Annotated in this window: 111 protein-coding genes (2 of these 111 only partly in view); 52 read left to right on the forward strand and 59 right to left on the reverse strand. The window is 63.7% G+C overall.

Annotated features, from left to right (window positions below; genetic code table 11):
• On the reverse strand, positions 1-303 hold the start of the coding sequence (odc2, locus tag KYK29_RS14365; RefSeq protein ID WP_254691595.1) for an ornithine/lysine decarboxylase. 831 nt of this gene lie to the left of the window's left edge; only the first 303 of its 1134 coding nucleotides appear in the window; the start codon lies at positions 301-303; its stop codon lies beyond the left edge, outside the window.
• A gap of 544 nt (positions 304-847) precedes the next feature.
• Between odc2 and KYK29_RS14370 the strand changes: the two genes are divergently transcribed.
• From KYK29_RS14370 to KYK29_RS14380, 3 genes are all read left to right on the forward strand, one after another.
• Positions 848-1753 (forward strand): LysR family transcriptional regulator, encoded by a 906-nt coding sequence (locus tag KYK29_RS14370; protein ID WP_254691596.1) that lies wholly within the window; start codon positions 848-850, stop codon positions 1751-1753.
• A gap of 87 nt (positions 1754-1840) precedes the next feature.
• On the forward strand, positions 1841-2482 hold the full coding sequence (locus KYK29_RS14375; RefSeq protein ID WP_437437257.1) for a DUF1007 family protein: 642 nt from the start codon (positions 1841-1843) through the stop codon (positions 2480-2482).
• Positions 2476-3453, forward strand: coding sequence for a nickel/cobalt transporter (locus KYK29_RS14380; RefSeq protein WP_254691598.1), 978 nt, complete (start codon positions 2476-2478; stop codon positions 3451-3453). The genes KYK29_RS14375 and KYK29_RS14380 overlap by 7 nt, the downstream gene beginning before the upstream one ends.
• A gap of 3 nt (positions 3454-3456) precedes the next feature.
• Here the strand turns inward: KYK29_RS14380 and KYK29_RS14385 are convergent, their stop codons facing one another.
• The 4 genes from KYK29_RS14385 to KYK29_RS14400 all read right to left on the reverse strand — a co-directional run bounded on the left by KYK29_RS14385 (position 3457) and on the right by KYK29_RS14400 (position 5942).
• Positions 3457-3696 (reverse strand): hypothetical protein, encoded by a 240-nt coding sequence (locus KYK29_RS14385; protein WP_254691599.1) that lies wholly within the window; start codon positions 3694-3696, stop codon positions 3457-3459.
• Complete coding sequence (locus KYK29_RS14390) at positions 3693-4385, reverse strand: GNAT family N-acetyltransferase (protein ID WP_254691600.1); 693 nt, start codon at positions 4383-4385, stop codon at positions 3693-3695. The genes KYK29_RS14385 and KYK29_RS14390 overlap by 4 nt, the downstream gene beginning before the upstream one ends.
• A 108-nt stretch (positions 4386-4493) precedes the next feature.
• Positions 4494-5186: a tellurite resistance TerB family protein gene (locus KYK29_RS14395; protein WP_254691601.1), complete on the reverse strand. Its 693-nt coding sequence runs from the start codon at positions 5184-5186 to the stop codon at positions 4494-4496.
• A 117-nt stretch (positions 5187-5303) separates the two neighbouring features.
• Complete coding sequence (locus tag KYK29_RS14400) at positions 5304-5942, reverse strand: 2-dehydro-3-deoxy-phosphogluconate aldolase (protein WP_254691602.1); 639 nt, start codon at positions 5940-5942, stop codon at positions 5304-5306.
• Positions 5943-6093: 151 nt separating this feature from the next.
• On the opposite strand from KYK29_RS14400, the gene KYK29_RS14405 reads away from it, so the two are divergent.
• On the forward strand, positions 6094-6579 hold the full coding sequence (locus tag KYK29_RS14405) for a CYTH domain-containing protein (RefSeq protein ID WP_254691603.1): 486 nt from the start codon (positions 6094-6096) through the stop codon (positions 6577-6579).
• A gap of 54 nt (positions 6580-6633) precedes the next feature.
• The gene (gene trhO, locus KYK29_RS14410; protein ID WP_254691718.1) at positions 6634-7575 is read left to right on the forward strand and encodes an oxygen-dependent tRNA uridine(34) hydroxylase TrhO; all 942 of its coding nucleotides are present in this window, start codon (positions 6634-6636) and stop codon (positions 7573-7575) included.
• Between the two features lie 17 nt (positions 7576-7592).
• Here trhO and KYK29_RS14415 read toward each other — a convergent pair whose 3' ends face one another.
• The 7 genes from KYK29_RS14415 to KYK29_RS14445 all read right to left on the reverse strand — a co-directional run bounded on the left by KYK29_RS14415 (position 7593) and on the right by KYK29_RS14445 (position 16421).
• Positions 7593-8585: a TRAP transporter substrate-binding protein gene (locus KYK29_RS14415; protein WP_254691719.1), complete on the reverse strand. Its 993-nt coding sequence runs from the start codon at positions 8583-8585 to the stop codon at positions 7593-7595.
• A 109-nt stretch (positions 8586-8694) separates the two neighbouring features.
• Entirely contained in the window at positions 8695-10107 is a 1413-nt protein-coding gene (locus tag KYK29_RS14420) for an alpha,alpha-trehalose-phosphate synthase (UDP-forming) (protein WP_254691604.1), read from the reverse strand.
• A 240-nt stretch (positions 10108-10347) separates the two neighbouring features.
• On the reverse strand, positions 10348-11094 hold the full coding sequence (otsB, locus tag KYK29_RS14425) for a trehalose-phosphatase (RefSeq protein ID WP_254691605.1): 747 nt from the start codon (positions 11092-11094) through the stop codon (positions 10348-10350).
• Between the two features lie 144 nt (positions 11095-11238).
• A complete protein-coding gene (locus KYK29_RS14430) occupies positions 11239-11781 on the reverse strand; it encodes a sarcosine oxidase subunit gamma (protein WP_254691606.1) in 543 nt (180 codons plus the stop codon).
• On the reverse strand, positions 11774-14767 hold the full coding sequence (locus KYK29_RS14435) for a sarcosine oxidase subunit alpha (protein ID WP_254691607.1): 2994 nt from the start codon (positions 14765-14767) through the stop codon (positions 11774-11776). The genes KYK29_RS14430 and KYK29_RS14435 overlap by 8 nt, the downstream gene beginning before the upstream one ends.
• Positions 14764-15120 carry a sarcosine oxidase subunit delta family protein gene (locus KYK29_RS14440; protein ID WP_254691608.1) on the reverse strand — a complete coding sequence of 119 codons (357 nt, stop codon included), beginning with the start codon at positions 15118-15120 and terminating at the stop codon, positions 14764-14766. Before KYK29_RS14440 ends, KYK29_RS14435 begins: the two co-directional genes overlap by 4 nt.
• Before the next feature lie 47 nt (positions 15121-15167).
• Positions 15168-16421, reverse strand: a complete 1254-nt coding sequence (locus tag KYK29_RS14445) for a sarcosine oxidase subunit beta family protein (RefSeq protein ID WP_254691609.1) — start codon at positions 16419-16421, stop codon at positions 15168-15170.
• 335 nt (positions 16422-16756) lie between these two features.
• On the opposite strand from KYK29_RS14445, the gene rpsU (KYK29_RS14450) reads away from it, so the two are divergent.
• Positions 16757-16984 carry a 30S ribosomal protein S21 gene (gene rpsU / locus KYK29_RS14450; protein WP_254691610.1) on the forward strand — a complete coding sequence of 76 codons (228 nt, stop codon included), beginning with the start codon at positions 16757-16759 and terminating at the stop codon, positions 16982-16984.
• A 140-nt stretch (positions 16985-17124) separates the two neighbouring features.
• On the forward strand, positions 17125-18012 hold the full coding sequence (locus KYK29_RS14455) for a tetratricopeptide repeat protein (protein WP_254691611.1): 888 nt from the start codon (positions 17125-17127) through the stop codon (positions 18010-18012).
• Between the two features lie 64 nt (positions 18013-18076).
• Here KYK29_RS14455 and KYK29_RS14460 read toward each other — a convergent pair whose 3' ends face one another.
• From KYK29_RS14460 to KYK29_RS14480, 5 genes are all read right to left on the reverse strand, one after another.
• Positions 18077-19708 carry an FGGY-family carbohydrate kinase gene (locus KYK29_RS14460; RefSeq protein ID WP_254691612.1) on the reverse strand — a complete coding sequence of 544 codons (1632 nt, stop codon included), beginning with the start codon at positions 19706-19708 and terminating at the stop codon, positions 18077-18079.
• Between the two features lie 65 nt (positions 19709-19773).
• Positions 19774-20502 (reverse strand): SDR family oxidoreductase, encoded by a 729-nt coding sequence (locus KYK29_RS14465; protein ID WP_254691613.1) that lies wholly within the window; start codon positions 20500-20502, stop codon positions 19774-19776.
• Between the two features lie 25 nt (positions 20503-20527).
• Positions 20528-21781: a sugar ABC transporter permease gene (locus tag KYK29_RS14470; protein WP_254691614.1), complete on the reverse strand. Its 1254-nt coding sequence runs from the start codon at positions 21779-21781 to the stop codon at positions 20528-20530.
• Positions 21778-22599 (reverse strand): ATP-binding cassette domain-containing protein, encoded by an 822-nt coding sequence (locus KYK29_RS14475; RefSeq protein WP_254691615.1) that lies wholly within the window; start codon positions 22597-22599, stop codon positions 21778-21780. Before KYK29_RS14475 ends, KYK29_RS14470 begins: the two co-directional genes overlap by 4 nt.
• Positions 22600-22666: 67 nt before the next feature.
• Positions 22667-23713 carry an ABC transporter substrate-binding protein gene (locus KYK29_RS14480; RefSeq protein WP_254691616.1) on the reverse strand — a complete coding sequence of 349 codons (1047 nt, stop codon included), beginning with the start codon at positions 23711-23713 and terminating at the stop codon, positions 22667-22669.
• Positions 23714-23993: 280 nt separating this feature from the next.
• On the opposite strand from KYK29_RS14480, the gene KYK29_RS14485 reads away from it, so the two are divergent.
• On the forward strand, positions 23994-25013 hold the full coding sequence (locus KYK29_RS14485) for a LacI family DNA-binding transcriptional regulator (RefSeq protein WP_254691617.1): 1020 nt from the start codon (positions 23994-23996) through the stop codon (positions 25011-25013).
• A gap of 156 nt (positions 25014-25169) precedes the next feature.
• On the opposite strand, the gene rpsU (KYK29_RS14490) is transcribed toward KYK29_RS14485, so the two are convergent.
• The 3 genes from rpsU (KYK29_RS14490) to KYK29_RS14500 all read right to left on the reverse strand — a co-directional run bounded on the left by rpsU (KYK29_RS14490) (position 25170) and on the right by KYK29_RS14500 (position 28086).
• The gene (gene rpsU, locus KYK29_RS14490; RefSeq protein WP_254691720.1) at positions 25170-25415 is read right to left on the reverse strand and encodes a 30S ribosomal protein S21; all 246 of its coding nucleotides are present in this window, start codon (positions 25413-25415) and stop codon (positions 25170-25172) included.
• Positions 25416-25989: 574 nt separating this feature from the next.
• On the reverse strand, positions 25990-26169 hold the full coding sequence (locus tag KYK29_RS14495) for a hypothetical protein (RefSeq protein ID WP_254691618.1): 180 nt from the start codon (positions 26167-26169) through the stop codon (positions 25990-25992).
• Positions 26170-26271: 102 nt separating this feature from the next.
• A complete protein-coding gene (locus KYK29_RS14500; RefSeq protein ID WP_254691619.1) occupies positions 26272-28086 on the reverse strand; it encodes a TRAP transporter large permease in 1815 nt (604 codons plus the stop codon).
• A 398-nt stretch (positions 28087-28484) separates the two neighbouring features.
• Between KYK29_RS14500 and glpD the strand changes: the two genes are divergently transcribed.
• The 7 genes from glpD (at position 28485) to KYK29_RS14535 (ending at position 36100) form a co-directional block, all read left to right on the forward strand.
• Positions 28485-29996 carry a glycerol-3-phosphate dehydrogenase gene (glpD, locus tag KYK29_RS14505; RefSeq protein ID WP_254691620.1) on the forward strand — a complete coding sequence of 504 codons (1512 nt, stop codon included), beginning with the start codon at positions 28485-28487 and terminating at the stop codon, positions 29994-29996.
• A gap of 38 nt (positions 29997-30034) precedes the next feature.
• Positions 30035-31108, forward strand: a complete 1074-nt coding sequence (locus tag KYK29_RS14510; protein ID WP_254691621.1) for an ABC transporter ATP-binding protein — start codon at positions 30035-30037, stop codon at positions 31106-31108.
• 9 nt (positions 31109-31117) lie between these two features.
• A complete protein-coding gene (locus KYK29_RS14515; RefSeq protein WP_254691622.1) occupies positions 31118-32188 on the forward strand; it encodes an ABC transporter ATP-binding protein in 1071 nt (356 codons plus the stop codon).
• A gap of 2 nt (positions 32189-32190) precedes the next feature.
• Positions 32191-33057: a carbohydrate ABC transporter permease gene (locus KYK29_RS14520; RefSeq protein WP_254691623.1), complete on the forward strand. Its 867-nt coding sequence runs from the start codon at positions 32191-32193 to the stop codon at positions 33055-33057.
• A gap of 10 nt (positions 33058-33067) precedes the next feature.
• A complete protein-coding gene (locus KYK29_RS14525) occupies positions 33068-33886 on the forward strand; it encodes a carbohydrate ABC transporter permease (protein WP_254691624.1) in 819 nt (272 codons plus the stop codon).
• Positions 33886-34305, forward strand: coding sequence for a DUF2160 domain-containing protein (locus tag KYK29_RS14530; RefSeq protein WP_254691625.1), 420 nt, complete (start codon positions 33886-33888; stop codon positions 34303-34305). The genes KYK29_RS14525 and KYK29_RS14530 overlap by 1 nt, the downstream gene beginning before the upstream one ends.
• A gap of 73 nt (positions 34306-34378) precedes the next feature.
• The gene (locus KYK29_RS14535; RefSeq protein WP_254691626.1) at positions 34379-36100 is read left to right on the forward strand and encodes an ABC transporter substrate-binding protein; all 1722 of its coding nucleotides are present in this window, start codon (positions 34379-34381) and stop codon (positions 36098-36100) included.
• Between the two features lie 58 nt (positions 36101-36158).
• On the opposite strand, the gene KYK29_RS14540 is transcribed toward KYK29_RS14535, so the two are convergent.
• From KYK29_RS14540 to KYK29_RS14595, 12 genes are all read right to left on the reverse strand, one after another.
• The gene (locus KYK29_RS14540; RefSeq protein ID WP_254691627.1) at positions 36159-36491 is read right to left on the reverse strand and encodes a cupredoxin domain-containing protein; all 333 of its coding nucleotides are present in this window, start codon (positions 36489-36491) and stop codon (positions 36159-36161) included.
• Complete coding sequence (locus KYK29_RS14545; protein WP_254691628.1) at positions 36488-37009, reverse strand: DUF4142 domain-containing protein; 522 nt, start codon at positions 37007-37009, stop codon at positions 36488-36490. The genes KYK29_RS14540 and KYK29_RS14545 overlap by 4 nt, the downstream gene beginning before the upstream one ends.
• Before the next feature lie 82 nt (positions 37010-37091).
• A complete protein-coding gene (locus tag KYK29_RS14550) occupies positions 37092-37784 on the reverse strand; it encodes an RNA polymerase sigma factor (protein ID WP_254691629.1) in 693 nt (230 codons plus the stop codon).
• 118 nt (positions 37785-37902) lie between these two features.
• On the reverse strand, positions 37903-38196 hold the full coding sequence (locus KYK29_RS14555; RefSeq protein WP_254691630.1) for a DUF6522 family protein: 294 nt from the start codon (positions 38194-38196) through the stop codon (positions 37903-37905).
• Complete coding sequence (locus KYK29_RS14560) at positions 38193-38660, reverse strand: group III truncated hemoglobin (RefSeq protein ID WP_254691631.1); 468 nt, start codon at positions 38658-38660, stop codon at positions 38193-38195. Before KYK29_RS14560 ends, KYK29_RS14555 begins: the two co-directional genes overlap by 4 nt.
• Positions 38657-39442, reverse strand: a complete 786-nt coding sequence (locus KYK29_RS14565) for a DUF2189 domain-containing protein (RefSeq protein ID WP_254691632.1) — start codon at positions 39440-39442, stop codon at positions 38657-38659. The genes KYK29_RS14560 and KYK29_RS14565 overlap by 4 nt, the downstream gene beginning before the upstream one ends.
• A 16-nt stretch (positions 39443-39458) precedes the next feature.
• A complete protein-coding gene (locus tag KYK29_RS14570) occupies positions 39459-39668 on the reverse strand; it encodes a hypothetical protein (protein ID WP_254691633.1) in 210 nt (69 codons plus the stop codon).
• Positions 39665-40543 carry a cytochrome-c oxidase, cbb3-type subunit III gene (gene ccoP, locus KYK29_RS14575; protein WP_254691634.1) on the reverse strand — a complete coding sequence of 293 codons (879 nt, stop codon included), beginning with the start codon at positions 40541-40543 and terminating at the stop codon, positions 39665-39667. Before ccoP ends, KYK29_RS14570 begins: the two co-directional genes overlap by 4 nt.
• A 3-nt stretch (positions 40544-40546) precedes the next feature.
• Positions 40547-40717 carry a cbb3-type cytochrome c oxidase subunit 3 gene (locus tag KYK29_RS14580; protein ID WP_254691635.1) on the reverse strand — a complete coding sequence of 57 codons (171 nt, stop codon included), beginning with the start codon at positions 40715-40717 and terminating at the stop codon, positions 40547-40549.
• A 9-nt stretch (positions 40718-40726) separates the two neighbouring features.
• Positions 40727-41455, reverse strand: coding sequence for a cytochrome-c oxidase, cbb3-type subunit II (ccoO, locus tag KYK29_RS14585; RefSeq protein ID WP_254691636.1), 729 nt, complete (start codon positions 41453-41455; stop codon positions 40727-40729).
• 2 nt (positions 41456-41457) lie between these two features.
• On the reverse strand, positions 41458-43122 hold the full coding sequence (gene ccoN, locus KYK29_RS14590; protein WP_254691637.1) for a cytochrome-c oxidase, cbb3-type subunit I: 1665 nt from the start codon (positions 43120-43122) through the stop codon (positions 41458-41460).
• 17 nt (positions 43123-43139) lie between these two features.
• Positions 43140-43586, reverse strand: a complete 447-nt coding sequence (locus KYK29_RS14595; RefSeq protein WP_254691638.1) for an Rrf2 family transcriptional regulator — start codon at positions 43584-43586, stop codon at positions 43140-43142.
• 148 nt (positions 43587-43734) lie between these two features.
• Here KYK29_RS14595 and KYK29_RS14600 point away from each other — a divergent pair, with 148 nt between their 5' ends.
• The 3 genes from KYK29_RS14600 (at position 43735) to KYK29_RS14610 (ending at position 48173) form a co-directional block, all read left to right on the forward strand.
• On the forward strand, positions 43735-44343 hold the full coding sequence (locus KYK29_RS14600; protein ID WP_254691639.1) for a carbonic anhydrase: 609 nt from the start codon (positions 43735-43737) through the stop codon (positions 44341-44343).
• Between the two features lie 274 nt (positions 44344-44617).
• On the forward strand, positions 44618-46432 hold the full coding sequence (locus KYK29_RS14605) for an assimilatory sulfite reductase (NADPH) flavoprotein subunit (protein WP_254691640.1): 1815 nt from the start codon (positions 44618-44620) through the stop codon (positions 46430-46432).
• A gap of 10 nt (positions 46433-46442) precedes the next feature.
• On the forward strand, positions 46443-48173 hold the full coding sequence (locus KYK29_RS14610; protein WP_254691641.1) for an NADPH-dependent assimilatory sulfite reductase hemoprotein subunit: 1731 nt from the start codon (positions 46443-46445) through the stop codon (positions 48171-48173).
• Positions 48174-48262: 89 nt separating this feature from the next.
• On the opposite strand, the gene KYK29_RS14615 is transcribed toward KYK29_RS14610, so the two are convergent.
• From KYK29_RS14615 to KYK29_RS14625, 3 genes are all read right to left on the reverse strand, one after another.
• The gene (locus KYK29_RS14615) at positions 48263-48577 is read right to left on the reverse strand and encodes a MocE family 2Fe-2S type ferredoxin (protein WP_254691642.1); all 315 of its coding nucleotides are present in this window, start codon (positions 48575-48577) and stop codon (positions 48263-48265) included.
• Positions 48578-48599: 22 nt separating this feature from the next.
• Positions 48600-49613, reverse strand: a complete 1014-nt coding sequence (locus KYK29_RS14620) for a sterol desaturase family protein (protein WP_254691643.1) — start codon at positions 49611-49613, stop codon at positions 48600-48602.
• Positions 49614-49771: 158 nt separating this feature from the next.
• Positions 49772-50776, reverse strand: coding sequence for a LacI family DNA-binding transcriptional regulator (locus tag KYK29_RS14625; protein WP_254691721.1), 1005 nt, complete (start codon positions 50774-50776; stop codon positions 49772-49774).
• Between the two features lie 252 nt (positions 50777-51028).
• Between KYK29_RS14625 and KYK29_RS14630 the strand changes: the two genes are divergently transcribed.
• The 4 genes from KYK29_RS14630 (at position 51029) to dhaL (ending at position 56306) form a co-directional block, all read left to right on the forward strand.
• Entirely contained in the window at positions 51029-51973 is a 945-nt protein-coding gene (locus tag KYK29_RS14630) for a substrate-binding domain-containing protein (RefSeq protein ID WP_254691644.1), read from the forward strand.
• A gap of 77 nt (positions 51974-52050) precedes the next feature.
• Positions 52051-53550: a sugar ABC transporter ATP-binding protein gene (locus KYK29_RS14635; protein ID WP_254691645.1), complete on the forward strand. Its 1500-nt coding sequence runs from the start codon at positions 52051-52053 to the stop codon at positions 53548-53550.
• Positions 53540-54505 carry an ABC transporter permease gene (locus tag KYK29_RS14640; RefSeq protein ID WP_254691646.1) on the forward strand — a complete coding sequence of 322 codons (966 nt, stop codon included), beginning with the start codon at positions 53540-53542 and terminating at the stop codon, positions 54503-54505. Before KYK29_RS14635 ends, KYK29_RS14640 begins: the two co-directional genes overlap by 11 nt.
• Positions 54506-54539: 34 nt before the next feature.
• Positions 54540-56306 carry a dihydroxyacetone kinase subunit DhaL gene (dhaL, locus tag KYK29_RS14645; RefSeq protein ID WP_254691647.1) on the forward strand — a complete coding sequence of 589 codons (1767 nt, stop codon included), beginning with the start codon at positions 54540-54542 and terminating at the stop codon, positions 56304-56306.
• Positions 56307-56333: 27 nt separating this feature from the next.
• On the opposite strand, the gene KYK29_RS14650 is transcribed toward dhaL, so the two are convergent.
• The 3 genes from KYK29_RS14650 to KYK29_RS14660 form a co-directional block, all read right to left on the reverse strand.
• Positions 56334-57290, reverse strand: a complete 957-nt coding sequence (locus tag KYK29_RS14650; RefSeq protein WP_254691648.1) for a sugar-binding transcriptional regulator — start codon at positions 57288-57290, stop codon at positions 56334-56336.
• Positions 57291-57411: 121 nt separating this feature from the next.
• On the reverse strand, positions 57412-58116 hold the full coding sequence (locus KYK29_RS14655; protein WP_254691649.1) for a YoaK family protein: 705 nt from the start codon (positions 58114-58116) through the stop codon (positions 57412-57414).
• A gap of 128 nt (positions 58117-58244) precedes the next feature.
• The gene (locus KYK29_RS14660; RefSeq protein ID WP_254691650.1) at positions 58245-58574 is read right to left on the reverse strand and encodes a hypothetical protein; all 330 of its coding nucleotides are present in this window, start codon (positions 58572-58574) and stop codon (positions 58245-58247) included.
• A 217-nt stretch (positions 58575-58791) separates the two neighbouring features.
• Between KYK29_RS14660 and KYK29_RS14665 the strand changes: the two genes are divergently transcribed.
• From KYK29_RS14665 to KYK29_RS14680, 4 genes are all read left to right on the forward strand, one after another.
• Complete coding sequence (locus KYK29_RS14665; protein WP_254691651.1) at positions 58792-59811, forward strand: GlxA family transcriptional regulator; 1020 nt, start codon at positions 58792-58794, stop codon at positions 59809-59811.
• Between the two features lie 69 nt (positions 59812-59880).
• Positions 59881-60204, forward strand: a complete 324-nt coding sequence (locus tag KYK29_RS14670) for a hypothetical protein (RefSeq protein ID WP_254691652.1) — start codon at positions 59881-59883, stop codon at positions 60202-60204.
• A 183-nt stretch (positions 60205-60387) separates the two neighbouring features.
• Entirely contained in the window at positions 60388-60570 is a 183-nt protein-coding gene (locus tag KYK29_RS14675; RefSeq protein ID WP_254691653.1) for a hypothetical protein, read from the forward strand.
• A gap of 138 nt (positions 60571-60708) precedes the next feature.
• Positions 60709-61092: a helix-turn-helix domain-containing protein gene (locus tag KYK29_RS14680; RefSeq protein ID WP_254691654.1), complete on the forward strand. Its 384-nt coding sequence runs from the start codon at positions 60709-60711 to the stop codon at positions 61090-61092.
• A gap of 108 nt (positions 61093-61200) precedes the next feature.
• On the opposite strand, the gene KYK29_RS14685 is transcribed toward KYK29_RS14680, so the two are convergent.
• The gene (locus tag KYK29_RS14685; protein ID WP_254691655.1) at positions 61201-61368 is read right to left on the reverse strand and encodes a hypothetical protein; all 168 of its coding nucleotides are present in this window, start codon (positions 61366-61368) and stop codon (positions 61201-61203) included.
• Positions 61369-61508: 140 nt separating this feature from the next.
• On the opposite strand from KYK29_RS14685, the gene KYK29_RS14690 reads away from it, so the two are divergent.
• From KYK29_RS14690 to KYK29_RS14735, 10 genes are all read left to right on the forward strand, one after another.
• Complete coding sequence (locus KYK29_RS14690) at positions 61509-63782, forward strand: NosR/NirI family protein (RefSeq protein ID WP_254691656.1); 2274 nt, start codon at positions 61509-61511, stop codon at positions 63780-63782.
• A gap of 24 nt (positions 63783-63806) precedes the next feature.
• Positions 63807-65720 carry a TAT-dependent nitrous-oxide reductase gene (gene nosZ / locus KYK29_RS14695; RefSeq protein WP_254691657.1) on the forward strand — a complete coding sequence of 638 codons (1914 nt, stop codon included), beginning with the start codon at positions 63807-63809 and terminating at the stop codon, positions 65718-65720.
• Between the two features lie 4 nt (positions 65721-65724).
• Entirely contained in the window at positions 65725-67155 is a 1431-nt protein-coding gene (locus KYK29_RS14700; RefSeq protein ID WP_254691658.1) for a nitrous oxide reductase family maturation protein NosD, read from the forward strand.
• A complete protein-coding gene (locus KYK29_RS14705) occupies positions 67152-68066 on the forward strand; it encodes an ABC transporter ATP-binding protein (protein WP_254691659.1) in 915 nt (304 codons plus the stop codon). Before KYK29_RS14700 ends, KYK29_RS14705 begins: the two co-directional genes overlap by 4 nt.
• Entirely contained in the window at positions 68063-68893 is an 831-nt protein-coding gene (locus KYK29_RS14710; RefSeq protein WP_254691660.1) for a DUF2705 family protein, read from the forward strand. The genes KYK29_RS14705 and KYK29_RS14710 overlap by 4 nt, the downstream gene beginning before the upstream one ends.
• Positions 68890-69429: a nitrous oxide reductase accessory protein NosL gene (locus KYK29_RS14715; RefSeq protein ID WP_254691661.1), complete on the forward strand. Its 540-nt coding sequence runs from the start codon at positions 68890-68892 to the stop codon at positions 69427-69429. Before KYK29_RS14710 ends, KYK29_RS14715 begins: the two co-directional genes overlap by 4 nt.
• A gap of 20 nt (positions 69430-69449) precedes the next feature.
• Positions 69450-70454 (forward strand): FAD:protein FMN transferase, encoded by a 1005-nt coding sequence (locus tag KYK29_RS14720; RefSeq protein WP_254691662.1) that lies wholly within the window; start codon positions 69450-69452, stop codon positions 70452-70454.
• 83 nt (positions 70455-70537) lie between these two features.
• Positions 70538-71230, forward strand: a complete 693-nt coding sequence (locus KYK29_RS14725) for a Crp/Fnr family transcriptional regulator (RefSeq protein ID WP_254691663.1) — start codon at positions 70538-70540, stop codon at positions 71228-71230.
• Between the two features lie 99 nt (positions 71231-71329).
• The gene (locus KYK29_RS14730) at positions 71330-71773 is read left to right on the forward strand and encodes a pseudoazurin (RefSeq protein WP_254691664.1); all 444 of its coding nucleotides are present in this window, start codon (positions 71330-71332) and stop codon (positions 71771-71773) included.
• 30 nt (positions 71774-71803) lie between these two features.
• Positions 71804-73033, forward strand: coding sequence for an NnrS family protein (locus KYK29_RS14735; RefSeq protein WP_254691665.1), 1230 nt, complete (start codon positions 71804-71806; stop codon positions 73031-73033).
• An 11-nt stretch (positions 73034-73044) separates the two neighbouring features.
• On the opposite strand, the gene KYK29_RS14740 is transcribed toward KYK29_RS14735, so the two are convergent.
• Positions 73045-73581, reverse strand: a complete 537-nt coding sequence (locus KYK29_RS14740) for an NUDIX hydrolase (protein WP_254691666.1) — start codon at positions 73579-73581, stop codon at positions 73045-73047.
• A 704-nt stretch (positions 73582-74285) separates the two neighbouring features.
• On the opposite strand from KYK29_RS14740, the gene KYK29_RS14745 reads away from it, so the two are divergent.
• From KYK29_RS14745 to KYK29_RS14760, 4 genes are all read left to right on the forward strand, one after another.
• Complete coding sequence (locus tag KYK29_RS14745) at positions 74286-74834, forward strand: PTS sugar transporter subunit IIA (RefSeq protein WP_254691667.1); 549 nt, start codon at positions 74286-74288, stop codon at positions 74832-74834.
• A 182-nt stretch (positions 74835-75016) separates the two neighbouring features.
• Positions 75017-75727: a FadR/GntR family transcriptional regulator gene (locus KYK29_RS14750; protein WP_254691668.1), complete on the forward strand. Its 711-nt coding sequence runs from the start codon at positions 75017-75019 to the stop codon at positions 75725-75727.
• Positions 75724-76740, forward strand: coding sequence for a zinc-binding alcohol dehydrogenase family protein (locus tag KYK29_RS14755; RefSeq protein ID WP_254691669.1), 1017 nt, complete (start codon positions 75724-75726; stop codon positions 76738-76740). The genes KYK29_RS14750 and KYK29_RS14755 overlap by 4 nt, the downstream gene beginning before the upstream one ends.
• Before the next feature lie 2 nt (positions 76741-76742).
• Positions 76743-77549 (forward strand): SDR family NAD(P)-dependent oxidoreductase, encoded by an 807-nt coding sequence (locus KYK29_RS14760; protein ID WP_254691670.1) that lies wholly within the window; start codon positions 76743-76745, stop codon positions 77547-77549.
• A gap of 51 nt (positions 77550-77600) precedes the next feature.
• Here the strand turns inward: KYK29_RS14760 and KYK29_RS14765 are convergent, their stop codons facing one another.
• The 5 genes from KYK29_RS14765 to KYK29_RS14785 form a co-directional block, all read right to left on the reverse strand.
• Positions 77601-78515 carry an SMP-30/gluconolactonase/LRE family protein gene (locus KYK29_RS14765; protein WP_254691671.1) on the reverse strand — a complete coding sequence of 305 codons (915 nt, stop codon included), beginning with the start codon at positions 78513-78515 and terminating at the stop codon, positions 77601-77603.
• Between the two features lie 17 nt (positions 78516-78532).
• Positions 78533-79483, reverse strand: coding sequence for an ABC transporter permease (locus tag KYK29_RS14770; RefSeq protein ID WP_254691672.1), 951 nt, complete (start codon positions 79481-79483; stop codon positions 78533-78535).
• Positions 79480-80427 (reverse strand): ABC transporter permease, encoded by a 948-nt coding sequence (locus tag KYK29_RS14775; protein WP_254691673.1) that lies wholly within the window; start codon positions 80425-80427, stop codon positions 79480-79482. The genes KYK29_RS14770 and KYK29_RS14775 overlap by 4 nt, the downstream gene beginning before the upstream one ends.
• Entirely contained in the window at positions 80424-81875 is a 1452-nt protein-coding gene (locus KYK29_RS14780; protein ID WP_254691722.1) for a sugar ABC transporter ATP-binding protein, read from the reverse strand. The genes KYK29_RS14775 and KYK29_RS14780 overlap by 4 nt, the downstream gene beginning before the upstream one ends.
• Before the next feature lie 172 nt (positions 81876-82047).
• Positions 82048-83064 carry an ABC transporter substrate-binding protein gene (locus KYK29_RS14785; RefSeq protein WP_254691674.1) on the reverse strand — a complete coding sequence of 339 codons (1017 nt, stop codon included), beginning with the start codon at positions 83062-83064 and terminating at the stop codon, positions 82048-82050.
• 270 nt (positions 83065-83334) lie between these two features.
• Here KYK29_RS14785 and KYK29_RS14790 point away from each other — a divergent pair, with 270 nt between their 5' ends.
• Both KYK29_RS14790 and KYK29_RS14795 read left to right on the forward strand, forming a co-directional pair.
• Positions 83335-84582, forward strand: coding sequence for a GAF domain-containing sensor histidine kinase (locus tag KYK29_RS14790; RefSeq protein ID WP_254691675.1), 1248 nt, complete (start codon positions 83335-83337; stop codon positions 84580-84582).
• The gene (locus tag KYK29_RS14795; protein ID WP_254691676.1) at positions 84579-85304 is read left to right on the forward strand and encodes a response regulator transcription factor; all 726 of its coding nucleotides are present in this window, start codon (positions 84579-84581) and stop codon (positions 85302-85304) included. The genes KYK29_RS14790 and KYK29_RS14795 overlap by 4 nt, the downstream gene beginning before the upstream one ends.
• A gap of 107 nt (positions 85305-85411) precedes the next feature.
• Here the strand turns inward: KYK29_RS14795 and KYK29_RS14800 are convergent, their stop codons facing one another.
• From KYK29_RS14800 to KYK29_RS14825, 6 genes are read right to left on the reverse strand one after another with little or no spacing between them, the layout of a single operon-like run.
• A complete protein-coding gene (locus KYK29_RS14800; protein WP_254691677.1) occupies positions 85412-86224 on the reverse strand; it encodes an NAD-dependent epimerase/dehydratase family protein in 813 nt (270 codons plus the stop codon).
• A gap of 14 nt (positions 86225-86238) precedes the next feature.
• Positions 86239-87012 (reverse strand): alpha/beta fold hydrolase, encoded by a 774-nt coding sequence (locus KYK29_RS14805; RefSeq protein ID WP_254691678.1) that lies wholly within the window; start codon positions 87010-87012, stop codon positions 86239-86241.
• Between the two features lie 10 nt (positions 87013-87022).
• The gene (locus KYK29_RS14810; RefSeq protein WP_254691679.1) at positions 87023-87841 is read right to left on the reverse strand and encodes an HpcH/HpaI aldolase family protein; all 819 of its coding nucleotides are present in this window, start codon (positions 87839-87841) and stop codon (positions 87023-87025) included.
• Positions 87838-88953 carry a mandelate racemase/muconate lactonizing enzyme family protein gene (locus KYK29_RS14815; protein ID WP_254691680.1) on the reverse strand — a complete coding sequence of 372 codons (1116 nt, stop codon included), beginning with the start codon at positions 88951-88953 and terminating at the stop codon, positions 87838-87840. Before KYK29_RS14815 ends, KYK29_RS14810 begins: the two co-directional genes overlap by 4 nt.
• A 37-nt stretch (positions 88954-88990) precedes the next feature.
• Complete coding sequence (locus KYK29_RS14820) at positions 88991-90325, reverse strand: aspartate aminotransferase family protein (protein WP_254691681.1); 1335 nt, start codon at positions 90323-90325, stop codon at positions 88991-88993.
• Positions 90326-90334: 9 nt separating this feature from the next.
• Positions 90335-91390 carry a phosphotransferase gene (locus KYK29_RS14825; RefSeq protein ID WP_254691682.1) on the reverse strand — a complete coding sequence of 352 codons (1056 nt, stop codon included), beginning with the start codon at positions 91388-91390 and terminating at the stop codon, positions 90335-90337.
• Between the two features lie 176 nt (positions 91391-91566).
• Between KYK29_RS14825 and KYK29_RS14830 the strand changes: the two genes are divergently transcribed.
• From KYK29_RS14830 to KYK29_RS14860, 7 genes are all read left to right on the forward strand, one after another.
• Positions 91567-92298 (forward strand): GntR family transcriptional regulator, encoded by a 732-nt coding sequence (locus tag KYK29_RS14830; RefSeq protein WP_254691683.1) that lies wholly within the window; start codon positions 91567-91569, stop codon positions 92296-92298.
• A gap of 341 nt (positions 92299-92639) precedes the next feature.
• The gene (locus KYK29_RS14835; protein WP_254691684.1) at positions 92640-93653 is read left to right on the forward strand and encodes an ABC transporter permease; all 1014 of its coding nucleotides are present in this window, start codon (positions 92640-92642) and stop codon (positions 93651-93653) included.
• Positions 93650-95164 (forward strand): sugar ABC transporter ATP-binding protein, encoded by a 1515-nt coding sequence (locus tag KYK29_RS14840; protein WP_254691685.1) that lies wholly within the window; start codon positions 93650-93652, stop codon positions 95162-95164. The genes KYK29_RS14835 and KYK29_RS14840 overlap by 4 nt, the downstream gene beginning before the upstream one ends.
• Positions 95164-96120, forward strand: a complete 957-nt coding sequence (locus KYK29_RS14845; protein ID WP_254691686.1) for an ABC transporter permease — start codon at positions 95164-95166, stop codon at positions 96118-96120. Before KYK29_RS14840 ends, KYK29_RS14845 begins: the two co-directional genes overlap by 1 nt.
• 43 nt (positions 96121-96163) lie before the next feature.
• Positions 96164-97144: a sugar ABC transporter substrate-binding protein gene (locus KYK29_RS14850; RefSeq protein ID WP_254691687.1), complete on the forward strand. Its 981-nt coding sequence runs from the start codon at positions 96164-96166 to the stop codon at positions 97142-97144.
• Between the two features lie 100 nt (positions 97145-97244).
• A complete protein-coding gene (locus KYK29_RS14855) occupies positions 97245-99005 on the forward strand; it encodes a hydantoinase B/oxoprolinase family protein (protein ID WP_254691688.1) in 1761 nt (586 codons plus the stop codon).
• A 1-nt stretch (position 99006) separates the two neighbouring features.
• A complete protein-coding gene (locus KYK29_RS14860) occupies positions 99007-101094 on the forward strand; it encodes a hydantoinase/oxoprolinase family protein (RefSeq protein WP_254691689.1) in 2088 nt (695 codons plus the stop codon).
• A 43-nt stretch (positions 101095-101137) separates the two neighbouring features.
• Here KYK29_RS14860 and KYK29_RS14865 read toward each other — a convergent pair whose 3' ends face one another.
• Positions 101138-101710 (reverse strand): NADPH-dependent FMN reductase, encoded by a 573-nt coding sequence (locus KYK29_RS14865; protein ID WP_254691690.1) that lies wholly within the window; start codon positions 101708-101710, stop codon positions 101138-101140.
• Between the two features lie 217 nt (positions 101711-101927).
• Here KYK29_RS14865 and KYK29_RS14870 point away from each other — a divergent pair, with 217 nt between their 5' ends.
• A complete protein-coding gene (locus KYK29_RS14870) occupies positions 101928-102707 on the forward strand; it encodes an acetoin reductase (RefSeq protein WP_254691691.1) in 780 nt (259 codons plus the stop codon).
• Positions 102708-102779: 72 nt separating this feature from the next.
• Here KYK29_RS14870 and cueR read toward each other — a convergent pair whose 3' ends face one another.
• On the reverse strand, positions 102780-103232 hold the full coding sequence (gene cueR, locus KYK29_RS14875) for a Cu(I)-responsive transcriptional regulator (protein ID WP_254691692.1): 453 nt from the start codon (positions 103230-103232) through the stop codon (positions 102780-102782).
• Between the two features lie 312 nt (positions 103233-103544).
• On the opposite strand from cueR, the gene KYK29_RS14880 reads away from it, so the two are divergent.
• Positions 103545-106052 carry a heavy metal translocating P-type ATPase gene (locus tag KYK29_RS14880; RefSeq protein ID WP_254691693.1) on the forward strand — a complete coding sequence of 836 codons (2508 nt, stop codon included), beginning with the start codon at positions 103545-103547 and terminating at the stop codon, positions 106050-106052.
• 100 nt (positions 106053-106152) lie between these two features.
• On the opposite strand, the gene KYK29_RS14885 is transcribed toward KYK29_RS14880, so the two are convergent.
• On the reverse strand, positions 106153-107013 hold the full coding sequence (locus tag KYK29_RS14885) for a helix-turn-helix transcriptional regulator (protein WP_254691694.1): 861 nt from the start codon (positions 107011-107013) through the stop codon (positions 106153-106155).
• A 203-nt stretch (positions 107014-107216) separates the two neighbouring features.
• Between KYK29_RS14885 and KYK29_RS14890 the strand changes: the two genes are divergently transcribed.
• Positions 107217-109436 (forward strand): TonB-dependent siderophore receptor, encoded by a 2220-nt coding sequence (locus tag KYK29_RS14890; protein ID WP_254691695.1) that lies wholly within the window; start codon positions 107217-107219, stop codon positions 109434-109436.
• On the opposite strand, the gene KYK29_RS14895 is transcribed toward KYK29_RS14890, so the two are convergent.
• The 5 genes in view from KYK29_RS14895 to KYK29_RS14915 are tightly spaced (at most 1 nt apart) and all read right to left on the reverse strand, a layout consistent with a single transcriptional unit that may run on beyond the window.
• Complete coding sequence (locus tag KYK29_RS14895) at positions 109413-110204, reverse strand: ABC transporter ATP-binding protein (RefSeq protein WP_254691696.1); 792 nt, start codon at positions 110202-110204, stop codon at positions 109413-109415. The two genes, KYK29_RS14890 and KYK29_RS14895, sit on opposite strands and share 24 nt — an antisense overlap.
• On the reverse strand, positions 110201-111232 hold the full coding sequence (locus tag KYK29_RS14900; RefSeq protein WP_254691697.1) for a FecCD family ABC transporter permease: 1032 nt from the start codon (positions 111230-111232) through the stop codon (positions 110201-110203). The genes KYK29_RS14895 and KYK29_RS14900 overlap by 4 nt, the downstream gene beginning before the upstream one ends.
• 1 nt (position 111233) lies before the next feature.
• Entirely contained in the window at positions 111234-112214 is a 981-nt protein-coding gene (locus KYK29_RS14905; RefSeq protein ID WP_254691698.1) for a FecCD family ABC transporter permease, read from the reverse strand.
• Positions 112211-113014 (reverse strand): siderophore-interacting protein, encoded by an 804-nt coding sequence (locus KYK29_RS14910; RefSeq protein ID WP_254691699.1) that lies wholly within the window; start codon positions 113012-113014, stop codon positions 112211-112213. The genes KYK29_RS14905 and KYK29_RS14910 overlap by 4 nt, the downstream gene beginning before the upstream one ends.
• Positions 113011-113036, reverse strand: the 3' end of a protein-coding gene (locus KYK29_RS14915) for an ABC transporter substrate-binding protein (RefSeq protein ID WP_254691700.1). The gene runs 910 nt beyond the window's last position; the window shows 26 of its 936 coding nt (coding positions 911-936); the start codon falls outside the window, past its right edge; it ends in the stop codon at positions 113011-113013. The genes KYK29_RS14910 and KYK29_RS14915 overlap by 4 nt, the downstream gene beginning before the upstream one ends.

Here is a 113036-nt window from a genome sequence, read left to right on the forward strand (position 1 = left end):
CCTGGCGATATCGCGCTCCTTCTTGATCGTGTTGCCGTAGGAAATGCGGCGAGGCGTGGCGCCGGCGGCAAGCGCCATCTCGATTTCGGCGACGGAAGCGCAATCGAAGCTGGAATCCATGCTGGCGAGAAGCCGCAGGATTTCCGGCGCGGGGTTGGCCTTGACGGCATAATAGATGGCGCTGTCGGGCAGCGCATGACGGAACGCCGTGAAATTGTCGCGCACGACATCGAGGTCGACCACAAGGCAAGGGCCTTCGGGACGTCGGGTGGCGAGGAAATCGGCAATGCGTGCGGTGGTCATGGCGGTGTTTCCCTGATCCAGACTGCTCCGGAAAACCGGAGGACAAAGGGCATATGCGATCACGCTCTGGAACCAGCCGGTGGAGACCCCGGAACCAGACGTGCGCATGCTGCGCGAACGATGGATCGAAGCCCGCCTAGGCTTCAATCCGGCTTTGTCTGCCATGGATTGGTGGGAAAACCCGACCGCACGTCCGGCAATGAAGGTGTGCCTCTTCAGTAACGCCGACGGATGGAAAGTCGACAGAGACCAGAAAGGCCCGCACCGTCGTTGCTTCAAGGTGTCCTCAACTTTTCCGGTTGGCCGGAAGAGCGACTGGAGCGGTTAGGTCCAGGTACCTTACCGATGATCCTCACCAAATCGAGGGTCGGCGGACACCCACAGGCACGTGCGACTTTGGGCAAATCGGGAGATAGGAAAATTCCCTGTCGCAATCAAGCGTTTTTTGCCGCCCGCTATTGAAAAATCATGGCCGGCCGCGACAATCGCCCGACAGGCCTCACCCCGCGCCGCATACCCGGCGCCAACAATCGAGTGGAAACCCATGGACACCCTGACCCGCATCCGCGCTTTCATCGACGTCGTGGATGCCGAAGGCTTTTCCGCCGCCTCGCGCAAGACCGGCCGTTCGAAGGCCCTGCTTTCCAAATATGTGCGCGAACTCGAGGATGACCTCGGAGCGCTGCTCATCAATCGCACGACGCGCCAGTTCTCGATGACGGAAGCCGGCCACATCTATTATCGCACCGCGTCGGATATCCTGAAGGAGATCGATAATCTCGCCGATCTCGTGCGCAAGAACAACACCGACCTGCGCGGGCGGCTGAAGGTTTCCGCGCCGCGAACCTTCGTCGATGCCGAAATCGGCCAGTCGCTGATCGATTTCGGCAAGGAACACCCGGAATTGTCACTGGAAGTCGTGGCGGACGATCGCTTCGTGGATCTCGTGGAGGAAGGGTTCGATATCGCGATCCGTATCACCCGGCTGGAGGATTCCGCCCTGATCGCCCGCAAGCTCTGCGATTTCCACCTCACGGTCTGCGCCTCGCCGGAACTGCTCGAACAGATCGGCTCGATCGACCATCCATCGGCGCTTTCCCGCCTGCCCTGCATTATCGACACCAACGGCAAGTCCTATAACAACTGGCGTTTCGTCGATGAAAAGGGGCAGAGTTTCAGCGTGCCCGTCAGCGGCCAGATCGAAGTCAACAGTCCGATAGCCAGCGTCCGCGCCGCCATAAGCGGCATCGGCATCACCCAGGCGCCGGCCTTCATCACCCGCAGCTATATCGATTCGGGCGCGCTGATCCCGCTGCTGGAAGATTTTCGGCCCACCGATCGCGGCATCTACGCGATCTATCCGCATCGGCGCTACCTGCCCGCGAAGGTCAGGACACTCGTGGACTTTCTTTCGAACTGGTTCCGGCGCAATGCCGGCGTCGAGAAATGAAACGGCTTGCCGAGAATCCCAATTCCGACCCATTTGCAGGGCATTGAAGCTTGCGATTCGTCGCTCCACCCGCCGGGATCCATGATCATGAAGCGCCTTTTGCCGGTCGTTGCCGGTCTTTCCCTCCTTGCGCCCGCCGTCGCCGCCGCGCATCCGCATATTTTCGCCGAGGCCCGGCTGGAAGTCGTGGCGGGAGAGGGCGGCACGGTCACGGAGCTGCGCAACGTCTGGCGCTTCGACGAGATGTTCTCCGCCAGCGTCGTGATGGATTTCGATACGAACTCCAATCTCCAGCTCGACGCCGATGAACTGGCGGAAATCGGCCGGACGGTTCTCGAATCGCTTGAAGAATTCAGCTATTACACGTCGATCACCGAAGACGGAAAGGCCATAAAGGTCGCCAAGCCGGACACCATCCATGTGGATTACAAGGATGGCCAGCTCCTGATGTTCTTCACGCTGAAACCCGCCGAGAACATGCCGCTAAAGGGCAAGCTGACCTTCGGCGTCTACGATCCCACCATGTATGCATCCATGGATTTCGTGTCGGACGACGATCTGGTGACCGTCGGGGATGAATTCACGGCCTGCCGCACGACGGTCGTGCGACCCGATCCGGATGAGGTTCTCGCCGAAAACCAGGCAAGCCTGACGGAAGCCTTCTTCAACGACCCGATGGGCACCGACATGTCCAAGCTTTTCGCCACACGGCTGGAGGTTACATGCTGATGCGCAGGAGCGCCCTTTTCGCCACAGGTCTTGCCCTTGCCTTCGCCGCCGGCATCAGCATGGCCTATGCCCAATCGCCGCTGGGGATCGGCACTGCCGAACCGGGCCTCAATCTCGGCGGCCCCTTCGGCGGGCTTTTTGCCTGGATCAATGCCCAGCAACAGGGCTTCTACCGGATGATGACGGGCGCGCTGAAGGAAATGCGCGACAACCCCATGGCGGCCTCGACGCTCGTCTTTCTGTCATTCGCCTATGGGGTCTTCCACGCCGCCGGCCCCGGCCACGGCAAGGCCGTCATATCCTCCTACATGTTGGCAAACGAGCTGGAGCTGAAGCGTGGCGTGACGCTGTCGTTTCTTTCCGCCTTGCTGCAAGGTCTGGTCGCGATCCTGCTGGTCGGGGCGGCCTATCTGTTCCTGCGCGGCACCACCGTCTCGATGACCGACGCGACACGGGCGCTGGAAACGGCGAGCTATGCGCTGATCGCCCTTTTCGGAGCCTGGCTTCTCTATCGCAAACTGCGTCCGAGGCCACAGGAGACCGCTTCCGCGGGGCATGATCACGACAATCATCACCACCATGCCCACGGCGAGATCTGCACGACCTGCGGCCATGCCCATGCGCCGGATCCGAGCCTCCTCAAGGGAGACCGTTTCGCGTTGCGCGAGGCATGGTCGGCCATCATCGCGGTCGGCCTCAGACCCTGCTCCGGCGCGCTGATCGTGCTCAGCTTCGCGCTTCTCAACGGTCTTTATCTGGGCGGGATCCTGGCCGTCGTCGCCATGTCCATCGGGACGGCGATCACCGTTTCCCTCCTCGCCACGCTCGCCGTCACGGCGAAAGGAGCAGCCGTTCGTTTCGCCGGCACGGGATCGGCTGCGGCCAGGGTCGGATCCATCATCGAAATCGGCGGCGCAGCGCTTGTTCTGGTGCTCGGCCTGCTGCTGCTCGGCGCATCCCTGCAACTATAGGGATCAGCCGCGATCCATCTCTTTTCCGTTCTCCCGCCGGCGCTGGTAGCGTGCCCGCAGCCAGAACAGCAGGAAGAAGCAAAGCACCAGCAAGGCCCCGAAGCCGCCGGCGATCCAGGGCGAAAGCGCTCCGAGCAGGTTCATCGCCCGCGGCAGGAAATAGAAAGCGATCCCCGTACCGAAAAGGATCAGGAAGGCTGCAAGTGCAGCCGAAGAATTCTTGCGGTCGGAACGTTGGGTCACGGCTCGCTTGCTCCGGAAGTCCCGGCGCGAATATCCTCGAGTCGCCGCTTCTGATTGCCCTGCTCATCGAAGTTGTCCGGCGCCAGCCATGCATCGAAGGCCTCGCGGACGGACGGCCACTCGCCGTCGATGATCGAAAACCACGCCGTATCCCGGTTCTCACCCTTTGAAAGCATGTGCTGGCGGAAAACGCCCTCGAAGGTAAAGCCGAGGCGGGCTGCCGTCCGCCTGCTCGCCAAGTTGTCGTTGTGGCACTTCCATTCGTAGCGGCGATAGCCGAGATCCTCGAAGACATGCCGGGCAAGCAGATAATGCGCCTCCGTGGACAGCGGCGAGCGCGCCATGCCGGGACCATGGGCGATCCCCCCGATCTCGACGACCCCGTTCGCAGGGTCCGGCCGCATGTAATGCGCCATCCCCATGACCTCGCCGCTCGCCTTGTCGACGATCACTTCCCGCACCCAGCCGGACGCGAGCATCTTCTGCGTCCAGGCGTCGAAATCCTCGATTCCCGCAAAATCGTCCTGCGTGAAATACAGCAGCAGCGGATTGATCGCCAGGCCGCCGAAAGCGTCCCAGAGCGCCCGCAGGTGGCTGTCGCGATCATAGGGCTCCAGACGGACGAAGCGGCCTTCGAGCGCGACGGGCGCCGGCGGCGGGCATCCTTCCCAGTTCTTGAGATCGCGCATGCGGGCTCCTTCCTTCGGTATCGGACCAAAGGCATAGAACAGCGGGGAACGAAGCGCAATGCGGCATGCGGGCTCGATAGGCGCTTGCAGCCGCCGGCCGGCGGCGCGCTATGCGGCTGCGGCCGAAACGGTGGCTTCGATATGATCGACGAGCCCATCCGCCAGCCCGAGACGCCCGGCAAGAAGGTCGAGATAACCGCGCTCGGCACGGCTTTTCGGCTCGATAGCCAGCCGCGACGCGGTATAGACCTCGACACGCCGTTCATCGCTGGTGGCCGCCGCGACGATCGCATCGAGATCGACCGGATCGGCAAGCTCCCGTTCGAGGAAGGCTGTCGCATCCGCACCGAGGCCGGAAACCTTCAGCTTGTCCACGATGCGGGCGCGCTCGGCGACGTCGATATGCCCGTCGGCGCGCGCGGCCGCAATCATCGCCCGCACCAGAACCAGGGCGAAATCACCATCCACCGCTTCCGGATGGAAGCCGGAATCAGTCGGCGGCGGCAACAGGTCCGGCGTGCCTGACGTCGCCGTCTCGGCCGGGCTCTGGCCATCCCGATAGTTCTTGTACGCCTGATAGCCGAGGCCGGCGATAGCGGCGAGGCCGCCGATCTTCAGCGCCGAACCGGCAAGCTTGCGACCGCCCTCGGTGCCGAACACCGCACCGGCGACGGCGATCGTCGCGAGAGGGTTGTCTTTGGCGAGTTGGGTGACCTGGCCCGCACGGTCCCGCACCGTTCCGCCCGCACCCGGTATACTGGAACCGAGGAACTGGTCGAGCAACTTCTTCGCGTCAAACATCGGGCGTCTCCGTTTCTTGGGCTGGCTGGAGAGCAAGATAGGGAGGCAAAACCACAATTACAAACGCGTGAAGGGACCGCGCGATGACGGCCCCTTCACAAAAAGATGATGCGTTTGTCAGCCGCGCAGCGCCGCAGCCTCCGCGGCGAGCCGGGTAACGGCCGCCCAGTCTCCCTTCGCCACGAGGTCTTTCGGCGCGACCCAGGAGCCGCCGACACAGACGACGTTGGGCAGGGAAAGGTAATCCCGCGCATTCGACAGCGAAATGCCGCCGGTCGGGCAGAACAATGTGCCGGCGAGCGGCGAGGACAGCGATTTCAGATAGGCCGCGCCGCCCGCCTGTTCGGCCGGGAAGAACTTCATCACCTCGTAGCCTTCCTCGCGCAGTCCCATCACCTCGCTTGCCGTTGCCGCGCCGGGCAACAGCGGAACCTCGGAATCGGCCGCCGCATCGATCAGTTCCTGCGTCGTGCCCGGGCTGACCACAAACTGCGATCCGGCCTCAATTGCCGCCTCGAACTGCGCGGCGTTGAGGACCGTTCCCGCGCCGGCGACGGCGCCTTCGACCTCGTTCGCCACGGCGCGGATCGCTTCCAGCGCAGCCGGGGTACGCAGCGTGATCTCGATGGCCTTGAGGCCGCCGGCCACCAGCGCGCGCGCGAGCGGAACCGCCGAAGCGGCGTCTTCAACGACCAGCACCGGAACGACCGGCTGCAATTTGAGGACAGAAAGGAGCCGTGCGTTTTTCTCGCTCATGATACCAGCCTTAAACCGATTGAATTTCCCCATGGAATACAGCTTCCACGATGATGTGTCGAGCCAAAAGCATCCGTCCGCATCTTGCCGGGCCGGGTTTATCGTGCAAGTCTTTCCTGTCCGAGCCTTTCCCGAAAGAGAAAACGGCCCCATGGCGAAAGAGATCGAACGGAAGTTTCTCCTATCCGGGCCGCGTTGGCGGGCCTTGTCCGATCAGGGCATCACCATCCGGCAGGCCTATGTCATCGCCCAGGACGATCGATCCTTGCGCGTGCGTCTTTATGGCGACGGCCGCGCCCATCTCACGCTCAAGGTCGGCAATGCCGCCCTTGTTCGCGACGAATACGAATTCGAGATCGACCGCGGCGAGGCGGAGGATATGGTCCGTCACGCCGTTGGAACGGTGATCGAAAAAGTTCGCTACAGGATTTCCCATGAAGGGCATCTTTGGGAAGTCGACGTCTACGATGGCGTCCATCGCGGCCTAGTGATCGCGGAAGTGGAACTGGCCTCGATCCATGACAAGCCGGTCCTGCCGGACTGGGTGGGCCGGGAAGTGACCGGAGACAACCGGTATTCCAATCAGGCACTGGCGCTCGGCTTCAGCGACGGAGCGCGCCTGTTTCGCCTCACCTGAAGCGTCCCGGACAAGCCGATTGCCTCGCGCGCCCCGAAATTGTATGTGGCGATGATGACGAACGACATCTCTTCCGACCCGGCCAACGACGGGACCTTTCTGGTCGCCGCGCTCTACCATTTCGTCGCGATGCCGCATTTCGCCGCGCTGCGCGCACCGTTGCAGGCGCTTTGCGAGGAAAACGGCGTGCGCGGCACGCTGCTTCTCGCCCGGGAAGGCATCAACGGCACGATCGCCGGCCCGCAGACGGGCGTCCGCGCCGTTCTCGCCTTCCTGCGCGCGCAACCGGAATTCGCGGATCTCGAGCACAAGGAAAGCCGGGCGAACGAAATGCCCTTCCTGCGCATGAAGGTGCGTCTCAAGAAGGAAATCGTCACGATGGGCGTCGAGGATATCGATCCCACCCGTTCTGTCGGCACCTATGTCGCGCCGGACGACTGGAACGCCCTCATTTCCGATCCCGATACGATCGTCATCGACACGCGCAACGACTACGAAACGGCCATCGGCATGTTCCGGGGCGCTCTCGATCCGAAGACGAAAACGTTTCGCGAGTTCCCCGACTGGGTCCGCCAGAACGCGGGCCTCCACAACAAGCCGAAGATCGCCATGTATTGCACCGGCGGCATTCGTTGCGAGAAGGCGACCGCCTTCATGAAGGAACAGGGGTTCGAAGAGGTCTATCACCTGAAGGGCGGCATCCTCAAATATCTTGAGGATATTCCGGCGGAAAACAGCCTGTGGGAAGGCGCCTGCTTCGTCTTCGACGAGCGTGTCTCGGTCGTGCACGGTCTTGCGGAAGGCGAGCACAGGCTTTGCCGCGCCTGCCGCCATCCCCTGAGCGCCGAGGAGGTGACGTCACCGCTTTTCGAAGCCGGCGTCTCCTGCCCCCACTGTCACGGGGAGCGCGGCGAGGAGGACCGGCAGCGTTTTCGCGACCGGCAAAAGCAGATGGATCTGGCGCGCCGGCGCGGCGAACGCCACCTCGGCAAATAGCCGCGGCAACGAGACCTTCAGAGCGCCTGGACGGTCTTGATCCGACCGGCGCCGACCGTTGGCGCGAATTCGTCCCAGACGCCCTGCGCGCCGGCCTGCCATTCCTCGTAAGCCTCCGGCTTCAGAAGTTCACCGCCGTTTTCAAGCGCCAGAGCGACCGACGCCGCCTCGTCCTCGACGATCAGCTGATTGAAATAGGTTGCCCCTTCCGCGGAAGCCTGCCGGAAAACCGCCTTTTCCTCCTCATCGAGCCCATTCCAGAAACCGGCAGCATAATAGACGACGCCGGAGGCCCAGATGTGGTTCGTCTCCGTCATGAAGGGCACGACCTCGTAGAGCCTGAAGCCGGCGTAGGCCGATTTCGTCAGGTCCATCGCGTCCGCGACGCCGGTCGACAACGCATTGTAGGTCTCGGTGATGGGGATGCCGACGGGCGTGCTGCCGAAGGCCCCCCACAGGCGGGTGTGAAGGGGGCTCTGGATAACGCGGATCTTCTTGCCCTGAAGCTGTTCGGGGCGGGAAACCGGCTCCTTGGTGAGAAGATGGCGTGCGCCGTAATTGATGAAACCGCCGGTGACGAACTGCTCGGCGGCAAGCTTCGCGGTCAGTTCCTCGCCGATGGTTCCCTCGACCGTCTTGCGGACGTGGCCGGCGTCGCGAAACAGGAAAGGCAGATCGAGGATCTGCAATTCCGGCACCCAGCCGGAAAGCGAGGACACCGTCGCCAGGCTTGCCTGGATCGATCCGAGGCGAACCCCTTCCGCGACTTCCTTTTCTCCGCCGAGCGCTCCGTTGCGAACGATATTGAAGCGGAAGCGTCCGGGTAGTCTTTCCTCGACAAGAGCGCCGATCTTCAGCCAGATCCTGGTTTCCGGCTTGTCATCGCCCAGAAGCGACGCGACGGTGAGCGTTCGCACGCGCGCATGCGCCGGACGGAGAAACGCCGGTGCCGACAGCACGGCGGCGGCCGAGCCCATTGCCTTCAGGACCGAGCGGCGATTTCCATTCATTCTCATCAAATCCCTCCTCCACAGCGGTTGCTGGCTACAGCATAAGGAGGGGGATTGCCAGAGCGGGACGGATATTGCCGCCGCGAGGCTCTTGCTTGCGTGACACTTTTCAGCCCGTGGGGCGATAGGGTCGCTCGGCGGCCACCGGCTTTGCAGAGCTGCCATTCAGGGCGGCAAGGAAGCTCTCGAGCCAGGCCCTGGCGTCCTGCCGGACGACATGTTCGAAAAGCGTGGCGTGGCGGCGGCGGCGCTCCTCCAGCGGCATGGTGAGCGCGATATGAAGCTGCCGCGCCATGTCGTCCGTATCGTAAGGGTTGACGATCAGCGCATCCTGCATCTCCTCCGCCGCGCCGGCAAATTTCGACAGCACCAGCACGCCCGGATCTTCGGGATCCTGAGCCGCGACATATTCCTTGGCCACGAGATTCATGCCGTCCCGCAGCGGCGTGATGAAGCCGACATGGCTGCCGCGGAAAAGCGGCGCGAGCTTGCGCCGGGACACCGAGCGGTGGATGTAGCGGATCGGCGTCCAGTTGAAATCGGCAAAACGGCCGTTGATCGATCCCGACAGGGTCTCCAGTTCGGTTCGGATATCCGAATAGGCGTCGACTTCCTCGCGGGTGGGTGGCGCAATTTGCAGAAAGCTGACCGCCTTTTCCATTTCCGGATGCTGTTCGAGAAGCTGTCCGAAGGCCTTGAAACGCTCGGGCAGCCCCTTGGAATAGTCCAGCCTGTCCACCCCGATCACCTGACGACGGCCCAGCACGCGCTGACGGATAAGATCGATCTCCACATCCTCGTCGGCCTCGCGCGCCATGGCCGCGAAACCCGCCGCGTCGATACCGATCGGAAAGCGGTCGATCAGCACCGTCCGCCCTTTGAACCGGAAGCGGGTCTCGTCGACCTGATCGACCGGATTATGCTCGGCCAGATAGAGCTTCAGGTTCGCGGCATCGGTATGGCTCTGGAAGCCGACCACGTCGTAGTCGAGAAGGGCCTCCACCAGTTCCTCGTGATTGGGCGAGGCCGCAAGAAGATCGGGCGGCGGAAACGGAATATGGAGGAAGAAGCCGATCCGCTGGCGGCATCCGAGTTTGCGCAGGTAGCCGGCGAGCGGGATGAGATGATAGTCGTGGACCCAGATCAGATCGTCGTCTTCCAGAAACGGCAACAGCTGGCGCGCGAACGCCTCGTTGACGTGACTGTAGCTTGCGAAGAACGCCGGCCGATAGTCGACCAGATCGAGCCGGTAGTGAAAGAGCGGCCACAGCACGCTGTTGGCGTAGCCGAAATAGTAATCGGCCACATCCTCCGGCGAAAGCGGCGCGGCGACGCGCTTCACCTTGTCGATCATTTCGACCTGAGGCTCACCGCCCGTCACGCCGTCGGGCTCGCCGTTCCAGCCGAACCAGACGCCGCCCCGTTCCTTCAGGGCGTCCGCCAGTCCGACGGCAAGGCCGCCCGTCTGCGTCGTGGCGCGCAGATCGGCGACCCGATTGGAAACGATGACAAGCCGGTTCATGCGGACATCCCTCCCCCGAACGGGCCAACCGGATAGAAAGCCCGATCAATCGGCGTCCCTTCGAACTGTTCCGCTGCCGGGGACATTGCGCAGACCGCATTCTTTTTCATGAGCGGAGTGTTTTCCTCTTTTCAGAATTTCCATCAACAAGGCCGAACGCTCCCGCGCGGCGTTTGTTCCACCACGCAGGAGTTTATCGACCGGCATGTATCATGGCGCGGCGACCCGAAGGCTCCCCCCTCACTTCGCGAGCAGTCTTTCCAGCCAGACGGCAAGGGCGGCGGGATCGGCAAGACGGTGGCGCGCCCGCGTCTCGCCGGCGCCGATCTTGAGCGACAGCCCCCCTTGCGCGTTGACGAAGTCGAAGCCGTTCTCGTCGGTGACATCATCGCCGGCGAAAAACGGCCGGCGGCCCCGAAAAGGCGGCTCGGCCATGAACGCGGCAAGCGCGGACGCCTTGTCGCGGTCGCTGAGCTTCATCTCGACCACCTTCTTGCCGCAGACGAGATGGATACGGTTGTCCTCGCGGGCAAGCGCCTTTGCGAACCGCAGGCAATCCTCTTCCATCTCCGGTCGGCCGCGATAGTGCAAGGCCACCGATCCCGGCTTGACCTCGGCCAGCAGGCCGGGCGTCTTGCCGGCGAACGCGCTCACGGCTGCGCCGAGCCGCTGTTCGGCTTCGGTGTCGATAGCCACGCGGCGGATCTCTCCGTGAATGTCGCGGTGTTCAAGCCCATGCACGCCGGCAACGGGAAAGCGCAACGGCGTCAGCAGATGATCGAGCTGGGCAATGCTGCGCCCGGAGATTATGGCGAGAGCGCCCCCGGAGGCCTGTTGCAGCTTTTCCAGAAGCAGGAGCGTCCGGGACGGAACGGCCGCCTCCTCGGGATTGGAGACGATGGGCGCCAGCGTGCCGTCGAAATCGAGGAAGAAAGCAGTATCGTTCGGAACGGGATGATCGAGAGAGGAAAAGTCGGGTGAAGGCAAGGACACGCTCCGCAGTCTGTACCTCCGAAACGCTCACCACGCCCTGAAGTTCCCTCGCGCCGATAGCCGCCCCTAAAAAGACTTCGGCGGGGCTGTATTCGTCCCCGCCGAAACCGTCATGACAATGGCGAGCAGCCGCGCCGATCAGAGATCGGCGTCGTCTGCGCCCTCCACCAGAAGGTCGAAGGCATAGGGAGCAAAGCTCCGCCAGCATTCCACGCGATAATCATCCTCCCCGGTCCGGAAGAGTACGACTTCCGCCTTGCCGAGAACGGTGCGCGCCGCGGCGCCTGCCGGCAAACGGGTCAGGTCGAGCGGGCAGCCGACGGCAATCGCCGTCGCAGCTCCTGGCCCCGAAACGAGGATCGCCACGTTGCGGTGAGAAACATCGACCGCCGAATGCATGGCCGGGACAGCAGCGGCCAGCGCCATGAGGTCTGCGCCCGTTTCATCGATCAGCAGCCATTCATCCGGACCGATCCAGAGCCCGTGGCGACCACCGGCGGATGCGGCACCCTTCGGCCGGACCGGCAAATCCAGACCGAAAGCGGCCGAAAGCGCCGGAACGGCGTCCGCTCCCGCACGAAGCGAAAGCCGCGTTGCAGGAGCCGCCATGGAAATGCGGGCGGCGGCGGATCCGCCCTGACGGCCGGCAAGCGGCGGGCGGCGAAGGGTCTGATCAGCCATTGAGGCGCTCTCCATTCTTGTCGATGAACACCATGTCGCTGACCTCCACCGCGATGGTCCGGTCGGCGGTCGGCGCATATAGCGTCTGGCCCATGCGCGCCTGTCCACCGGCGATAAGCGCCATGGCGATGGAGCGGCCGCAGTTTTCCGACCAGTAGGACGAGGTCACATGCCCGAGCATCGTCATGGGTTTCGGCTCGTTCGGATCGGCGACGATCTGAGTGCCTTCCTCCAGCACCACGCCCGGATCCTTCGTCACCAGGCCGACGAGCTGCTTGCGCCCTTCTTTCACGAGATCCGGGCGCTTCAGGCCGCGAATGCCCACGAAATCCGCCTTCTTCTTCGAGACCGCCCAGGCCAGGCCGGCATCATAGGGGGTGACCGTACCGTCGGTGTCCTGCCCGACGATGATATAGCCCTTTTCCGCACGCAGCACATGCATGGTCTCGGTGCCATAGGCGCAAGCGCCGAGCGGCTCGGCCCGCGCCCAGACGGCTTCCCAGACCGCCTGTCCGTAATCGGCCGGTACGTTGATCTCATACCCAAGCTCGCCGGTGAACGACATGCGGAACAGCCGGGCGGGCACCCCGCAGACCGTCCCCTCCCGCACGCTCATATGCGGAAACGCTTCGTTCGAAATGTCGATCCCCTCGACGAGCGGCTCGATGATCTCGCGCGCCTTCGGCCCCTGAACGGCGATGACCGCCCATTGCTCGGTGGTCGATGTCAGCCAGACCCGCAGATGCGGGAATTCCGTCTGGAGATAGTCTTCCATATGGTTCATGACACGCGGCGCGCCGCCGGTCGTCGTGGTCACATGGAAGCGGTCCTCGGCGATGCGGCCGACGACGCCGTCGTCATAGACGTAGCCGTCCTCGCGCAGCATGATGCCATAGCGGCAACGGCCGGGCTTCAGCGTATCCCAGGCGTTCGTATACATGAGATTGAGGAATTCGGCCGCATCCGGACCGACCACCTCGATCTTGCCGAGCGTCGAGGCGTCGAAGACGCCTGCGGCATTGCGCACGGTGCGGCATTCGCGGTTGACCGCATCCTGCATGGTCTCGCCGGACCGGGGATAATACCAGGCGCGCTTCCAGTTGCCGACGTCCTCGAAGAGCGCACCCTGCGCCACTTCCCACTCATGCATCGGCGTCTTGCGCGCCGGGTCGAAGAGATCGCCGCGCGAATGGCTGATCAGCGTACCGAAGGTCACCGGCGTATAGGGCGAACGGAACGTGGTGAGTCCGATCTTCGGGATTTCCCGGTTCAGCACCTCCGAGGCGATGGCAAGGCCGTGGATGTTGGACAATTTGCCCTGGTCGGTCGCCATGCCGTTGGTGGTGAAACGCTTGATATGCTCGATCGAATGCATGCCCTCGCGCACGGCAAGGCGGATGTCCTTGGCGCAGACGTCGTTCTGGAAATCGACGAATGCCTTGACCGTTGTGTCGGCCCCTGCACCTTCGCCCGCACCGGCCATGCCGCCGGTCCATTCGAAGGCGTTCTCGCCGCGAAGCTCGACCTTGTCGCCGCCGTCGTAACCGGTGGCCCGCGCCATCAGTTCGCCGGCTGCAAGGCCTTCCTCGATGCTCGCCTGCAAGGCGTCGGTGCCGTTGCACGAGCCGACGGAAAGGCAATCCTGCGCATAGGCGCCCGGCAGGAAGCGGCCGCTTTCCGCATCATAGGCCACCTTGCCGCGGGATTGCGAAAACAGGTGGACGGACGGCGTCCAGCCGGCCGACATCAACAGGGCGTCGATCGCGATGGAGCGTCCCGAACCGCCGCCGTTGCGGGCAACCTTCATGGAGGAAACGCGACGGTGGCCCTTGGTGTCGACGACCGAATGGCCCGCCAGCACCTCGATGCCGAGCTTGCGGGCTTCCGCCACAACCGCCTCGCCCGGCTTTTCCCGGTTGTCGACGATAGCCGCGATGGCGACGCCCGCCCGCTTGAGATCGAAGGCCGCCTCATAGGCCGAATCGCTTGCCGTATAGACACCGATCCTGCGGCCGACAGCCACCCCGAAATGGTTGAGATAGGTGCGCGCGGCGGAGGCGAGCATGATGCCGGGCCGGTCGTTGTTGGCGAAGACCATGTGGCGCTCGATGGAGCCGGTCGCCAGAATAACGCGCCTGGCGCGCACCTGCCACAGCCGTTCGCGCGGCAGCTTCCTCTCCGGCCGCGCAAGGTGATCGGTCACCCGTTCGACGAGGCCGACGAAATTGTGGTTATAATAGCCAAACGCCGTCGTGCGGGAAAGAACGGTGACATTCTCCATGGCGGCAAGCCGCGCCGTCGTGGCCTGGGCCCATTCGTAGCCCGGCTGACCGTCGATGGTGACGGAACCGTCGAAATGCAGCGCGCCGCCCGCTTCGGGTTGCTCGTCGCAGAGGATGACGCGCGCACCCGTTCCGGCGGCGGCAAGAGCCGCGGAAAGGCCGGCGACCCCCGCCCCCACCACCAGCACGTCGCAAAAGGCGAAACGGCCGGCGTAACGATCGGGATCGGCTTCCGTCGGCGCGACCCCGAGACCGGCCGCATGGCGGATGACGGGCTCATAGAGCTTGTCCCAGGCGGCCTTCGGCCACATGAAGGTCTTGTAATAAAAGCCGGCGGCGAAAAGGGGCGAGAGAAGATTGTTGACGCCACCCACGTCGAAAGCCAGCGACGGCCAGCGGTTCTGCGAGGAGACGATCATGCCGTCGAAAACTTCCTGCACGGTGGCGCGCACGTTCGGCTGCCGGCGGGCCTTGTCGCGGGCGACATCGATCAGGGCGTTCGGCTCTTCCGCACCGGCGGAAAGAATGCCGCGCGGACGGTGGTATTTGAACGACCGTCCGACGAGATGCACGCCGTTGGCGATGAGCGCGGAAGCGACGGTATCGCCTTCCAGAGCTTCATAGCTCCTTCCGTCGAAGGTAAAGCGCGCCGTTCTGGCGGGTGTCAGGCGACCCTGACCGGCAATGCGATTGGCGCCGCTCATTTCGCGGTTCCTTCCGTGGTTTCATCGATCTGGGCTGGCGGTTCGGCCAACTGCGCGCTGGCGGGGCTCGCGCCGGATAGCGCCGGTTTCGGTTCGCCGGTCTTGTAGCTCGCGAGGAACCGGTCGCTCACGGTGTCGCGAGCGGCGTTGAAGAAGCGGCCGCAACCATGGATATGGCGCCAGCGTTCGTAAATCACGCCCTTCGGGTTGTCGCGCAGGAAGAAGAATTCCTCGAATTCCTCGTCGCTGATATCCGCCATATTGGTGGGGCGGACGATATGCGCATCGCCGCCGTGGCGGAACTCCAGTTCGGAGCGGTCTTCCTCGCAATAGGGGCAATAGATGAGAAGCATCGGATCTCTCCTGTCCCGCCCGGCTGCCGGCGGCGGGAATGAACGGGTTAGTGCGCCACCGCCGCAGCGGCGGCCTCGTCGATCAGGCGACCGGTGCGGAAACGGTCGAGCGTCAGCCCTGCCGCCAGCCTGTGCGGTTCGCCCTTGGCGATCAGATGGGCGAGAAGATGCGCCGATCCCGGCGTCGCCTTGAAACCGCCGGTGCCCCAGCCGCAGTTGACGAAGAGATTCTTCACCGGCGTCACGCCCTGGATCGCCGAGCGATCCGGGGTATTGTCCGTGATGCCGCCCCATTGCCGCATCATCTTCACCCTGCGGAACATCGGGAAAAGCTCGCAGATGGCGTCGAGCGTATGGGTGACGATCTGCAAGCCGCCGTTTTGCGAATAGGAGTTGTACTGGTCGGTGCCCGCACCGATGACCAGCTCGCCCTTGTCCGACTGCGAGATATAGGCATGCACCGAATTGGACATGACCACGCAGGGGAAGATCGGCTTCATCGGTTCGGAGACGAGCGCCTGAAGCGGCGTGGAATGCAGCGGCATCCGTACGTCCGCCATCGCCATGATGACCGAGTTGTGGCCGGAGGCGGAGACGGCGATCTTCTTCGCGCCGATGAAGCCCTTGGTCGTCTCGACGCCGGAAACCGAGCCGTCCGGCCCGCGGCGGATGCCCTTGACCTCGCAGTTCTGGATGACATGAACGCCACGGTCGGAGGCCGCGCGGGCATAGCCCCAGGCCACCGCGTCGTGCCGCGCCGTGCCGCCGCGTCGCTGCAACGTCGCACCGTTGATCGGATAACGGGCGGTCGCCGCGATATCGAGCGGCGGGCAATAGGCCTTGGCCTGCTCGGGCGTCAGCCATTCGTTGTCGATGCCGTGCAGGCGGTTGGCGTGAATGTGCCGCTGGAAGGACTGCTTGTCGTTGATATTGTGCGAAAGCATCATCACGCCGCGCGGCGAATACATGACATTGTAGTTGAGATCCTGCGACAGCCCTTCCCAGAGCTTCAGCGAGTGCTCGTAGATGTTCATGCTCTCGTCATAGAGATAGTTCGAGCGGATGATGGTCGTGTTGCGGCCGGTATTGCCGCCGCCGAGCCAGCCCTTCTCGATCACCGCGACATTGGTGATCCCGTGTTCCTTGGCGAGATAATAGGCCGCGCCCAGGCCGTGCCCGCCGCCGCCGACGATGATGACATCGTATTCCTTGCGGGGTTCGGGAGAGGTCCATTGCGCCTCCCATCCCTTATGGCCGCGCATCGCCTCGCGTGCGACGGCGAAAATCGAATATTTGCGCATCCCTTGTCCTTAAGGTCTCGCCGGCCCGCGGCCGGCTGGTTTCCATGGGCGATAGAAAGCAAATCCTACATTGCCGCGCCATAACCAATGCGACGCATTCAGTCTCCCCTTGTAACACATGCGACATGCCCCGGCGGCAAGGTTCCGTGAAAGGAACGGCGACCGGAAAATATCCGCCGGATCGGCGCGAGAAACGCTGGACTCGACATGGTCGATCTGATATCGGACGCGCCAATCGCCAAGCCTGTCGGGTTGGGTGAACGTGACCCATTTGCCTGGCGGCCTCACAGATTCGCACGGCTTACAACACAACTGAACAAAGGAACGGGATTCTCGTGCAGGTACTTGTCCGCGACAACAACGTTGATCAGGCTCTCCGCGCTCTCAAAAAGAAGATGCAGCGCGAAGGTATTTTCCGCGAAATGAAGATGCGCGACTATTATGAGAAGCCGTCGCAGCGGCGCGCGCGCGAAAAGGCCGAGGCGGTCCGTCGCGTTCGCAAGCTGGCACGCAAGCGCGCCCAGCGCGAAGGCCTTATCGGCGGACGTCCTGGCGCCCGTTGATCGGTCGTTTTTTCGACGTTTTCGGATGCAAAACCGGGCGGGGGCGATTTGATCGCCACCCGCCTTTTTGTTATGACGCCGGGGTACGGTCGCCTTCACCGAAAAGGGCAAAGCGACCAGTTTGAGGACGACATTTGGATATGGCAGCACTTTCCGGGATTTCCACCGAACGTTCGACCCCCTCGTTCGCGCCGGGAAAGTTGTGGCGTCCCTTCGCCGCCGCGGCCCTGACCGCCTGCATGGCGGGGCTGATCGCCGGCTGCCAGACGGCTGCACCTTCGAGCGATGTGCTCAAGGTCGAGCAGGCGCAGGGATCGCAGGAAAACATCGCCTCCCTGTCGTCTGTGATTTCCGCCAATCCGCAGGATCCCGAAGGCTATAATGTCCGCGGCTCCGCCTATGGCCGCGCCGGCCAGTCACGCCGCGCGCTTGAGGACTTCAACAAGGCGATCTCGCTCAACCCGCGTTTTTATCAGGCCTATGCCAATCGCGCGCTGGTGCAGCGCAGTCTCGGCAGCCAGGCGGAGGCGCTGGCCGACTACAACATGGCGTTGCAGATCAATCCACGCTACGACGTCGCCTATATCGGCCGGGGCAACCTCTATCGCCAGGCCGGGCAACTCGATGAAGCGTTCCGCGATTTCAACCGCGCGATCGAACTGGATACCACCGATCCCCGCGCCTACCACAATCGCGGTCTGATCCAGCAGGCGCGAAGGCAGCATGCCCAGGCCATCGAGGATTTCTCCAAGGCCATCTCATTGTCCGCGAACTCGCCCGAGCCCTATAACGGACGCGGCCTTTCCTATGCCGCACTGGGCGACGACGACAATGCCTTCTCGGATTTCAACACCGCCATCTCGCTGAACAACAAGATCGCCGAATCCTGGGCCAATCAGGCGCTGATCTACGAGCGACGCGGCGACATGACGCGCGCCGCCCGCTCCTATTCGCAGGCGCAGCGGCTTGATCCCAATTACAAGCCGGCCAAGGACGGCCTTGCCCGCACGCGCGGCAAGACGGCCTGATCCTTCAACGCAACCGATCGTTCCCGAAAGCGCCCTCCCCCGCGTGCCAATGCGGGGGGATTGCCTATCGGATTTCCCGCCCCAGCGACTGGAGCCTGGTGAACGCCTCATAGCGCCGGGCGTGCAGCGCGGCGATCCCGCCAGCGGCCGGTTCGTAGCGGCGGTCAACGGCGGAAAGAGCGGCCATCGCCGCCCGTACGTCCGCGAATGCGCCGGCCGCCACGCTGCCGAGGATGGCAGCCCCGAGCAACACGGGCTCCTCGCAAGCCGTCGAAAGCACCGGCTTGCCGGTGGCGTCGGCCAGCAACTGGCGAATCAGATCCAGCTGGCCCGCCCCGCCGCTGATAGCGATCGTATCGACCGGCGCACCGGCCTTTTCCTGCGTTTCGACGATCTGCCTGAGACCGTAGCCGATACCGCAGAGCCCGGCGATATAAAGCGCAACGAGATTATCGATATCGCGCTCCATGCCGAGGCCGGCGACGATGGCGCGCGCCTGCGGATCGGCGAAGGGCGCGCGATTACCGAGGAATTCGGGAACGACGTGCAAGCCCTCGGCAAGCGCCGCCACCCCTGAAAGGGTCGTAGCCTTCTGCGTGGCGAGCCCGGCGAGCAGGAGCGTCAGCGGCACTTTCTCCGTCTTCGCCCGCGCCTCGGCCTCCGCCGCAGCCGGGTGGAAGGACAGCAATTGATCGATCGCGGCCCCCGCCGCCGACTGGCCGCCCTCGTTGAGCCACATGCCCGGAACCATCGCCGAATAATAGGGACCCCAGACACCCGGCACGAACACCGGCTCGCGCGTGGAGGTCATCGTGCACGACGAGGTGCCGAAGACATAACCGAGCGTATTCTCAGGCGGCCCGTCCACCCCGACAGTTCCGATCCCGCCCGCATGGGCGTCGATCATGCCGGCGGCGACGGGTGTACCCGCCGCTAGCCCGAGTTCGCCCGCTGCCGCCTCGGTCAGACCGGCGCCAAGTGCGGCGCCCGGCTCGACGACTGTCTGGCCGATGCGGGCAAATCCCTCGTCCGCGAGAATCCCGAGACCGACGGCATGGAAATAGGCGGGATCCCACCGCTTCTCATGGGCGAGATACGTCCATTTGCAGGTCACCGTGCAGGTCGAACGCGAAAGGTCGCCGGTGGCGCGCCAGGTGAGAAAGTCGGCAAGGTCGAAAAACTGCCAGGCGGCATCGAAGACCTGCGGCCGGTTTTCCCGCAGCCAGAGAAGCTTCGGCGTCTCCATTTCCGGCGAAATCCGGCCGCCGACATAGCGCAGGACGGCGTGTCCGCCGGCATTGATCCGCTCGGCCTGCTCCACCGCGCGGTGATCCATCCAGACGATGATATCGCGCGCGGGATCTTCCGAAGGGCCGACCGGCAGGGACGCGCCGTCCGGCCCCAGAACGACGAGCGAACAGGTTGCATCGAAGCCGAGACCGGCGACCCTTGCCGGATCGATCTCCGCGCTCGCGACCGCATCGCGGACGGCGTCGCAGACGGCGGACCAGATCTGCGTGCTCGACTGCTCGACGATGGACCCTGCCTCCCGGAACAGCGCGATGTCGCGTTTGGCCGATGCCAGCATCCGTCCGGTGGAATCGAAGACCCCGGCCCGGGCGCTGCCGGTTCCGACATCGACGCCGATGAAATAGCCTTCGCCACGCACGGGGCGTGCGGAAACGGAATTGGTCATGGTTTTACCGCCTGCACTTAAGGATGTTGTCGGCGCGCGGCGTCATGCCGCCCGCCCGGCCCGGCTCACAGGTCGACGCTGTTGGGCAGAATCACCAGATCGCGAACCGTGACATTGCGCGGCCGCGTCAGCATGAAGAGCACCGCATCGGCGACTTCCTTCGGCTGCATCAGGCTGCCGTTGGCGAGCGCCTCATCCATCTTCTCCTTCGGCCAGTCGTCGAGAAGAGCCGTGACCACTGGCCCCGGCAAGACCGCGCCGACACGCACACCGTGCTGCGCCACCTGCCGCCGGGTACTGTGCACGAAGGCCTGCACCGCGAATTTCGAAGCCGTATAGATCGGCTCCCATACGACGGGAACGACACCGGCGATCGAACTGGTGAAGAGGATATCCCCCGTCTTCTTTTCGATCATATGGGGCAGCACCGCATGGACGGTGCGGAAGGCCGCGTTGATATTGAGGTTCAGCATGCGGTCCCAGGCGTCCGGATCGCCCTCCGCCACCGCGCCGCCGATATAGGCGCCGGCGTTGGCATGGAAGATGTCGAGCCCGCCGGCGATGTCGAGGATACGCGGCAACATGCCGGAAACCTCGGCCGGCTTCAGGAGATCGACGACGAGCGGCAGGGCGTTCGGGCCGAGTTCCCGGCAAAGCTGTTCCAGCCTGTCCTGCGCCCGATCGACGAGCACGACCTTCGCGCCCTCACCGATGAGGGTCCGCGCGCATTCGAGACCGATGCCGGAGGCGGCGCCGGTTATGGCGGCAATCTTGCCTTTCATGAGGTCAGCCATATTCAAAACTCCATTCCGGTATCTGTCAGGCGCGGCCGTGGCTGACACGGGAGCGACGGGCAAGCGAATCGACGATGACCGCGATGGCGAGGACGCCGCCGGTGATCATATAGCGCAGAGACGAACTCAGGTTCAGCAGCGTGAGGCCGTTGGAGATCGCCTGGATGACGATGATGCCGAGCAGTGCCGAATAGGCGCTGCCGCGCCCGCCGAAAAGGCTGGTGCCGCCGATGACCGCCGCGGCGATCGCATTGAGATTGACGTCGCCCGCGCCGGCCTGCTGGCTGGACGAGGCGAGCCGTGACGCCGAGAGAACGCCGCCCAGCGCCGCCAGCGTCGAACACAGCACGAAGGCGCTGGTGTAGATACGGCGGACATTGATGCCGGAACGTCGCGCGGCCTCCTTGTTGCCGCCGACGGCGAACATCGAGCGGCCCCATTTGGTGCGGGTCAGCGCATAATTGAGCACCACCGCCAGTCCGACGAAAAGCGCGAACATCCACGGAACGCCCCGGCCGAGATTGAGATAGAAGACCGCGATTTCCAGCGCGATCGTCAGCACGGCGGCCTTGAGGATCAAGGCCCGCATCGGCTGGGCGGAAAGATTTGCCGCGAGGCGCTGGCGGCGGGTGCGTATACCCTTGCCGACCATGATCAGTCCCGGCAAAAGCACCAGCGTATGCGACAGCCAGTCGGGCATGATCTGGATCTGGCCGAAACGGACAAGCGAGGAGGCATAGGGCAGATTGATGGAGCCGGACGGCCCGAGAATATAAAGCTGCATGCCGAGCAGCGCCAGCAAGCCGGCCAGTGTCGCCACGAAGCTCGGCATGCCGAGCCGGTTGTAAAGGGCCGCATAGAGCAGGCCGACGCAAACGCCGGACAATAGCGCCGCAAGGATCGCGCCGGCGACCGGCCAGCCCGTGTTGACCCAAAGCACGCCGACGATGGCGGAGGCGAGCCCGCTCATCGAGCCGACGGAAAGGTCGATCTCGCCGAGCACCAGCACGCAGACGATGCCGAGTGCGATGACGCCGACGGTCGCGCAGTCGAACAGCAGGTTCACCAGGTTGTTGGGCGCGAGGAAGACGGGATTGAGGGTCGAGAAGACAACCGAAATGACGACAAGGCCAACGGCGACCGGCAGCATTCCCAGATCGCCGGAACGCACCCGGAGGAAGAAACCCTTCGCCATGGCGGCAAGACTGTCGTCGTGACGGACCCGCTCATCGCTGCGGTCGAGCGTCGGCTGCGGAGTGCCGGAAGGATTCTGGTTCATGGGGCTCCTCCATTGTTATCGTGGGCATGGCCGGCCTTGCGCTCCAGCCGACGCGACACAGAATTGTCCGTCGCGCCCGTGATGGCCGAGACAAGCTCCTGACTGGAGGAATCGGGCAGGAAAACGCCGTTGTTCCGCCCGAGCCGAAGCACGACGATACGGTCGGCGACAGCGCGTACATCTTCCATATTGTGGCTGATGATGATCACCCCGAGGCCGCGTTCGCGCACCCGTTCGATCAGGTTCAGCACCTCCGCCGTCTGCGCGACGCCGAGCGCCGCGGTCGGCTCGTCCAGCATGATCACCTTGGGATCGAGCAACAGCGAGCGGGCGATGGCGACCGTCTGGCGCTGGCCGCCGGAAAGCGAGGCCACGGGCTCGCGGACGGAGGGGATGCGCGCGGCAAGCTCGCGCAGGAGCGTCCAGGCCCGCACCTCCATGGCGACCTCGTCCAGCGCCCAGGGGGTCAATTCGTGACCGAGAAAGAGGTTGGCGACCACGTCGAGGTTTTCGCACAGCGCCAGATCCTGGAACACGGTGGCGATGCCGAGTTCCAGCGCCTTTGCCGGATTATCGAGCGACACCGGCTTGCCGCAGAACTCGATGCTGCCGGCGGAAGGCTGGTGCACGCCGGCAAGCACCTTGACCAGCGTCGATTTGCCGGCGCCGTTGTCGCCGACCAGCGCAACCACTTCGCCCGGGTTCACGTCGAGTTCGATATCCGTCAAGGCGGATACGGCGCCGAAATTCTTGGAGATGCCGCGAAGACGCAGCACCGGCTCCCGTTCCGCGGAAGCGCTTTGAAGCGTGGCTGTCATATCCACCGACCTTTTCAACTGAGCGGGATGCCCGGCCGTGCGAGAGCGGCCGGGCACGGGAATGACATCAGTTGATGATGCCCAGCTTTTTGCAGCCGTCAGCATATTCGCCGGTGCAGACTTCGTCAGGCGTGTTGATGCCCTTGTCGAAGATCTCGGCCTTGATGTTTTCCGCCGTGACCACCGCCGGGACGAAGAGCTGCGAGGGCGTGTCGTAAAGCGTATGGGTCGCCTCCGGCGTTTCGCCCTTCAGCAATTGCACGGCGACGTTCGCCGCCGCGGCCGCGACGATTTCGGAAGGCTTGGAGATCGTGTTGTACTGATCGCCCGAAATGATGAGCTGGAGCGCCGCGATGGTCGCGTCATTGCCGGTGACAGGCGGCATCTCCTTGACGCCGGCCGCCTTCAGCGCCGCGATGGCGCCGCCTGCGGTGCCGTCATTGGCGGCGACGATCCCCTTGATCTCGTCGCCGAAACGAGTGATCTGGCCGGCTGCCCATTCCTGCGCCTTCGGCGGCGCCCAGTCCGGCGTGTCGAACTCGGCCAAGGTCTTGTAGGCCGATGCGTCGAGCGCGGAATCGATGCCGTCGCGGATGAGACCGGCGGCCGCATCGGTCGGCGAGCCGTTGATCTGCAACACGCCGGAACCATCCGGCACGCCCGTTGCCTTCAGATGATCGACGAGCGATTGCGCAATGGCCCGGCCAATGCCCTCATTGTCGAAGGAAACATAATAGTCGGCCGGCTTGTCGGGGATCGGACGGTCATAGGCGATGACCTTGACGTCCTGCGACTGGGCGATCTCGACCAGAGCGGCGGCGGCCGCGGAATCGACCGGATCAAGCACGACGATCTTCGCGCCCTGGGCGATGACCGAGTTGAACTGCTGCTGTTGCAGCGCCACATCCGCATTGGCGTTCTGGTAGATGACCGTGCAGCTTGCGCAGAGTTTTTCCATCTCGGCCTTGAAGCCCGGATAGTCGTGCTGCTCATAGCGGGTCGAAGCCTGGTCAGGCATCAGGAAGGCGACGGTCGCGGCATCCTGCGCCATCGCCGCACCGCCGAGCGACACGGCCAGGCCGGTCGTGGCGAGCAAATAGGTAAGCGTCTTCATTGGTTTCCTCCACAAACGATTTAGGCCGGCGCGTTGCGCTTTCGAAAGATGACGTCCAGACCGGATTGGCGTTCGCCCTGTCTCCACAGGACCGATGAGATCGCCCGTCGCAGCTTGCGCCACCACGTCGTCCACTCCGCTTTCCGATCCGACTCCTCCCTGAGTCAGCTTCGCTATGCTGGCGACTTCATCGATTGAGCAAGACTGCTCAATCGATGAAGCAGAATTGCCACTTATCGCCATTGGTGTCAAGGTGACGCGCGAAAGCGGAGAGTAAGTAGTGAAACGTGCGACCCAGGCGAAAAGAACGACAATCTACGATCTGGCGGAACTGGCCGGCACCTCCGCCAGCGCGGTCAGCGCCGTGCTCAACGGGAACTGGAGGAAGCGGCGCATCAGCAGCCAGCTTGCCGAGCGTATCACCCGCCTTGCCGAGGAACAGGGCTATGCCCTCAACATGCAGGCAAGCGTGCTGCGCCGCGAGCGCTCCAAGATCATCGGGATGATCGTGCCCAAATACGACAACCGGTATTTTGGCTCGATCGTCGAGCAATTCGAGACGCTGGCGCGCAAGAGGGGACTGTTTCCCATCGTCACCTGCACCCGGCGCGACCCGGAACTGGAGATCGAGGCGGCGCGCGCCATGCTGTCCTATCAGGTCGATTGCCTGATCGCGACCGGCGCGACCGATCCGGACCGCATCGGCGACTTATGCGGCGCAGCCGGCGTGCGGACCGTCAATCTGGATCTGCCAGGCTCGTGCGCGCCCTCGGTGATCTCCGACAATTTCGGCGGCGCGCTGGAATTGACGCGCCGGGTGCTGGCCAATTGTGAAAAGGAATTCGGCGAACGCTTCCCGCTTCTGTTCATCGGCGGGCGCGGTACGGACCACAATACGTCGGAACGTATCCGTGGCTTTCGCGCCGCCCATGCCGAGGCGAACGTCGAAGTCGACGAGACCCTTATCCTGCCTTGCGGCTACGCGCCGGAAAAGGCGGAAAGCGCCATGCAGCAGCTTGCCGAAGGCGGCCCTGCCCTGCCGCGAGGCATGTTCGTCAACTCCACCATCTCGCTGGAAGGCGTCATGCGCTGGGTCCGCCGGTCCGGCCATTATGCCAAGGGCGTGCCGCACCTCGGCTGCTTCGACTGGGACCCCTTCGTGGCGATGCTCGGCGACCATATCGAAATGGTCCGCCAGGACGTGCCGGGCATGCTTCACGCGGTATTCGAGATTATCGATTCGGGAACCGCGGAGCCGAAAGTCGTGCACATTCCGCCCATCGTCGAAAAAATCGGCTGAGCGGCGACCGGCTTTTCCGGACAGGCTTTTCCCTGATCGCAGCAGTTATCCTGGTCGGCCTGTGACGGCGCGCCGAACGGAGCGTCACGGATTGAAGGAGAGCCGTGACCAGCCCAAAGCCGACGAATGGCGGGGGCCGGCCACGCAAGTCATCCGTCAGCCGGCCCGGCGCGCGATGACGCGCTTCTTCGGACCCGGGATCAGGCCTTCCCGCTGCGCTTTCTTCCGGGCGGCCTTCCGCGCACGGCGGATCGCCTCAGCCTTTTCGCGGGCGCGCCGCTCAGAAGGCTTCTCGTAGCTCCGGCGCATCTTCATCTCCCGGAAGGTGCCTTCGCGCTGCAACTTCTTCTTCAGAACACGAAGAGCCTGATCGACATTGTTGTCCTTGACGAATACCTGCAAATCAATTCTCCAATCTATTGAAAGCTCATGGTCTTTCAAGTTCGACGCCATGAAGGCGCCATGTTTTCGAAACCGTCTCGTGCGTTGCTCCCATCTGTCCGGCAACAACAAAAAGGCCGGGAGCGGAACCCGGCCGTCCTTCAGCACCGTTCAGCCACATCCCCAATGCCGTGCCGTTTCCAACGAAGCCGTTTCTATCGCCAACGACTCGTCTTTCGCAGAACTGTCCGTCGGCACAGGCCACTCACCGCCCAAGAATTAGGACGATGACGGAAGGCTTATGACAACCTTCTCTCAAATCGAACGGAGAGGAAGCCAAATTCTTTCGCGCCATAACGAGAATGGCGGAAATTCTGATCGACCGGGCGCGACGTGGATGAAGGTCTTGAAGCAAGGTTCGATAGGGTCAATTTATGCCGCCATCGTATCTTTATCAAGCGCCATGTTCACAAAAGACGGACATCATCGCCGGAACAGGCGTCTTACCGCCGGATTTACAACCGGATTACACGGAATATCTCAACCGTCCCGCGACCAGGAACATGCGACGGGCGCAAACAGGCCCTCGATGCGCTCAGTGGCCGCTTCGGGAGGAAGCCACCGCCAGAAACGCACAAAGCATGACCGCGGAGGCAGCTATGGCGGCGACGAGAATCACCTGCACGAACCCGAAAGCCAGGCCGGCGGCGACCAATGCCGCGACAAACAACAGGATCGGCACTGCGACCGGCGTTGAAGAAGAAATCGAACCCATCTGATCACTCCTTTTGCAGACGTGAAAGCACGACCGACATATAGGATGGCCGAGGGCGCTCCGCTTTGCGGCATATCGCCACCTTGGCGATAGCGCGGCTTCCTATCGCGATACGGCTACGGCCAGCCCGCTGAGGATCACGAGAGCCACGAGAAGAGAGACAAGATAGGGAACCACGGCGCGGAAAAGGGCCGTGGCGGAGACGCGGGTCACACCGCTGACCACGAAAATCAACATACCGACAGGCGGGGTCAGGCCGTGGATCATCAGGTTCACCACCAGGATGACGCCAAAATGGATGGGGTCGATCCCCGCCGCCACGGCGGCCGGCAGCAGGATCGGGCCGAAAAGCAGGATGGCCGCCCCGATATCGAGCACCAGTCCCGCCACGAAGAGGATGAGATTGGAGAGAAGCAGCACGGCCAGCGCGCTGCCGCCCAGCAGCATCACGAAATTCGAGACGATGCCCGACACATCATCGACGGCAAGCAGGAAGGCGAAGGGACCGGCCGCGCCGATCAGCAGGCCGATGGCCGCCGCCTCGACCGCCGACTGGCGGAATGCACCCAGCGTGCGCTCCGCGCCGATCCGGCCGTAAAGGCCGAGAACCAGCGTATAAAGCGCGGCGAGTGCGGCCGCCTCGGTCGTCGTGACGATGCCGATGCGGATGCCGACCACCACGATCACCCCCAGACCGAACGCGGGGATCGCGGAAATCGCGGCTTTCCGGCGCTCGGGAGCCTTTGCCCGCGGGTGCGTCTTCACGTCCCCGACCGTCAGATGAATGGCGACGGCAAGGCAGAGCGCCATTACCGCGCCCGCAAAGAAGCCGCCGACCAGCAGCGATCCGACGGAAAGATTGGTCGCCGCCGCAAGAATGAGGAAGGCGATCGACGGCGGGATGATATTGTCGAGAACCGAGGTGGCGGCGATGATCGCCCCGGCCTGGGGCGGCGGATAGCCGTGCCGGACCAGTTCCGGCTGAAAGGTCGCCGCGCCGAAGGCCGCGTTGGCGACCGAAGACCCGGATGCGCCGGAAAGCAGCACGCTCGTCAGCAGGGTGGTTTGCGCCAGACCGGCACGGCGATGGCCGACCATCGCCGCGGCGAAGCGGACCAGCCGGTTCGCCACGCCGGATTCCGTCAATAGTGCGCCGACAAGCAGGAAGAAGGGGATCGCCAGCAACAGGAATTTCGACATGCCGGTGACCGTCGAGGAGACGATGGCAGGTTCCGGCAGGGTGCTTCCGAAAGCGATCGCCACATAGGCGGCGGCAAGGAAGGCATGGGCCAGCGGCGCCGCCAGCAGAAGGCCGAGCGCCGCCACAAGACCCAGGAAGAAACTCGCGGGCAGGGTGTTGTCGATAAAGACTTCCGGCAGGCCGAAATAGGTTCCGGCCGCAAGGAGAAGCGACAGCAGGGCGGCAACACCCCTCCCCTCCACCAGCCTTTGCAGGAACAGATAGACGAGGATCAGGCCTCCGCCGATACCGAGAAAACTGAACCGCACCCATTCCGGCAGGCCCAGCGTCGGCGAAACGCCGCCGAGCATGGCGGCGATCTCGACGCCACCGAACAGGAGAATGAAGGCGGCGACGAAGGAGAAGGCGTCGGCGAATATTTCCGCCGCACGCTTCGGACGTGATGGCAGCAACCGGACGAAAACATCGAGCCGCATCGCCAACGCGCTCTTGAGGCTGAGAGGCGCGCCGACAGCGATCATCGCGACATGCAGCCAGATGCCCAGGTCTTCCGCGCCGATAAAGCCGGTGCTGAAGGCATAGCGCAGGACGACGCCGGCGAGCACCACCATCAGCAGCGCAGCCAGCAACCCTGCCGCCAGAAAGCCGAGCACCGCATCGAGACCACCGAGCACCGACACCGCCACGCCGCGCAGACCGGGCGATGATTGTCTCATGATATCCCGGCTTACGGTCACGTCGTCGTCTCCAAGCGCTCAAGCCCCGGATCGGACCGATCGGGAGCCGCCGCCCAGCGGCGCTACAAGCCCTTTTCGCCGAAACGGCAGGATTATGCCAGCAACGGCAGGGTGAACGCCGGGAGATTCGCTCATCCGGCGCATCCCCGCCTGTCCCGCCGCCACCCATTTTTACAGCGTCAGGCCGCAAGCGCGGCCACACGAACGCGGGTCGGATCGCTTCCATATCGCGCAGGCTTCCATCAGCCGGAGAATGAATCGGGAGCACAAGCGGCAATTTCGCGATTCATTCGTTTGACATTCGATTCATTTTCGTTTTAACTCATAATGCTTTCGCACACGCAATATCTTTGTGCAGTGCGATGCGGGAGGGGCACTTGAACGACAGCGCGGTCCACGACATCTTCGTCATCGGTGGCGGCATCAACGGTTGCGGCATCGCGCGCGATGCGGCGGGGCGCGGCTATTCGGTCGTCCTGGCGGAGATGAAGGATCTCGCGGCCGGCACATCCTCGGCATCGACGAAGCTCATCCACGGGGGCTTGCGCTACCTCGAACACTACGAATTCCGGCTGGTGCGAGAGGCGCTCATGGAGCGCGAGGTGCTCTGGACGATGGCCCCCCACGTCATCTGGCCGATGCGTTTCGTGCTGCCTTTTCACAAGGGCGGGCCGCGGCCGGCCTGGCTCATTCGCCTCGGCCTGTTCCTCTACGACCACATCGGCGGACGCAAGCTCCTGCCGCCGACACGGACCCTCGATCTCACCCGCGATCCGGCTGGCGGACCGCTGAAACCCCTCTTCGGCAAGGCATTCGAATATTCCGACGGCTGGGTGGACGACGCCCGGCTGGTGGTGCTCAACGCGCGCGATGCAAGCCGGCGCGGCGCGGATATCCGGATCGGCGCGCGCGTCACCTCCGCCCGGCGGGAAAATGGTCACTGGACCATCGAAACCCGGCAGGGGGACGCCGCACCGAAATCGACGGTGCGCGCCCGCATGCTGGTGAACGCGGCCGGCCCTTGGGTCGACAGCATTCTCGTCGACGTACTCGGCCTCAACGACACGCACAATGTCCGCCTCGTGCAGGGCAGCCATATCGTCGTGCGGCAGAAGTTCGCCGACCCACGCGCCTATTTCTTCCAGAATCCGGACGGGCGTATCATCTTCGCCATTCCCTATCAGGAGGAATTCACGCTCATCGGCACCACCGACAGCGATTACCGGGGCGACCCCGGCGAGGTGGCGATCAGCGACGAGGAGATCGATTATCTCTGCCGTTCCGCCAGCGATTATTTCGCCGCGCCGGTGACGCGCGAGGACATCGTCTGGTGTTATTCCGGGGTGCGTCCCCTCTACGACGACGGCGCGAGCAAGGCGCAGGAAGCCACGCGCGACTATGTGCTCAAAATGGAGGCCGACGGCGGCAAGGCGCCGCTGCTCAACGTCTTCGGCGGCAAGTTGACGACCTACCGCCGGTTGGCGGAACATGCCCTTGAACATATCGGCGAGGCGATCGGCCCGAAGGGCGGCAGTTGGACGGCCGGCTCCCATCTTCCGGGCGGCAACTTCCCGGTCGAGGGCTTCGACGCGCTGGTGCGCGCGCTGGCCGAGCGTTACCCGTTTCTCGCGCCCCCCCACGTCCGGCGGATGGCGCGGCTCTACGGCACCGACGCCACGGCGATCCTCGCCGATGCGAAAAACCCCGCCGATCTCGGCCGTTATTTCGGCGGCGACCTCTATGAGGTGGAAATCCGCTGGCTAATGAGGGAAGAATGGGCACGTCACGCTGAAGACGTGCTGTGGCGGCGCACGAAACAGGGCCTGCATCTTTCGAAAGAAGAGGCCCGCACGCTGGAGGATTTCATGATTACGGTGCCACGGCACTAGCGCCGATCCGATGGCTGGGAGGAACGTTGGAGACATGAATGCTTGAACTCAGGAACATCACGAAGGCGGTGGGTGGCGAAACGCACATCCATCCCACGAGCCTCGTGCTGGAGCGCGGTTCGCTGAACGTATTGCTCGGCCCGACGCTGTCGGGCAAGACCACGCTAATGCGGTTGATGGCCGGCCTGGACCGCCCGACCTCCGGCTCGGTCTGGTTCGACGGCAAGGATGTGACGGGACAGCGCGTTCAGGATCGCAGCGTCGCCATGGTCTATCAGCAATTCATCAATTATCCGGCGCTGACCGTCTACGAGAACATCGCCTCGCCCCTGCGCCTGAAAAGGACGGATGCCGCAGACATCGACCGCGAAGTACGCGAGGCGGCGGACCTGCTCAAACTCACGCCTTATCTCGACCGTACGCCGCTCAATCTCTCCGGCGGCCAGCAACAGCGCACGGCGCTCGCCCGCGCTATCGTCAAGCGCGCCAGTCTGGTGCTGCTCGACGAACCGCTCGCCAACCTCGACTACAAGCTGCGCGAGGAACTGCGGGAGGAGTTGCCGAGGCTCTTCGCCGAGGCCGGGGCGATCTTCGTTTACGCCACGACCGAACCTTCGGAGGCCTTGCTTCTCGGCGGCAATACGGCGACGCTTTCGAAAGGCCGGATCACCCAGTTCGGCCCGACGATCGACGTCTATCGCCGGCCGGTCGATCTGCTGACGGCCCGCACCTTCGCCGACCCGCCGCTCAATACGATAGCGGTCGTCAAACAGGACGGCCGCTTCATCATCGAAGGCGTGCCCGTGCTGCCGGTGCCCGCCCATCTGTCCGCTATGGCGGATGGTCCCGCCACCGTCGCCTTCCAGCCGCATCATCTGGCGCTCACCGGCAGCGGCGAAAATACGGCGGCGCTTTCCGTGCGCACCGCGATTTCGGAGATCGCCGGATCGGAAAGTTTCGTTCATGTGGAATTCGCCGGCACCCGCTGGGTCATGCTGGTTCCCGGCATCCACAACATCGAGCCCGACAGCGACATCACCGTGCATGTCGACACGCGCCACCTGATGGCGTTCGACGAAGCCGGCCGGTCGGTCGGCGGACCGGCGGGCTGAGGAGGAGACATGGCCAGAATCGACCTTGAACATATCCGTCACGCCTACGGCGAAAAGCCAGCATCGGCGGCGGATTACGCCCTGAAGGAAGTCCATCACGAATGGAGCGACGGCGGCGCCTATGCGCTGCTCGGGCCTTCCGGATGCGGCAAGACCACGCTGCTCAATATCATCTCCGGCCTGCTGCAACCCTCGGAAGGACGCATCCTTTTCGACGGCAAGGACGTGACCGACCTGCCGACGCAGGAACGCAATATCGCGCAGGTCTTCCAGTTCCCGGTGATCTACGACACGATGACCGTCTATGACAATCTCGCCTTCCCCTTGCGCAACCGCAAGGTTCCGGAAGCCGATGTCGACCGGCGCGTGCGCGAGATCATCGAGATGATCGGTCTTGGCGACTGGGCCAGGCGCAAGGCGCGTGGTCTCACGGCGGACCAGAAGCAGAAAATCTCGCTTGGCCGCGGCCTCGTACGCTCCGACGTCAACGCCATTCTCTTCGACGAGCCGCTGACCGTCATCGATCCGCATATGAAATGGCAGTTGCGCTCGCAGCTGAAGAAGCTGCACCGGCAGTTCGGCTTCACCATGGTCTATGTCACGCACGACCAGACCGAGGCGCTGACCTTCGCCGACAAGGTCGTGGTGATGTACGACGGCGAGATCGTGCAGATCGGCACGCCGGCGGAACTGTTCGAACGGCCGAGCCACACCTTCGTCGGCTATTTCATCGGCTCCCCGGGCATGAACGTGCTGCCGGTCGCGATCGACGGCAGCCGGGCGCGCATCGGCGAGACCGAGATCGTGCTCGACCATGCGCCGGCTATCGCCGCAGGCGCCAAAACCGAACTGGGCATCCGGCCGGAATTCGTGCGGCTCGGCCGGGACGGCACGCCGGTGCGCATCGCCAAGATCGAGGATATCGGTCGTCAGAAGATCGTGCGGGCCGAATTTTCAGGCCAGTCGATCGCCATCGTCATACCGGAGGACGGCGAGATTCCCGCAGAGCCCCGTGTTACCTTCGATCCGGCCGCCGTCAATATCTATGCCAATTCCTGGCGCGTCGGCGGGGAGGGCTGACAATGAACAAGACCTGGAACAACAAGGCCTGGTTCATGGTGCTGCCGATGCTGGTGCTGGTGGCCTTCTCCGCGGTGATCCCGCTGATGACCGTCGTAAACTATTCCGTTCAGGACACATTCGGCAACAATGCGTTCTTCTGGGCCGGAACGGACTGGTTCCGGCAGGTGCTGGAATCGGACCGGTTCTGGGCCGCGCTCGGGCGCAACCTGCTCTTCTCGGCCATCATTCTCACCATCGAGATCCCCCTCGGCATCCTGATCGCGCTCAATATGCCGAAGAAAGGCATCGGGGTTCCCGTCTGCCTCGTGCTGATGGCCCTGCCGCTGCTCATTCCGTGGAATGTGGTCGGGACGATCTGGCAGGTCTTCGGACGCGTCGACATCGGCCTGCTCGGCTACGGCCTCGCCGCGCTCGGCATCAACTACAACTACGTCAACAATGTCTTCGACGCCTGGGCGACGCTGATCGTCATGGATGTCTGGCACTGGACCAGTCTGGTGGTGCTTTTGTGCTATGCTGGCCTCGTGTCGATCCCGGAAGCCTATTACCAGGCCGCCAAGATCGACGGCGCCTCGCGCTGGGCCGTATTCCGTTACATCCAGCTTCCGAAGATGAAGCGCGTGCTGCTCATCGCCTTTCTGCTGCGCTTCATGGACAGCTTCATGATCTATACGGAGCCCTTCGTCATCACCGGCGGCGGGCCGGGGAATTCGACGACGTTCCTGTCCATCGACCTCGTCAAGCTGGCGATCGGCCAGTTCGACCTCGGCCCGGCCGCCGCGATGTCGCTCATCTACTTCCTCATCATCCTGCTGCTGTCATGGATCTTCTATACGGTCATGACCAGCGGCGACGAGACGGCGTAAGGAGGACATCATGGCTGCTCACACCCGCAAGCGGAACCTCTCCTTCCTCGTCCCGACGCTCTATATCCTCTTCCTGCTCCTGCCGATCTACTGGCTCGTCAATATGAGCTTCAAGACGAATACGGAGATCACCGGGACGTTCTCGCTCTGGCCGGTCAATCCCACGCTTCGCAATTACGCGGTGATCTTCACCGATCCCGCCTGGTATTCCGGCTATATCAACTCGATCATCTATGTGGTCCTGAACACGGTGATCTCGGTGGCGGTGGCGCTGCCGGCGGCCTATGCCTTCTCGCGCTACCGCTTCCTCGGCGACAAGCACCTGTTCTTCTGGTTGCTCACCAACCGGATGGCGCCGCCCGCCGTCTTCGCCCTGCCCTTCTTCCAGCTCTATTCCGCCTTCGGCCTCATCGACACCCATATCGCGGTGGCGATCGCCCACTGCCTGTTCAACGTGCCGCTGGCAGTCTGGATTCTCGAAGGCTTCATGTCCGGCGTCCCCAAGGAAATCGACGAGACCGCCTATATCGACGGTTATTCCTTCCCGCGCTTCTTCGTGAAGATCTTCATTCCGTTGATCGCGTCCGGGATCGGGGTCGCCGCCTTCTTCTGCTTCATGTTCTCATGGGTGGAGCTGCTGATCGCCCGTACGCTGACGACGACGGACGCCAAGCCGATCGCCGCCACGATGACACGCACGGTCTCCGCCTCCGGCATGGACTGGGGCGTGCTCGCCGCCGCCGGGGTTCTCACCATCATTCCCGGCGCGCTCGTGATCTACTTCGTCCGCAACTATATCGCCAAGGGCTTCGCCCTCGGGAGGGTCTGATGACGACTGTCGCCAATCGCAACAAACGCTGGCCCGTAGTGCTCGCCGCCGTGCTCGTCCTCTATGTCGCGGTCACCGGCCTGCTCGTCATGGCGCTTCCCCTCAAGGACGGCGCGCGCGACTGGTTCGCGCCGCTCGTTCCTGGCGGCTGGATGGCCTGGTCTTTCCCCTCCGCCCTGTTTTTCCTGACGATCGTCACGCTGATCACGCTGATGGCGGTCTGGGAATACGCCCGGCCGGGCGGCAGTCCGCGGGTCGGCATCCTGCGTTTCGAGACGACGCGCGGCGACCGGCTGTTCGTGTCGCTGCTCGGATCGGCATTCATTCATCTCGCATGGCTGGGCCTTGTCGGCTCCAACCTGTGGTGGGCTCTCGCCTTGTCCATGGTCTACGCCATTGGCGTATTCCGTCTGGTCTGAGGCAATCCGGAATGGAGGTCCCGGGGAGAACAGGACCTTCACAGATGCAATCGCAACTCCAGGGAGGATCATTATGCGAAAGCAACTCTTGACAACGACGGCAGCCATGCTGCTCGCGTTCACCGGTTCCGCATTTGCGGATATGGATGCGGCCAAGAAGTTTCTGGACGACGAGATCGGTGACATGTCCTCGCTCGACCGCGCGGCGCAGGAAGCGGAGATGCAGTGGTTCATCGACGCCGCCAAGCCGTTTGCCGGCATGGACATCAAGGTCGTCTCCGAGACCATCACCACGCATGAATACGAATCGAAAGTGCTAGCGCCGGCCTTCACGGCGATCACCGGCATCAAGATCACCCATGACCTGATCGGCGAGGGCGACGTCGTCGAAAAACTGCAAACGCAGATGCAATCGGGCGAGAACATCTACGACGCCTATATCAACGACTCCGACCTCATCGGCACCCATTGGCGCTACCAGCAGGCGCGCTCGCTGACCAAATGGATGGAGAACGAGGCCAAGGACGTCACCAATCCCGACCTCGATCTGGAGGATTTCATCGGCCTGAAATTCACCACCGCTCCGGACGGCGATCTCTACCAGCTGCCCGACCAGCAATTCGCCAACCTCTACTGGTTCCGCTACGACTGGTTCAACGACGAGAAGAACAAGGCGGACTTCAAGGAGAAATACGGCTACGACCTCGGCGTGCCGGTCAACTGGTCGGCCTATGAGGACATCGCCGAATTCTTCACCGGCCGCGAGATCGACGGCAAGAAGGTCTACGGCCACATGGACTACGGCAAGAAGGACCCGTCGCTCGGCTGGCGCTTCACGGACGCCTGGCTGTCGATGGCCGGCAATGGCGACAAGGGCCTGCCGAACGGCCTGCCGGTCGACGAATGGGGCATCAAGGTCGATGAGAACTCCCGACCGGTCGGCTCCTGCGTCGCCCGTGGCGGTGACACCAACGGCCCGGCCGCCGTCTACTCCATCGAGAAGTATCTCGACTGGATGAAAGCCTATGCGCCGGCCGCAGCCCAGGGCATGACCTTCTCGGAATCCGGTCCGGTTCCCTCGCAGGGTGAGGTCGCCCAGCAGATGTTCACCTATACGGCGTTTACAGCCGACTTCGTGAAGGACGGTCTGCCGGTGGTGAACGAAGACGGGACGCCGAAGTGGCGCTTCGCTCCAAGCCCCCATGGCGTCTACTGGCAGGAAGGGATGAAGCTCGGCTATCAGGACGTCGGCTCCTGGACGCTGCTGAAGTCCACCCCGGAGGATCGCGCCAAGGCTGCCTGGCTCTATGCGCAATTCGTCGTCTCCAAGACGGTCGATGTCAAGAAGAGCCATGTCGGCCTGACGCTCATTCGCGATTCCTCCATCAACCACCAGTCCTTCACCGATCGCGCACCGAAGCTCGGCGGCCTGATCGAGTTCTACCGTTCGCCCGCCCGCGTCCAGTGGTCGCCGACCGGTACGAACATCCCGGACTATCCGAAGCTCGCCCAGCTGTGGTGGCAGGCGATCGGCGACGCCTCGTCGGGCGCCAAGACCGCACAGGAAGCGATGGACTCGCTTTGCGCCGAGCAGGAGAAGGTGCTGGAGCGTCTCGAACGCGCTGGCGTCCAGGGCGACATCGGCCCGAAACTGGCCGAGGAGCATGACATCGAATACTGGCACAAGGACGCCGTTTCCAAGGGCAACCTTGCGCCGCAGTTGAAGATCGAGAACGAAAAGGAACAGCCCCAGACCGTCAATTATGACGAACTGGTCAAGAGCTGGCAGCAGTAGGCCTCGAGATTTGACAAGGCAGGGGCCGGGACAAGATCCCGGCCCCTGCCATCCTTCATCATGAAACGACCGTGATCCGGCCCTTCATATTGGGGTGAAAGCGGCAATAATATTCGACGCTATCGCCCGTTTCGACCACATGTGTTGCCGTCTTGCCGGGCGGGATAACGACCTCCCACCGCCCTTTGACGGTGGCGGTGTGAGCGAAGGGATCCTTGTTGGTCCATTCGATGGTTTCGCCGACCCGCGCTTCGATCTCCACCGGCTGGAAGGCGAGTTTCTCGATGGAGACATGGATCGTGCCATTGTGCGCGTGCGCAAGGCGGCTGGCGGCCAGAGCGGCGGCGCCGGCCAGCAGCACCTGGCGCCGGTTGAAGATCCCCGCGGTCATTTCAGGTCCGCCGCAACATGCTCCGCATGCTGCTGGTGCCCCTGGAACAGCTTCAGGCCGGTTTCGAGCAGGCCTTTCAATTCGGCATTCTGCGCGGAGGGAATCAGCAGGGTTTCCAGCGCTTCGTTGACCTGCTTGTGATAGGCCACTTCATTGTCGATATAGGCCTTGTCGAAAGCCGCTCCATCGAGCGCGACGAGTTCCTCGTGCTTCTCCTCGGCCGCGCTCTTGAGCGCCTGGCTGGTCGGATTGTCCTCTGGCGTGACATTCAGCTTCTTCACGAGCGCCAACGCCATTTGATTGACGGCGTCATGGTCCTCCTCCATCGAACGGGCGAAGGCCGCCACCTCGGAATTTTTCGTTTTCGACAGGGCGAGCTTCGCCGCCTCGACGTCGATCACGCCGGCACTATAGGCGATATGGGCGATCTGCGGATCGGTCGGCTTGTCGTCGGCCAAGGCGATGGTTGCAGACAGGGCGAGGCATGCCGCGCCAAGCGCGGTGAAAAGGCTTTTCATTTGTGATTCTCCTGGCGTCGGCCATCCCGGCGCCTGCTGTGGTTGCAAGGTATTGGATGCCGGAGCGCGGCGGAGGTTCCCGTCAGTCGGCAAGCCCCATTTTTTCCAGTACGGCCTGCGTCAGACGCTCGCAGCGTGCGCCCGCGAAGGGGAAGGCGTCGATCAGCACCGGGCCGATCCTTTCCTCGATGCGCGCCCGGATCAGCTTGCGCGCCCGGTGAAGACGCGTCTTGACGGTTGCCGTCGGCAGGTCGAACAGGGCGGCTGTCTCTTCGACGCTCAATCCCTCGATCACCCGGGCGACGAAGACAAGGCGGAAGGCTTCCGGCAAGGCGTCGGTCGCCTCCTCGACGAGATGAAGAAGTTGTCGCTGCGCCATGATGCGTTCCGGATCGTCGGTGGAAGAAACAAGCGGAAAGGAGATGACCTGCGCCGTTCCCGCATCGAAGGGCGGAGCCGTTCTCTTTTTCCGCCTGCGGGCGCGAAGACGCATGAGCGCCGTATTGAGCGCGATCCTGGAAAGCCAGGTCGACAGCGAGGCCGTACCGCGAAAGGCGTGCAGACCGGTGAAGGCGCGAAGATAGGCCTCCTGCAAGACATCCTCGGCTTCGGAATTGTTGCGGACAACAGCCCGCACGAGCCTATAGAGGCGCTGATTGTGGGTCTTGACGATCTGGCGGACCGCTTCCGCATCGCCCGAGGCCGCCCGCCGGACGAGGTCGCCCTCTCCCGACGCGTCGGTTTGCGCATGAATGATCTTCGGTGAAACTGGCATCTTCCTGCTCCTTCCGGCCTCATTGGATGCCGGCGTGGTCGGAAGGTTCCCGCAAGGAACAGGAACACCATCCGCCGTCAGTCACAAGTCGCCAGGGCGACGGACGGTGGGGACGGCGTCAGGGTTGCCCGGCAAGCGGAACGATATCGACCCCTTGCTCGCTCACCGTTCCGTCCGCCTCGATGACGGCCCGCCAGCGGCGGTTGCCGCAGCGAACGGAAAGACGCCAGCGACCGGCATCCTCGTCCTCGCCCCGTTCAACCCGGGAAGCGACAAATCCACGGCTCATCATCTCACGCAGCGTGGCGATCGGCCAGCCGAAGCGCTCGGCGAGCATATCCGCCGGCAGGACGAATTCCCCCGAAGCATCCTGCGCCAGCACGAGACGGCGATCTGCGGAAGCGACCGTCATTCCAGACTCTCCCGGGAGATCGGAACGACGCCCAGTGAATCCTGGCCATTATGAAAGGCGATGGCGAGACGAAAGGAATGGGCGATACGCATCGCCCGGCCCATGAACAGATCGGCGACCTCGGGCTGGCACAGCCGCTCGACGGTCGAGCGGAAAAGCGTCAGCCAGCGGCGGAAATGCTCTTCTCCAAGGCCGGGGATGGCAAGATGCGGCGGCAATGGCCGGCCTTCGTAGCGACCGGTGCGCAACAGCGTTGCCGACCAGAAATCGCACATCCTGGCAAGATGCACCGGCCAGTCTTCCGGCGCGATAACGCCGTTGAAGATCGGACCGAGAAGCGCATCCTTGCGGATCTCGTCATAAAAACCATGCACCACCGCGTGGATGGTCGCCTCGTCGAGAAGATCGGGAAGCAGTTTGCCATCGATGACGATGGAACGATCGGAACCGGTGCGCGTGTTCATCGGATTGCCCTGTAGCTGTGCCATGTACCATGACCGAGAAGCGGAAAGATGACGATCAGGCCGACAAGGCCCGTCATGATGCCGACCAGCACGAGAGCGAGCACGATCGCGCCCCAGGCCAGCATGACGGGCAGGTTTCGGAAAACGAGCGAAATACTCGTGCCCATCGCGGTGAAGGCGTCGATCCGCTCCGCCAGCAGCATGGGGATGGCGAACGTGCTGATGGCGAAGGAGAAGGCCGCGAAAAGACCGCCGACCACCGTGCCCACCACCAGCATGCCCCAGCCTTCCGGCGTCGAGATCAGCATGGCGACGACATGGTCGAGCCCGGGAAAGGGCCTCAGGCCGACAAAGAGCGCATAGATGATGACGGCCGCCCGCATCCATACCAGCATCAGCAGGCACAGGATCGCTCCCGTATACCAGACCTGACCGCCGGATTTGGCGTCGACGAAGATCATGCGCGTCAGACGCACCGGCTGACCTTCCTCGAGATCGCGGCTTTTCTGATAAAGCCCGATGGCCAGAAGCGGTCCGACCACCATGAAGCCGGCCAGCGCCGGAAACAGGATATAGTCGATTTCGAACCGGAAAAGCCCCCAGATCACCACGATCGACACGAAGAACACGAGAAGGCCATAGGCCAGGCTCGGGAGAGGATTGCGCCAGAGGTCACGCCAGCCCTCCTTCAGCCAGTCGAAAGCCGTGCGCGCCGGAAGGTTGCGCTGCCGTTGCGTGGCGAGCGGGACGGCTCTTCTTCCGGTCTTGTCCGTCGTTCCCATGGTTTCCTCTCTCCTCTCAGCAGGACGATCTGGCGGCGGCGAAGGCGCCATCGCCCTCCGGGATCTTCAGATGCGGCACGCAGTCGGGTTGTGATTGAAGCGCGATATGAACGAGATGGACATTCGCGCCGATGACGATCAGCACTCCCGTGATCACCAGCGCGAGCGAGACGAGCCGCCATCTGATCCGCGACGTTCCGGCACCGTTTTCGGGGACCGCGCTCATTGTCCATCCCCTCCGATCGTGCCGACATAGAGCGTCAGGATCTTGATATCGACCGGCGACAGGCGGCCTTCCCAATGCGGCATATGCCCCTGCCGGCCGGAGTAGACGGAGGAAAAGACCGTCTGCGCGTCGCTGCCGTAGATCCAGGCCGCATCGGTGAGATCCGGCGCCCCGACATCGGTGCTGCCTGTGGCGTCCTCGCCGTGGCAGGCGGCGCAGTTTTCCGCGAAAACCTGTGCTCCGTCTTCGATACGCGCCCGATCTGCTTCATTGAGCGGCAGTCCCGAAAGGGAGCGGACATAGGCGGCGGCGCTGCGCACCTGGCCTTCGTCGAGCACGCCGTCGCGCCCGAAGGCCATCATCTGCGAGACCCGTGTCTCGTCGCTCGTCGAATTGATGCCGACGCGGATCGTCTCGGCGATCGTCTCAGGGTCGCCGCCCCACAGCCAGGCATTGGCGGCAAGATCGGGGAACCCCGGCCCGCCGGTGCCGCGCGTGCCGTGACAGACAGCGCAATTGTCGATGAAGAGCGTGCGGCCGGTGTCCCGCACATGGCGCATCAGCGTTTCGTCAGAGGCGATCTCCGCAAAATCCGCCTCGGCGACGCGGCCGGTCCAGACAGCGCGCGCGGCGGCGGCATCCTCGACCTGCTGCGTGACGATTTCACGCTGGTCGATCCCGAGCAGTCCCTTGGTATAGGTGACGCCGATCGGCCATGCGGGCATCAGCAGCCAGTAGACGACCGCAAACAGGGTCGTGGCGGCGAGAAAGAACAGAACCACGCGCGGAACCGGCGTTTCCAGTTCCTCGATGCCGTTCCATTCATGCCCGGTCGTTCCCTTTCCGGTGACGGGATCCTGTCTCTCGGTTGCCATCGCCTATTCCTTCGGCCGGTCGTCTTTGTCGAGAATGCTTTTCTTGGCGCGGTCGAAGCGCTTGCGGTTTCCCGGCCACAGCGCATAGACCAGCACGCAAACGGCAAGCGCCATCAGGTAGAACAGCCCCCAGCTCTTGGCGAAGGCGACGAGGGATGTGTGGTCGATGTCCATTGCCGTCTCCTATCGCCCGGCCGTCTGCTGCTGCGCGGCGGTGGTGAGGCGCCCGAGAACTTGCAGATAGGCGACCAGCGCATCCATCTCCGTCACCACATCCGTCCTGCCATCGAAGGCCCGTACGTTCGTTGCCTCGCCGTAACGCTCCGTCACGCCCCCGGCCTCGTTGGAATCAGGATTGGCCTGCCCCCGCGCATCGGCGACGGCATTCCCGATCATCTCATCCGTATAGGGCACGCCGACCGCACGCTGGGCGGCCAGATGCTCGCCCAGATCGTCGAGCCGCAGCGCATTGCGCTGAAGCCAGCCGTAACGCGGCATGACCGATTCCGGCACGACGTCGCGCGGGTTGATGAGATGGGCGACATGCCAGGCGTCGGAATATTTGTCGCCAAGGCGGGCAAGGTCCGGCCCGGTCCGTTTGGAGCCCCACAGCATCGGGTGATCGTATTGCGATTCCACCGCCAGCGAATAGGGACCGTAGCGCTCGACCTCGTCGCGCAACGTACGGATCATCTGGGAATGGCAGGCATAGCAACCCTCCCGGATATAGATGTTGCGGCCCGCAAGCTCCAGCGGCGTATAGAGCCGCATGTCGGGCGTCGTCTCCACCGTCTCGTGAATGGTGAAGAGCGGCGCGATTTCCACCAGACCGCCGATCGAGGCCACGCCGACGATCGCCAGCACGAAGCCGATGGCGTTGCGCTCGAGCTTACGGTGAAAGAATTCCTTCATCCTCATTCTCCTGCCTGAACGGCGTCGGCTTCGCCATGAAGCGGGACGTCCGTGCCGGCGCCGGCCGCCCGGCCGATGCGCGCCATGCGGATCGTCATCCAGACGTTATAGGAGCAGACGACAGCGCCGCTCAGAAACAGCAGGCCGCCGAATGCGCGGGCGATATAATAGGGATGCATCGCCACCAGGCTGTCGATGAACGAATAGGCCAGCGTGCCGCTGTCGTTATAGGTGCGCCACATCAGGCCCTGAATGATGCCTGAATTCCACATCGCGAAGACGTAGACGATGGTGCCGGCGAGCGCGAGCCAGAAGTGGACCTCGATCAGCTTCGGCGAATACATGCGCTCCTGCTTCCACATCCAGGGCACCAGCGCATAAAGCGATCCGAAGGTGATCATCGCCACCCAGCCGAGAGCCCCGGCATGGACATGGCCGACGGTCCAGTCGGTATAGTGCGACAACGAATTGACCGCACGGATCGCCATGAACGACCCCTCGAAGGTGGAGAGGCCGTAGAAGACCGCCGCCACCATCATGAAGCGCAGGGTTGCGTCGGTGCGCACCCGGTCCCAGGCGCCGTTCAAGGTCGCCAGCGCATTGCCCGCCGAGGCCCAGGACGGCACGAGCAGGACGATCGAGAAGGTCATGCCCAGCGTCTGCACCCACTGCGGCAGGGCGGTATAATGCAGGTGGTGCGCGCCGGCCCACATATACATGAAGGTGATGCCCCAGAAGCTGATGATCGACAGCCGGTAGGAGAAGATCGGCCGTTCGGCGCGCTTGGGAAGATAATAATACATCATGCCGAGGAAGCCGGCCGTCAGGAAGAACGCCACGGCATTATGGCCGTACCACCACTGGGTCATGGCGTCCTGCACGCCGGAGAACAACGAGTAGCTCTTGGCGTGGCCGAAGGACACGGGAACCGCCAGATTGTTGACGATATGCAGCACCGCGACGACCAGAATGAAGGCCATGTAGTACCAGTTCGCAACGTAGATATGCGGCTCCTTGCGGCGCTGGAGCGTACGCAGATAGATCAGGAAATAGACCACCCAGACGATGACCAGCCAGATATCGGCGTACCATTCCGGTTCGGCATATTCCTTCGACTGGGTCAGCCCGATCAGATAGCCGCTGGCGGCGACGATGCAGAAGAGATTGTAGCCGATCAGCACGAACCATGGGCTGAACTGATCGGGAAGCCGCGCGCGACAGGTCCGCTGAAGGACGTGGAGGGATGTGGCGATCAGCGCATTGCCGCCAAAACCGAAGATGACGCCGCTTGTATGCACCGGCCGCAGCCGTCCGAAGCTTGCCCAGGCCGAATCCACGAAGGTCAGTTCGGGCCACGCCAGAAGCGCGGCGACCCAGACACCGACGAACATGCCGACCACCGCCCAGGCGAGCGAGAGCACGATCCCGACGCGGATCGGATCGTCGTAATATTCCGCAAGACGGCTGGCGGGAGGCTCGGGCGCAAACAGCGCCGACATGACGAAAAAGCCGAGGCCGAGGCTTACGGCGAGAATGATGAAGCCATGCACGGCAAGCGGATCGCCCCGTCCGCCGACCGCCATGGCAAGGCCGGCCAGCGCCAGCAGGCCCAGCACGAAGAGAGCGAGATGGCGCTCGGAAACCGTCAACCCGGAGACTACCGACATGTTGCTTCCTCTCTTCTTTACGCCGCGCGGGCATCGATGCCGAGAAGCGGACCCAGCAGATGCTTGTTGCGAACGATGTCGGCCAGCGTGTATTTGTCGAGCACGGAAAGAAACGCGGCCAGCGCCTCATGCAGCATGGTCTTCAGCTGACATGCCGGGGAAATCACGCAGGGGCGACCTGCCGCCTGCATGCATTCGGCTATCGAGAAATCCTCTTCCGTCGCCCGCACCAGCGGCCCGATGCCGATGTCCTCCGGCAGCCGGGCCAGCCGCATGCCGCCCGCGCGACCCCGCACGGTCTCGACAAGGCCGAGGTCGCGAAGGGTCTGCATGACCTTGATCAGATGATTGCGCGAAAGACCGTAGGCCTGCGCCACATCGCCGGTCGTGCAAAATCCGTCCGGTCGCGTCGCCATGTAGATCAGCATCCGCAAGGCATATTCCGTATGAAGCGTCATGCGCATCGCGCATTCTCCGAGAAAGGGCGCGGCCGGGGTTGCCTCGCCTAAATAGGTAACATAGATACCTCTTTTAGCCGACAGCCCGTACACACGAAAGCGCTAAAGAGTCGCAGTGCCCGCCGCCGGTAGCGCACCAGACAGGATCCCATTGATGATCGAGGAACTTTTCATCCGCAACCGGGCATGGTCGGCAGAAAAACAGGCCGACAATCCGGAATACTTTCGCAAGCTCTCCACGCTTCAGGAGCCGGAATATCTCTGGATCGGCTGCTCCGACAGCCGCGTGCCGGCCAATGTCATCGCCGGCCTGGAGCCGGGAGAAGTCTTCGTTCACCGCAACGTCGCCAATCTCATCCACCCGGCCGATCTCAACATGCTGTCGGTGGTGGAATATGCGGTTCATCAGCTCGGCGTCCGGCATATCATCATCTGCGGCCATTACGGCTGCGGCGGCATTCGCGCCGCCGTCAGCGGCCAGCGCTCCGGATTGATCGACCATTGGCTGCAACCGATCCGCGACGTCGCCGACACCCGTTTCGAATGTCGGGAATGTGGTTCGTGGAGCGACGCTTCGCTCGATCGGCTCTGCGAGGCCTCGGTGGCCGAACAGGTGAAACGGCTCGCCCGCACCCCCACCATCCAGGCGGCCTGGAAGGCCGGCCGGGACGTGACCATCCACGGCTGGATATACGGGCTGCGCGACGGACTTCTCTACAATCTCGACTGCACCGTCACGCCCGATTCGGCCAATTCCGCCTGACGACGGTCCTGCGCCCCGGTTCCGGAGCAAAAAAATCGGGCGGCGCCGGAAGAACATTGTCCCAAGAAATCCAACTGCCGCAAAACACATGAAATGCGTCGGCTTGCCTTCTTGGAACAGCCATCTCAACCGCCTATGAATGCATTTTTTTTGCATTCAATCCGCAAATTCATTCATTTGTCTGCCAGCCAAGGCACCGTCAATAGTCGCCCCGAAACCCACCGGAAATGCCGGATTTCCAGGCATCGGCAGGCCGCAGGAGGCGAGCGGACGGATGACACTTCATGAATTCAACGGACCGGGGCTGAACGAGGATCAATGGAAGACGGTGCGTTCCGTCGCGACCACGTTGAAGCCCCAGCAAGCCATCTGGCTCAGCGGCTATTTCGCCGGATTGGCGGATAACGGCAGGGCCGAGTCGAGCCATTCGCTTGCCGCCGGGCTTGCACCGGATCTGCCGGCCGCCGTTCCCGCATCGGCGCCCAAGCGAAACCTCACCATTCTTTTCGCCAGCGAAACCGGCAATGGCGCAGGCGTCGCCCGGTTGCTGGGCGAGCGGGCCGGAGCCGCCGGCTTCGAACCCACCCTGATCGACATGGCCGACTACAAGCCGCGGCGGCTGAAGGAGGAACAGGATCTTCTGATCGTCGCCTCCACCCATGGAGAGGGGGAGCCGCCCGTTTCGGCGGCGGGTTTCTTCGAATTCCTCGAAGGCCGCAAGGCGCCGCGGCTCGATGGCTTGCGCTATGCGGTGCTGGCGCTTGGCGATTCCACCTATGAATTCTTCTGCGGCGCGGGCAAGCGGATCGATGTCCGGCTCGCCGAACTGGGCGCGGAGCGATTGGCCGATCGCATCGATTGCGATGTGGATTACGACGAGCCCGCCGACGCCTGGGTCGCAACGGCGCTCGCCGCGCTTGCGCCGCCGGCGACGGCTGCTCCTGCACCCGCCGTTCCGGCGAACGCCGGCGTCCGCGCCGTCGCGCATGACAAACGCAATCCCTTTTCCGCCATCGTCATCGAGAATTCGGCGTTGACCGGACGCAACTCCACCAAGGAGACGCGGCATGTCGAACTGTCGCTGGAGGGGTCCGGCCTCACCTTCGAGCCCGGCGACGCGCTCGGCGTCCTGCCGAGCAACGATCCCGCACTGGTCGAAACGCTGCTCTCCACGCTCGATCTTTCAGGCGACGCGGCGCTATCGCTCAAGAGCGAGACGACGACACTCGCCGCGGCCCTTGCCTCCCGCCTCGAGATCACCGCCGCCACACCGCGCTTTCTCGACCATTGGACGGAACTGAGCGGCGCCGACGCGCTGCGGAAACTGGAGGGCGATGCACGCACCGCCTTCCTGCGGGAAAACCATATTCTCGACATTCTGCGGCGTTTTCCGGTGACGGGCCTCGATGCGGCGACCTTCGTAGCCGGCCTGCGCCCGCTCCAGCCGCGGCTTTATTCCATCGCTTCCTCCGCCACGGCCATCCCCGACGAGGTGCATCTGACGATCAGCACCGTACGCTATGCGCTGAACGGCGAGGAACGCTTCGGCGTCGCCTCCGGCCAGTTCTCCCGCCATGCCAACCCGGAAACCGTGCTGCCGGTCTATGTCCAGCCCAATCCACGCTTCCGCCTGCCTGACGACGATACGCCGATCATCATGATCGGAGCGGGAACCGGCGTCGCGCCCTATCGCGCCTTCCTCCAGGAACGCGAGGCGCGCGGGGCTGCCGGCAAATCCTGGCTGGTCTTCGGCGAACGCAATTTCGATAGCGACTTCCTCTATCAGACGGAATGGCAGGGCTTTCTCAAGGACGGCGTCCTGTCGCGCATGAATGTGGCCTTCTCGCGCGACAGCGCTTCGAAGACCTATGTCCAGCACCGGCTGATGGACGAGGCGCGCGACCTCTACGCCTGGCTTGAGGAAGGCGCTCACCTCTATGTCTGCGGCGACGGCGCAAGGCTTGCGCCCGACGTCCACCGTACCCTTCTCGCCATCATCGAGCAGCAGGGCGGTCTCGGAAAGACCGCCGCCGCGGACTATCTCGGCGGCTTGCAGGAAAGCCGCCGCTACCAGATCGACGTCTACTGAGGATGTGACGATGACCCTTCTCGAAACCGACCGCAGCCACGACATCTCCCAGCCCCTCGAACGGCTCAGCGCCGACGAGACGATGAAGGCGAACAGCAACCAGTTGCGCGGCACCATCGCCGCCGGCCTGGAGGCGGAACTGACGGCCGCCGTTCCCGGCGACGACATCAAGCTGATGAAGTTCCATGGCCTCTACCAGCAGGACGACCGCGACATCCGCGACGAGCGGCGGCGGCAGAAGCTGGAGCCCGCCTATCGCTTCATGGCCCGCGTCCGGCTACCCGGCGGCGTGCTTTCGCCGGCACAATGGCTGAAGCTCGACGCGCTCGCCCGCGCCCATGCCGGCGAGGCGTTGCGGCTCACCACGCGCCAGACCTTCCAGCTGCACCACGTCCACAAGAAGGATCTGCGGCCGGTGATGCAGGGGCTGCATGACGTTTTGCTCGACACCAAGGCCGCCTGCGGCGACGACGCCCGCGGCGTCATGGCCTCGATCAACCCCGAACTGTCGGCGCTGCATGCGGAGGTCTACACGCTCGCCAGGGCCGTCTCCGACCACGCCATCCCGAAGACCGGCGCCTATCGGGAAATCTGGTATGGCGAGGAGCGCGAGCAGCCGGGCGACGGACCGGAGGAGCCGCTTTACGGCCGCACCTATATGCCGCGCAAGTTCAAGATCGGCTTCGTCATCCCTCCGGTCAACGATATCGACGTCTATGCACAGGACCTCGGCTTCATCGCCATTGTCGAGAATGGTCGGCTGACGGGCTTCAACGTGGCGGTGGGCGGCGGCATGGGCCGTACCGACCAGGCCCCGAAAACCTATCCGCGGCTGGCGAGCGTCATCGGCTTCATCCCGAAGGACAAGGTGATCGAGACCTGCGACGCCGTCATGGCGGTGCAACGCGACTATGGCGACCGGGCCGACCGCAGCCGCGCCCGTTTCAAATATACGGTGGACGACAAGGGACTGGACTGGATCAGGGCGGCGATCGAAGATCGCCTGGGCTTTATTCTTGCCCCCGCCCGCGCCTACGCCTTCACCTCGAACGGCGACACGCTCGGCTGGCAGCGCGGCGAGGACGGCCGCGAGCATTTCACCCTGCGCATCCAGAACGGGCGGGTGAAGAACTTCGAGGCGCTGGCTTTGCTCGACGGTATCCGGACCATCGCGGAAAACCATCGCGGCCAGTTCCGGGTCACTCCGAACCAGAACCTCGTCATCGCGAATATTGCGCCGGAGGACCGGCCGCAAATCGAGGCGCTGCTGACAACCCTCGGTCTCGACCGGCTCAACGGCGGCAGCGGGCTGCGGCGCAATTCCATGGCCTGCGTGGCGCTGCCGACCTGCGGGCTGGCGATGGCCGAAAGCGAGCGCTACCTGCCGACGCTGATCGGCAAGATCGAGGACATTCTCGATGCGCACGGGCTTGCCGACGAGCCGATCACCATCCGCATGACCGGCTGTCCGAATGGCTGCGCCCGGCCCTATATCGCCGAGATCGCCCTGACGGGGCGCGCGCCCGGCAAGTACAACCTCTATCTCGGCGGCGGCTTTGCCGGTCAGCGCCTCAACAAGATGGTGCTCGAGAATGTGGCGGAGCCGGCGATCCTCGACCTGCTCGGCGGCGTGATCGCCGATTTCGCCAGCAAGCGCCTGCCGGGCGAGCATTTCGGCGATTTCGCGATCCGCGCCGGCCATGTCGCCGAGGTCACGGAAGGCCGCCACTTCAACGATTGATCCGGAAACGCTCCTTGAAAAGAGAAGATGGAAGGCGGCCCCGTTGGCAAGGCGAGGCCGCCTTTCCCTGTCTTCGATAGGAACCGCCCTTACAACAGAGCGATGAAGACCCCGCCGTCCTCGACCTTGGCCGGATAGGTGTTGAGATCCTTGCAGGCCGGAAGCCGCATCGCCTGCCCCGTCCGGTAGTCGAAGACACCGGAATGCTTCGGACACTCGATCTCGTAATCCATCACCAGTCCGTCGGCGAGGTGGATGGCCTCGTGGGTACACAGGCCGTCGGTGCAGAAAACCTCGTCTTCCGGCGAGCGATAGACCGCATAGGTCCTGCCGTCGTGATCGAAGCGGCGCGCGCCCTCCTGCTCGATATCGTCGAGACGGCAGACGGAAATCCAGTTGCTCATGATCGTTCTCTCCGGCCGGATTTCATTGCGCCGCACTGGCCGCATTGGCGCGCGCCTTGCGTTTCTCGTAGCGAGCCTGCATGCGGGCTTCGCCTTCGGCCGTGCCGTCGTGCCAGGTGCCGAACCATTTGTCGAAGGGCACCAGCCCGTCGCCGTAGTTCACCTCGAAATACTTGTGATGCAGGTAATGGGTATAGGCGTGGCTGTCGATTGCCGCCTCCTTGCCAAGCTCGATCTTATCGAAACCGATGTGACCCACGACCGCGCCGAAGCCGGCGATATGAAGCTGGTAGATCGCAAGGATCGGGTTCGACGGAATGATCACATGCAGGAGCGCTGTCGAGAAATAGAGAAGCTGCTCCACCGGATGCATGGCAAGCGACGACCATGGCGAGGGGTTCACCGAATTATGATGCACCGAATGGATCCAGCGATAAAGCGGCGCCCAGTGGATCAGCCGGTGGATCACGAAGAAATGCGCCTCGTGGAACATGGGAAGGACGAGGGCGATCGCGAACAGATACCACGGATTTTCCGCAAAGCCGATCCACGGCACGAGACCGCTTGAATAGACATAGAGAATGCCGACCTCGTAAGCGGTCCAGATCGGCAGGGCGGTGGCGAAGGTGCGGATCAGACCGTCGGCGTTCTGGCTGTTGAACAGGAACGCGGTGTTCTTCCGGTCGGCGGGGAACTGCGCATTGTATTTGAAGCGGTTTCCCTGCCGCCGCAGAATGTAAAGCCGCAACTCGAAAGCGCCATAGAACAGGAATACCGCGACACAGTTGACGAGGAAGAGCTGGAGCATCCAGCGCCAGTGAAGCGTCGCCATCACCTCGGGCGCGGGAACGAAAAGATGCCAATAGGCCACGGCGGAAGCCGCGAAGAGCACGTTCCACGGGAAGAAATAGTGCGGCAGCCATTTCAGGAAGGCCAGCGGCTTCGGCGGCAACGTGAAGACCGGCGCCGTTTCGATACGATCGTTCGGGGCCCAGTCGCCGCGTTTGTTACGCTTGCCATATCGTAGATCGTCCATCGGTCTCTCCCTCCGATCGATTGTGCAGGGTCTGGAAACGGTCGAAGGCGGCGCAATCCATCCGGCCCGGCGACGGCGTCGGGTGATCGTCCGCTTCATCTTGTCAATTGATAAGCCAACGGGGAGCTGCCGTCCGCTCTCTTTTTGATCAAATCAGATCAAAGACTTTCCGCCGTGACGGTGATGAAGCGGATCGGGCTTGCCGATATTTCCATCGTGACGAGCCCGAGACGATGCAGCATCAGGTCGACGGAGCGCCGCGCCTGCGCTTCGGGCGCCTGATCGAGGACGACGGACATGACGCCTTCACGCAGCGCCGCGGCGCTGCGCTCCGTCAACTCATGGCCGACGAAGAAGACGTCGCGGCCCCGTGGATGATGGCGCAACACGGAGGCAAGCGCCGAATTGGCGCCTCCGGCGTTATAGAGACCGACGAGATCGGGCCAGGTCCGGAGCGCAGTCGTCAGCCTATCCGCACAGGCGACCGCCTCGTCCTGTCCGAAAAGCGCTGCGGTGAAGCGCAGATCGGCGCGCGGATATTCGGCGAGATAATCGGAAAAGCCCCGCACCCGGTCGCGCTGGACCTGATAGATCTGGCTGTGGCAGAGCACGACGACCGTTCCGCCACGCGGCTGCATGCGCGACAGGAACAGCGCGGCGCTGCGCCCTGCGGCATAATTGTCGATCCCGACGTAATCGGCCGCGATACCACCCGTGCGCGTGACGATCTGCACGATCGGAATGCCGGCCGCTCCCACCGCCTGCAAGGCGGTGCGGATTGCGGGATGGTCCGGAGCCGCCACAATCAGGCCGGCCCGCCGCGTTCCCGGATCGGCGATCCGGCGGGCGATGGAGAGCGGATCGAGTTCGTCGAGAAAGACGCGTTGCAGCACCACTGTTGCGTCCAGCGATGCCCCGATGCGCTTGAAAGCCTGCGAAAGGCGGTCGAAGAACGTCGTTTCCGGCCGCACCAGCAGGACATCGATCCGCAGAATGCCGCGATGCCGCTCCGGCAGGCGCTTCGGATAATCGAGCGCGCGGGCGGCGGCCACCACTTTTTCCACTAGCGCGGGCCGCACGCCGCCACGGCCGTTCAGCACACGCTCCACCGTCGCGGTGCCGACACCGGCAAGGCGCGCAATATTCTGGAAGGTCGGTTTCAGGCGTTCCCCCGTCTTTCTGGCGGAGGGAACACTACTCCACTGCGCAGAGGGCGCAAGAGCAGCCGGCGGCCGGTTTACGCTCGGCCACGCCGCGGCGCTTCGGTCCGGTGGATACGGCGTCGGCTTACTCTTGTAAATATGACAATACAGTTGTATTCAGTCTTGCGGGCTTGACGACCGGTCCATCCGGTGAAGTCCGTATTTCATTCCAGCAGGCGGGCGTTCCGCCTGTGCTTGCCAAGGGAGGTAGCCATGAAGAAAATCGCCACATTGCTGGCTTGCGCCGCTTTCGCCCTGCCGGTTGCGGCCTGGGCCCAGGATGCCGCCGGTACGACGAAGAAGGACAGCTATCGGTTCGTGATCGTACCGAAGGTCGTCCATCCGTGGTTCGACAAGGTGAACGAGGGCGCGCAGCAGGCCGCCACCGCGCTCAAGGCCCAGACCGGCGCATCGGTCGAAGTCATCTATTCCGCCCCGCAGACGGCCGACGTCGTGCAGCAGAACCAGATCATCGACAGCGCGCTGGCCACCCAGCCCGACGGTCTGGCGATCGACCTTCTCGACCCGTCCGGAAACCAGGCGTCGCTTGAGGAAGCCCAGTCGCAGAACGTGCCGCTGGTGCTCTTCGATTCGGTTCCGCCGGAGGGCATGCAGATCACCCATATCGGCTCCGACTTCTGCGAGCAGGCCAAGATCGCCTCCCGCCGCCTCGTCGAGATCCTGAACGGTGAAGGCGAAGTCGCCATCATGATGGGCGTTCCGACGGCTCCCAACCACTCGATCCGCGCCGAATGCCACCGCCAGGTCTTCGCCGAGCATCCCGGCATCAAGGTCGTCGCCGAAGGCATCGACAACGACAGCATCGAGATCGCCCAGCAGCAGGCGGCAGCCATCATGCAGGCCAATCCGAACCTCAAGGGCTGGGTCGCTTCCGACGCCGCCGGCCCGATCGGCATCGGCCAGGCCATCGTCGAAGCCGGCAAGCAGGATCAGGTCACGCTCGTCGGCCTCGACAACCTTCCGGAAATGATCGAGATGATCCGCAACGGCGTCGCCGACAGCTCCTCGGCCTCGCAGCCGGAATTGCAGGGCTACTGGTCCGTCATGATGCTCTGGGCGCAGGCGACCGGCGCGCCGGTTCCCGGCTATGTCGATACCGGAAACGCCTTCCTGACCAAGGACAACATCGGCGACTGAACCGGCATAACCGGCTTGTCGCGGGGCGCGGGAATTTTCCGCGCCCCTTTCCCTTCACCCAGTCGAAGGTGCAGAACATGGCCTATCTTGAAACCCATGGCCTCGGCCGGGACTTCCCCGGCGTGACGGCGCTCGACGGCGTCGATCTGAAGATCGAGCTTGGCCGCACGCACATCCTCGCCGGCGAAAATGGCGCGGGCAAGTCGACCCTCGTCAAGATCCTGACCGGGACGGATCAGGCGTCGCGCGGCAGGGTATTGGTCGACGGACGCGATCCGGCCGAAGATCCCACGCTTTACAAAAACATCGCCTATGTGCCGCAGGAGCTCAATCTCTTCCCGCAGATGAGTGTCGCGGAAAATCTCTTCATGCCCTTCAGCCGCACGGGCCACGGCGGCGCGCTCGTCGATCGCAAGGCGCTCGTGGAGGAGGCGCGCACCTATCTCGATCGCTTCGGCATCGAGGCGGATCCGCGCGCCCTCGTCGCGCATATCTCCGTTTCGGACCAGCAGCTGCTGCAAATCGCCCGGGCATGCACCAATGCCGAGATGAAGGTGCTGATCCTGGACGAGCCGACGTCCTCGCTGACGCGGGTCGAGGTCGAGCGCGTCTTCAAGGTGATCCGCGCCCTGCTCGACCGCGACCACGCCATCGTCTTCATCAGCCACAAGATGGAGGAAGTCTTCGAGATCGGGGACGACTACACCGTTCTGCGCAACGGCGAGAAGGTCGACAGCGGCCGCATCGCGGACATTACGGAGGCCGACCTCATCCGCGCCATGTCGGGCCGCGATCTCTCCTTCGAAGAGCATTTTCGTCCCGAAACGACCGTCGGCGAGGCGATCATGGAAGTGCGCGGCCTGACCGGCGCCCGCTTCGAGGATATCAGCTTCGACCTTCGCAAGGGCGAGATCCTCGGCTTTGCCGGTCTCGTCGGCGCGGGGCGTTCGGAGGTGATGCAGACCATCTTCGGCTTCCAGAAGGCCAAGGCCGGCTCGGTGACCGTCGCCGGCAAACCCTGGGCTCTCAACGATACGTCCCGTTCGGTCGCCGGCGGCATGCTCTATCTGTCGGAGGAGCGCAAGCACCACGGCATCTTCCCGCTCCTGTCGCTGCGCGAGAACATCGGCATTTCGCTGCTTTCGCTCACCACCGGCCCGCTCGGCATCAGCGACCGGAAAGAACGCGGCGCCGTTCAGGAGATCATCGACGCCTACGGCATCCGCACCGCCGGCATGGGCAAACGCATCGCCGAACTTTCGGGCGGCAACCAGCAGAAGGCGATCATCGGCCGCGCCATGGCGACACGGCCGCGCGTCCTGATCTTCGACGAGCCGACCAAGGGCATAGACATCCGCACCAAGACGGAAATCTATCGCATCATGAAACGGCTGGCCGAGGAAGGCGTCGGCGTCATCCTCGTCTCGTCCGAACTCAACGAATTGAAGAAATGCGCCAGCCGCATCATCACGATGCACAACGGCCGCATCACCGGCGATTTCGCCGCGACCGACACCAATAACGAAACCCTCGTAGGCGCCATCTTTGGAACGGAGGCGAAAGCCGATGAAAACTGAGCCCCTGTCGATCCTTGTGCGCAATCCGCTTGCCGGCGTCTTCGTCGCGCTTACGGTGATCTTCGCGCTTTCCGCGCTTCTGTCGCCCTATTTTCTCACGCCCTATAACCTGTCCGTCATCGCCCGGGGCCTTGCCTTCGTCGGGCTGATCACCATCGCGCAATCGATGCTGATGGTGCTCGGCGAACTCGATCTGTCGCTCGGCGTCATCGGCGGGCTGTGCGGCGTCATTTCGGGCATCCTGATGGTCAAGCTGGGCATAGAGCCCTATTCGGCCATGCTTCTGGCGGTCCTTCTGGGAGCCTGCCTCGGGCTGTTCAACGGCCTGCTCGTTACGACGCTCCGGCTGCATTCTCTGGTCCTTACGATCGGCACGGCCGGCATTTTCGGCGGCGCCAATCTGGTGCTGACCCGCGGCGTTGCCATCACCGGCATCCCGAAGGAAGTGCAGTTCCTCGGGCGCGGAGACGTTCTCGGCGTGCCCGTACCGTTCCTGATCATGCTTGCGGCCCTGGCCGTGGCGACCTTCGTCATGGTGAAGACGCCGTTCGGCCGCTACATGTACGCCATCGGCAACAATCAGGCCGGCGCCCGCATGCTCGGCATCCGCGTGGATCGCATCCGCCTGCTGGTTTTCGTCGCGGCCGGCGCGATTGCCGGGCTCGCCGGCGTCCTGATGGTGGCCCGCCTCGGAACCGCGCAGCCCTCCATCGGCGACACCTGGGTGCTCGCGCCCATCGCCGCCTCGGTCATCGGCGGCGTGGCGACCACCGGCGGCGTCGGCAGCCCGATCGGCGCCATCTTCGGCGCCGGCATCATCGCCGTCATCGAGAACATCATCGTGCTGTTCGGCGTCTCGCCCTATTGGCAGGGCATCGTTTCCGGTGCGATCGTCGTTCTCGCTATTTCCTTCGATGCGATTTCGCGCCGCTATCTCCGCCGCGAAAACGGCTGATCGCCGCCGCCAGACTCAAGACGAGAGACAGATCATGAATGAACAAGTCAAAACCAAGAAGCTGATCAACGATCCCGAAAATATCATCGCCGAGATGATCGAAGGCATGATCGGCGCGCATCCCGACATGCTGCGCGTGGAAGGCGAAACCGGCAGGGCGGTCGTGGCGGTCGAGGGTCCTCGCGACGGCAAGGTGGGGATCGTCATCGGCGGCGGTTCCGGCCACGAACCGGCCTTCGCCGGCTATGTCGGGCGCGGGCTCGCGGATGCGGCCGCGGTCGGCAACGTCTTCGCCTCGCCCTCTCCCGCCCATATCGCCGAAGCCGCGCGGGCGGCCGACGGCGGGGTCGGCGTGCTGATGCTCTACGGCAATTATACCGGCGACGTCCTGAATTTCACGATGGCGGCGGAGGATCTGGCGCAGGACGGCATGGCGGTACGGCATGTCGCAGTCGCCGACGACGTGGCGTCCGCCCCCCTCGAGCGGCGCTTTGAGCGACGCGGCATCGCCGGCGATTTCTTCGTCTTCAAGGCGGCCGGCGCAGCGGCCGATCTCGGCGAACCGCTGGACCGCGTCGAGGCGCTGGCGCGGGCGGCCAATGACGCGACCCGCTCCATCGGTGTCGCGCTCAGCCCCTGCTCCCTGCCGCAAACCGGCAAGCCGAACTTCACCATCGGCGACGAGGACATGGAAATCGGCATGGGCCTCCACGGCGAGCCCGGCATCCGCCGGCAGAAGCTCGCTCCGGCCGATACGGTGACGGACGAACTGATGGACGCGCTCCTCAGGGAACTCGACCTTGCCGCCGGCAGCCGTGTCGCCGTTCTCGTGAACGGCCTCGGCGCGACCTCGCAGATCGAACTCTATCTGGTCTTCCGCCGCGTCAAGCAGCGCCTCGATGCGCTCGGCGTGGCGATCCACGCCTCCTGGGTCGGCGAATATGCGACCTCGCTGGAAATGGCCGGCGCCTCGGTCACGCTGATGAAGCTCGACGATACGCTCCAGGCGCTGCTCGACCATCCCTGCCGGACGCCGGCGCTCGTCGTCGGCGCCTTCGAGAAGACCGATGGCGGCGGCGCGCGCAGCCGCAAGACCGAACGCGTCTCCGATAGCCGCGATACCGTGCAGGACAAGCCGCGCATCCTCGTGACCGAAGGCGACATCACGCCCGCCGTCTTCAAGGCGATGATGGACAACGTCGGCGAACAGATCATCGCGGAGAAGAACTGGCTGTCGGAGCTCGACGGCGTGATCGGCGACGGCGACCACGGCGTAACGATGGAAATCGGCTGGAAGGCCGTGCGCAAGGCGCTCGACGACGCCCAGGACGACGAGACGATCGAAGGCCTTTGCAAACGCATGGCCAAGGCCTTCCTCGACGCGGTCGGCGCATCTTCCGGCCCGCTTTACGCCACCGCCTTCCTGCGGGCGGGAACGGCCGTCAGCCACCGGCTGAACCTCGACGGCGCAGGCATGGCGGAATGGCTCGCAGCCGCCTGCCAGGGCATTCGCGACCGGGGCCGGGCCGAGCCGGGCGACAAGACGATGATCGATGCCTGGGTGCCGGCGGTGGAGGCGGCGCAGGCCGCCGCGGCGGCCGGCGGCTCTTCCCTTTCGGTGCTCGTTGCGGCCCGCGACGGCAGCGAGGCCGGCATGAAGGCGACGGCCGCCATGGAATCGCGCCGCGGCCGCTCGGCCAAGCTTGGAGAACGCTCGGTCGGTCATATCGATCCCGGCGCCGCATCGACCTTCGTCACGCTGCGCGCCATGGAAGACGCCCTGCGCCGGGCGCTCGCCTGATCTCCGGCGGCGTCGCCGCCGCACCTTCTACCGGGGGCCCTGGAGCAGGGCCCTCGCCACGCCCTCGTTGGTCACCAGCCGATTGACATAGCCGGCCCGCAGGATCGCCCGGATGATCGGGATTTTCTGGATCCCGCCGGAAACGAGAACCGAAACGGGCTTGAGCTTCAGCTTGTCCGGCGGCAGCGCGATAATGGAATCGTTCAGGAAATGGTCGATCGGCTGTCCTCGCGCGTCGAGGAAGCAGCCCATGAACTCGCCGACCGCGCCCTGCTTCAGCACCGCATCGAGATTGTCCTTGACCACCCGGATCTGCGTCAGGGAGGTGTCGTGGGCGAGCGGCCCGCAGGACACGATGCCGACATCCGCGATCTCCGTACGCGCCAGCACATCGGTCAGTTCGTCGTTCAGCAGCAGCGCATTCCGGCTTTCCGGATTGGCGCAGTAGATCGGCGCCGTCAGATAGTGGCATTCCGCGCCGATCGCCCGGGCGAAGGCGGTGGCGACCTCGAAGGTGTTGGTGGCCGATCCGCTCGTGACCCCGCCCGTCAGTCCGACGATCCAGCCTTCCGGCTTCAGGCGGGCCCGCAGGCTGCGGACGGCGAAGCTCAGCGTTCGGCCCGAGCCGATGCCGATGCCGGTATCGCGGCCTTCGATGAACCCGCTCGCCAGCAGCCCCGCCGCCTCTCCGATCACCCGTTTCTGCTCGATATAATTGTCGAGATCCGGCACGACGACCGCCTCGGCGAGGCCGTAGCGCGCCGAGACCTTCTCTGCCAATTCGATGCAATCCGAAAGGGGCAGGCTGACCGTCACCTGCACATGGCCGGATTCACGCACCTGACCGATGATCTTGTTGACCTTCAGCCGGGTGATGTTCATCCGCCGGGCGATTTCCTGCTGGGTCTGATCGCCGATGAAGTAAAGCCACGCGACGCGCGAGCGCTCCAGCTCTTCAGCGGAAAGGTCCCAATCCTTGCTCATGCGCTCGCCGTGTTCCCTGTTTTTCTTCTGCCCGCACTCTCTTGCAGAAGATGCGGGCAAAGGTCAAAGCGCGCCGCCCGCCTTTACCGGCTTTTCCAACGGATGGCGGCAGTTCGGCACATTAGCGCGAATCGGGGAAACGGCGAAGATAACGAATGCCCAGCAGGAAGATCAGCAGCGCGGCGGCGATGAAGACGCCGCCGGCAAGCGATTTGTAAAGCACGATGGCCGCAATCCCGCCCGCCAGGAACGCCAGGATGGTCGTGACATGGAGAAGCAGACGCTGCTGCGTCGCGGTCCGCATCGTGTCATCGGGACAACGCCACAAGGTGGCGAGGCCGACGCCGATGTCCGTGGCGATGCCCGAGACATGGGTCGTGCGCACCCGGCTTTCGGAAATCCGCGTGGAGGCGGCATTCTGGATGCCCATGGCGAAGCTGAGCAAGCCGACGATCAGGACACCCTTGTGGACCGGCGGATGGGAAAGATCCACAACGCCGACCAACAGCAGGAGCGCCGCTTCCGCCAGCAGGGTCAGCGCATAGATGTTGCCCAGATGGTTGTCCCTGCCGATCCGGATGAAGAGCGTGGCAACAAAGGCGCCGAGGATGAACAGCCCGACGATGGACAAAAGCACCAGCGCCACGACCAGCTGCCCGAGAGAGATATGATCGGAAATGAGCGAGACGTTGCCCGTCATATTGGCGGAGAAATAGCCGAAGGCGAAATAACCGGCGCCGTTTACGCCCCCCGCCACGAAGGACAGGATGGCCGCAAGCAACAAATCGATGCGGATGGAACGCCCCGCGCCTTCTTGGATCAGCATTTCAATGGATTCGCTTCAGGAAAAATCCAGTCAAGCCGATGCGCGACGCGAAGGCAAGGGCGTGCCGCACAACGCCGGCACGAAATGACGCTGCCGTCGAGCGGCGAGCGTCATTTCGCCGGATACGGTCAGCGGCCCTGAATGACCCGGATGAAACGCGGACTGCGCTTGCGGAAATCGTCGTGGGTAATGCGGCCGTTGGCGATACCGTTGAAGGCGCGCTGGCAATAGATGCGCGCGACGTCGCGCCGCGGGCTGACATTCATGATCTTGGCCATCTGCGCCTTGCGTGCCGGCGTGGCGCGGCGCGCGCCCTGGTAGCATTGATTGACGCCATCGCGCTTGGCCGCCGGGCTTCCCCGGACGATTTCACGGGCCTGATTGTAGCGCGCTTCGGTCATGCAACCGGTCAGGAACACGGCCGCCGAAACGAGGGCGATGACTGGATATAGGCGCATGCGTTTCCTCCTCATGATCGTCCAGAGGGAAATAATTATCCGCTCCGGAATGATTGGCAAGTCCGGGAAATGGCCGTCTCGCCCGCTCTGGCAAGGGTGCAGGCGGACATTTATCGGGAAACGACGCGAACACATTGGAGCCGGCGCGCGAATTTGCTATGGATACTGGAAGGATCCGGCCGAAAGAGCCCGCTGGAGCCGCTGGGAGGAGAATTGAATGACGATCGGTCTGCGGACGTCGAGGGAAACCACCGGTGCGAGCGCGCCCAAGGCGCTGCGCGTCGGCTTCATCCTGTCAAAGAGTTTCACCCTTTCGGCGTTCGCGCTTTTCGTCGATACGCTTCGCCTCGCCAGCGACAGCGAGGACGGCTCGCGCCGCGTCCATTGCGACTGGGACGTGCTCAGCGGGTCGCGCAACTTCATCACGTCCAGCAGCGGCATCCAGGTCGCGCCGACAGCCCCCTTCGCCGATCCGGCCTATTTCGATTATATCGCCGTCGTTGGCGGCCTGTTGAAAGTGGAAGAGCCCATCGACAGTTATGCCCGCGCCTATCTGCGCAAGGCGGGAAGCGCCGGCGTCGGGCTGATCGGCCTGTGCACGGGCAGCTTCATCCTCGCCGAGGAGGGCCTGCTGACGGGGCATACCGCCTGTGTAAGCTGGTTGCATCACCGCGACTTCCGTGCCCGCTTTCCCTCCATCGGAGCAACGTCGGAGCAGATTTTCCGCTTCGACGGCAAGGTCGCGACATGCGCCGGCGGCAGCAGCGTCGCCGATCTTGCGGCAACGCTGGTGCGCCACCATGTCGGCGAGGCGGCGGAGCGGAATGCGCTGGAAATCCTCCAGATCCGCCACCGGCGGGATGCAACGGATCTCCAGCCGCGCAATCCGCTCGGCCTTGAGGCGCGCGACCGGCGCGTGCATCTCGCCATCATGATGATGGAGCAGCACACGGAAGACCTGCTGTCCATCGACAGTATCGCCACCATGACCGGGGTGTCGCGGCGGCAGCTCGAACGGCTGTTCGAAAGCGACATGGGAGCCTCGCCAAGCGCGATCTACATGAAGATCCGCATGGCGGCCGCCCTCAATATGGTTCTCACCACCAACAAGCCGCTGATCGAGATCGCACTGGAAACCGGTTTCGAAAGCCTTTCCCACTTCACGCGGCGTTTCCGCGCGGCTTTCGGCGACACGCCGTCGCAGATCCGGCGGGACGGCCGCCGCCAGGCGAGCTGAAGAAAGGCGGTCCGGGGAACCAACAGCCCCGTCAGCCGTTCGGCCTCCATTGTTGACAAGGAGACAGCAATGGCAAGCAACGACGTTCAATCCCAGATTTCCGCCCTTCGCGACGAACTCGCCCAGCTTCAGAAGGAACTGGCGGATCAAGGATCGCAGGCCTATGAGACCCTGCGCGATCAGGCCGGAAAGGCCGTGGACGCAGCCCGACCGGCGGCCCGCTCGGCGACCCGATACGTCAAGACGGAAGGGGCTGCGGTCGCGCGTGCGGCCCGCGAGCATCCCGCGGCGCTTTCGACCGTCGTCGTGACGGCGGGGCTGGCCGGCCTTGCCATCGGCTATCTGCTGGGATCGCTCGAAGGCACGCCGGCACGCCGCCAGCGCTGGTTCTGAACCGTTCCCGGACGGAAACCCGTCACCATGAGCCGGCCGGATGGCCGGTTCATGGTTGCAGGACGATCGCAGATCATCGAATTTTTCGCTCCGGACGTTTGCCACAATCGAAAAATTATGAAATAAAGCAGCCTTACATTTCGAATTGGAGGAAAGGCGTCCGGATTGGCCTCCGGAGCGAATATGAAAGGAATTGACGTGATATCATGCCAAGGCAACGCCAACCGGCGCCATGCTGCAAACGTCAATATATTCGGCATCGACGTGAAAGACATGCGGCCATCGTTCATGGCCCCCGATCTGTTCTTCTCATCTTCTTTGCGATGCCCGCCGCTTAACTTTCCGCTCTCCCCTGTTTCGTCATGATCTCGACCCCGACACTGCGCGGCGCCTGCCGTGCGGCCGGGATACGAACAAGGCAATCGCTCGCCATTGGCTGCCACACGACAGGCGGCCATGTCATCGGCGTTCGTTGCCATTCCATCGCAATGAAACGGAGCCCGAATGATGTTCAACCATGAAAACGCCTCCCATCCCGACGATACGCTTGGCGGCCGCATCTCGCTTGCCCGCGAGGCCGCCGGCCTTTCCGAAGGAGAAGCCGCGGAGCGGCTGGGCGTTCTCTCATCAAGCTGGAACGCGTGGGAATGCGACCGCGATGTGCCGCGCGCCAACCGGCTCGCCATGATGGCCGGTGTCCTTGGCGTCACCCCTTCCTGGCTGCTGACCGGGCACGGAAGTGGTCCCGCGCAACCGGAAACGAACGCCACACCGGCCGATTTGCAGCGCGCGTTGCATCAGGCGTCGGAAGACATGGCCGCCCTCAACCGCCGCATGCGCGAACTGGCCGCCCAACTCGGACCGCAGGGAAGTTCCGCACGTACGTAAAGTCGGGCTCACCCCCGCGCGCCACATATACCCGTTCGACGAAAGCCTTTCGTCTTCGGCAATCCCTATCGTCCGCCGGCCCGGTCGTCGACCTGGCCGGCGGACTCGTCACATGATGAACCAGTTTTCACCGGGATTGCTCCGGCGGCACGCGATTTCCGCCGCATCCCTATCGAAGCCGCCTGCGAACAGGCTGATCCCCGCCAGGGCCTGAAGCCCGTTGCCGGGCACGGCCGGCGGCGCTCCGCCCCGCATCCGGTGCTTGCGCTGGATCAAAGAGGTTCCGAACCGGAAAGGGCATGGTGCCTGCGAAAGAAGCCTCGGCGGGTTGCCGAGGTGGGTGCAGGTGATTCGTGAGAATTTTCAATGTCCTATCGAGGCTCAAACGTATTTCCGCCCTCGGCCGGATTCTCGCGATGCGTGTCCTGCCGGTCCTTTTTCTGGCGCTCTCCTGCCTGAGTTCCGCTGCCCACGCCGGCCAGCTTGAGAAATTCCTCCCCACGCTACAGGCCGAGGATGTCTTTGCCGGCGCGGACCGGATCGGTGCGCCACAGGGCGAACCGCCGATCGCGCCAGTCTACAAGGGCGACGAGCTTGTCGGCTACGTCTACGTCAATTCCGACTTCACCAGTTCCATCGGCTATTCCGGCAAGCCGATCCATATCGCCGTCGGCATCGACACCGCAGGCGTCATACGCGGCATCCGGCTTCTCGATCACAAGGAGCCGATCGTCCTGATCGGCATTCCGGAGGCAAAGGTCGTCGCAGCGCTGAATACGCTCATCGACAGCGACCTGAACGCGGTCGCCGCCGGCCATGCCAGACCGCCGCAGGTCGATATCGTCAGCGGCGCGACCGTCACCGTGCTCGTCATGGGCGACAGCGTGGTGCGCTCCGCTGTCGGCCTCATTCGCAGCGGCAGGCTCGGCGGAACGCCGATAATCGGAGCGGCCCCGCCTGCGGAAACCCGCAAGGTGGACCCCTCCCTCACGGATATCGCCGACTGGACGACCCTCGTCGGTGACGGGTCGGTCCGCAGCCTGCAGCTTTCCGTCGGTGAAGTCACCGATGCCTTCCGCGAGGCGGGACAACCGCAGGCCGCCGACCACCCGGAAACCGACGACCCGCAGGACACATTCATCGAGCTTTACGTCGCGCCCGTTTCGGTGCCCTCGATCGGCCTCAGCCTGCTCGGACCGACGGCCTACGAACAGATGCAGAAGCGGCTGAAGCCAGATCAGCAAGCCTTGCTGGTGGCGGGGGACGGGGCCTATTCGTTCAAGGGCTCCGGCTATGTACGCGGCGGCATCTTCGACCGGATCGAGCTGTTGCAGGACGGTCAGGGCGTGCGTTTCCGCGACAAGGAGCACACCCGTATCGGCGACCTGATGGCGGAGGGCGCCCCGAAACTGCGTGAAATCGCACTGTTTCGCGTGCCGGAAGGCTTTTCCTTCGACGTGACGCGCCCCTTCGACCTGCAACTTCTGGTCCAGCGCGGCTTCGGCGCTCGCGACAAAGCGAATATCAGCTACGACCTCGGCTACAGCCTTCCCGAAAGCTATACGCTCGCGGTTGCGCCGCCCCCGTCGCCCGCCGCCGAACCCGCAGCGCCCCTTCCGGATGCGCCGCGCGCAATCACCCCCGTCGGAGAAGGCTCCGTGCCGGACTTCTTCGGGGAGGACAATCCGCTTTGGGTGACGATGTGGCAGATGAACAGCGTCAACATCGCGATCACCATCGTCGCAACGCTGGTCCTGGTCGGAATCTTCTTCTTCCAGAACACGCTGGTGAAACGGCCGCGCTTCTTCAAATGGCTGCGGCGCGGTTATCTGCTGTTCATTCTCGTCTGGCTCGGCCTTTACGCCAACACGCAGTTGTCGGTGGTCAACGTCCTGACCTTCATCAATTCGCTGATCACCGGCTTCAACTGGGAATTCTTCCTGACCTCGCCCCTCACCTTCATTCTGTGGGGCTCGGTCGCGGCCGGTCTGCTGTTCTGGGGACGCGGTCCCTTCTGCGGCTGGCTTTGTCCTTTTGGCGCCTTGCAGGAACTGACGAACAATCTCGCGCAGTGGCTGAAAGTGCCGCAGGTCAAGCTGCCCTGGGGCCTGCATGAGCGTCTCTGGCCGATCAAATACATGATCTTCCTCGGCCTTTTCGGACTGTCGCTCTATTCGGTGGCGCTGGCGGAGATCTTCTCCGAAGTGGAGCCGTTCAAGACCGTCATCATCCTGAAGTTCGCGCGCGAGTGGCCCTTCGTCATCTACGGCCTGACGCTGCTTGCCGCCGGCCTGTTCATCGAACGCTTCTACTGCCGCTACCTCTGCCCGCTCGGCGCGGCCCTCGCCATCCCCGGACGCATCCGCATGTTCGAATGGCTGAAGCGCTGGCCGGAATGCGGCTCGCCCTGCCACCGCTGCGCCAAGGAATGTCCGGTGGAGGCAATCCATCCGGAAGGCCAGATCAACGTCAACGAATGCATCTACTGCATGCATTGCCAGGAGCTCTATCACGACGACCAGCGTTGCCCGCACATGATCCAGGTGCGTGTGAAACGCGAGAAGTTCGCCGCCCGCAATGCCCCCCTGACGCCGGAAGGCCAGGCGGGACGCGGCCCGGCCAGACCCGTTATCACCCATCGCGGCAAGCCCGTCGGCAACGCCTCCCCGGCGTCCGATCCGGCGACCTGAGATATCCACCACAAGGAGAAAACCATGTCAGAAGTCGACAACAAGCCCCGCTTCAGCCGCCGTCAGCTGCTGGGTACCTCCGCCCTTGCCGCCGCAGCCGGCGCAAGCGGCGTCGGCGGGAGCACATTGCTCGGCGGCGGGATCACCGCTGCACAGGCCGCCGAAGGCAACGCCGCCTTCGAGGTCAAACCCGGCGAACTGGACGAATATTACACCTTCTTCTCCAGCGGCCAGACCGGTGAGGTTCGCATCGTCGGCCTGCCCTCCATGCGCGAGCTGATGCGTATCCCGGTTTTCAACCGCGACAGCGCCACCGGCTGGGGCCAGACCAACGAAAGCCTCAAGATCCTGACGGAAGGCCTGCTTCCGGAGGACATCGAGATGCTGAAGGACCGGGGCGGCAGTTTCGTCAACGGCGACCTGCACCATCCGCATCTTTCCTTCACCGACGGCACCTATGACGGTCGCTATCTCTACGCCAACGACAAGGCCAATACGCGCGTCTGCCGCATCCGGCTCGACGTGATGAAATGCGACAAGATCATCCAGCTGCCGAACCAGCACACGGTCCATGGTCTTCGCGTGCAGAAATATCCGAAGACCGGCTATGTCTTCTGCAACGGCGAAGACCGCGTTCCGATCCCCAACGACGGTACGAACCTGACCGACACGAAAAACTATCACGCGATCTTCACCGCCGTCGATGGCGAGACCATGAAGATCGCCTGGCAGGTGATGGTGGACGGCAACCTCGACAACGTCGACTGCGACTATCAGGGCAAATACGCTTTCGCCACCTGCTACAACTCCGAGGAAGGCACGACGCTCGCCGAGATGATGGAGAACGAGCAGGACTGGATCGTCATCTTCAACCTCAAGCGCATCGAGGAAGCCGTCGCCAGCGGCGACGTCAAGGTCATGAACGGCGTTCCGGTGGTCGACGGCCGTCACGGCTCGCCCTTCACCCGCTATATCCCCGTGCCCAACAGCCCCCACGGCATCAACACCGCGCCGGACGGCATCCATGTGGTGGCCAACGGCAAGCTCTCGCCGACGGTCACCGTCTTCGACGTGCGCAAGTTCGACGAACTGTTCGATGACAAGATCAAGCCGCGCGATGCCGTGGTGGCGGAGCCGGAGCTGGGGCTTGGCCCGCTGCACACCGCCTATGACGACAAGGGCAACGCCTATACGACGCTGTTCATCGACAGCCAGATCTGCAAATGGAACATCGAGGAAGCGAAACGCGCCTTTGCCGGCGAGAAGATCGACCCGATCCGCCAGAAGCTCGATGTGCACTACCAGCCCGGTCACAACCACACCTCCATGGGCCAGACCAAGGACGCTGATGGCAAGTGGCTGATATCGCTTAATAAGTTCTCCAAGGACCGCTATTTGAACGTGGGTCCGCTGAAGCCGGAAAACGACCAGCTGATCGATATCTCCGGCGACAGGATGGTGATCGTCCACGACGGGCCGAGCTTTGCCGAACCGCATGACGCCACCATCGTCCACCGCTCCAAGATCAATCCGGTGAATTTCTGGGATCGCAACGATCCCATGTTCGCCGACGCGGTGGCGCAGGCCGAAGCCGATGGCCTCGACCTGATGGAGGCCAATGAGGTGATCCGCGACGGAGACAAGGTGCGCGTCTACATGACGTCCGCCGCGCCGGCCTTCGGCCTGGAGGAGTTCACCGTCAAGCAGGGCGACGAGGTGACGGTCTATGTCACCAATATCGACGAGATCGAGGACCTCACCCACGGCTTTTCCATCATCAACTACGGCATCAACTTCGAGGTCGGCCCGCAGGCGACGGCATCCGTCACCTTCAAGGCGACCAAGCCCGGGGTCTGGTGGTACTATTGCTCGTGGTTCTGCCATGCCATGCACATGGAGATGAAGGGCCGCATGCTCGTGGAACCGAAGGGCGCGTGACCTCATGACGCCTCTTCGCAAAACGCTTCGCCGAAAGTCTTGCGCAAGCCGCATACGGCTGGCGGTCCTTGTCGGCGCCGGCGTTTGCGGCGCGATTTCCCCGGCGATCGCCGGGGAAATCCTCGTGCGGCCGGGCGAGGATCTTCAGGCGGCGATCGCCCGCGCTCCGGAGGGCGATACGGTGCGGCTTGCCGCCGGCCGGCATCAAGGCCCCGTCGTCATCGACCGGCGCCTGACGCTCGAAGGCGAGCCCGGTGCAGCACTTGCCGGCAACGGGATCGGCAATGCCGTGACGGTAAACGCCCCCGGCAGTATCGTTCGCGGGCTGGAGGTCTCCGGCTCCGGCGATGAGCTGTTCGATCTCAACGCCGGTATCTTCGTCTCCAAGACCGCAACCGACGCGCGGGTGGAGAACAACAGGCTGACCGGCAACCTCTATGGCATCTACCTGCATGGCGCGGCCGGATCCGTGGCGCAGGGCAACGAAATCATCGGCCGGCGCGGGGTGCGCATGTCCGAGACCGGCAGCGGCGTCTCGATCTGGAACGCGCCGGGCGCACAGGTGATCGACAACATCATCCGTTACGGCCGCGACGGCATCTATACCAACGCCAGCAAGCGCAATGTCTTCCGCGGCAATCTCATGGAGAACGTCCGTTTCGCGGTGCATTACATGTATACCGACGATAGCGAGGTCATCGGCAATATTTCCCGCAACAACTCGGTCGGCTTCGCCATCATGTACACGCGCCGCCTGAAGATCATCGACAATATCTCCGATGGCGACCGCGATCACGGCCTGCTCCTGAATTACGCCAATTACTCCCTTGTTCGCGGCAACCGGGTGATCGGGCATATGCAGCCGGCGGATCGCTGGCTGGGTGCCGGGTTGCAGGTCGCCGAACCGGGCATGGCCCCGATACCCGAAACGAAAGCGGAAGCCGACAGCGACAGCGGGGCCGACCGTCTCGGACCGGAAAAATGCGTCTTCATCTACAACGCCAACCGTAACCATTTCGAAGACAACCGCTTCGAGGGCTGCGAGATCGGCATTCATTTCACCGCCGGCTCCGAGGGCAATGCACTCACCGGCAATGCCTTCATCGCCAACCGCACGCAGGTCAAATATGTCGGCACACGCGATCTCGACTGGTCGATGGACGGGCGCGGCAACTTCTGGAGCGACAATCCCGCCTTCGACCTCGACGGAGACGGCATCGCCGACAGCCCCTATCGGCCAAACGACCTGATCGACAGGGTTCTCTGGACGGCCCCGCAAGCGAAGATCCTTGTCAACAGTCCCGCCGTCCAGACGATCCGCTGGGCACAGACACAGTTTCCCGCACTCCTGCCGGGCGGGGTGGTGGACAGCCGTCCGCTGATGCGCCCGCCCGCCGCCGATGCGGCGACAGAAACCGGAAAGACCGAACCATGACCGAAACCGTACGCCTTGACGGCGTCACCAAGAGCTATGGCGGCATCGACGCCATACGCGACGCCACCTACAGTCTGAAGGCCGGCGAGACCATAGCCCTCGTCGGCCATAACGGGGCGGGCAAGACAACGATGATCAAGCTGATGCTTGGCCTCATTCATCCGAGCGCCGGCGCGGTGCAGGTGCTCGGCGACGATCCGGCGGCCGGCCAGTTCGCCGCTCGCCGCAGGCTCGGCTATCTGCCGGAACATGTCTCCTTCAACATGGCGCTGACGGGGGCGGAAACGCTTGCCTTCTATGCCCGGCTCAAAAGCGCGCCGAAGGCCGATATCGCCCGCCTGCTCGACCATGTCGGCCTTACCGATGCGGCAGGGCGGCGGGTCGGCACCTACTCCAAGGGCATGCGCCAGAGGCTGGGCCTGGCGCAGGCGCTGCTCGGCTCTCCGGCCGTGCTGTTGCTCGACGAGCCGACGACGGGCCTCGATCCGGCGCTGCGTCAGCACTTCTACGATCTGCTGGAGACGATGCGGGCCGAAGGCGCGACGATCCTGATGTCGTCCCATGCCTTGACCGAGCTGGAAAGCAAGGTGGACCGCGTCATCATCGCCAATCGCGGCCGCGTCATCGCCGACGGCTCCATCGAGGATCTGCGCCGGATTGCGCAATTGCCGGTACGGGTGCGGCTCGGCTTCGGGCCGGACGGCATGCCGCCGCAGATCGTCGGAACGACGCTCGAATGGCGGCGCATCGGCGCCAACCGCTTCGAGGCCGAGACCACATCACAAGGCAAATTGCCATTGTTGCGCGAGGCGCTGGCCGCCAACGGCAACCTTGCCGACGTCGATATCCTCGCACCGACACTCGATGAGCTTTACGCGCATTTCCTGCAAAGCAAGGAGGCGGCGGAATGAGAAACCTCTGCACCATCGCCCTCAAGGAAATCCAGGAAGGGCTGCGCAACCGCTGGGTGCTCGCCACCACGCTGCTCCTGGCCGCGCTGGCGCTTGCCCTGACGTTTCTCGGCAACGCCCCGACCGGCAGCAGCATCGGCGCGGGACGTCTCGACGTGCTGATCGTCAGCCTGTCGAGCCTGACGATCTTTCTCATTCCGTTGATCGCATTGCTGATTTCGCATGACGCCGTCGTCGGCGAGATGGAGCGCGGCACCATGCTCCTGCTTCTCAGCTATCCGGTGAGCCGCAACCAGGTGCTGCTCGGCAAGTTCTGCGGCCATGTCGTCATTCTCGCCTTCGCAACGCTGTTCGGTTATGGCGCGGCAGCGCTGGCGCTTGCCCTGACCGGCTCCGACATCGGCGCGGCAAGCTGGATGGCCTTCCTGTCGCTGATCTGGTCCTCGGTGCTGCTCGGAGCCGTCTTCATCGCCCTTGGCTATCTCGCCAGCACGCTGGTGCGGGAACGCGGCACGGCCGCCGGCATCGCCATCGGCGTCTGGCTGCTCTTCGTGCTCATCTACGACATGGCGCTGCTCGGCCTTCTGGTCGCCGATCAGGGCAGGACCATCGGCGCCGCCGGGCTGAACGCCCTCCTGCTCGCCAATCCGACCGATGCCTACCGGCTGCTGAACTTCGGCGCGGGCGGCGCGGGCACGCTCACCGGCATGAGCGGCGTCGCCGGCAACGCCACGCTGGCGCCGGGCGCGCTGTCGCTTGCGCTCATGCTGTGGGTGGCGGTGCCGCTCAGTCTGTCCATGCTGGCCTTTTCGAGGAAAGAATTATGAAATACGCCCCTCGCCTTGCGCTTGTCGCCCTCGCCGTGCTTCTCGCCGCCTGCGCACCGGAGGAGGAAGCCCGGGCCCCGCTTCCCTTCGCACTGACGGAAAGCGCCATGGGCCGCTATTGCGGCATGAACGTGCTGGAACATTCCGGTCCGAAGGGCCAGGTGATCCTCGATCCCGTCAACGAGGCGATCTGGTTCTCCTCCGCGCGCGACACACTCGCCTTCACCATGTTGCCGGAGGAACCCAAGAACATCGCCGCCATCTACGTCTCCGACATGGGCAAGGCTCCCTCGTGGGACAATCCCGGCGAGGAAAACTGGGTGGAGGCCCGGACCGCCTTCTACGTCATCGAGAGCGCCGCCCTCGGCGGCATGGGTGCAAGCGAGGCCGTGCCCTTCTCCAGCCGGGAAGCGGCGGAAACATTCCACGCCGAAAAGGGCGGGCGTATCGTCACCTTCGACGAGATACCGCAAGACTACATCCTGGGGTCCGCCGGAGACATCGACGACGCTCCTCATTCAGGCAGCATTCATTGACCGGTACTCGGGAGGCTCCCATGACGACCGCACTTTCCCGCAGACGGTTCATCGGCATCAGCGCCGCGGCGGCCGGCATGAGCCTGCTGCCGCTGGCCGCCGGACACGCCGCCATGAACGACCCGAACATCCATGTCTGGCGGGGCTTTGCCCTCGGCGCGCCGGCGCGTGTCATCCTTCACCATTCCGATACAGCCGGGGCGCAGCGGCTGTTCGGTGAAATCGCCGCCGAAACCCGGCGGCTCGAAGCGATCTTCAGCCTGTTCCAGCCGGGATCGGAGATTTCCACGCTGAACCGGACGGGCGCGCTCGCCAACCCGTCCAGCGACATGGTTGCCCTGCTTGCCCGCTGCCGCACCATCCACGCCGAAAGCGGCGGCCTTTTCGACCCCACGGTGCAGCCGCTCTGGACATGCCTGGCGCGGCATTTTTCCGCCGAGGGCGCGGATCCCCGCGGTCCGGCGGCTGAGGAGATGCGCCGCGCGCTCGGGCAGATCGGCTTTAAGGCCGTGCGCTTCAACGCCGACCGTATCGCCTTCGGGCGGCGCTCCATGGCGCTGACGCTGAACGGCGTGGCGCAGGGCTACATAACCGACCGCATCGCCGAGCTTCTCGCCCGCCGGGGCCTGACCCGGAGCCTCGTCAACATGGGGGAATACCGCGCGCTTGCCACCAAGCCGGACGGCACGCCCTGGCGGATCGGCCTGTCGGTGCTGGAGACGGACACCACGCCGGACATCACCGTCGACATCGAGAATCAGGCGCTCGCCACGTCGAGCGCGCAGGGTTTCCGTTTCGACCCGGATGGCCGCTTCAACCATCTTCTCAACCCGAAGACCGGCCTCTCCGCCACCCTCTACAGCCATCTGACGGTCGTTGCGCCAAACGCCACCGACGCCGATGCCTGGGCAACCGCCTTCAGCCTGATGACGCCGGATGAGATCAGGGCAGCCCTTCCCCGGCTGGGCGGCGTGGCGGTACATTTGAAATCCGTCAATGGCGATCTCATGCATATTGACGCATGAGATACCGATCGTCGCGACGATTGTTTACATCGCATCCCCCGACGTCCTAAAAGACCATATCGTTAGCGGACAAGGGACGGATCATGATCGACCGCGAGCTCGTCGACGCCCTGCCGATCTTTCACGGGCTCGATGCTTCGGCGCTGGACAAGCTGCTGGCCCATGCAAGCCAGCGCAGCCACGCAAAGGGCGACACCGTCTTTCAGCAGGGCGAGGAAGCCACGCATTTCTATGTGCTGCTGCGCGGTCGGCTGAAAGTGCAGCAGGTGACGGCGGACGGCCAGCAATTCATCGTCCGCGTGGTCAATCCCGGCGACCTCTTCGGCTTCGCGATGGCGCTCGGCCGCACGCAATATCCCGGCACGCCCATCGCGGCGGTCGACAGCGTCACGCTCGCCTGGCCGATGGGCATGATGAACGACATCCTGCAACACAATCCCACATTCGCTATCAATACGATGCAGATGATCGGCCAGCGGCTCGATGCGGCGCACGACCGGCTTCGCGAAATGTCGACGCAGGAGGTGGAAGGACGCGTGGCCCATGCCGTCATTCGTCTGGCGCAGGAGGCCGGCGTCAAGTCGGGCAGCGAAATCCGCATCGATTTTCCCATCTCGCGGCAGGACATCGCCGAGATGACCGGCACCACGCTTCATACCGTCTCGCGCATCATCAGCCACTGGGAAACCAAGGGGCTGGTCAAGGGCGGCCGCCAGCTTCTCGTCATCGCGGATCTGGCAGGCTTGCGCCGGCTGGCCGGCGATGAAGCAAGCTGACAAAGATCAAAAAAACTTCCCCTCTTTGAGACAGAGCAAAGAGGGGTGCGGAGCACCGACCTAACGTCGCGTCAGTCCTTGAAGCAATGGAGACTGACAATGTTTGTTCGCGCAATCGGCATCCTCGCAGCCGTGGGTTTTTCGGCTCTGGCGGCCTTTCCGGCAAATGCCGCCGATATCGAAGTCAAGATGCTGAACAAGGGAGAGGCCGGCCCGATGGTGTTCGAGCCCGCCTACATCAAGGCCAATCCCGGTGACAACATCATTTTCCTGCCCACCGACAAGGGCCACAACGTCGAATCCGTCAAGGATATGCTGCCCGAGGGCGTCGAGAAGTTCAAAAGCAAGATGAACGAGGCCTACACCCTGACCGTGACGGAAGAAGGCGCTTATTTCGTAAAGTGCACCCCGCATTATACCATGGGCATGGTGGCGCTGATCGTCGTCGGCGATAATCCGTCCAATCTCGACGCGATCGTATCGGCCAAGAAACCCAAGACCGTGCAGAAGCGCCTGGAAAACGCCATCGCCTCCGGCAAGTAACCGCATTCCCGTCGAGCAAGAAGATACGCCATGAAAATCATCCGGGATAACGGGAGCGCCGCAACTGCAAGGACACCCGTTCCGCGCGGGCTGAAGACCACCGGGCCGGTTCTCTTCAGCTACGGCTTCCGTCCGTTCTTTCTGGGGGCAGGCCTCTGGGGCATGGTGGCCATGGTCTTCTGGCTGCTCGCCCTGATGACGGATTTGCCAATAGGCGGCTCCTACGGAGCCGCCTATTGGCACGCCCACGAGATGTTCTTCGGCTTCGCCACGGCGGCACTCGCCGGTTTTCTTCTCACCGCCGTTCCGAACTGGACGGGACGGCTCCCGGTGGCCGGCGGCCCGCTGATGGTGCTGGCCGGCGTCTGGCTCATGGGGCGGCTGGCGCTTCTCCAGCCGGATCTTCTGCCGCCCAACGTGGCGGTCGCCGTCGAAAGCCTGTTCCTGCCCTTCCTGCTGTTCATCTGTGCCCGCGAAATCGTCTCCGGCCGCAAGTGGAAGGACCTGAAGGTCGTTTTCGCGATCCTTCTTTTGACCGCCGCAAACCTCATGTTCCATTATGCGGTGCTGAGCGACGGCGATACCGCGCTTGCCGGACGCATCGCCGCTTCCGCCTATCTTCTGCTGATCGGCATCATCGGCGGCCGTATCGTTCCCAGCTTCACCCGCAATTGGCTGAACAAGCGCGGCGAGACCCGGTTTCCCACACCGGCGAACCGCTACGATACGGCAACGCTCATCGTCGGGGCGGCAGCGCTCGCCGGCTGGGTGCTTCTGCCGGATCATCAACTCACCGCCGCGCTTGCGGGCGTGGCCGCAATCATGCACGCCGTTCGCCTCTGGCGCTGGCGCGGCTGGGCGACGGCGGCCGAACCGCTGCTCCTGATCCTGCACGTCGCCTATGCTTTCCTCGCCCTGGGGTTTCTCGCCATCGCCGCTGCGGCAGGCGGACGGCTCGATCCCTATTCGGCCCTGCATGTGGTCACCATCGGCGCCATCGGCCTGATGATGCTCGCGGTGATGGGGCGCGCGACGCGAGGCCACACCGGCCGCGACCTCACTGCCTCGCGCGTCACGAGCCTGTCCTACGCCTGCCTCGTCGGCGCGGCGCTGTCACGACCGCTCGCCGAGGTCTTTCCGGCCCACTATCATACCCTCCTGGGCGTTTCCGCATTGCTGTGGATCATGGCCTTCGGACTGTTCCTGCTCGAATATACCCCGATGCTGGCGCGCGTACGGCGCTCGCCGCTCGCCCGTTGACCAAGCCTGCGTCAGACCGTCGCCGACAGCCCAGAATCGGAAGCCGCGCCGGGTGTCGCTCGACCCATCGCCGAGAGCCTTTCCGGGGCGTTCCCGATCGTCCGGAACGCAACCGCCAATCCCGCTTCGGCGGCGACGTTCGCCGCATCGTCGAGATCGAACCACTTGCGTGTCCAGCGATTGCGATCCGGCCAGTTCGTCAAGGTTCCGCGAACCCGCAACCCGAAGAGCGTGACGTGATGACGGTGCGATCCGTCGCCGTTTTCCTCCGCCGCCCGATGATAGGTGTAAAGCGGTGTGGAGCGGATATCGCCGATCACCCCCGCCGTTTGAAACGCCTCCATGGCAGCGGACAGATAGGGCGCCCGATCGCCTGCCGGATCGCCCACAGGGACGGTCCAGCCGCCGCGGCCCGGCGTCGTGACGAGAAGGACGCGCATATGGCCGCGCTTGTTCCTGCGCCAGGGAATGACGCCATATTGCTGCACGACGTCGCTCGTCAGGGGACCCGGCAGTTCCCGGGGGTTTTTCAGGGGGACGATACTCATAGCGTCCTCCCCGGCTGCCGGACCTGCTCGATCTGTCGGGCCTCAATTGCAAGATCATACGGATAGGCGATGGAAAGCCGCTTGCACCAGGGGCAGCGGCGGGCCGCCCGCGGCAGGTGACGATGGCACGAGGTGCAGAATTGCAGAGGGTTCGATTGTCTCATGAATACGCTCCATTAGAGCGACGTGCGTCGCTGGAATGAACCGCAATCTTTGGGAGCCCGGGAGCGGATTATGTGCGGCGTTCAAGATTCGAAAGGACACCGCTCCGGGCCGAAGAACGTGCTTCGCCGGCGAGCCTCGATACCTTGATGAACGTTTCCATGCACATGCTGATAATCTAGGGACGGGCCCTGCGGGATACAAGGGGCCGGACAGGCCGAAACGGGATATTTTTCTTTTTTTTCAGTAATTTGACTTTATCGCCACTCTGGCCGATAAAGAGCGCATGACGAGCTTGACGCATATCGCCTGCCTGCGGATCAGGCCACGCCTGCTCATCGGGCTCTAGCCTTGGTCTGGCCCTTCCGCCGGTCGGCGGAAACCGCGCCAGGGCACGACTTCACCATCTGCACACGCTTTCAAGCATGGACCGGCGCGAGGATCGCTCGCCCGGCGTGACCGCCTATGCCCGTTGCAAACCGGCCTTCCATATCGCCGGCGGCACACGGACCGAACATTGCGGAACAACTCAGGAGGCCGAATTGGATACTTTCAATCTGTTTCTCGAGATGGATGTCTCTCTGGCGGCCATCCTGCCCCACAGGGAAGCCATCCTCGCGTTTGCCGCGGATCGGCTCGCCGAAAGGGCCGACATGGAGTATGAAGACGCCAAGGCGGCGCTCAATGCCCGCGAACGGCTCGGCGCAACCGCCCTCGGCAACGGCATCGCCATGCCCCACGCATTGACACGGGCCTGCGTTCGTCCCGCCTGCGCGCTCATCGGCCTTTCGTCACCGGTCGATTTCGACGCGCCGGACGAAAAGGGCGTCGACGTGGTGCTGGCGCTGATATGGCCGCAAAGCCGGGCGCAGGAGTTTCTCAAGCTGTCTTCCACGATAAACCGTATTCTGCCGGACCCCGCCCTTCTTCAACTCATCCGGGGCGCAAGTTCGCCCGAACGCATCCGCAGCATGCTCCACGCCCGTGCCCGGGCCGACCGGCAGCGCATGTCGGGAGGGATCGGCGACGTCAGGGCGATCCTTTGCCATGAACATGCCAGCGTCCCTTACCCTGGCCGGATCGTTCCGTAACGCCGGAACAAACACGGGATACCCCGTGCCGGCACGCTGAGCGGATCGGCGGCTTCCGCATGGGGTCCGCACCAGCCCGGACGGAGGGGCAGAACATGCGGAAACCTGTCGACGGGCAAAACACGATCGTGCTATGAATCCATACTGGTCCTATTGTTGGACCAATATGGGAAACAGGGGACATGACCCGCACCAGCGCGGTAGAGAGCGTCGTCGCAAGGTTGCGCGCCGGGATCCGGCAGGATCACCAGCCCGGAGACCTGCTGAAGAACGAGCGCCTGATCGCCGAAGAGTTCGGCGTCAGCCGCAACACCGTGCGCGAGGCGCTGATCCACCTCGAAGCCTTCGGGATCATCGAAAAGACCCAACGCGGCCCGCGCGTCTGCGCCCCGAGTGTCGGCGCGGTCTTCCATGTCATGGACCAGTATTTCGACCGCAGTCTGAAGAGTTGCCTCGATCTGCTCGATTTCCGCCGGATGATCGACATCGGCGCCCTGCCGCAGGTCGTCGAGCGTATCGGCGATGCCGATATCGACCGCCTGGAAAGCCATCTCGAACAGATGCACAATTCGCTGACGGCCCACGAGGGCGCGCTTGCCGACTACGCCTTTCACAACGAGATCATCCGCATTTCCGGCAATCATGTCCTGGAGACGCTCTACAAGGTGCTGTCGGATACGCTGGTCTTCTACATGGAGATCGGCAAGAGCAATCCGGTCAACCGCGAAAAGACGCTCGAGGATCATGGCGCCATTCTGCGGGGACTTCGCAAGCGCTCGCTCGAGGCGACGATCCGCGCCTTCCGCCATCATTACGACTACAGCGAACGCAGCGTGCGGGCAGCCTACGAGAAGGCCGCACCGAAGCGGCGCAGAATGGAAACGGAGCCATGAAAGCACTGAGGATAGAGCGGGAGAATGTCACCCGCTTCCACGAGGTGGAACCGGTTTCCCCGGGACTGGCGGACGTAAGGGTGGCGGTGCGCCATATCGGCTTGTGCGGCAGCGATTACAACACGTTCAAGGGCCTCAATCCGCTGGTGCAACTGCCGCGCATTCCCGGCCACGAGATCGGCGGCGAGATCCTGTCCGCCGGAACCGATGTGGATGCCGCCTATCGGCCCGGCCGGCGCGTCATCGTCATGCCCTACACCAGTTGCGGCACCTGTAGCTCCTGCCGCAAGGGCCGGCCGAACGCCTGTCGATACAATCGCACGCTGGGCGTCCAGCAGGATGGGGGGCTGGCGGAGGAAATCGTGCTTCCGGCAGAAAAACTCATCCTCAACGATACGCTGCCGGCGCGCCACCTGGCGCTGGTCGAGCCGCTTTCGGTCGGGTTCCACGCCGTCGGTCGCGGGCGGGTGCAGGCGGGCGAGACCGTCGCCGTGCTCGGCCTCGGCATGATCGGGATGGGCGTGCTGATCGGCGCGGTCGCACGGGGCGCGGATGTCATTGCCGTCGATCCGAGCGGCGACAAGCGCGCACTGGCGCTGGCGTTCGGCGCACGGCACGCGCTTCCCGCCGGCGGCGAGGAACTGACGCGCGAAGTTGCCAAACTGACGGGTGACGATGGCGTCGACGTCGCCTTCGAGGCTGTCGGCCTGCCGGCGACCTTCACCCAGGCTGTCGACCTTGCCGGCTTTTCCGGCCGGGTCGTCTACGTCGGCTATTCCAAGGCTCCGGTCACCTATCAGACCCAGTTCTTCAACCTCAAGGAGCTGGACATCATGGGTTCCCGCAACGCCACCCTCGAGGATTTCCACGCGGTGGTCGCCCATCTCGAAACCATCGGTGACAGGGCCGACCGGCTCATCTCGAAAGTCTTCCCCTTCCACGAGGCCGAGGCGGCACTTCCCTATTGGGACGACCATCGCGATGCCCTCAAGATCATCATAGAGCGGATCTGACCATGCAAGACCCATCGTCCCCGACGTCCCGCCCGTCCTTCCCGGCGGCATTCGAACAGGCATTCGGGCTGGCCGGCCGGCATGCCCTCGTCACCGGCGGCGGCAGCGGCCTTGGCCTTGCCATCGCCCGGGCGATGGCCGCAGCCGGCGCAAGCGTCACCATCGCCGGCCGCCGGCTGGAATTGCTGGAGGAAGCCGCCGCGACGATCGGCCCGAATGTCCGCGGGCTCCGCCTCGACCTCCGCGACACCGCGTCGATCGGCGATTTCGCCGCCAAAGTGGAAGAAGCCCATGGGCCGGTGGACATTCTCGTCAACAACGCCGGCAACACGGTGAAGAAACCCTTCGAGGAACAGACGATGGAAGACCTCGATCAGGTCTTCGATGTCCATGTGCGCGGGGCGCTGGAGCTGACGCGCCACATCATTCCCGGCCAGGCAGCGCGCGGCGGCGGCTCGGTGCTGTTCATCGCCTCCATGACCTCCTTTATCGGCCAGCCCCTCGTCATCGGCTACACCACGGCCAAATCGGCGCTGACCGGCGTCGTTCGCGGCCTCTCGGCCGAATATGCAGGACGCAATGTCCGCGTCAACGCCATCGCCCCCGGCTGGATCGACACCGATCTGTTCCGCGCCGCCACGTCCAACGACCGCGCCCGCTACGACAAGATCATCGGCCGCATCCAGATGGGCAGGGTCGGCCAGCCGGAAGACATCGGCTGGGCGTCCGTCTTTCTCGCCTCCAACGCCGCCGCCTATGTCACGGGCCAGACGCTGGTGGTCGACGGCGGCGCCCTCGTCGGCTTCTGAGCACGACCGGCTCCTCCTGATCCACCGCAAGCCTGTCGCCACGCGGCCTCTTCAGGGAGCTTGCGATCCGGTGACGGTGACATAGATGGCGTAGAGCGAGTTGGTCGCGGCGATGAAAAGCCTATTGCGCCTTGGGCCGCCGAACGTCAGGTTCGCCACCGTCTGGGGCACGAGAATCTTGCCGAGGCGCGTTCCGTCCGGCGCGAAGCAATGAACACCGTCGCCGGCGCTCGACCAGAGGTTCCCCTGCGTATCGGTGCGAATGCCGTCGGGGATCCCCTCGTCGATCAGGCAGAAGACGCGGCCGTTCTCCAGTCGCCTGCCGTCGGCCACGTCGAAGGCGCGGATATGGCGCGGCAGCGTTTCATCGTGGCTCGCCCCGGAATCCGCGACATAGAGCACACGTTCATCCGGTGAGAAGGCGAGCCCGTTCGGCTGGTTGAAATCCGTGACGACGGCCTCGATCGCTCCGCTTTCGGGGTCGAGCCGGTAGACATTGCGCGTCGCCTGTTCGGGTACGGCGCGATAGCCCTCGTAATCCGAAAGGATGCCGTAGGTCGGATCGGTGAACCAGATCGATCCGTCCGATTTCACCACCGCATCGTTGGGGGAGTTGAGCGGCTTGCCGGCGTGTCTTTCCGCCAGCACGGTAAGCGTGCCGTCGGGCTCGGTGCGCGTCACCCGCCGCAGCCCATGCTCGCAGGCGACGAGACGTCCCTGCCGGTCGCGCGTCAGGCCGTTTGCGAAATTCGAGGGTTCACGGAAGACGGAAACGCCGCCGCCCGGCGTCCAGCGCAGGATGCGCTGGTTCGGAATATCGCTCCACAGCAACTGATTGGCGTCGCCGAACCAGACCGGGCCTTCCGCCCAGCGGCAGCCGGAATAAAGCTCTTCCAGACGGGCGCTGCCGACGATCATGTGAGGAAAACGCGGGTCGTCAACGTGGTAGAGGGGAGCAATGGGCATGTCGGATGATCCAGGGGTTAGCGCGCGCCCGGCTTGCGGCCGCCGGCAAGCAGGATGACGCTGATAATGATGAGGCCGGTCATGATGAGGCGGATACCCGCCCCCAGACCGTAGGTATTGAGCATGGAGACGACGAGAAACATGAAGAGCGAGGCGCCCCATATGCCCGGCACGTTGGAATCCCCGCCCGCCACGGCCGTACCGCCGATAACGACGACGGCAATGGACATCAGCAGATATTCCGATCCCATGTTGAGCGCAGCACCGCCGGAGAAGCAGGCGAGCAGATAACCGGCCAGCGCCGCCAGAACCGCGCAGAACACATAGGTGATGAAGCGCACGCCGTCGACCGGAATGCCGGCCATCCGGGCAGCCGGCATGCTCTGGCCGATCGCCGATATCCAGCGCCCGTAAACGGTCTTCTCAAGCACCAGCCAGGACAGAAGCGACAGCGCCAGCGCCACCAGCGCGAGATTGGGCACGCCGAGCGTTGCCGATGTGGTGAAGTCGGCAAGAAAGGACGGCGGCTTGATACGCAGGCCGCGATTGGTCCAGATCGCCGCCGACTGCACGATGAAGCTCATGGACAAGGTCGCGATGATCGGCGGGATGCGCAACGCCTTGATAAGCGCATAATTGCCGATCCCGACCGCGACGCCGATCAGCACGGCGACCGCCAGACCGGGCAGGATCATGCCGTTCTCGACATTCATGAACTTCAGCGCCACCGTTCCGGCGAGCGTCATCGTGGCCGGAACCGACAGGTCGATATTGCCCGGCCCGAGCGTGATGACGAACATCTGGCCAAGACCGACGATGATCGAGAAGGCTGCGAAAGTAAGGGCCGCCTGCGTCAGGCCGAGCGTGCTTGCGCCACCGGTGACCATGATCGTCGCGAACCAGATGACGAAAGCCGCCCCCCACGACCAGATCCACGGTCTGGAAAACAGCCTGACGAGCGCGTTCATCGGCCATGCCCCCGCTTTTCGACGCGATTGAAGACCAACCGCAGCGCCAGCACCAGAATGAGGATCGCGCCCTGCGCGCCGATCTGCCAGTCGGGCGAAATCCGCAGGAAGGACAGGAAGGAACCCGCCAGCGTCAGCGTCAGCGCGCCGATGACCGCGCCCACGGGCGAGATGCGCCCGCCGATGAATTCGCCGCCGCCGAGAATGACGCCGGCGATGGAAAGCAGCGTATACCGCAAGGCGATATTGGCGTCAGCGGAGGTGGTGAGTCCGACCAGCGCGATACCGGCGAGCACGGCGAAGAGGCCCGCCAGTCCATAGGCCGCGGCACGGGCGGCGACGATGGACCACCCCGCCCGCTCGACCGAGCGCTCATTGCCGCCGACCCCCCGGATCAGCACGCCGAGCGAAAGCCGCATGACGATGACGTGGGCGACGACGGCGATGACGACGGCGGCCACGATCGCTATCGGCACAAGGGGCGGCTTCATCGTCATCAACGCCCGCACCCAGTCCGGCGCCTGACCGCCGGGAGCCGGCAACAGCAGGACGGCAAGCCCCGCCCAGACGAAGCTCATGCCGAGCGTGACGACGATGGACGGAAGATTGCGCAGGTGGATGACGACGCCGAGGGCGGCATAGACGAGCACCGAACCGGCGAGGATGACGACGCCGACAAGCGGCGCGTCGCGCAGGAACGTCGCGGTGACGCAGGCGACGAAGCTGACGAAAGTGCCCATGGAAAGGTCGAGATCGTTTACCGCCATGATGAACATCTGCGCCACCGTCGCAAGCGCGATGGGGACGGCAAGGTTGAACAGCAGGTTGATGCCGACGTAACTCATGGCCCGCGGCTGAAGCCAGAACACCGCTGCAAGCAGCACCGCCAGCGACAGGGCCGGGATCAGCAACCGGATGAAATCGGCAGGCGACCGGCGGATCATGCCGCGCCTCTCTCAAAGGAGGCGGCGAGGATATTGTCTTCGCTCACCGCATCGCCCGCAAGTTCCGCCACGATCGCGCCTTCGCGGAAAACATAGACGCGGTCGCACAGGCAGACTTCTTCCATCTCCGTCGAATACCAGACGAAGGTGCGGCCACCGGCGGCCTCCTGCCGGACGATCTCATAGACTTCCTGCTTCGTTCCGACATCGACGCCGCGCATCGGATCATCCATCAGCACGACCGGCGCACGGGTCGCCAGCGCACGGGCGAACAGCACCTTCTGCTGATTGCCGCCGGACAACGAAAGGATCCGGTTTTCCATGTCGGGCGTGCGGATTTCGATGCGCTTGCGCCAATCGGCTCCACGCACCCCCTCCCTGTCGGATCGCACCAGCCCCAGGCGGGAAAGATCGCCAAGCGAGGCGATCGAGAAATTGCGCAGGATGCTCCACAGTTCGAAAACGCCGTTCAGCCGGCGGTCGCCGGCCACGAACGTCACGGCCGGATCGCGGCGCGGCAGCCAGTCGCTGCTATTGGCGGCATGCAGCCGCATCAGCATCGCGGTCTGGCCGTGGCCGGCAAGACCGGCCAGTCCGACAACCTCGCCCCGGCGCGCCCGGAAGGGCAATCCGCCACCGGTCCATTCGAGAACCGGCGGAGCGCCGGAAAAGTCCTGGCTTCGCCCGCGCGCGCCCTCCTGCCTGACGACACTGCCCATCGTCTCGACAAGGCTGTTCTCGCTGAATGCATCGGCAGGCCGATCGGCGACGATCCGCCCGTCCTTCATCACCACGATACGGTCGGCAGTCGAAAGAATCTCGCCGAGAATATGCGAAATGAGGATGACCGCACCCCCTGCCGCCACGAAGCGGCGGACATGGGCGAGCATCTGTTCGGCAAGACTTGCATCGAGCGAGGACGTCGGCTCATCGAGGATCACCAGGCGCGGCGCGACGCCGGCGTCCGAAAAGGCCATCGCGATCTCTACCATCTGCCGCTCGGCGATCGACAGTTCCCCGACCGTCCGGTCACCGGCGATGCGATGGCCGGGGAAGACGGCATCGAGACTTTCCTCGATCACCGCGCAGGCGCGGGATCGCCAGCCGAAGCCGCCGATCCGGCGATGCATCAGGCGCGTATTTTCCGCGACCGTGAGATTGGGACAAAGCGACAGCTCCTGGAAAACACAACGCACGCCCATCGCCCGGGCGGCGTTGACGCCATAGCGCGCCAGCGGCTCCCCATCGCCGGAAAGCGTGCCTTCATGAGGCGTGAGACCGCCGTTGATGACGCTGACGATGGTGGACTTGCCGGCCCCGTTGTGGCCGACCAGCCCGACACATTCGCCCGGCATGATGGCAAGCGTGGCGCCGTCGAGGGCCTTGACCGCGCCAAAACTCACCCTGGCATCGGCGACTTCGATGACCGCCTTGCGCGAATGTACCATCATGGATTCTGTCTTCCGTCGCCAGGAAAACGGATCGCACCCCGCAGCAGCGGGCCACGATCCGTTTCAGGGCACCAGAGCAATTCCGATGAAATCCAGCCGGAATTGCTCTCATCATTGTTTTTACCGCATTATCCGACGCCGGAGCGATCTCGCTTCGGCTGGAAATGCTCTAGTTCGCCGCCTCGATCACCTGGAGCGCATCGTCCTGCGAATATTCCACATTCGCCACGCCGCCGGCCGGCGTGGTTTCCAGGTTGGCCTCCAGGTTGTCCTGATCGATGCGCAGGAAGGGAACGACGAGGTCCTTCTTCACGTCCTTGCCGTCGAGGATCTGCTGGGCCACCCAGAAGGCGAGCGTGGAAACGCCGGGCGCGATGGAGACGGACATGGTCTCATAACCGTTCGCGTCCTTCTGTTCCTTCCACCATTTCAGTTCGTCCTCGCGATTACCCATCACGATAACGGGCATGGGCCGCCCCACCGCGGCGATGGCCTGCGCCGCGCCGTAACCGTCACCGCCCTGCGTCACCACGCCGACGATCTCCGGCAGGCTCGGCAGGATGCCCGCGACGGCCTTCTGCGCCACGTCCTGCGCCCAGTCACCATGAACGGAGCCGGCGACCTTGAATTGCGGGAACTGCTCGACGCCGGCGTGAATGCCGCCGGAAATCTCGTCATCGACGAAAACGCCGGCAAGGCCCCGGATTTCCAGGAGGTTCCCCCCGTCGGCCAGCTTGCCGGACAGGAACTCGATCTGACTGCGGCCCATTTCCTTGAAATCCACGGCGATACGCCATGCGCAGGGCTCGGTGGCGATACCGTCGAAGGAGACGACCGTGATACCGGCGTCGCAGGCTTCCTTGATCGCCCCGTTGAGCGCCGTCGGGGACGCAGCGTTGATGACGATGGCGTCATAGCCTTGCAGGATCATGTTCTGGATCTGGGCGGCCTGTTCGGTGGCCTGGTTCTCGGCGGTGGTGAAAGCGTCGGCGGCGGCGACGACACCGGCCTTGACGGCTTCGCCCGTCACCTTCTCCCAGCTCTCCAGCATCGCCTGACGCCAGGAATTTCCGGCATAGTTGTTGGACAGCGCGATTTTCTTGCCCGACGTGTCTGCCAATGCGGACACCGGCATTGCGGCGCATGCGATGGCAACGGACGCCAGCAGCAGCTTGCGGATCTTCATGTGTCTCTCTCCCTCGGGATCCGTATCGGACGGATCGATCCACGCGCCGCAGACGGCGATGGAAATTGTTCTTGCACTGAGGTTCCTCCTCTCAGTAAAGGCATGATGCGGGAGAAGGGCCGTGCTGTACAGGCGCGATACGGCAAACCGTTTGCGGGTTCTGCGCCAGAAGTTGCGGGTTTACGCAAGACGCGGAGCCGGCCGGCGGCGCTTACTTGCAAGGGAGGGAGCGGCCGTGGAAGGTACGCCCGCATCCTGGAGGAACCGGCCATGCCAGATCACGCGCCCGCTGCCCTGTTCGGACATTATCTCGGCATTTCGCGGCTGCTTGCCGGCCAGCTCGATTTCCGCTCGGCCATCCGTTCCGTCGCGGCCGAGATCGCCCATATCATTCCCCACGATCATCTCGACGTCTGCGTGCTGATCGACGACGGCAACTATCACACCGCCTATGAAACCGGCATGGAGACCGCCTGGGGCGACATGGCCGGTGCGCCGGTCCATGCCAGTCCGATCCGCACGCTGCTGCGCGGGGACGTGGATTACCTGCTTTCCGACGATGCGATGCATGATCCGCGCTTCCATTTCGAAGGCGCCTTCAAGGGGCCGATCGACGAGCAGCTGCTGCGAAGCCGCGTCCATGTTCCCATGAAGGTGCAGGGCGCCATCATCGCCGCGCTCTCCTGTTCATCGCAAACGCCCGGCCTCTACACGATGGACGACGTCGACCATGCCCGCATTGTCGCCGATCTGCTGACGCCCTATTTCTTCGCGCTGCGCGCGGCTGAAATGGCGCAGCGCTCCGCTCTCATCGAGGTCGAGGCGCGTGCTCGCGAGGAAGGCCTGCGCCTCGGCGCGCTGAAACTCACGGAGGCGCTGGAACAGGAACGCCAGCGCATCGGCATGGACCTGCACGATCAGACGCTCGCCGACCTGACGCGCATCACCCGGCGTCTCGACCGGCTGTCGCGCGGCGGGGAGATCCCGCCCGAGGCGCTGGAGCCGGCCTTGCGCTCCTTGCATCACTGCATGCAGGATCTGCGGCAGATCATCGAGCAGGCCAAGCCTTCGGTACTACAGCTTTTCGGTCTCGCGCAGGCCATCGAAAACCATCTCGACCGCTCGATCCGCGACAGCGGCGCGCCGATCGAATGGGCGCTTGTCGACGAGACGGAAGGCGGTCTGGAGGCGCTTGAGCCGAACGTCGGCGTGGCGCTGTTCCGCATCGCGCAGGAAGCGATCAACAATGCCGTCCGTCATGCCAGACCGACGTCGATCACCGTGCGCCTGCGCATTTGCGACGGCCAGCTTACGCTCGGGATCTGCGACGACGGTCGTGGCGTCACCCGGCAACGCGGCCATATCGGCGGCGGTATCGACAACATCAAGACACGCGCCGACCTCATATCGGCCTGTTGCACGATCGGCCCGGGGCGCGGTGAACGCGGCACCATGGTAACCGTGAGCCGCCCGCTCGTGGCCGCCTGCGCGCATCCGGCTATGGAGGACGGGGCATGAAGGTTCTGATCGTCGAGGACGACCCGCTTCACCGCTCCTATCTGCACGAGGCGGTCTGCGCCGCCCTGCCGGAATGCGAGACGGTGATCGAAGCGGCGAGCGGCACGACCGGCGAGACCCTGGCGCGCGACCATAAATCGGCGCATATCGTCATGGATCTCCAGATGGCGAACCGCAACGGCATCGAGGCGGCGCGCACGATCTGGAAGGAGCGGCCGGAAACCCGCATCCTGTTCTGGTCCAACTATTCCGACGAGGCCTATGTGCGCGGCGTTTCCCGCATCGTGCCCGATGGCGCAGCCTATGGCTACGTGCTGAAATCCGCCTCCGACGAACGGCTGAAGCTCGCATTGCGCTCGATCTTCGTGGAAAACCAATGCGTCATCGACCGCGAGGTCCGCGGCCTGCAACAAAAGAGCCTCGGACAGAATAACGGCTTCACCGATTCCGAATATGAAATCCTCGTCGATATCGCGCTGGGGCTCACGGACCGCGCCATCGCGCGGCGGCGCAACCTCTCGCTGCGCAGCGTCCAGAACCGCCTGCAATCGCTTTACGACAAGCTCGACGTCTATCAGACCGTCGGCTTCGAGCAGGAGGACGGGCGCTTCAACCTGCGCACCCGCGCCGTCACCATCGCCTTTCTGCGCAAGCTCCTGAACTATAGCGCGCTGGAACGGGCGGAGGCAGAGTTGCAGGAATGGCTGGCCGAACGCGCGTGACCTATCTTGTTCCGCACGGGGAGCGGTGATCTCCGACCGCTATTTTCATAGCGGGCTGGAAACGGTAGCGAAGAACGACAGGACCCGCTCACCTAAACGGTACGGCTTCATTTTCGTTGCGGTCCGCCAGCCGGCGGCAGGGGATTGGCGGCAAACAGTCCGCCGACATAAGACAGGCCGTCGGCCTCGGACAGGGACGCAAGATCGCGGAACCCGGGCGCCTGCCGGCCATCGGTATGGGATTGCGGTTCGTAGTGCAGCTGGTTGGTCATCCTGCGCTGCAGAAGCGGATTCCTGGTATTGGAAACGCCGTTGACGATCTCGAATTTCAATTGCCGGGCTTCCATCCCTTCGACCACCAGCGCAGCCATATCCTCGCCGCTGATCCAGATGCGCTCCCTCCGCCCATCCACAATCTGCGTGTCCGCGTTTCCGATCCTGACGACGAGGGTGCGAATTCCGAACTTCATGGAGTACATGGCGCAAGCCGCTTCGCCGAACGCCTTGCTCAGACCATAGAAGCCATCGGGAGCAATCGGCGCGCTCTCGTCCCATGAGCGGCTGGACGGCAGCATACCGATAATATGGTGGCTGCTGGCGAAAATGAACCGGTCGATCGCCTTGTTCCGGCAGGCTTCAAGCAGGAGAAGCACCGAACGATAGTTCGGATCGAGCGAAGCCTCGAAGGAAAGATCCTTTGAAACCGCTCCCGCCAAATGCAGGATGCCGTCGACATTTTCCGTAATCGTATCGACGAACGCGGCCGATGCAATATCGCCGGGAACGAAGACCTCGCCCTCATGGGGGTCCAGATGCTTGCGCCCCGTCAGCACCAGATCGTAGCGCTTGCGCAGAAGAGGGCGAAGCAGGGTGCCCACCGCTCCCGTCGCACCGGTCATCAAAAGTCTTTTCTTTTCCATGGGAGGCTCCTTTCTCACGCCGCGCCGCCGAGGGGGCCGGCGACAAGCGCGCGGTGGAATTGCTCGGGGGCCTCCCACATCGGATAGTGCCCGCAATCATCGAGAACCGAGAATCGGACGTTCCCGAACCAGACGCCGATGCTTTCCCGCAGGCGGGTTTCCGACGCACCGGGATCGAGCCGCCCGATGACGACATGCACGGGAACCGCCACATCGTGGATCTCGTCCTCAAAACCCCGTCCCGTCCACGAGAGCATGTAAGCCTGCAAAACATCGGGCCGCGTCCCCGCGATACTGGTCTCGCACAATGCCGATAGCCACCCGTCCGCCTGAACACGGCCTGTGTTGGCGTCGATAAGCTGCTTGCGAGCGCCGGCGTCGGTTGTGGCGGTGACCAGGAGATTCCAACGATCCTGGTCGATCCGTGCGCCCGACGCCGGAACGGGCGCAACCAGAATTGCCGATAACAGCCGTTCTGGAGCGTCCACGAGGATGCGCTGCGCCGACATCCCAGCCATGGAATGACCGAGAACGTGAAAGCGGTCCCAGCCGAGCCCATCCGCGCAGGCAAGCATGTCTTCGGCAATCTGCTCGATGGTGAAGGGTCCGGCCCGGTTCTGGCGGGATCCGTAGCCGCGCGCGTCGAGCAGTGCCACTGTAAACCGCTCGTTGTCGATGAAGGACAGCATCGGATCGAAAAGATGGTGGTCGCCCATCCAGCCAGCGACGGCGATGAGCCGTATCGGACCGTGGCCGAGGACTTTTGCAGGTTCGACTTTCTCCGCCATATGGCCTCTCCTAATAGGACGTCTGCATGGGTTGCGTTGCCGCTGGAGCCTGCTGCGACAGGAGCGAGCGATAGGATGCGACACTCGCCGCTGCGGCGCCTGCCAGCAGCCTGACGTCGTTGGACACCGTGACCATGTCAAACCCCCATCCGACGGCCTTGGCGGCATAGCCGGGGGTCCCGCAATGCAATGCGGCCTTAATGCCTGCACGATGGGCAGCCGCGAGAATGGAACGGATCGCGTCGATCATTTCGGGCTCCTCCCGGTCGAAACCGGTCGGATGGCTCTTTCCGGTGAGGGCGAGCGTCAGATCGGCGGGACCGATGTAGACGGCGTCGAGACCCGGCGTTGAAACGATGGCGTCGAGATTTTCAAAACCCTCGCGGGTCTCGATCATCGCAAAGCAGAGGACCTCGGTGTCGGCGGACTTGCCGTAGTCGGAACCGATCGAGAAAACCGCGCGCGAAGGCCCGAAACTCCGGCAGCCCTGTGGCGGATAGCGCATATAGGAAACGAGCCGTTCCGCATCCTCGCGGCTATTGACCATCGGGCAGATCACGCCATAGGCGCCGGCATCGAGGACCTTCATGATCGCCGCCGGATCGAGCCATGGAACGCGCGCCAGAGGCGTGACGACGGAAGCCCCCATGGCCTGGAGCATCGTCACGGCAGCCTGATAGTCGACGATGCCGTGCTGAAGATCGATCGCAACGCTGTCGTATCCTTGTGCCGCCATGATTTCGGCGGTGAACGGATTTGCGACGGAGAGCCAGCCATTGAGGACGCTGCCGCCCTCCTCCCAGATTTTCCTGATGCCATTCGGTTTCACAATTCTCTCCTTCCAAGCAGACGGCCATATTTCCGGATGACGTCCGGGTCGGGTTCGAAACCGATGCCCGGCCTGTCCGGGACCGTGATGAGTTCGCCGTCGCGGAGCCCCTCCACATCGGCCAGCCAGGCGTCCGGCCGCACGAAATTGTATTCGAGAACGGCAATGGCCGGACGGGCGGCGGCGACTTGCAGGGAGGCGTAAAATCCCGGCCCGAAATAGGGTGAGTGCGGCATGAGCGTGGAGCCGTGGCTCTCGGCGATATCCACGATCTTCAGATATTCGGAGATGCCGCCGATCTTCGTCATGCTCGGCTGGAGATAATCGACCGCACCGGCTTTCAGCGCCTCTTCGACCTGGAAGCTCGTGCACCAGTTCTCGCCCGCGGCGATGTTCAGCCCCTTGCCCCGCAGACCGGCCAGCGCCGTAAAATCCTCCGGCGGATAGATCGGCTCCTCCAGCCAGGTCAGCTGAAGCGCATCGAGTTCCTTCCGGTTTGCCTCCACGAAATCGACGGACCAGGCGCAATTCACATCGACACAGATGTCGATCCCGTTTCCGACCGTCCGGCGCGAGGCCCGGATCGCCGGCAGCGTGATCTCGTGAAGCTTGATCCGCCGAAAACCCGCATCAAGCACCTCTATGGAGGCATCCACCACGAGTTGCTCCTCGGCATAACGCACGAGGCTGGCATAGAAGGGAATCTGCCGCCGAACATCACCTCCTGTCGCCAGCAACTGGTGCAGCGGCTTTCCAGCACGTTTTGCCGCGAGATCCCAGAGTGCGATGTCGACGCCGGAGATCGCGAAGATCGTCACGCCGTAGCGACCGAACATGTGCAGCTGACGCTGGGTCCTTGCATTCCACGCGGGAATATCGTCGATCTCGGCCCCGACCAGCGAGGGCAGGATCAGGCGATCGATCACCGACTTGGTGGCGTCGATCAGCGAATAGCCAAAACCTTCGCCCCAGCCGATATTTCCAAGTTCATCCTCCACGCGCACCAGCGCGAACTCGAGGGTCTTCCATGCCGTGGGCATGATGCCGACGCCGGTTCCGCGCAAGGCGAACGGAATCTCGACGAGGATGACTTCGGCAGCGGTAATTTTCATGAATGCCTCCCATGGTGCTGGAACGGATAGCCTTCCGTCATCGAAGCGCCGCGAGAACCTCGTCGAGTGCCTTGAGGAAGATATCGGCCTCCTCTATCCTGAAGGGCAGCGGCGGACGGATCTTGAGCACATTGCCGGTCGACCCGGAGGCGCTGATGAGGATGCGCTTTTCACGCAGGGCATTGACGACCCGCAAGGAGGTGGCTCCGTCATGTGCCCTGGTCTTGCGGTCGGTCACGAATTCCATGGCGAGGAACAGGCCGGCCCCGCGAACGTCGCCGATGGCGTCGTACCGGTCCTGGAGCTGCCGCATTCCATCGACCATGTAAGTCCCCACCGTGACGGCATTCTCCATCAGGCGTTCGTCCTTGATGACGTCGAGCACGGCCTGCGCGGCGGCGATCGAGACCGTATTGGCGCCGAACGTATTGAAATAGCGAACATCCGCGCCGAAGCGCTCAAGCACCTCCGGCTTCAGCGTTATCCCGGCGATCGGCATGCCATTGCCCATGGGCTTGCCCATCACCACGATGTCGGGAACGATGCCGTGCCGCTGGAAGCCCCACCAGTGCGTGCCCGTGCGGCCGAATCCGGGCTGCACCTCGTCGGCGATGTAGAGGCCGCCGGCAGCATGGACGACGTCGATCGTTTGTTTCAGGAAGCCGGCCGGCTCCGTAAGGATGCCGTCCGTCGAGAAGATGCCGTCGGCGACGAAAGCCGCAAGCTTGATTCCGTGACGGTTCATGTCGCGGATCGCCGCGGCGACCCGCCCGGCGAGAAGTGCCCCGAGATCGCCTTCGTCCCGATAGCTTTCCGGCGGATCGACCACGTAGACATGTTGCCCGAGCGGGACGTTCGGCCCCATGGAGGGCGAGATTTCCGCGACCGCAGACGTCAGGCCGTGATAGGCGTTCGCCGTGACGATGATACCTGTGCCGCCCGTGCCGTATCTGGAAATTCTGAGCGCGAGATCGACCGCCTCGCTGCCGGTGCAGGTATACATCACATTGCCGATTTCCGCAGGGAACGTCGCCAGCAGATCTTCGGAATATTTCAGGATGGAGTCGTGGAGATAGCGGGTATGGCTGTTGAGGGTCGCGGCCTGCTTCGAAATCGCCTCCACGACGCGCGGATGGCAGTGCCCGACCGAAGGGACATTGTTATAGACGTCGAGATAGGCGTTGCCGGCCGGATCGTAGAGCCAGACGCCCTTGGACCGCACGACATGAACCGGATGCTCATAGAAGAGCTTGTAGGACGGGCCGAGAAGCTGCCGGCGGCGCGCAATCAGATCCTGCTCCTGCGGAGACAGGCGGCCGGCGGTGTCCGGATCGAAGCCGTTGATCATATAAGCCGTTGCGGGGGACGACATGGTGTTCTCCTAAACTGACAGGGCGCTGGCGATGGCATCCGTGGCCTTCGCGGAAGGGATGGCGGCCAGGCGATGAAACTGTAGCCACGCCTGAGGCGTATTCCGCAGGATGTAGGCCCGGTTTTCGGGAAAGCGGACGGCGCGCCACTCGGTGATTGCGATACGCATTACCATCCGCGCCATGATCGTCGTGAACAGCAGGGCGACCTCACGATCGTGCAGCGGCCGCCGACTGTGGAAACCGGCGATGAACTCGTTGGCCGCCCGCAACGGATCGTCGGCATCGGTCAACTGGTAGGCGGCGGCCACCGCCACATCGAAGAGAACGGCGGTTTTCACCATGTCCCCGAAATCGATGATACCGGTGATTTCGTCGGTGTTCGCGGGATCGACGACGATATTGTCGCTGTTGAGATCGTTGTGGACGACCTGTGATCGCAGACGGCCGAGATCGGGAAGCACCTCATCGGCAAACCGGTCGAGCCAGGCGCACAATTCGGCGCGTTTCCCGCCATCCTCGAGGTCGTCCAGCATGCCCTTCAGCGAAAGGGCATGCTTCATGTCCCAGGTCGAGACATGATCCTCCGCCGGATGACGAAAATCGGCCAGCGCCTCCTGCAAGCGCCCCAGCATGATACCGGCGTTCCTTCGCTGGACCGGCGTCTGCACCGTCTTTCGCTGGAGAATACCCTGCGTGAAAGTCACCAGACGCACGGTGCGGCAATCCCCCTCACCGCGATCGAGCCGGAATTCCGGCTGACCGTCCCGTGTCGGAACGATCGCCTGGACCGGCATTCCGGGATCCCGCGCGGCGACGTGCAAGAGCGCCAGCGTGTGCATGTTCGTGACCGCGGCTTCCTCACCGGGATTGACGACCTTGAGCAGATATTGCGCGCCATCCATCGCATCGAGCCGGAAATTGCTGTCCTTTTCCCCGGAAAGCGGGTGAGCCGAGGCAGCCAGGCCATAGAGACGGCGCGCGATCTCCGACGCTTCGGCGGCGGTCAGAAGCTCGGATCGAGCCGTCAGCGCGGGGGTTATCGATGCGGTGCCGGAGGCCGCCATTCACTGCTTCCTTCATTTAATATAGTAATATATTGGTATATAAATATTCTGGAGACAAGGCCTCCCGGCCGGAATTTTTCCGAAAATTGATTCCGGGCCGTTTCCGATGTACTGGTATATTGAAAAACGTGAGGTTGGCGGGCGCCGATCCGGATCACAACCAAGAAGAGGCAACCGTGGAACAGTTTCCCATCCTGTTCAATCCCGACCAGCTCGACGGCCGGACGTCCAAGGCCGCGCAGGTCTATGAACTCCTCAGGGACGCGATCATATCCCTGAAGTTGCCCCCCGACAGTCCGATCGTCGAAAAAGATATCTGCGCGCAGCTCGGGATTTCACGCACGCCATTGCGCGAAGCCATCATCCAGCTTGCCAAGGAGAGCCTGATCAAGATCGCGCCGAGCGACGGGACCTTCGTAAACAAGATCGTCATTCGCGAGGTTCTCCAGGGACAGCTCATCCGGGACACGCTCGAGATGCGCCTGACCCGGCTCGCGGCCAGGAACTTCAGGAGGGATTTCGAGAAGGATTTCGAACTTGCGCTGTTCAAGCAGAAGGCGGCCGCCAGAAGGAAGGATGTCGACGAGTTTTTCGCGCTCGACAACGAGTTCCATCAACTCATATGCACCTCCGCCGGCTTTCCCGATGCCTGGCACACGATCCACAATGCGACAGGGCAACTCGATCGCGTGCGCCGACAGGCCTTTCCGCTCGAAGGTCACTATTCGGTCGTTTATGACGAGCATAGCGAGATCTACGGTCACCTGAAACGTCACGACGAGGACGGCGCCGCACACGTATTCCAGCTTCAGCTGGACAGCACCTTTTCCTCCATCGAGATCCTGCGCACCAAACAACCGGACCTCCTGACCGGCGACATGGACATCGACGTGGACCTCATTCGGTAGGCACCGCCTCCGGCCCGTCGATACCTGCGCGCTCCCGACGCCGCCGCGCGGGGCGCATGCGCGGACCCTTTCTTTCACCCTCTTGAGCCTTCAGGCGCTGTTCCGGGCATTCGCCTTCGAGCGAGGCCATTATTTTTTCGTTAGCAATATATTGGAGTATTGCAATATTGGTCGATATGCGTTTCACTAGGCATCAAGAACAAGGGAACGACACGGACGCCGCTTGGGCGGGCCGCGAGGTCGAAGCGCATATGGCGATCCGTGAAAACCGGAAGCGCCCCGGACTTACGCTCGATCCGTGACGGCTCTCCCATAGCAGGTGCAAAGCCAGGGTGGATGTCATGACGGCAGAACTTACGCCGCTAACCAAGCAGCCGGAGACGGGAGGCGCGACCGATCGCATCGGAAGGCCCGGTTTCCGGATCGACGTCAACACCCTCGTTCTCGCGGCGCTGTGCGCCGTGGTGCTGGGTCTCCTGTTCACGATGTATGTCGAAGCCCCCACCTTCTTCCGCGTGAACAACCTCATCAACATCCTGGTTCAGGCGTCGATTGTCGGCATTCTCGCCATTGGGCTCTCCTTCGTCCTGATCGGCGGCGGCATCGATCTTTCCATGCCGGCGACGCTGGCGCTGAGCGGCGTCATCGGCGCGATCTGCATGCGCGACATGCAATCGGCCTGGATCGGCCCGGTCGTGATGCTCACCGCCGGCACGGCGATCGGCGCCTTCAACGGTTACGCCGTCGCTTATCTGCGCATGGCCCCCTTCGTCGTGACGCTGGCGACGATGACGGTCGCCGGCGGCGCGGCAGTCTGGATCACCGGCTCGCAGAGCATCTCCGACTATCCGCTCGAGTTCGAGGATTTCTTCCTGTTCCGGTTCCTCCGTCTGCCGCTTTCGGTCTGGTTGTTCGCCGCCTGCGCGCTCATCGCCGCATTCCTCCTCAACAGGACCATGTTCGGCCGCTATATTCGCGCGGTCGGCTTCAACCCCGCCGCGGCATCGATCTCGCGCGTTCCCGTGTCGCGCGTGCTCTGCCTGACCTATGTCATTGCCGGCTTCCTCGCCTCCCTCACCGCAATCCTGCTTATCGCCCGTTTGGGCTCGGCCTCGGCGAGCCTTGCCAGCGACAGTCTCCTTCTCGACATCATCAGCGCCTGCGTGATCGGGCGCGTCAGCATCTACGGGGGCGTCGGCAATCCCCTGCAAGCCGCCCTTGGCGCCGTCGCCGTCACTTTGATCAGCAATAGCCTCAACCAGCTTGGCGTGTCCTATTTCGCAAGCCTGGTGATCAAGGGCGGGATCATCGTGCTCTTCGTCTATCTCGACAGGTTCGTCCGGAGGTCCGCATGAACGCCCTGCCCCGCCTCCAGATGTCCTCCGTCGCCAAGCGTTTCGGTCCTGTCGTCGCGCTGACGGACGGAAACCTCACCCTTCATGCCGGCGAGGTCCACGCATTGATGGGCGCGAACGGCGCTGGCAAGAGCACCCTCATGAACATCCTCGGCGGCGTGATCTCGAAGGACACCGGCAAGGTGGTCATCGATGGCGCACCCGTCGAACTGAACGGCTCGGCGCATGCCGCCGCGATGGGCATCGCCTTCGTCCATCAGGAACTGACGACGATGCCGACGCTCACCGTGGCGGAGAACATGTTCCTCGAGGATTATCCGAAACGGGGCCCGTTCATCGCCCGGCGCCGGATGATCGCCGAGGCCGCCGCCCTCCTGGCGCGCGTCGGTTGCCAGATCGATCCCCTCGCGCTGGTGGAAACGCTGAGCACCGGCGACCGCCAGCTCGTCGAGATCGCCCGCGCCATACGGAAAGCGCCGAAGATCATCATCTTCGACGAGCCCACCTCCTCTCTTTCGGGCCCCGAGCGCGAAAAGCTGTTCGGCGTCATCGAAACGCTGCGCGCCAACGGCGCGGCGATCGTCTTCATCAGCCACTTCCTCGACGAGGTCTTCCGCATCAGCGACCGGATCACCGTCATGCGCAACGGTTGCACGGTCGGCATGTGGGCAAAGACGGAGACGAGCACGGCCGAGGTGGTGGAGAACATGCTGGGCAGCGTTGCAGCCACGGATCGCGTGCGCGAACCGTTCGTCTCCGGCAGCGCACCCTTTCTGGTTGCCCGGGAGGTAACGTCCGGCCCCCTGATCGACGGGGTGAACCTGACGATGCGTCCCGGCGAAATCGTCGGCCTCTGGGGATTGCTGGGATCGGGCAGGACGGAACTGGTGCGCGCCCTGATGGGGCTCGACCCGCTGAGCGCCGGCCGCATCGAGGTCGCGGGGGACGACGGCGTGCTGCGCGAGACGGCACCGGCGGCGCTCCGCCAGCGCACCGGGCTCGTCACCGAGGACCGCCGCAAGGAGGGCGTCATCCTGCCCTTCTCGATCGCGCAGAACATCGGCTTGCCCAACCTCGCGCAGCTCAGCAACGCCTTCGGCATCATCGATGCGCGCAAGGAACGGGCGCTTGCCACACGCCTCGCATCGGAGCTTGGCGTGAAGGCCGTCTCGGTCGACCAGACGGCCGGCACGCTGTCGGGCGGCAACCAGCAGAAGGTCGTCTTCAGCAAATGGCTGCCGATGAAGCCGCGCCTGTTCATCCTGGACGAGCCGACGCGCGGGCTCGACACCGGCGCGAAGGGCGAAATCCTGAAGCTGACCGTCCGGCTGGCGGAGGAAGGGGCGAGCGTCCTTTTTATCTCCTCCGAACTGGAGGAACTGATGCGCGTGGCGGATCGCTACATGGTGATCAACCGCGGCCGCATTACGCATGAACTGCCGGGCTCCGCCTCGCATGACGCGCTGATGGCTTCGGTTTCCGACGAACGTTCGATGCAAGGGGCCGCCTGATGCGCACAAGCCGAATTCTCGCCACCCTGGGCGACGCACACCGCAATCTCGGGCTGGTCCTCGCCCTGCTTGCCGTCATGGCCGGCTTTTCGATAGCCGCACCGAGCTTTGCCACGACCGACAATCTCTTTGCGATCCTGCATGCGATGGGTCCGTCGACGCTGGCCGCAACGGGCATGGCGCTGGTCATCCTCACCGGCAAGATCGATATTTCCATCGGCTCCATCGCCTTCCTCTCCGCCTCGACCGGCGCCTTGCTGATGGAAGCCGGCCACAGCCCTCTTGCGGGCTTCGCGGCGATCCTGGGGCTCGGAGCAGTGCTCGGCGCGATCAACGGGTTTCTCGTCGCCTATCTGCGGATCAATGCGCTGATCGCCACGCTCGGCACGATGATGGCCTATCGCGGGATCGGACTGATCTTCACAGACGCGCGCGTCATCCCGCTGCCGGAAACCATGCGCAGTGTGGCCAATGCGACCATAGGCCCCGTCTTCATCGACACCGTCGCGGTCGTCGCCATCGTCGCGGCGATCCAGGTGCTGCATCGCTCCACGAGCTTCGGGCGCTCCCTCTCGGCGGTGGGCAATGGCGAGGACATCGCCGCGAGGATCGGGCTGAACACACGCCGGACCGTGTTCCTCACCTTCACGCTGGCCGGCCTTCTCGCCGCGCTCGCCGCCTGCAGCAGCTTCATCCAGGTCGGCTCCGTCAGCGGCTTTCTCGGCAAGGGGCTGGAATTCAACGCCATCGCCATCGCCGTCGTCGGCGGGATCTCGCTTGCCGGTGGCCGCGGGACGATCGTTCCGGGCGTCCTGATCGGCGCTGCCGCCTTCCAGATGATCTCCAACGGCCTCAACCAGGTGAACGCCGATCCCTACATCTACCAGCTCGTGACCGGCGCCGTGATCTTCGTCGCCATGTACATGGACGCCTTCAAACGCGCACCTGTCCGTTGATGGGCGGCAGAACGACTTCAACCGCAACAAAAAGGGGAATACCATGAAATCGCATCTGATATTTGCCACCGCCGCCATCGGCCTCATCCTGTCGGGCCATGCCCATGCGGAAGAAAAGACGATCGGACTTTCCTGGAACTCCAAGGAGAACGAGATCGTCGGCAAGTGGGAGGAATACTTGCAAAGCGAAGCCGCGCGGCAGGGCAAGGAGGCCGGGCTCGAGTTCCGGTTCGTCATCAATGTCGCCGACAACGATCCCACCCGGCAGGCCGCCAATATCGAGGACTTGATCAACCAGGGCGTCGACCTGATCATCGCGCGCGGCGAGGATTCCGCCGCCATCGGCTCATCCATCCGCGCGGCGAAGCGGTCGGAAATTCCCTTCATCACCTTCGATCACGGCTCGACCTCGGTCCAGCCGGACGCCCATGTCTCGGGTGACAGCTACAATCAGGCAAAAAGCACCGCCGAGGCCTTTGTCGCCCTCATGAAGGAAAAGGGCGTCGAGGGCCAATGCATCGAGCTGCAAGGCGCGCTGAAGGACGTCAACGCCGTCAACCGCTCGAAGGCCTGGCACGAGGTCACCGAAAATTCCGGCGTCGTGACGACGCTGCAATCCGTTCCGACCGAATGGAACCCGGAAATCTTCCGGTCTGGGACGGTGAACGCCTTCCGCGCCAATCCGAATGCCAACTGCCTGTTCCTCGGCAGCGATTTCGCTATTTCTGCTGTTCGCTCGGCATTGGAAAGCATGGACAAATGGGCGCCGGCCGGCGACCCGAAGCATGTGTATATCGCCACACAGGATCTTTTCCCGGAAGCGGTCAAGGCGATGGAAGACGGTTACATCGACGTCGGAACGACCTTCGATGCCTATGAGCATGCAAAGGAAGCGATCCGTGTCGCGATCACGCTGATCGGCGGCGGCGACCCGGAATGCGCACCCGAAGGCTGCCTTGCCGCAGGCCGCATCGCGACGCCGGCAAATATCGCAACGCTGGAAAACCTCTGGTCGCGGCAGTGATCCCCGCCCGGCGCTCGCCCCCCGGGCGCCGGGTCCCTATCCCTCTTCCTGGATGATTACCGTGCACACTCCCGTTCAACAAGCATCCGCAAAACTTCCGATGTTCACGGTCGTGGTCCTGCGGCGGCGCTTCGAATCCGTGGTTCGCGAGATGTCGAACACGCTGGCGAAAACCGGCCGGTCCGGTGTCCTCAACACGGCCCTCGATTTTTCCTGCACCGTCACCGACAGCAGCTTCCAATCGCTGAGCGCCGGACAGGGCCTGCCGGTGCACACCGGGGCCATCCACCTGATACCGCAGGCCGTCGCCGAGAAATTCGGCGACGACATGGGGCCGGGCGACTGCTTCGTCAACAATTCCAGCTACCACGGCAACACGCATTGCGCCGACTTCACGCTGTGCTCGCCGGTCTATCATCAGGGCGAACTCGTCTTCTATTCCATCGCCCGCGCCCACTTCAGCGACATGGGCTTTCCGACGCCGGACACCTACGCGCCGCTTGCGCGCGACTATTACGAGGAAGGGCTGATGCTACCGTGCATCCGCATCCAGCGGGCCGGGCGCGACGTGCCGGAAGTCATCGACATCTGCAAAGCCAACATCCGTGCGCCGGACATCTTCTACGGCGACTATCTCGCCACCCTCGGCGCCGTGCGGACAGGAGAACGCCGCGTTCTGGAGATCTGCGACGAGTTCGGCGTGGATGTCGTCAAGCAGTTCCTCTGCGAATATCAGGATTATGCCGAGGCCATGGCGAGCGAGGCCATCGGTGGCCTTCCCTCCGGCACGGTCAGCAAGGAATTCTTCCACGATTCCGTCCTGCCGGAATACCCGGACGGAATTCCCGTCCGCGCCACGCTGACGGTCGATCCCGACGCACGACGGATCGAGATCGATCTGCGCGACAACGTCGACAACCTGCCGCTCGGGATCAATATGAACGAGGCGACGGTGCTCGCCTGCTGCGCCACCGCGATCATGAACATCCTGGGTCCCGACGTGCCGCGCTGCGCCGGCGCGCTCAGGCGCGTCCATGTCCTGATGCGCGAGGGCAGCGCGATCGGCAAGCCGAAGTTTCCCGCCGCAACCTGCGCCTCCACGACGAACCTCGCGCATATTCTCATCGAGCACATACAGTCGATGTTCGCCGAACTGGGCGAAGGGCTGGGCACCGGTTACGGCACGATCGGCCACCCCGCTTCCGCCCCCGTCGTCTCGGGCTCCGACTCCCGCTTCGGTGAACGGCCCTTCGTCAACCAGATCATGCTCGGATACTGGGGAGGCCCCGCTGCCTCGGGCCACGACGGCTGGCTGACCTATGGCAGCGGAACCACACAGGGCATGCTCTGGCAATCGAGCGTCGAGGTCGTCGAGGCGCAACAGCCGCTGCTGGTCGAAAAACTGGAGATCCGCGCGGATTCCTTCGGCCCCGGCGAGTGGATCGGGGGCGGTGGAGCCTCCTGCGTCCTGCGAGCCCGCGCCGATACGCTGCGCTTCACCTGCAACAGTGGCGCACGCCGCTTTCCCCCACCGGGAACGGCTGGCGGGGAGCCCGGCGCGCCCAATCTGGCCTGGAAGCGATCGGCCGACGGCAGCCTGACCGAGTTGCCGATCTTCTTCGACGTCGTGATCGCCCCTGGCGAAAAACTCGTCTCCGAAGGATGCGGCGGCGGCGGATACGGTCCGCCGATGCGCCGCGACGCCACACGCGTCCTCAAGGACGTCCGCGCGGAACTGATCAGCGTCGAATGCGCCCGCAAGACCTATGGCGTGGCCGTCATGCGCGGCCGCGACGGATACGAGATCGACATCGACGCGACGCGCAACTTGCGCTCCCCAAGCAAACAGCAGGTAGGATGACATGAGCCAGGCCGCCTCCGCTCCCTTCCATATCGCCGCCGACGTCGGCGGAACGTTCACCGACCTCGTGCTACGCGACGCCCGTGACCGGACCTTCCTGTTCAAATCGCTGACCACGCCCGCCGATCTTTCGGAAGGCATTTTCAACGGCCTCGCACTCATGGCGGAAGCGATCGGCATGAGCCGGGAAGAGATGCTGGCTGCCGCCAACGGCTTTGCCTGCGGCACCACGGCGGCCACCAACGCCATTCTCGAAGGCAAGACGGCGCGCACCGCCCTTTTCTGCACCGAGGGTTTCCGCGATATCCTCTCGATCCGTACCGGCGGCCGGCACGGCTTCTCGATTCAGGAGGACTATCCCGAACCCTATATCCCCCGCGAGATGACATTCGGCGTGCGCGAACGGCTGAATGCCGAAGGCGCCATCGAGACCGCCTTCGACGCCGAACAGGCCCGGGCGCAGCTTGCGTCCTGTGCCGCAGGCCGGCCGGAGGCGGTCGCCGTCGCATTTCTCTGGTCCCACATCAACCCGGCCCACGAACTGCAATTCGCCGCACTTCTGGAAGACCTGCTTCCAGGCGTTCCCTACAGTCTTTCCCATCAGGTCAATCCTACCATCGGGGAATACAAGAGAACCTCTGCAACGGCGATCGACGCGTCCCTGAAGCCGGTTCTCCGCCAGCAGATCGCCGCATTGGAAGAAAGGCTGGCCCTGAACGGCTTTCGCGGGCAGCCGACCTTCGTCTGCTCCAACGGCGGGCGGACCTCCAGTCGGGAGATAACGCAAAAGCCCGTCTATCTCTGCCTGTCCGGCCCCTCCACGGCGCCTGCCGCCGCAGTCAGGCTTGCCGCCCGTGCCGGTATCGCGCATGGAAACGTCATCACCATCGACATCGGCGGCACGAGCCTTGACGCCAGCATCGCCCGCAAAGGCCGCGTCGCCATGCATCGGGAAGGGTCTATCGCAGGACATGTGTTCGGCGTGCCGTCCATCGATGTGGCGACCGTCGGCTCCGGCGGCGGCTCGATTGCCTGGGTGGACGCCGGCGGGATGCTGCGCGTCGGGCCTGAAAGCGCCGGGTCCTTCCCCGGACCGGCCTGCTATGGACGCGGCGGCGAGCGCGCCACCCTCACCGACGCAAACCTCGTGCGCGGCCTCCTGGACCCGGCAACCTTCGCGGACGGGCAGATGACGCTCTCGCTCGACAAGGCGCGGGACGCTATCGGGCGGGACGTCGCCGGCCCGCTCGGCATCTCCGTCGATGAGGGCGCCGCCCTCATTGCCGCCGTCGCCGAGCAGGACATGGTCGCGGCCATCGAGGAACTGGCCATCAAGCGCGGCTTCGATCCGCGCGAGTTCCTGCTGGTCTCCGGCGGCGGCGCGGGCGGCCTGCATGCGGCGCGCCTCGCCCGCGAACTTGGCATGCGGGAAGTGCTCTTCCCCCACGCGGCCAGCGTGCTCTGCGCCTATGGCACGGCGACCGGCGACATAAAGTTCGATTTTTCCGTCAGCCGCGCGACAAGCAGCAAGGCCTTCGACTTCGCTGCCGTCCGCACGGCGCTCGCCGCACTTCACGCCGAGGGAACCGCCTTCCTCGAACGAATGGACGTGGAACCCGCGCGGCGAACGCTGCGTTTCACCGTCGACGCCCACTACCAGGGCCAGGTGTCCCATCTCTCGGTCGATCTTGACGGCGATCTCGCCACCAAGGACGATCTCGCCAGACTGACGGCGGCGTTCCACGCCGAGCACCAGCGCAGCTATGCCGTCCAGGCGCCGGATGACACGATCGAATTCGTGGCATGGAACGTCGAGGCGATCGGCAGGACCCGGGACGCGACCCACACGACCGGCGCCCGGACGACGGCGATCAGGCCGATCGTGGCTGAACGCCATCGCAGCGTTTTCGACCACGCCACCGTGACGGCGGTCGAGATCGGGCTTATTGCCAGCGATAGCCTGACACCCGGCGACACCTTCACCGGCCCGACACTGGTGGAGGACCGGCTGACATCGATCTTTATCCCCGAGCGGTGCATCGCGACGGTCACGCAGGATCGAGACTTGCTTGTCGCGATAGACGCCTAGATGAGACCCGTTCGCGGATCAGTTTGCCGACAGCATCGTAGCCCTACGCGTCCTTCGGCAAGGTCGAACGCACCCGCGCGACGAAGGTGTGGAACTCGGCCATGATGTTGCGCAGGAAATCGGCGGTGCCGTCGTTTGTGACCTCGCCATCATCGGCAATCAGGCCCGGCGTGAACTGGATATAAGCCTCTGGCGCGTTCATCTGCGGCGAATTGCAGAAGCTGAGCACACTGCGGAGATTCTGCTGCGCGACGGCGGTGCCGATCGCGCCCGGCGAGGTGCCGATCACCGCAGACGGCTTGCCGGTGAAGGCGTTGGTGCCATAGGGACGGCTCGCCCAGTCGATGGCATTCTTCAATCCGCCGGGTATGGAACGATTATATTCGGGCGTGACGAACAGCACGGCGTCGACGGCGGCGATGGCCTCCTTGAACGTCCGGGCAACCTGCGGATAATCGGCGTCGTAATCGTAGCTGTAGAGCGGCAGATCCTTGAAGGAAATCTCCGACATCGCCAGTTCCGGCGGCGCCAGCCGCACCAGTGCATTTGCAAGTTTGCGGTTGATCGATCCCGCAGCAAGGCTTCCGATGAAGTATCCGACTTTATGCGTGGTCATGACATGCTTCCTCATAACGAACGATTGCTGTTGCTTCTGGTGCGATCACCCCTTGGGTAACCCCGCGACCGATTTCCCCGCCATCGCATCAATTCTGGGCCATGGCCTTGAAAAGGGTCCGGTTCATGGAGTGTAGTCGGTTCTGCTCTGTCTGTATCGCTCGAAAAGCAATAGACCGGGTGGAACAGGATCGGCCGATTTTTCGTAGGAGAACCTTATGTCATTGAAGGATCAAGTCATACTGGTAACCGGCGCTGGCCAGGGAATTGGACGAGGCATCGCACTGCGGCTTGCAAAGGAAGGCGCCGATCTCGCGCTGGCCGATGTCAAGGCGGACAAGCTCGACTCCGTTCGCAAGGAAGTCGAAGCGCTCGGCCGCAAGGCGACCACCATCATTGCCGATGTCAGCAAGCGCGACGACGTCTACGCCGCCATCGACCATGCGGAAAAGCAACTTGGCGGGTTCGACGTCATCGTCAACAATGCCGGCATCGCACAGGTCAAGCCGATCGCCGACGTCACGCCCGAGGATATGGACCTGATCTTCCGTATCAATGTCGACGGCGTGCTCTGGGGCATCCAGGCGGCTGCGAAGAAATTCAAGGATCGCGACCAGAAAGGCAAGATCATCAATGCGTGCTCGATCGCCGGACACGACGGCTTCGCCATGCTTGGCGTCTATTCGGCGACCAAGTTCGCCGTACGCGCACTGACGCAAGCCGCCGCCAAGGAATATGCCAGCGCAGGCATCACGGTCAACGCCTATTGCCCCGGCATCGTCGGCACCGACATGTGGGTGGAGATCGACGAGCGCTTTTCCGAAATCACCGGGACACCGAAGGGCGAGACCTACAAGAAATACGTCGAAGGCATCGCGCTCGGCCGCGCCCAGACACCCGAGGATGTTGCAGCGCTCGTCGCCTTTCTCGCAGGCGCCGATTCCGACTATATCACCGGGCAGTCCATCCTCACCGACGGCGGTATCGTCTATCGATAGGCCACCGGCATGACGCCCTGAATTTGCGACCCGCTCCCCGGCTGTTGCACAGCAAGGGAGCGGGTGCATCCGTTACGACCGCAGTTCATCCACCTTGCCGAAACGCCGGGGCCTGGCTTTGGCGATCGGCCCGCCGCCACTTTCAGCGAGCCCCTCGATGATCGGGCAGTCCGGCCGGCTGTCACCGTGACAGCGTCTGGCCAGATTTTCCAGCGTCGCGATCATCGCCGCGATCTCTGCCTGCTTCTGCTTCAGCGCATCGACATGTAAAAGCGCCAATGCCTTCACGTCGGCGCTCGCGCGCTCGCGATCGCTCCACAGGGCGAGCAGATCGCCGATCTGCTCGACGGTGAAGCCAAGATCGCGCGCGCCGCGGATGAAGCGCAAACGGTGGATGTCGGCATCGTCATAATCGCGATAGCCGCTGTCGCGCCGCGCCGCCTTCGGGATCAGGCCGGTCTGTTCATAGTAGCGGATCATCTTGGAACTGACCCCGGAAGCCTGGGCTGCCTCACCGATATTCATCAGACTTTTCCTTTCGCGGCGGTTTTCGCGCTCGAGACCGCAATCCTCATGTCACAGTCCTCATATGGAGTGCCTGACGCCTTCGGCCAATGCCTGAACGCGTGTCGGCTGCACCGGCGCGTCGTTGATGCCGTCGCCACACGCCCCTGATGAACCTGCCATAGCGCATCCGTCCATTCGGACGAAAGCAAGGCGCCATCAAAATCCGGGATCATGCGATCAGGAAAAAGAACTTTCGCACTTGACCTTCCCATGGTTGGAAGCCCCATTTTCCAGTCGAACGTAAATTTCGGAACAAAAAAGGAGGCGGCTATGAATGCTCCCGTTCGAGCTGCGGACCCGAAGAACGCAGTAATTTCCCTGTCTATCGAAGGCATGACTTGCGTATCCTGCGTCGGCCGCGTCGAAAGAGCCCTCAAGGCCGTACCCGGCGTTGCCGACGCTGCCGTCAATCTGGCGACCGAAAAAGCAAGCATCACGACAGACGCCCCCGTCGATCGCGCCATGCTCGTCAAGGCCGTGGGAGATGCCGGCTATACGGTCTCGGAGAGCTTCAGCGCTCCGAAAGCGACCTCGCTCGAGGTTGCGATCGAGGGCATGACCTGCGCCTCCTGCGTCGGCCGCGTCGAGAAGGCCCTGAAGGCTCTCCCGGGTGTTGCAAACGCGATCGTCAACCTTGCGACCGAGAAGGCCACGGTTCAGGGAACCGCCGATCCGGCGGCCGTAATCGGGGCAATCGCCAGCGCGGGTTACACCGCCGAGGTGATCGGCGGCGCCCATGAGGGCGGACAGGCCGAAGCGAAAGAACGCGCCGGGAAGAAGGAGGAAGAACGCCGGGAACTCACGCGCGACCTCACCATCGCGGCGGTGCTGACGGCGCCGGTGTTTTTACTGGAAATGGGCGCGCACGCGATCCCCGGTGTCCATGACCTGATCGATTCGACGATCGGGATGACGAACGCCTGGTATCTGCAATTCGTGTTGACGACCATCGTGCTGTTCGTACCCGGCATCCGCTTCTACGCCAGGGGACTTCCGGCGCTCTGGCGGCTTGCGCCTGACATGAACTCTCTGGTCGCCGTCGGTACGTTGGCTGCCTATGGTTATTCTCTTGTCGCGACCTTCGCCCCCGGCTTCCTGCCGGCGGGAACGATCAACGTCTATTATGAAGCCGCTGCGGTCATCGTCACGCTGATCCTGCTCGGCCGGCTGCTCGAAGCCCGCGCAAAAGGCCGCACTTCGGAAGCAATCAAGCATCTGGTCGGCCTTCAGGCCAGAACGGCGCGTGTCCGCCGTGACGGCAAGGCGGTCGATCTGCCGATCGATTCGGTTCTATCGGGCGACATCGTGGAGGTCCGCCCCGGCGATCGTATCCCGGTCGATGGCGACGTGATCGAAGGCGACAGCTATGTCGACGAATCGATGATCACCGGCGAACCGATCCCGGTTTCGAAATCGGCGGGCAGCGAAGTCGTCGGCGGCACGGTCAACCAGACGGGCGCATTCGCATTCCGGGCAACCGCCGTCGGCGGCAACACGGTGCTGTCGCAGATCATCCGCATGGTCGAGGAAGCGCAAGGCTCGAAGCTGCCTATTCAGGCGCTGGTCGACAAGGTGACGATGTACTTCGTCCCGGCGGTCTTCGCCGCCGCCGCGCTCACCTTCGCTGCATGGCTCTATTTCGGCCCCTCGCCCGCGCTCACCTTCGCGCTGGTCAATGCCGTTGCCGTCCTGATCATCGCCTGCCCCTGCGCCATGGGCCTTGCGACGCCGACCTCGATCATGGTCGGCACCGGCCGCGGCGCGGAACTGGGCGTGCTGTTCCGTAAGGGCGAGGCGCTGCAACTCCTGAAGGACGCCAGGGTCGTGGCCGTCGACAAGACCGGCACGCTGACCGAGGGCAAGCCTGCGCTGACCGACCTCGAACTGGCTGCCGGCTTCGACCGGGCAACGGTGCTGGGTCTGGTCGCGGCCGCCGAAGCCAGGTCGGAACATCCGATCGCCCGCGCGATCGTGGACGCGGCCGAGGCGGAAGGCATCGCACTGCCCACGGTGTCGGACTTCGAATCGGTGACCGGCTTCGGCGTGAAGGCCGTGGTCGGCGGCAGCCACGTCGAGATCGGCGCCGACCGCTACATGGTCGAGCTTGGCCATGATGTGGCGGGCTTCGCCAAGGTTGCCGAACATCTCGGCGATGAGGGCAAGTCGCCGCTCTATGCGGCGATCGACGGCAGGCTGGCGGCAATCGTTGCCGTCGCCGACCCGATCAAGGAGACGACGCCCGCCGCCATCAAGGCGCTGCACGATCTCGGCCTCAAGGTCGCGATGATCACCGGCGACAACGCCCGCACGGCAAAGGCCATCGCCGCGCGGCTCGGCATCGACGAGGTGGTGGCGGAAGTGCTGCCGGACGGCAAGGTCGATGCGGTGCGCCGCCTCAAGGCCGAGCACGGCAAGGTCGCCTTCGTCGGCGACGGCATCAACGACGCTCCGGCCCTGGCCGAGGCGGATGTGGGTCTCGCCATCGGCACCGGCACGGACATCGCCATCGAGGCTGCGGACGTGGTACTCATGTCGGGCAGCCTGCAAGGGGTGCCGAACGCCATCGCACTCTCCCAGGCGACGATCGGCAACATCCGGCAGAACCTGTTCTGGGCCTTCGCCTATAACACGGCGCTGATCCCGGTCGCCGCCGGTGTGCTCTATCCGGCCTATGGCATCCTCTTGTCGCCGGTCTTCGCCGCCGGCGCCATGGCCCTGTCGAGCGTCTTCGTGCTCGGCAATGCGCTACGGCTCAAGACCTTCAGGGTCCCAAGCTGATGACATCGCTCTACCGCATTATCCGACGCCGAAGCGAGATCGCTTCAGCCCAGGATAATGCGGTAAAAGCAATATATATTAGAGCATTTCCGCCTGCATCTCAGCGCCTCAGATTCCTGGGGGGAAATCCGAAAACCTTCTTGAACGCCGCGGTGAAATTCGTGGCGTCCGAATATCGAGCGGCATGAGCCGCCTGGGCAATGGTGGCGCCTTCGTTTTCAAGCGCCTGCCGGCCAAGCTCCAGACGCCTGACACGGATGAACTCGAAGACGCCGATGCCGAATTCCTCGCGGAAATGGCGCTGGACCCACGAGACGCTGACGCCCGTCTCGCGTGCGATACGCGCTATGGTCAGCGGCTGGGCCAGGTGGGCGAGAATGTAGTCGCGGATCTGCTCACATCGCTGGCGCGTTTGCAGGCGGGGCTTGTTTTTCAGCTCCCGCGACCGCACCAGCGCCGAGCATGCCAGACCGATGAGATCCAGCGCGCGTGCGTTCTTGAACAGTGTCCGCATCTCGCCCTCCATGGAGGGCGGCGGTTCCATCATCTGTTCGGCGAGAACCAGCATCTGCTGGTCCGGTTCGAAACGGAACTCGGCCAGATGGGTGGCCAGAAATCCGTGCAGGGCGGGCAGCCCGTCGGGCTGGGCGGCAACCAGTTCCTCGATCCATGGCAGTGGCGCGGAGATCTGGATCTTGCGCAACGGCAGATCGCTGTCATTGACGAAACGAAGCTTCGAATAGCGTGCGACATTGAGCATCAGCACCTGCGGCGTCGTAGCCTCGGGTGGCCCGGCGTCGATACGAAAGGCCGTGTTGTCGATCACGAAATGCTGGATGCCCTGAAGGAAGACCATCACCAGCAGCTTCGGCCAGATGTCGTATATCTCGTCATCCGGCGCGCAGCTGGGCTCGCCGTCCATGGTGCCGACGAAAAGGTCCGTCGGAATGTCTGCATTCAACCGGGTATGCTGCATTGGTGGGCACCGTCGATGATCCATCAGAAAGCCGCATCCTGCCGTTACCGCGCAGGTAATTGCCGTTTGCGCACGGGTCGCGGCAATCGACTTCACCGGCATTATTCATATACATGAGATCATCAGTCAAGTTTTGTCCTGCGCCATGGTTATGGCACGGGGACGCATTTTTTTGGAGACAGGGCACAATGAGCACGATCAGCGGGACTGTGCGGGCATTGAAACGGGGGGCAAGCGTGATCGTTCTGGCGTCGGCCGGACACGCGGCCTTCGCGCAGGAAGCAGGTCAGGCCCCCGCGCAGTCAACGGTTCTGGAGCCGATCGTCGTCACCGGCGGTTATGAAGACGCCCGCGGATCGTTTACGGGATATCTCGCCGGCAAGACGGCGACCGCGACCAAGACGGCCACCTCGATCGTCGACGTTCCTCAATCCATCTCCGTCATCGGCCGTGAAGAAATGGATTCCCGGTCGGCGACGCGTCTTTCCGAAACCCTGCGCTATACGCCGGGCGTCACGGTCGAGGCGGACGGTGTCGATTCCCGTTTCGACTCGATCTCGATCCGCGGTTTCAACACCGACAACGCCACATGGCTGGATGGCATGCCCTATCAGGCCGGCGCGAGCCTCGGCAGCGGCAACAACTGGACGATCCCCCAGATCGACACCTGGACGCTGGAACGCGTGGAGGTGCTGAAGGGGCCGTCGTCGTCCATGTATGGTCAGCTTCCGCCGGGCGGCATGATAAACCAGGTGACCAAGCGCCCAAGCGATGAGGCCTCGCGCCAGATCGAGACCTATGTCGACAGTTTCGGCATGCCGACGGCCGCCGTCGATTTCACCGGCCCGCTCAACGACGCCACCTCCTACCGGCTGCTCGGCAAATTCGGCAAGACAGGCTCCGAAGTCGATGAAGGCGATCGCACACGCCTGCTCCTTGCCCCATCCTTCAGCGTGGACGTGGGGGAAGGAAAGTTCACCGGCTATGCGCAGCTCCAGCAGGATCGCGGCGGGATCGATTACTCCTGGCTTCCCGCCTACGGCACGCTCTACGATAACCCCCACGGGCGCATATCGCGGAGCTTCTTTGCCGGCGAGCCGGATTTCAACCGCTATGATCGCAACCAGTATATCATCGGCTACGACTACGAAACGCCGCTCTTCTCCGACAATCTGACGCTGCGCCATGCGCTGCGCTGGTCAAGGGTCCAGTCGACCATCAATATGGTCCAGAGCGATATGTTCGACGATCCGACAGCCGGTTGGGACTGGCGCACGATCGATCGCTATGCCGTCGATGCCAGCGGCGACACCAACAATCTGGTTTCGGATACGTCGTTGAACTGGCTGGTGGAAACCGGGTCGGTCAGGCATCAGATCGTCGCCGGCATCGATATCGCACGCAGCACATTCGACGCCTCCCGCTATTCGGGCACCGCGCCTTCCATCGATATGTTCAACCCCGTATACGGGACCGGGTCGATCGGCAATTTCGATCTGTTGAGCAATATCGACGCCCGGCTGAGCCAGGTCGGCCTCTATGTCCAGGATCAGATGGAGATCGGCAATCTTCGGGTGCTCGGCGGGCTGCGGCAGGATTTCACCAATGGAAAATCCGATGTCGAGACCTGGCGCGGCGTGGAAACGATTGACCAGAAGGACAGGGCGACGAGCGGCCGCGCCGGTCTTCTCTACCGCTTCGACAACGGGATCGCGCCTTACATTTCCTACGGCACGTCGTTCCAGCCGGTGCTGGGCGCCACTGCCGGCGGCAATGTTTTCAAGCCGATGACCGGCGAGCAATATGAAGCCGGCATCCGCTATGCGCCGTCCGACGATCTTTTGTGGTCGGCTTCGGTGTTCGACATTCGCCAGACCAACCGCCTGACCGACGACCCCGTCTACGGATGGCCGGATCAGGTGCAGACCGGCGAGGTGCGCATCCGCGGCTTCGAAACCGAACTCAAGGCCGATCTGCAAAATGGCTGGTCCGTGACCGCATCCTATTCCTATCTCGATCACAAGGTCACCGAGAGCGAGATTCCCGAGGAACTGGGACAACCCGTCCTTTTCGTCCCGAACCATCAGGCGAGCCTGTGGGCCGACTACACCGTGCAGGCCGGCACATTCGAGGCATGGCGGCTGGGGGCCGGCGTGCGCTACACCGGATCGAGCCGCGGCGGCGATATCGAGACACCCTCCGGCTATGCGGGCATGAAGATACCCGGTTACGGACTGGTGGATTTCAGGCTTTCGGCACCGCTCGACAGGTGGATCCCCGGCGGCCAGCTGAATCTTTCAATCAATAACGTCTTCGACAAGAAATATGTCGCCGGCTGCGGCAGCGTCTGGACCTGCGGCTTCGGATACGGCCGCACCGGCACGCTATCGATTTCTGCGAAGTTCTGAAGGCACCACCATCGGCGTGAACGTGACCGGGTCCGGCACGATCACGCTCTCCAGCCGGAAGACGGCACGCATGGTCTCGGCACGCACAACCTCATCCGGCCGGCCGGCGGCGATCACCTGCCCGCCGGCCAGCATCACAAGATGGGATGCGTGGCGGCTGGCCTGGTTGATGTCGTGGAGGACCGCGACAATCGTGCGGCCGCGCTCCGACAACTCGCTCAAAAGCGCCATCAGTTCGACCTGATAGGCGATGTCGAGGAAACTGGTCGGCTCGTCCAGAAGCAGGATCGGCGTGTCCTGCGCCAGCACCAGCGCGATCCAGACGCGCTGCCTTTGCCCGCCCGACAAGGTCGAGACCAGCCGGTGGGCGAGATCGGCCACACCGGCCTGCGCCATGGCGGCATCCACCGCCGTCCGATCGGCGGCCGACCATTGGCGGAACATCGTCTGATGCGGAAAGCGGCCGCGCATGACGAGTTCAGCGACGCGGATGCCGTCCGGCGCCAGCGGGAACTGCGGCAGCATCGCGATATCGCGGGCAAGATGACGGGGACGCAGGGCGGACACCGGTTTGCCGTCGAGCAGAATCTTGCCCGCGACAGGCGCGACGGCGCCGCCCAGAAGCTTCAGCAAAGTTGATTTCCCGCTGCCGTTGGCGCCCATGATGGCGGTAAATACGCCGTCCGGCAGGACGAGGCTGATGTCTTTCAGCACTGAGACGCCTTCATAGGCGGCGCTGACGCGATCAAGTTGAAGACGATAATTCATGATGTCCCGACGCGCCCCGAACGCAATAACAGCCAGAAGAACCACAACCCGCCCAGAACCAGCGTAACGACCCCCACCGGCAGCGGCATGCCGGACGGTATTTTCTGGGCCAGCAGATCTGAGGCGCCGAGCAGGATCGATCCGGCAAGTGCGGCGTGAACGAGCGCCACATCGCCGTCGGCCGTTAACCGCCGGGCGATCTGAGGCGCGACCAGCGCGATGAAGCCGATCGGCCCGACGAGAGCCGTGACCAGCGCCGACAGGGCAAGCCCGACGAGAATCGCCGATAGCCTCGTGCGGCCCGGGTCGAGGCCTGTTCCCCTTGCGATGGCGTCGCCGAGCTCCAGCTGGCGCAGCGAGCGGGCGAGCAAAAGGCCGGGCGGAACGAGAAGCACCGCGCTGATGCCGAGATAGGCAAGCCGGCTTTTATCCATGTCGTTGAGCGACCCCAGTCCCCAGCTCGCCACCGCGACCGCCGCTTCTTCGCCCGCTTGCAGCAGCAGCCATTGCGAGGCGGCGAAGAACAGCTGACCGATGCCGATACCGACCACGATCAGCCGGAAGCCGCTCAAGCCCCGCGCGACGAAAAGATAGACCGCAAGCGCGGCCACCGCACCGCCCGACAATGCGCCGCCCGCGACCAGAAAGAAACCGCCGCCGAAGACCAGCATCGCGACCACGGCCCCGAAATGGGCGCCGGCGTCGAAGCCCATCACATCAGGACTGGCGAGCGGGTTGCGAAATACCGACTGGAAAAGCGCGCCGGCAAGTCCGAGCATCGCGCCGGCCACCAGAGCAGCCAGGAAGCGCGGCAGCCGCCATTCCATCACCACCATGCGCGCGGTCTCGTCTCCCCCGCCCCGCACCACATCCAGAATCTCGTAGAAAGTAAGCGGATAATCCCCGCTCGCCAGCGTCCATATGCCTATGCCGAGGCCCGCGAGACACAGGAAGATGCCCGCCAGGAGCCGCCTTCGGCTGGTCTTCAACGCGATGCCGCCGGCGGGAGATGCGATGATGACGCTCATCTCACAGATCTCCGATCCTGTAGGCGAGCGCGATCAGCACCGGCGCGCCGGCAAAGGCCATCACGATGCCCAGTGGCGCTTCGCCTTGCGGCAGCACGACGCGGGCGAGAAGGTCGGCGCTCAACAGCAGGACCGGGCCGAGCAGTGCGGTCAGCGCAAGGATCGCCCGCTGGTCGACGCCGACGACGGCGCGGGCGGCCAGTGGGGCGAGAAGGCCGACGAAGCCGACCGGCCCGGTCGCGCTGGTGGCGGCGCCGGCAAGAACGACGACCGAGGCGGCGGCGGCCATTTGCGTGCCCGCGATGCCGACGCCGAGCGAGCGCGCCAGATCGTTGCCGAGCGCGATGGCGTTGAGACGGGGGCCAAGTACAAGCGTCAGCAATACGCCCGCCAGCACAAAGGGAGCCACGGCCCGAACCGGCTCGAAATCGGTGACGATCAGCGAGCCAGCGCCCCAGACCAGAACCCGCCGGAAAAGATCGGGATCGGAAAGCGTGACCGCCCAGCCCGCGCCGCCGGCGATGGCGCTCATCGCGACGCCGCACAAAACGAGGCGCAGCGCCGTGGCGCCGCCGAGCGAACTGAAGATCTGCACCAGCGCGCCGGTCACCAATGCGCCGCCCATCGCCGCCCAGACCAGCGTCATGGGCTGCGCCATGCCGGTCAACGCGACACACAGGACGACGGCAAGGCTCGCACCGGCATTGACGCCCATGATGCCCGGATCGGCAAGGACGTTGCGGGTGACGGCCTGCATGACAGCCCCGGCCAGCGCAAAGCCGATGCCGGCCAATATGGCCAGCAACATGCGCGGCACCCGCATGGCGACGATCTCATTGGCGACATCCGAAGCATCGCCGGTAAGTGCCGCCAGCACCTCGCCGAGCGGCAGGGATTTCGCGCCGATCGCGAGGCTGGCAAGAGCCAGGATGCAGAGCATCGACGAAGCCAGCGCCACGGCAAGGCCGAGGCGGGCGGTCATGCCATTTCCTGTTCCATGCGCAGGGTCCAATAGGTCGATACGTCGAACCGGCCGCCTTCGTCCTTGCGCGGAGCGAGATGGGCGCGCAGCGCCTCGACCGCCTTGCGTTCGGCCGCCGCCCACAAATAGACGCCCTGCCCCAGCGGCTCGTCACGGACCAGCCCGACCAACACGTCGGTCTGCCCTGGATCATGCAGCAGCCAGCGGATTTCAGCGGATTCCGGCGCTTTCAGCGGAATGCGCGCGGCTTCGTCCCCGATCAGGATGATCGCCGTCACCGTCGCCGTGTCGGGCAGCATCTCCAGCCAGTTGGCGAGCGCCGGAAGCGCCGTCTCGTCGCCGATCAGCAGGTAGCGTTCGGCCGCCGGCAACAGCATCGACGCCTTCGGTCCCGCCAGATGGATCCTGTCACCGATCTGTGCCCCGGCGGCCCAGCCGCCGGCGATACCGCCATCATGCAGCACAAAGTCGAGAATCAGCCTTCCGCTCGAAGCATCATGGGCGCGGGGCGTATATTCGCGCGAGATCGTCGGCGGATCGTCCGGCCAGTGGAGCCGCCCGTCACCCTGCTGCGGCAGTGCAATGCTGGACGTCCGGGGATCGGGAAAGAAAAGCTTCACATGATCGTCCGGCCCGAGGCTTTGAAAGGCCGGCAGTTCCCGACCGTCCTTTCTGAAAGCCCCAAGTTGCTCGCCGCCAAGGACGATGCGCCGCATTCGGGGCGACAAATCCTCCACGCCGATCACCTCCACCTCGCGCAATGTGATCGGAAATCGTTGAACGGCGATCTGGTTCATCATGCTGCATCCAGTTTGTTCATCA

Origin of the sequence: Shinella daejeonensis, from assembly GCF_024281235.1 — a bacterium.
Classification (GTDB): domain Bacteria; phylum Pseudomonadota; class Alphaproteobacteria; order Rhizobiales; family Rhizobiaceae; genus Shinella; species Shinella daejeonensis.

Coding starts and splice junctions, on each gene's coding strand:
- KYK29_RS14555 (WP_254691630.1), bottom strand. CDS start 38,196: ATGACGGTCGCTTCCGCAGATCGCCGTCTCGTGCTGGCGCAGGATGCT.
- KYK29_RS14615 (WP_254691642.1), bottom strand. CDS start 48,577: ATGAGCAACTGGATTTCCGTCTGCCGTCTCGACGATATCGAGCAGGAG.
- KYK29_RS14610 (WP_254691641.1), top strand. CDS start 46,443: ATGACCCTTCTCGAAACCGACCGCAGCCACGACATCTCCCAGCCCCTC.
- KYK29_RS14600 (WP_254691639.1), top strand. CDS start 43,735: ATGATCGAGGAACTTTTCATCCGCAACCGGGCATGGTCGGCAGAAAAA.
- KYK29_RS14650 (WP_254691648.1), bottom strand. CDS start 57,290: ATGAGCAAGGATTGGGACCTTTCCGCTGAAGAGCTGGAGCGCTCGCGC.
- KYK29_RS14420 (WP_254691604.1), bottom strand. CDS start 10,107: ATGAACCGGCTTGTCATCGTTTCCAATCGGGTCGCCGATCTGCGCGCC.
- KYK29_RS14375 (WP_437437257.1), top strand. CDS start 1,841: ATGAAGCGCCTTTTGCCGGTCGTTGCCGGTCTTTCCCTCCTTGCGCCC.
- nosZ (WP_254691657.1), top strand. CDS start 63,807: ATGTCAGAAGTCGACAACAAGCCCCGCTTCAGCCGCCGTCAGCTGCTG.
- KYK29_RS14415 (WP_254691719.1), bottom strand. CDS start 8,585: ATGAATGGAAATCGCCGCTCGGTCCTGAAGGCAATGGGCTCGGCCGCC.
- KYK29_RS14840 (WP_254691685.1), top strand. CDS start 93,650: ATGAACGCCCTGCCCCGCCTCCAGATGTCCTCCGTCGCCAAGCGTTTC.
- KYK29_RS14530 (WP_254691625.1), top strand. CDS start 33,886: ATGACGACTGTCGCCAATCGCAACAAACGCTGGCCCGTAGTGCTCGCC.
- KYK29_RS14665 (WP_254691651.1), top strand. CDS start 58,792: ATGACGATCGGTCTGCGGACGTCGAGGGAAACCACCGGTGCGAGCGCG.
- KYK29_RS14660 (WP_254691650.1), bottom strand. CDS start 58,574: ATGCGCCTATATCCAGTCATCGCCCTCGTTTCGGCGGCCGTGTTCCTG.
- KYK29_RS14715 (WP_254691661.1), top strand. CDS start 68,890: ATGAAATACGCCCCTCGCCTTGCGCTTGTCGCCCTCGCCGTGCTTCTC.
- KYK29_RS14465 (WP_254691613.1), bottom strand. CDS start 20,502: ATGGCTGACCTCATGAAAGGCAAGATTGCCGCCATAACCGGCGCCGCC.
- KYK29_RS14800 (WP_254691677.1), bottom strand. CDS start 86,224: ATGGAAAAGAAAAGACTTTTGATGACCGGTGCGACGGGAGCGGTGGGC.
- KYK29_RS14775 (WP_254691673.1), bottom strand. CDS start 80,427: ATGATCCGCCGGTCGCCTGCCGATTTCATCCGGTTGCTGATCCCGGCC.
- KYK29_RS14605 (WP_254691640.1), top strand. CDS start 44,618: ATGACACTTCATGAATTCAACGGACCGGGGCTGAACGAGGATCAATGG.
- KYK29_RS14445 (WP_254691609.1), bottom strand. CDS start 16,421: ATGCGCAAATATTCGATTTTCGCCGTCGCACGCGAGGCGATGCGCGGC.
- KYK29_RS14710 (WP_254691660.1), top strand. CDS start 68,063: ATGAGAAACCTCTGCACCATCGCCCTCAAGGAAATCCAGGAAGGGCTG.
- KYK29_RS14620 (WP_254691643.1), bottom strand. CDS start 49,613: ATGGACGATCTACGATATGGCAAGCGTAACAAACGCGGCGACTGGGCC.
- KYK29_RS14720 (WP_254691662.1), top strand. CDS start 69,450: ATGACGACCGCACTTTCCCGCAGACGGTTCATCGGCATCAGCGCCGCG.
- KYK29_RS14815 (WP_254691680.1), bottom strand. CDS start 88,953: ATGAAAATTACCGCTGCCGAAGTCATCCTCGTCGAGATTCCGTTCGCC.
- KYK29_RS14370 (WP_254691596.1), top strand. CDS start 848: ATGGACACCCTGACCCGCATCCGCGCTTTCATCGACGTCGTGGATGCC.
- ccoN (WP_254691637.1), bottom strand. CDS start 43,122: ATGTCGGTAGTCTCCGGGTTGACGGTTTCCGAGCGCCATCTCGCTCTC.
- KYK29_RS14900 (WP_254691697.1), bottom strand. CDS start 111,232: ATGAGCGTCATCATCGCATCTCCCGCCGGCGGCATCGCGTTGAAGACC.
- KYK29_RS14790 (WP_254691675.1), top strand. CDS start 83,335: ATGCCAGATCACGCGCCCGCTGCCCTGTTCGGACATTATCTCGGCATT.
- KYK29_RS14525 (WP_254691624.1), top strand. CDS start 33,068: ATGGCTGCTCACACCCGCAAGCGGAACCTCTCCTTCCTCGTCCCGACG.
- KYK29_RS14725 (WP_254691663.1), top strand. CDS start 70,538: ATGATCGACCGCGAGCTCGTCGACGCCCTGCCGATCTTTCACGGGCTC.
- KYK29_RS14845 (WP_254691686.1), top strand. CDS start 95,164: ATGCGCACAAGCCGAATTCTCGCCACCCTGGGCGACGCACACCGCAAT.
- KYK29_RS14765 (WP_254691671.1), bottom strand. CDS start 78,515: ATGCCCATTGCTCCCCTCTACCACGTTGACGACCCGCGTTTTCCTCAC.
- KYK29_RS14595 (WP_254691638.1), bottom strand. CDS start 43,586: ATGCGCATGACGCTTCATACGGAATATGCCTTGCGGATGCTGATCTAC.
- cueR (WP_254691692.1), bottom strand. CDS start 103,232: ATGAATATCGGTGAGGCAGCCCAGGCTTCCGGGGTCAGTTCCAAGATG.
- KYK29_RS14440 (WP_254691608.1), bottom strand. CDS start 15,120: ATGCTTCTCATCTATTGCCCCTATTGCGAGGAAGACCGCTCCGAACTG.
- KYK29_RS14760 (WP_254691670.1), top strand. CDS start 76,743: ATGCAAGACCCATCGTCCCCGACGTCCCGCCCGTCCTTCCCGGCGGCA.
- KYK29_RS14580 (WP_254691635.1), bottom strand. CDS start 40,717: ATGGACATCGACCACACATCCCTCGTCGCCTTCGCCAAGAGCTGGGGG.
- KYK29_RS14520 (WP_254691623.1), top strand. CDS start 32,191: ATGAACAAGACCTGGAACAACAAGGCCTGGTTCATGGTGCTGCCGATG.
- KYK29_RS14795 (WP_254691676.1), top strand. CDS start 84,579: ATGAAGGTTCTGATCGTCGAGGACGACCCGCTTCACCGCTCCTATCTG.
- KYK29_RS14570 (WP_254691633.1), bottom strand. CDS start 39,668: ATGAGCGCGGTCCCCGAAAACGGTGCCGGAACGTCGCGGATCAGATGG.
- KYK29_RS14805 (WP_254691678.1), bottom strand. CDS start 87,012: ATGGCGGAGAAAGTCGAACCTGCAAAAGTCCTCGGCCACGGTCCGATA.
- KYK29_RS14630 (WP_254691644.1), top strand. CDS start 51,029: ATGAAGAAAATCGCCACATTGCTGGCTTGCGCCGCTTTCGCCCTGCCG.
- KYK29_RS14690 (WP_254691656.1), top strand. CDS start 61,509: ATGCGTGTCCTGCCGGTCCTTTTTCTGGCGCTCTCCTGCCTGAGTTCC.
- KYK29_RS14835 (WP_254691684.1), top strand. CDS start 92,640: ATGACGGCAGAACTTACGCCGCTAACCAAGCAGCCGGAGACGGGAGGC.
- KYK29_RS14460 (WP_254691612.1), bottom strand. CDS start 19,708: ATGACCAATTCCGTTTCCGCACGCCCCGTGCGTGGCGAAGGCTATTTC.
- KYK29_RS14780 (WP_254691722.1), bottom strand. CDS start 81,875: ATGGTACATTCGCGCAAGGCGGTCATCGAAGTCGCCGATGCCAGGGTG.
- KYK29_RS14430 (WP_254691606.1), bottom strand. CDS start 11,781: ATGGCTGATCAGACCCTTCGCCGCCCGCCGCTTGCCGGCCGTCAGGGC.
- KYK29_RS14700 (WP_254691658.1), top strand. CDS start 65,725: ATGACGCCTCTTCGCAAAACGCTTCGCCGAAAGTCTTGCGCAAGCCGC.
- KYK29_RS14640 (WP_254691646.1), top strand. CDS start 53,540: ATGAAAACTGAGCCCCTGTCGATCCTTGTGCGCAATCCGCTTGCCGGC.
- KYK29_RS14850 (WP_254691687.1), top strand. CDS start 96,164: ATGAAATCGCATCTGATATTTGCCACCGCCGCCATCGGCCTCATCCTG.
- KYK29_RS14560 (WP_254691631.1), bottom strand. CDS start 38,660: ATGAACACGCGCACCGGTTCCGATCGTTCCATCGTCATCGATGGCAAA.
- KYK29_RS14730 (WP_254691664.1), top strand. CDS start 71,330: ATGTTTGTTCGCGCAATCGGCATCCTCGCAGCCGTGGGTTTTTCGGCT.
- dhaL (WP_254691647.1), top strand. CDS start 54,540: ATGAATGAACAAGTCAAAACCAAGAAGCTGATCAACGATCCCGAAAAT.
- KYK29_RS14510 (WP_254691621.1), top strand. CDS start 30,035: ATGCTTGAACTCAGGAACATCACGAAGGCGGTGGGTGGCGAAACGCAC.
- KYK29_RS14400 (WP_254691602.1), bottom strand. CDS start 5,942: ATGAGCGAGAAAAACGCACGGCTCCTTTCTGTCCTCAAATTGCAGCCG.
- KYK29_RS14405 (WP_254691603.1), top strand. CDS start 6,094: ATGGCGAAAGAGATCGAACGGAAGTTTCTCCTATCCGGGCCGCGTTGG.
- KYK29_RS14500 (WP_254691619.1), bottom strand. CDS start 28,086: ATGAGACAATCATCGCCCGGTCTGCGCGGCGTGGCGGTGTCGGTGCTC.
- KYK29_RS14655 (WP_254691649.1), bottom strand. CDS start 58,116: ATGCTGATCCAAGAAGGCGCGGGGCGTTCCATCCGCATCGATTTGTTG.
- KYK29_RS14865 (WP_254691690.1), bottom strand. CDS start 101,710: ATGACCACGCATAAAGTCGGATACTTCATCGGAAGCCTTGCTGCGGGA.
- KYK29_RS14735 (WP_254691665.1), top strand. CDS start 71,804: ATGAAAATCATCCGGGATAACGGGAGCGCCGCAACTGCAAGGACACCC.
- KYK29_RS14680 (WP_254691654.1), top strand. CDS start 60,709: ATGATGTTCAACCATGAAAACGCCTCCCATCCCGACGATACGCTTGGC.
- KYK29_RS14820 (WP_254691681.1), bottom strand. CDS start 90,325: ATGTCGTCCCCCGCAACGGCTTATATGATCAACGGCTTCGATCCGGAC.
- KYK29_RS14390 (WP_254691600.1), bottom strand. CDS start 4,385: ATGCGCGATCTCAAGAACTGGGAAGGATGCCCGCCGCCGGCGCCCGTC.
- KYK29_RS14895 (WP_254691696.1), bottom strand. CDS start 110,204: ATGAATTATCGTCTTCAACTTGATCGCGTCAGCGCCGCCTATGAAGGC.
- KYK29_RS14515 (WP_254691622.1), top strand. CDS start 31,118: ATGGCCAGAATCGACCTTGAACATATCCGTCACGCCTACGGCGAAAAG.
- KYK29_RS14740 (WP_254691666.1), bottom strand. CDS start 73,581: ATGAGTATCGTCCCCCTGAAAAACCCCCGGGAACTGCCGGGTCCCCTG.
- KYK29_RS14855 (WP_254691688.1), top strand. CDS start 97,245: ATGTTCACGGTCGTGGTCCTGCGGCGGCGCTTCGAATCCGTGGTTCGC.
- KYK29_RS14480 (WP_254691616.1), bottom strand. CDS start 23,713: ATGAAGACGCTTACCTATTTGCTCGCCACGACCGGCCTGGCCGTGTCG.
- KYK29_RS14825 (WP_254691682.1), bottom strand. CDS start 91,390: ATGGCGGCCTCCGGCACCGCATCGATAACCCCCGCGCTGACGGCTCGA.
- KYK29_RS14770 (WP_254691672.1), bottom strand. CDS start 79,483: ATGAACGCGCTCGTCAGGCTGTTTTCCAGACCGTGGATCTGGTCGTGG.
- KYK29_RS14495 (WP_254691618.1), bottom strand. CDS start 26,169: ATGGGTTCGATTTCTTCTTCAACGCCGGTCGCAGTGCCGATCCTGTTG.
- KYK29_RS14475 (WP_254691615.1), bottom strand. CDS start 22,599: ATGACAGCCACGCTTCAAAGCGCTTCCGCGGAACGGGAGCCGGTGCTG.
- KYK29_RS14905 (WP_254691698.1), bottom strand. CDS start 112,214: ATGACCGCCCGCCTCGGCCTTGCCGTGGCGCTGGCTTCGTCGATGCTC.
- KYK29_RS14705 (WP_254691659.1), top strand. CDS start 67,152: ATGACCGAAACCGTACGCCTTGACGGCGTCACCAAGAGCTATGGCGGC.
- KYK29_RS14395 (WP_254691601.1), bottom strand. CDS start 5,186: ATGTTTGACGCGAAGAAGTTGCTCGACCAGTTCCTCGGTTCCAGTATA.
- KYK29_RS14565 (WP_254691632.1), bottom strand. CDS start 39,442: ATGGGAACGACGGACAAGACCGGAAGAAGAGCCGTCCCGCTCGCCACG.
- KYK29_RS14870 (WP_254691691.1), top strand. CDS start 101,928: ATGTCATTGAAGGATCAAGTCATACTGGTAACCGGCGCTGGCCAGGGA.
- KYK29_RS14455 (WP_254691611.1), top strand. CDS start 17,125: ATGGCAGCACTTTCCGGGATTTCCACCGAACGTTCGACCCCCTCGTTC.
- KYK29_RS14675 (WP_254691653.1), top strand. CDS start 60,388: ATGAAAGGAATTGACGTGATATCATGCCAAGGCAACGCCAACCGGCGC.
- KYK29_RS14785 (WP_254691674.1), bottom strand. CDS start 83,064: ATGAAGATCCGCAAGCTGCTGCTGGCGTCCGTTGCCATCGCATGCGCC.
- KYK29_RS14470 (WP_254691614.1), bottom strand. CDS start 21,781: ATGAACCAGAATCCTTCCGGCACTCCGCAGCCGACGCTCGACCGCAGC.
- KYK29_RS14535 (WP_254691626.1), top strand. CDS start 34,379: ATGCGAAAGCAACTCTTGACAACGACGGCAGCCATGCTGCTCGCGTTC.
- KYK29_RS14860 (WP_254691689.1), top strand. CDS start 99,007: ATGAGCCAGGCCGCCTCCGCTCCCTTCCATATCGCCGCCGACGTCGGC.
- ccoP (WP_254691634.1), bottom strand. CDS start 40,543: ATGGCAACCGAGAGACAGGATCCCGTCACCGGAAAGGGAACGACCGGG.
- KYK29_RS14890 (WP_254691695.1), top strand. CDS start 107,217: ATGAGCACGATCAGCGGGACTGTGCGGGCATTGAAACGGGGGGCAAGC.
- KYK29_RS14435 (WP_254691607.1), bottom strand. CDS start 14,767: ATGAGCGGCGCCAATCGCATTGCCGGTCAGGGTCGCCTGACACCCGCC.
- KYK29_RS14880 (WP_254691693.1), top strand. CDS start 103,545: ATGAATGCTCCCGTTCGAGCTGCGGACCCGAAGAACGCAGTAATTTCC.
- KYK29_RS14755 (WP_254691669.1), top strand. CDS start 75,724: ATGAAAGCACTGAGGATAGAGCGGGAGAATGTCACCCGCTTCCACGAG.
- KYK29_RS14545 (WP_254691628.1), bottom strand. CDS start 37,009: ATGAAAAGCCTTTTCACCGCGCTTGGCGCGGCATGCCTCGCCCTGTCT.
- KYK29_RS14750 (WP_254691668.1), top strand. CDS start 75,017: ATGACCCGCACCAGCGCGGTAGAGAGCGTCGTCGCAAGGTTGCGCGCC.
- ccoO (WP_254691636.1), bottom strand. CDS start 41,455: ATGAAGGAATTCTTTCACCGTAAGCTCGAGCGCAACGCCATCGGCTTC.
- KYK29_RS14380 (WP_254691598.1), top strand. CDS start 2,476: ATGCTGATGCGCAGGAGCGCCCTTTTCGCCACAGGTCTTGCCCTTGCC.
- KYK29_RS14550 (WP_254691629.1), bottom strand. CDS start 37,784: ATGCCAGTTTCACCGAAGATCATTCATGCGCAAACCGACGCGTCGGGA.
- KYK29_RS14540 (WP_254691627.1), bottom strand. CDS start 36,491: ATGACCGCGGGGATCTTCAACCGGCGCCAGGTGCTGCTGGCCGGCGCC.
- KYK29_RS14670 (WP_254691652.1), top strand. CDS start 59,881: ATGGCAAGCAACGACGTTCAATCCCAGATTTCCGCCCTTCGCGACGAA.
- KYK29_RS14635 (WP_254691645.1), top strand. CDS start 52,051: ATGGCCTATCTTGAAACCCATGGCCTCGGCCGGGACTTCCCCGGCGTG.
- KYK29_RS14910 (WP_254691699.1), bottom strand. CDS start 113,014: ATGATGAACCAGATCGCCGTTCAACGATTTCCGATCACATTGCGCGAG.
- trhO (WP_254691718.1), top strand. CDS start 6,634: ATGACGAACGACATCTCTTCCGACCCGGCCAACGACGGGACCTTTCTG.